Source organism: Paenibacillus sp. P3E, assembly GCF_001909045.1.
Classification (GTDB): Bacteria; Bacillota; Bacilli; order Paenibacillales; family Paenibacillaceae; genus Paenibacillus_AQ; species Paenibacillus_AQ helianthi.
In genome coordinates, this window is the sequence record NZ_LVWH01000037.1 from 1 (window position 1) to 107,968 (window position 107,968).

A 107,968-nucleotide genomic window follows, 5' to 3' on the forward strand; every position below is an offset into this window, starting at 1 on the left:
TTGCCTACGTGTTACTCACCCGTCCGCCGCTAAGCTTATCCCGAAGGATAAGCTCCGCTCGACTTGCATGTATTAGGCACGCCGCCAGCGTTCGTCCTGAGCCAGGATCAAACTCTCCAAATTGGTATTTAGAAAGAGCGATTGCTCATTTTGAAACATCTGACGAGAATAAAATATTCTCTATTTTTGGATCTCACTTGTGTGAAATCCCACTCACTCGTTGTTCAGTTTTCAAAGATCAAGCTCGTCGTCGGCGCCGATTATCTCGTCACCAGCAACTCTTATAATATATCACGTTCGACCGAGTAATGCAAGCTCTTTTTTTCAACTTCTTTTCGAGCTCGGCGTTGATGTTTCATGGCCGGAATAAGAATATACCATGTACAGAGTTTCATTGCAAGCATTATTTTTAAGATACATCTTAAAAGGCTGCCCCATACTTAACCACCGATTGTTACAGCAGCTAAAAAGGGAAGCAGCCTTAGGGACAAACAGCTTTGACAGCTTTAAGCAATAATCTCTTGGATATACAACTCCCGCTCCAGCATTAAATTAACGATTGCACTTTCCACTTGCACCATCGGGCGGGTGGGATTACTACGATCTGTAAAAATAATTTCACCGTGGCGACCATCACTAAGACGTATTCTTGTACCGTTGTATAGGTTAGTTGTTTTCTGAATGAACGTTTGGACAATGACAGGATCAAGTTTACCAAAGCTCTCTGTAAGCAGCTGCTCCAATACAAGGTAAGGTGACTGTGCCCTTCTATAGGCCTTTACAAGTGTCATGGCATGGAATATATCTGCAACCGCAACAATCTTGGCATAGAAGTGGATCTGACTGCCTTCCATATGGAGCGGATAACCTGACCCGTCAATTTTCTCATGATGCTGCAGCGCAGCCAGTCGAACACCTTCATTGATAGCCGTAACATTACGCAGCAGCTGGTATCCATAGGTTGTGTGCCTGCGGACTTCCTCTATCTCAGGAGGAGTCAACGGCGTTGGCTTTTGCAGCAGGGCAGCATCTACCTTGACATTACCTATATCATGCAGCAAACCTGCAAAAGCACACTGCATCCAATCCTTTTGTGGATATCCGCACCACTGGGCGATTTTATAGGAGGTTAAAGCAGAGAGTACTGCATTGTGATAATTATATTCCTGTTCCAGATGAACGCGTGGTGCAAATTTCAGTACATGATAGTCCTTCAAGTGGCTGATTAGAGCTTCTAACTGACTTCGTAATTCCAATATAGGGAGTGGGGCGGCGGCAGCCGACGCATAGCTTTTCTTAACAAGCGTCACCATCTTCTCATACTCATCATGAAGTGGAGAATTGCTTTTGACCAGCTGAGATTCATTAATTACAGCACCAGACTTTACCGAAGTTGTCTGCTTTGTTGCTTTGGCTGTATCAGGAGCAGTGCTCTCTCCCAGAGCACCTTCTATCTCTATTTGTTGAATCAAAAAGGCCTGCAGGATTTCAATATCCCTCGGCAATATAATTTTCCCTTTGGTGAACAGAACGCCACCCAAAGGTGTGACTACATCCTTAATAATTTTTGTACCTGGCTTAACTTCCCCTACCATTATGCTTGGCATACATTCAGCCCCTCTGTTTCAGTGACACTTATGTTCAGTAATTTTACTTCCCTAATTATAGTATGGATAACCTCAAGCGACTAGATGGAGTAAGGTGTTTCCTTAAAAATTAATTCCAGTGATATATACATTTCAACCCCATGTACGCAAAAAGAGCATGAGTCTCTGCAAACAGAAACCCATGCTCTCCATGATAAATTTATTCGAGATTATCTTCTTCATTATCGGAAACAGCTTCGGACTGACCTTCTTCAACAGTTCCTTCTGCTGATGCATCCAGAATCTCTTCTCCGTTCTCTTGTTCCGAGAACTCATCTTCTTCATTCTTATCGGCTCTGCAGAGCGTGGCCACTGCATCATCTTCACGGATATTAATCAGCTTGACCCCTTGGGCATAACGGCCCATGGTAGAAATGCCATCCATGCTGGTACGGATCAGAGTGCCACTCGTCGTGATGATCATGAGGTCCTCATCTTTTTTGACAACCTTCAGTCCGACTACCGGACCGTTTTTGTCAGTAAGATTAATGGTCTTGATCCCCTTACCGCCACGGGTTTGGGAGCGATAGTCAAGGGCAGGGGTACGTTTACCATAACCCTTGGTGGTAACAATCAGTACCTCAAGCTCCTTATCTACACAATCCATCCCAATGACCTGGTCATTCTCATCCAGTGAAATACCTTTAACACCAGTTGCGCTGCGTCCCATAGAACGAACATCGTTCTCAGAGAACGTAATCGACATCCCGCGTGCCGTACCAATAATCAGGTTCTGCTCACCGTCTGTCAGCTTCACCTCGATCAGTGAATCCTCCTCACGGAGATTGATCGCAATCAATCCGCCTTTACGGATATTGTTGTAATCCTCAAGAGGTGTCTTCTTCACGATCCCTTCACGGGTAGCAAAGAACAGATATTTGTCACTGTCGGCATCTTCTACTTGGATGACAGCGCTAATCTTCTCACCCTGCTCAATCTGAATCAGGTTAATGATTGGTGTTCCCCGGGCAGTGCGTCCCAGCTCAGGAATCTCATACGCTTTGATCCGGTAGACCTTACCTTTATCAGTAAAGAACATCAGATAATTGTGGGAATTGCTTACAAAGAGATGCTCCACAAAGTCCTGATCCTTGGTATCCATCCCTATAACACCACGGCCTCCGCGTTTCTGGCTGCGGTAGGTGCTAACAGGCAGACGCTTGATATAGCCGGTATGCGTAATGGTGATGACAACCTCTTCACGCGGGATCAGATCCTCATCGAGGATACTTTCTTCACCTACCGTGATTTCCGTACGGCGGTCATCAGAATACTTATCCCGAATCTCCTGAAGCTCGTTGCTGATAATCTCCAGTACCAAATGCTCATTAGCCAGAATTTCACGGTACTCCGCGATCTTGGCCAAAAGCTCGTTATACTCGTTCTCAATCTTTTCCCGTTCCAACCCGGTCAGACGCTGCATCCGCATATCAAGAATGGCTTGTGCCTGTTCTACGCTGAGGCTGAATGTGCTCATTAAGCCATCTCTTGCAATATCCGTCGTACGGGAGGCACGGATTAAAGCAATAACCTCATCCAGATGATCCAGCGCGATCCGAAGACCTTCCAGGATATGTGCCCGTGCTTCAGCCTTCTTAAGATCAAAAACAGTCCGCCGACGGATAACTTCTATCTGGTGCTGCAAATAGTGGTATAGCACATCACGGAGATTAAGAGTCTTTGGTTCGTTTTCAACGATAGCAAGCATGTTAATTCCAAATGTAGACTGCATCGAGGTGTGTTTGTAAAGATTGTTCAGCACAACGCTCGGGTTCACATCACGTCTCATCTCAATAACTACACGCATGCCGTTGCGGTCGGACTCATCACGCAGATCTGTAATGCCTTCAATCCGTTTTTCACGAACTAATTCAGCGATCTTCTCCACCAATCTGGCTTTGTTGACCTGGTAAGGCAGCTCACTAACAATGATTCGCGCTTTTCCGTTATTCTCTTCAATATGTGCTTTGGCTCGCATTGTAACCGATCCGCGGCCAGTCCGATAAGCTTGACGAATACCTTCACGGCCCAAAATATAACCGGCCGTTGGGAAATCCGGACCTTGAATATATTCCATGAGTTCCATGGGTGTAATATCAGGATTCTTGATCATAGCCTGTACACCATCAATAACCTCTCCCATATTATGAGGAGGAATATTGGTAGCCATACCAACAGCGATACCTGATACCCCATTTACAAGCAGGTTCGGATAACGGGCTGGTAATACTACCGGCTCATTCTCTTCACCATCATAGTTGGGCGCGAAATCAACCGTTTCTTTGTTCAGATCGCGAAGCATTTCACCGGCAATTTTGGAGAGCCGGGCTTCGGTGTACCGCATTGCAGCAGCCATGTCCCCGTCAATAGAACCAAAGTTCCCGTGACCATCCACGAGCATATACCGCATTGAGAAATCCTGCGCCATACGTACCATCGTTTCATAAACAGCAGAGTCCCCGTGAGGATGATATTTACCAATTACCTCACCGACGATTCTGGCAGATTTCTTATGAGGTTTATCGGCAAACATTCCAAGTTCCGACATTGCAAACAAAATGCGTCGGTGGACAGGCTTAAGTCCGTCCCGCACATCCGGCAAAGCCCGGCTCACAATGATGCTCATCGCATAATCCATAAAGGATTCGCGCATTTCCACACCAATGTCCCGATCTTTGACTTGCGGGTTATTTTGTTCAGCCATGAGTTGCTGGACCTCCTTCAGTTAAAAACCGCTACCCTTTATTATATTACTTTCACAAAAGTAGCACAATTAAACATGATAGCCTTTTATCTTCTATAATGATTTTCTTTTAGTGGGATACGGGTATACGCCCTCTCAGCCAATGGCCTCAGTACATAGACTGTAATGACAGGAAGAATGACCTTATAGCCCTGTTTTTGTCCTAAAAGACATAGCCCCATATCCTTATATTATAGCACTGTTTGGGTGGCTTGTCCTGACATTTCAGTATACCTAGCGCCAGACCCTATGTATATGAAATCCATTATTACGACGAGCAGATGAGTAATGGATATCCTATCTACATGAAATAAACTAGGGGATTGATTGCTCGTAATACTTTGAAGGAGGTAGATCATGAGGATTCAACGGGTATCCAGCAAATGGTCCAAGACAAAAGTCATTCTACAAAACCGTCAGCTGGCTATATTCATCCCCGAAACGCGAAAATATAGTCAAGAGGCGTTAATTGAACTGCTTGAGATCTATGGAACAGTATATATTAAGCCAGATCGGGGCACCTATGGCAGCGGCGTAATGAGGGCAGAACAGCGCACGGTTCATTTAAGCCCGAGTATCCATCAGCCCGGCAATGACTGCGCTCCAAACCATGATATGGAGAATAGCAAAATAATCGTTGAACAAAAGGTAATATATATTCTTCGTTACGCAAAAGATGTAGAAGCTTTTTCCTCACTACAAGAGCTGCATGCAGCATTATTGCTGCGGATTAAAGGTCGTATATATTTGATTCAGCAGGGCATTGATCTACTACACCATCAGGACCGGCCCTTTGATCTAAGGGTACTTACGCAAAAAAACCTGTCAGGAGCTTGGGAAACGACGGGGATGCTGGGGAGAGTAGCCGCACCGCAAAAAGTAGTCACCAATTATCATAGTGGGGGCAGTATTTTTTCCGTCCACCATCTGCTTAAAGAACATATGAGTCCACTTGAACTGAAAACAACTATTCAGCAGTTGAAATCATTGGGAGTAAAAATTGCTACGCAGCTAGAAACTGCTTATCCGGATCTTAAAGAGATTGGACTTGATGTGGCTATGGATCCGCATCATGATCTCTGGCTACTGGAGGTCAATACACTTCCATCCATTATTGTGTTCAGCCGCTTTCAGAATAAGTCAATTTACCGTAAAATCCGCCTTTATGCAGTAGCATACGGGAGATTAAAAAGAACCCGCTCCTTGATTTACCGGCGCAAATTGGAAAAAAGAAGATAAAAAATAAGAACCTCCGCATTCTCATATTTATTACAAATAGAGAAAACGGAGGTTCACTATAACAGCCTACAAATATTAGATATCCAGATTTCTTACGGATTGAGCATGCTCCTGGATAAATTCGCGACGCGGCTCAACATTATCGCCCATTAGCGTATCAAAGATTCCGTCGGCCAGAATCGCATCCTCAATGGTAACCTGCAGCATCATACGACTCTCAGGGTCCATAGTTGTATCCCAGAGCTGTGTCGCATTCATTTCCCCAAGACCTTTATAGCGTTGAACGTTAACTTTAACATTCTCGCCGAAACTGGCAATAATCTCATCCCGCTCCTTCTCAGTTTGAGCATAGCGGATGACCTTGTTACGTTCAACCTTAAACAGTGGCGGCTGAGCGATATAAATATAGCCTGCTTCGATAATTTTTCGCATGTATCGGTAGAAGAACGTTAGCAGCAAGGTTCTGATATGCGCTCCGTCAACGTCCGCATCGGTCATGATGACAACCTTGTGGTAACGGGCCTTTGACAAATCGAAGTCATCACTGATACCGGTTCCCAATGCCGTGATAATTGCCCGAATTTCAGCATTGGACAGTATACGGTCGAGGCGTGCCTTCTCAACATTCAGGATCTTCCCGCGAAGCGGTAGAATCGCCTGGAAATGCCGGTCACGTCCCTGCTTGGCGGAACCGCCGGCGGAGTCCCCTTCGACGATGTACAGCTCGCTGATAGAAGCATCCTTGGAGGAGCAGTCAGCCAGCTTGCCCGGCAGGGCACTTACTTCAAGCGCACTCTTGCGGCGGGTCAGCTCACGGGCCTTGCGGGCTGCTTCGCGGGCACGGGAAGCCTGCATGGATTTCTCCAGCACACGCCGGGAAACTGCCGGATTCTCCTCCAAAAATTCCTGCAGTTTTTCTCCGAAAAGGGACTCCACAATACCACGCACTTCACTATTGCCCAGCTTGGTCTTGGTTTGGCCTTCGAATTGAGGCTCAGGAATTTTGACGGAAATGATCGCCGTTAGACCTTCACGCACATCATCACCGGTAAGGTTGGAGCTGCTGTCCTTAATTACTCCGGTCTTGCGGGCATAGTCATTGATGATTCTGGTTAATGCACTCTTGAAGCCGGATTCATGAGTCCCGCCCTCATGCGTATTAATATTATTGGCAAAAGAGTAAATGTTCTCTGTGTAGGAATCGTTATACTGCAGAGCAACTTCCACCGCAATCATATCACGCGAGCCTTCCACGTAGATTGGGTTCTCGTGCAGCGCTTCTTTTTTCTCATTCAGATATTTCACATATTCTACGATACCGCCCTCGTATTTGAAAACATTCGATGCTCCCGTTCTTTCATCCAGCAGCGAAAGCTCAATACCTTTGTTCAGAAAAGCCAATTCGCGAACACGGGTAAGCAGGGTCGAATACTCAAACACAGTGGTTTCTGTGAAAATCTCCGGATCTGGATGGAACGTTGTAGTCGTACCCGTCTCATCGGTATCACCGATAACCCTGATATCATATTGCGGAGCACCGCGTCTATATTCCTGCTGGTAGATATGACCGTCGCGCTTAACGTTCACAACCACCTTTTCGGACAAGGCATTCACGACAGATATCCCTACACCATGCAGACCGCCTGATACTTTATATCCGCCACCGCCGAATTTCCCTCCCGCATGCAGGACAGTCATAACAACTTCGAGCGTGGACTTCTTCAGCTTTGCATTCTCTCCGACAGGGATACCCCGCCCATTATCAATTACAGTAACACTATTATCTTCATGAATCTTCACTTGAATCCGGTCGCAATAGCCTGCCAGCGCCTCATCGATACTATTATCGACAACCTCCCAGACCAAATGATGCAGACCTTTGGCGCTAGTAGAGCCGATGTACATGCCGGGACGTTTCCGAACTGCCTCCAGCCCTTCCAGTACCTGAATCTGGCTCTCATCATATGTCGGTTGATTCATTGACATGCCTTCACCTACTTCTTTCAGATTATCTCTTGTACATCATACAACGTTATATTTCCAACAAAATTTTGGCTCGTTTTTTGAGAGTGGAGGAGGAGATAGGGGAGTAATATACAGTATTTTTGGTTACGACAATGGACTTCGCTTCCTCTTCACCGATTCGTTCCAGTTTTTTGTCCTGCTCGGAATGAATAATGAACTGCTTCGATACCTTGGAAGATTTCTCAATCGAGATATCAAATATAGCAATTAACTCTGAGGATCGAATAATCTTTTCCCCGCCCAAATGAATATACATGGTATTCCTCCGCTCTTTAGATCTCCACTTTCCCGTCATGCACATGATATAGGCTTGCGCCTTTTAGTTTATCGGCACTCAGACTTTCAACCCCGGTGGCGGTGATAAAAGTCTGTACCTTGCTTTGAAAAGTTTCGATAAGCTGGGTCTGACGATAAGGATCAAGTTCGGACAAAACATCATCAAGAAGCAGCACAGGGTACTCTCCGATCTCCTCATGGATCAGCTCAATTTCCGCCAGCTTGAGCGATAAAGCTGCGGTGCGTTGCTGCCCTTGGGAACCGTAGACCTGAGCTTCTCTTCCGTTGATAAAAAAGGACAGGTCATCCCTATGGGGACCCGTCAGCGTCATGCCGCGTCTGATTTCCTGATCTCTCGTTTGTGATAACTTTAACATAAAATTGTCTAATAAGACAGCTTCATCTTCCATCTCACGCTCACCAAAAGAGGGAACATACAATAGTTTCAGCTCTTCTCCGCCGTTCGTAATGCCACGGTGAATGCTTTCTGCCCATATCTGCAGCTTCTTTATGAATTGTTTCCTTTTTTTGACGATTTTAACACCATGTTCTACAAGTTGGGCATCCCATATCTCTAAAAGCTCTTTGCCTGCAGCCTCTTTCCCCCAAAGCTGCTTCAGCAGGTTGCCTCGCTGGAGCAGTACTTTCTGGTATTGCTGCAGATGAAACAGGTAGCCTGGCTGCACTTGGCCAATTTCCATATCGAGGAACCGGCGCCGGATGCCGGGGGTTCCTTTGACAATCTCCAGATCCTCCGGAGCGAACATGACAACGTTCAAAGAACCTATGAACTCGCTCAGCTTTCGTTGCTCCAGTCCATTAATTCTGGCTTTTTTGCCTCCAGTAGTCAGGGTCAGTTCCAGCTTCAAATCCCCGTATTTACGTTCCACCTCGGCCACAATCTGCGCAGAGCCTGCTGGAGCGTCAAAGGAAATAAGCTCCTTGTCCTTGGAGGTCCGATGACTCTTAGTCATCGCCAGCACAAACAGGGCCTCCATCAGGTTCGTTTTACCCTGGGCATTCTGACCAAGTATCAGGTTTACATCGCCAAGGTTCTCCAGACGCAGCAGCCCGTAATTGCGGTAATGCTGAAGACCGATATTTTTGACAAACACGAAGCTGTGCCTCCCCGAAGTGTTACTCTTTTATTCCGCCGCCTTCGACTTCAAAAACGCCGTTATCCTGAACCTCTATTTTATCACCCGGGTACAGCTTTCTTCCACGCCGATCTTCCTTTTCTCCGTTGACCCATACGTGTCCTTCCTGAAGCAAGGCTTTGGCCATCCCGCCTGTGGATACACAATCAGAGAGTTTTAAAAACTGGTCGAGTTTAATATATCCACTGTGGATAAGTATTTTTTTCATGATTTTCGTCCTTTCAGCCACTTATCCACATGTGCATGGAGAGCGGCATTAATTCGTTGTACGATACGGGAGAATGACATACAGACTGCGGCTTTCATCCAGCGGTTTGAGGATAATCGGACTCATCATTCCGGTAAAAGCAATTACGAGCTGCTCACTCTCAACTACCTTGAGTACATCCAGCATATATTTCGAGTTGAAGGAGATCTTGAGCGGTTCGCCTTTAAAATCAATAACTTCCAGCTCTTCCCGCACTTTACCCAGCTCCGATGAGCTGGACGAAATTTCAACATCACCATTATCCAGCGTCTGCATGCGTACAATATTCGTTTTTTCCTCGCGGGACAACAAATAAGCACGGTCAATCGATTCGCTGAGTTTTTTTGTATCCAAAGTTAGTTCTGTTTTGTAGGCAGTCGGAATAATTCTAGAAGTATCCGGATAAATCCCGTCCAGGATCCTCGAATAGAACAACACCTTGTCGATCTTGAACAGCACCTGGTTGTCAGCCACTACAATGTCTACCAGCATATTCTGGTCCGGAATAATTTTGCTGAGTTCGTTCAGCGTTTTACCGGCAATGACAACATTAGCAAATTGGACACTTTCAGTACCCTCCAGATGCGCAGCTCTTGTTGCCAGACGGTGGCGGTCGGTCGCTGTGAACTTGAATTCATTATCGCTAAGATTCCACAGAATCCCTGTCAAAATGGGAGTTGTCTCCTGTGTGGAGATGGAGAAAGCAGTTTGTTTGATCATATTTTTCAGCAAATCACCAGGCAATGAGATGGTCTCGTTCTCCTCAATGCTAGGCAGCACAGGGAACTCCTCGGGATCAAGGCCTACGATTTGAATCTCGGTGGAACCGGAAGAGATGTAGGTTTGAAAACCTTCCTTGACTTCCATGTGAATTTCTTTGGAGGGAAGCTTCTTGATAATCTCAACGAAGAACTTGGCTGGAAGCACAACGCTCCCGGGCTGCTCGACTTTTACAATCGTATGGCTATCATCTTCAGCAGGAATAAAGGATTGGATCGAGATATCCGTATCGCTGGCAGTCAAGGTAACTCCCTGATGGCTAACTTCAAACTTGATACCGGTCAGAATAGGGATGGTGGTTCTGCTGGAGATTGCTTTGGATACGTGACCTATCGATTCGTTGAGTTCATTTTTAAGAATGCTTATTTTCATGATTTCACTCCTAGCTGAAAAATTGGGAAATGGGTGATGGTTCTTCCTCTACGAAACGGGGCTCTTAGAAGATGAATTATTATAGTTATTTATTAGTATTAGTAGTAGGGGCTCCGTTTATGTGGATAACCCCGAAAACAGCATAAAATTAAGCCTACCCACATGTGTATAGATTGTGTATAGGCTCTTAGTTCCTCTTATGAAGGATTTTTAATTTTCTCCGCAAGATTATTTACCACTTTGTACAACTCCTGGTCTACCTTTAATGACTGTGTAATCTTCTCATGGGCATGAATAACGGTTGTATGGTCCCGTCCTCCAAATGCCTCTCCGATCTTAGGCAGCGAATAATCCGTCAACTCCCGGGAGAGATACATGGCGATCTGCCGTGGAAAAGCTACAGCCTTGGTACGTTTACGCGCTTTGAAGTCTTCCATGCGTAAATTGTAATATTCGCCTACTTTTTGCTGAATATCATTAATTGTGATCATCTTCGGCCGGCTCGAAGGGATAATATCCTTAAGTGCTTCGGCTGCCAGATGAGTTGTTACATCCTGATTGGTCAGGGAAGAATAGGCGACTACGCGAATAAGTGCACCTTCCAGTTCCCTAATATTCGTATCGATCTGATTGGCAATGTACATCATTGCTTCATTCGGAATATCGAGGTTCTCTGCCTTGGCTTTCTTACGCAGAATGGCAATACGCGTCTCCAGATCCGGCGGCTGAATGTCGGTGATGAGTCCCCATTCAAACCGGGAGCGCAGCCGTTCTTCCAATGTGGGAATTTCCTTTGGGGGACGGTCGCTAGAGATAATAATTTGTTTGCGTTCTTCGTGCAAAGCATTGAACGTATGGAAAAATTCCTCCTGCGTTGACTCCTTGCCGGCGAGGAATTGGATGTCGTCAATGAGCAAAATGTCAACATTTCGGTACTTGTTACGGAAGCTTTCTCCTCGGTTGTCACGGATGGAATTGATGAACTCATTGGTGAATTTCTCGGACGAGATATAGATAACCTTATTGTTCGGGTTATGTTCGAGCACATAATGTCCAATTGCATGCATCAAATGAGTTTTCCCTAATCCTACGCCTCCATAAAGAAACAAGGGATTGTAAGCCTTGGCCGGTGCTTCTGCCACTGCCAGTGAGGCAGCATGTGCAAAGCGGTTGCCGGAACCGATGACGAACGTATCAAAAGTGTATTTGGGATTAAGCAAATGGGTCTGCGCTTCTTCACGCGATACCGCTGGAGAAGGAGACATTTGTTGAACTATCGGCTCGGCCGGTTTGTTCTCCTCAATGACAAATCTGACCTCAACTTGCTCTCCGGTAACTTCATAAACCGTAGCTCCTACCAATTTTGTATAACGACTTTCCAGCCATTCTACGGCAAAGGTTGTAGGCGCCGAGATGATTAGAGCCTGAGGGCCAAAAGTAAGCGCCTTCGTGGCCTTAAACCAGGTATCAAAGCTCGGCTTGCTTAGTTTGGTTTGAATAATCGATAAAATTTGCTGCCATAATTCGGAAGTATGGCTGTCCACAGACTGTCACTCCTTTAAATCTTCCAAATGTGGCATCAGCCATGAAGTGGAAATGTCGAAGAAAATGGGTTGGTGCTGAATCTTATCCCCAATAGGCAATATATAGAGACAAAAAAACATGGATAAATTTGAATTGTTCACAACTTTATCCACAGCTTGTTGATAATATAGGGAACAAACAAATCTATTCACATTCAAAAGTAATACCATCATAGCAAAACCCCCCTTGTTTTTCAATGTGCGCGGCCATTTTATCCACAAATTCAATCACTTGTGTATAATTTTTAAGAACAACACTAGATATTGTTGATAATTTGTTTACCATTCGACAGGATCTCCTATGCCGGCGAATTTTTTATACACAGGTTGTTCGAAGCTGTGAGCATTAATTTTGATTTTTTAATAACAGGTGGATAACTGTAAAACGCTGTGGATTACTTTTCAGGAAAACACATTGTGGATAAAAGTTATGAAAAAGAGGATGAATGAGGGTAAGCAGACAAGGTTGACTTTTGTACAGATTGTGTGATTTAATATATAAAGGTGTTTTCTGTGAGGATATGTCTCCAAATTAAAATGATAATACTTGTAGATACTGTCCCTACTTCAAGGACGGCCTAGTCCGTTTCTGCTTATATGACAGTAATTATGATCCTGTAAGGGAGGTGCAATACATGAGACCGACGTTCAAACCGAATGTGAGCAAACGCAAGAAGGTGCATGGTTTCCGCAAAAGAATGAGCACGAAAAACGGCCGTAAAGTGCTGGCAGCCCGCCGCCTGAAAGGCAGAAAAGTTTTGAGTGCGTAAGTTAGGCCACTTAAGGACCACTACGGTGGTCCTTTTTTAAATGTTGGGGACGTATTGTTTTATATCCTTAAATTAATTACTTCCTTATATACCGTCAGAAACGGTTCTCACACTAGAAAGGGACAAGGGCAACTGTTTCTTCTCATTGTATGGAATTATTCAGCTCTGCAGTGGAATACGCCTATGACAGCGTTGCTACACTTTGCGGGGCTTTTTAATGTACGAATATAATTGATGTGAGATGAAGCAGTGATCAGAACAAGAGCTGTTTATGCCGGCTCCCCGATGACTATACTAATTAGAAGATAAAATTCCGGAGCACTTTGAGTCCGGTCTTTGAATAGGAGATTCCCGTGCACAAAAGTCTAAGATTACGAAACCGTGCCGACTTCAGCCGCGTATACCGCCATGGGAAGTCTTTTGCCAATCATCAGTTCGTGGTGTATTGGTTCAGCAGAAGAGAGGTGGAGCGGTTCCGGCTTGGAGTATCGGTCAGCAAGAAGGTCGGAAACGCGGTTGTCCGCAATCGGATGCGACGGCTGGTCAAAGAGATTGTCAGACATCATGAACCGGAAATTTCCGGAGGTATTGATATGGTGTTTATCGTAAGAAAAGGGGCACTCTCCAAGGATTATGCGGAACTGGAGAAAAGCGTTCTTCATGTGCTTCGCAAAGCCAAGCTGCTCAAGGCTTCACGCGCGTAATAGGGGCAGAATGGGCTTGTTTATTTGTATTCATAAATATGATATGATTTACGGTGCAATGGAATGTTTAAGAGAGGGGTTTTGAAGTGTCTCTATTGAAGACTAAACGAGGAAAATGGTTTCTTCTCCTCGGTGTAATGGTATTAATGATTGCTGTTCTGTCGGGGTGCTCTCCGTCGTCAACAACTGTGACGCATACTACGGAGGATTTGAAGCACGGAAGCTTCTGGCAGAGTAATGTGGTTTATTATTTTGCCACAGCCTTGGATACCTTTGCTAAATGGTTTAATGGACAATATGGCTTAGCCGTCCTTGTAATGGTTATTATTGTCCGCACAATTATCCTGCCGCTTACGATGAAACAGGTAAAAAGCTCGCGTGCGATGCAGGCTATTCAACCGGAACTCGAGAAAATTAAGAAAAAATATAAAGATACGCCTGAAAAGGTACAACAGGAAACGATGCGCCTGTTCCAGGAGAACAAGGTTAACCCAATGGCCGGCTGTCTGCCGCTGATTGTGCAAATGCCGATCTTTATCGCGCTTTACAATTCGATCTATTATAACCCGTCTCTGCGTGAGCACTCGTTCCTGTGGCTTCAGCTCGGCAAGCCCGATCATCTGTTCATCCTTCCGCTATTGGCAGCAGCGACTACATTCCTGCAGACCCGGATGATGACCAAGATGAACCCTGTGCAACAGCAGGGCCCTATGCAGTTCATGATGATGGTATATCCAGTTCTAATTTTCATCATGTCCTACAACTTCCCGTCTGCACTTCCGCTGTATTGGTTTTACAGTAACTTGTATACCATTATTCAGAACTATTTCTTGTACCGCAACAATGACAAAGCCAAATTGGCTATAGCTACTGCTGGTGCAGGCACCGGTAGCACCAAAGAAGTCAATCTGGTGAAGAGTAAGAATAACTCCGCCCGCAAGGATGTTACTCCTGCTGCAAAAGGCAATAGCAGCAAAGGAAATAAGGAGGCCAAAAAGTCAAAATGAGCAAAGTCGTCGCGACAGGGAAAACCATTGAAGATGCTGTAGAACGAGGCCTTAACCAGCTTGGAGTTCACAAGGACCGGGTAACGGTCAACGTATTGGAACAGCCGTCAAGAGGATTCCTGGGATTGATCGGTGCGAAGGGTGCCAAGGTCGAACTGACCTTGATTGCCGAAGCCGCACCGGCATCAGCGGCGAGTGCTCCGTCACTGCCTCATCAGTCAACAAGAGAGAGCAAACCAGAGGCTGCCGGCGGTGTACCACGCCAAGATTCCGGACACCCGGTAGAGGATGCTTACCAAGAGGCCGTTCATTTCATTGTGGATGTCGCCAAGAGCATGGGGCTTGAGGTGGAAGTTGAAATCATTCATGCCAAGGAATCAACAGTTCTACAAATATCCGGTCCGGACCTGGGGCTGCTGATCGGCAGAAGAGGACAAACTCTTGATGCTCTGCAGTATCTGGCCAATATTGTTGCCAACCGTTATTCTGATAGTTTTATCCGGCTTGTGCTGGATGCAGAGAATTTCCGCGAACGCCGTAAGAAGACTCTGGAAGAGCTGGCTGACCGCTTGGCTGGACGGGTTGTTCGTACCCGCAAAGAGGTCGTTCTGGAGCCGATGTCCCCTCAAGAACGGAAAATTATTCACTCCAGATTACAGGACCACCGGCAGGTTAACACACTCAGCAAGGGTGAAGAACCGAACCGCCGCGTCGTTATCACTTTGAAGTAGAGACTATATTGCCGCAATGACTCCTTGACCAATATAAGGGGTCATTGTTTTTTTCGAATACAAGATCAAAATCATTCATTCAGCTGGAGCTGAAGTGTAGAACAAATTGAGGTGAACAGAGTATGCTTAGTGACACCATCGCTGCTGTATCTACAGCATTAGGCGAAGGAGGGATAGCGATTATCCGGGTTAGTGGCCCCCAAGCGATTTCCCAGGTGGCTCCATTGTTTCGCAGTAAAACACCTCTCACAGAGGTGGAATCGCATACTGTTCATTACGGGCATATCATCAGTCCTGATGACGGAGAGCGAATGGAAGAAGTGCTAGTCACTGTGATGAAGGGACCACGTTCATTTACTACTGAGGATGTAGTTGAAATAAGCGCCCATGGGGGTGTGATCTCGGTTCGGAGAGTCATGGATCTGCTGTTGCAGCAGGATATTAGACTTGCCGAACCTGGGGAATTCACCAAGCGCGCATTTTTGGGCGGACGTATTGATCTTTCCCAAGCAGAGGCGGTAATCGATCTGATCCGTTCGAAATCGGACCGTGCTTTTTCGGTTGCGCTGAAGCAGGTTAGCGGTTCCTTATCTAAACGTATTCACACACTCCGCCATACACTTATTGAAACATTGGCTCATATTGAAGTGAATATTGATTATCCTGAGCATGATGTGGAATCCTTGACTGCTGAATTTATTAAAAATAAAAGCACAGAAGTTATGGATGGCATCAACAGACTGCTTAAAACAGCAAATGAAGGAAAAATACTGCGCGAGGGCATTACGACTGCGATCGTCGGCCGTCCCAATGTTGGCAAGTCCTCCTTGCTTAACGCGCTTGCCCGTGACAACAAAGCGATTGTAACCGATATTCCGGGAACAACGCGTGATGTTATAGAAGAGTATGTAACGATTAACAATATCCCGCTAAAGCTGCTTGATACTGCTGGAATTCGTGAAACAATGGATATTGTAGAGAAAATAGGCGTTGAACGCTCCAAGGCGGCATTTAGTGATGCTGATCTTATCCTGCTTGTTTTGAACTCAGCGGATGAGCTTCATGAGGATGAATTGGCATTAATGGAACAAATCCAAGGTAGACAAGCACTGGTGATCATGAATAAAATGGACCTACCTTCCCGTTTGGATAAAGATAAACTGCGCTCTTATTTTAGCGAATCGAGTATTGTTCCGATGTCTGTGCTGGAGGAGGAAGGTTTAGATAAGCTGGAGGAAGCAATCTCTGAGCTCTTTTTTGAAGGTAAGCTGGAATCAGGGGATCTGACTTATGTAAGCAATGTAAGGCATATTGCTCTGCTCAAAAAGGCTTATAAATCCTTGCAGGATGCCTACGAGGCTGCTGATATGCATATTCCTATAGATATGATTCAGATTGATGTGCGCCTTGCGTGGGAGCAGCTCGGAGAGATTATTGGAGATACGGCTGCTGATTCGCTCTTGGATCAAATCTTCTCACAATTTTGTTTGGGTAAATAACTGCGCTTGATAAGCGTATCCACTATAAAAAGAAGAAACTAGGAGGTAACACCTATGAACTTTGATGGAGGCAGCTATGACGTAGTGGTCATTGGCGCAGGCCATGCCGGCTGCGAGGCTGCACTTGCCGCAGCACGAATGGGCTGCCGCACGCTGATGATTACAATCAATCTGGACATGGTAGCCTTCATGCCATGCAATCCGTCCATTGGCGGGCCCGCCAAAGGGCATGTTGTACGTGAGATCGATGCACTTGGCGGCGAAATGGGCCGGAATATTGATAAGACCTTTATTCAGCTGCGCATGCTTAACACTGGTAAGGGTCCTGCAGTACATGCGCTACGTGCACAAGCAGACAAATTTCTCTATCAGCACGCGATGAAAGAAACGATGGAGAAAACTCCAAATCTGACCCTCCGCCAGGGGATGGTGGAGGAACTGATTGTTGAAAATGGAAATGTTGCCGGTGTCATCACAAAGACAGGAACGGTATACCATAGCAAAACAGTCATTTTGACTACAGGAACTTACCTGCGTGGCAAAGTGATCATGGGTGAGTTGACTTATGAGAGCGGGCCGAACAATCAGCAGCCTTCGGTTAGACTTTCCGAGAATTTGCGCGAACTTGGATTTGAGCTTGTTCGATTTAAGACTGGCACACCACCACGGGTGCATAAGGATACGATTGATTTTTCCAAGACTGAAATTCAGCCTGGGGATGAGAAGCCGAAGTTCTTTTCCTTCGAAACCAAATCATCTGATAATGAACAGTTGCCCTGCTGGCTGACCTACACTTCCGAAGTTACCCATCAGATCATCAATGATAATCTGCACCGGGCTCCGATGTTCACGGGTATTATTGAAGGAACAGGTCCAAGATATTGTCCTTCCATTGAAGACAAGGTGGTGCGTTTCAGTGATAAATCCCAACATCAGATCTTCCTAGAGCCTGAAGGTAAGAACACAGCTGAATATTATGTTCAAGGGTTATCTACCAGTCTTCCTGAAGATGTCCAATTGGCTGTCCTGCGTTCTATTCCTGGGATGGAAAAGGTAGAAATGATGCGCAATGGTTATGCGATTGAATATGATGCAATGGTTCCAACTCAGCTTTGGCCTTCACTGGAAACCAAACGTCTGCCTGGACTATTCACAGCTGGACAGATTAACGGGACATCGGGTTATGAGGAAGCGGCAGGACAAGGGGTTATCGCTGGTATTAATGCGGCCCGCAAGGTACAAGAGAAAGATCCGGTTGTGCTGGACCGTTCACAAGGATATATTGGCGTTCTAATTGACGATTTGGTTACCAAAGGAACCAATGAGCCTTACCGGCTGCTGACATCACGTGCAGAATACCGTCTATTGCTTCGTCATGACAATGCGGATTTGCGTTTGACGCCAATTGGTTATGATATTGGTCTGATTCCTGAACCGCGTTATGAAGCTTTCCTGGAGAAAAAAGAACGGGTAGAGCGTGAAATCATTCGTCTTCGGGAAACCAAGGTGAAGCCTGTCGATGTCAACACTGCACTTTCAGAATATGAATCCGCGCCTATTGTTGATGGAAGTAACCTGTTGACACTGATGCGGCGCCCGGAGCTTACTTACAGTTTCGTGGATCAGGTGTCACCTTCTCCTGAAGGTTTGGATGAAGAAATGAAGGAGCAGGTAGAAATACAGATCAAATATGCCGGGTATATTGAAAAACAGCTTCAGCATGTAGAAAAGCTGCAAAAGATGGAGAAAAAGAGGATTCCAGACGATATCAACTATAATGAAATTCATGGTCTGGCTATGGAAGCCCGGCAAAAGCTGACTAAAATTGCCCCTATCTCTATTGGTCAGGCATCTCGAATTTCTGGTGTAACCCCGGCTGACATTTCAATACTCCTTGTACACTTGGAGCATTATAACCGTGTGACAGCAGCGAAAGGATAATCTATGGATAACACTGCAGCCCAGTTTACTGCTTTACTGCAAGATCAAGGAATCACAATAACACCAAAGCAGTTAGAGCAATTTGAACTTTATTTCAAAGAGCTTGTTTCATGGAATGAGAAAATGAACCTTACCGGCATAACTGAACGTGACCAAGTGTACATGAAGCATTTTTATGATTCACTTTCTCTTTCTTTCTACATGAATATGGAGGATGTGAATAAACTGGCGGATATCGGTTCAGGTGCTGGATTCCCTGGAATTCCCCTGAAAATTTGTTTTCCGCATTTAAAACTTACTATTGTAGATTCGCTTAGCAAACGCATTTCATTTCTCCAACACGTCTGTGATACATTGGAATTGCAAAATGTACAATTGATTCATGGAAGGGCTGAGGATATAGCACGTCAGTTTGTTCACCGTGATGCTTATGATTTGGTAACGGCACGAGCTGTTGCACGATTATCGCTGTTGAATGAATTTTGTCTCCCCTTTACCCGTAAAGATGGAGTTTTCGCGGCGATGAAGGGTAACGATCCTACCGAGGAGTTAACTGAGGCTAAGCGCAGCTTTAAGGAATTGCGTGCTGAACTGCTTAAGGTAGAATCATTTAGTCTTCCTGTTGAAGAATCGGCTCGGCATATTATTTTAATTCACAAAACTGGCGCGACACCAGCAAAATACCCGCGTAAAGCAGGAACACCTGCTAAAGCTCCATTAATTTAATTGTTTCACGTGAAACATTTCCTAAGTCGTTCAGCAAACAAAAAAACGAACCTTTTCTCTCTGGAGAGGCTCGCTTTTTTTGTTTGGGACGAGATTAGCATGAAATGCAGGAAAAATAGGTCTCTTTGGAGAATAGGATTATAGGTTGAAAAGTGATAGAATAATATAGTAAGACTTTTCATGCGTAAGCGATTCAGTCGCTGCAGAATCTCCAATATGTGAAGGATTAAGTCTGGGGTGGTTTTCAGGTTATTTCATTAAATGTATACCTGAAAGCAATGCGTAGTATTGCTGCTCCGGAAGCATACGCTTCTTTTGAGGACGGCGTAGCCGCTTCTACTTGCTGTACGATAAGCTTTTCGCTAGGCAAGGTCAAGAAGATCGTACTATAACGAAATTAGGTGGTTATGAACGGAATGAAAGAACAATTCACCAAGCTTTTTGGATTTACCGAGCGGAGCAGCGGAGAAGAGGTCAAACAGATCCCGGTTCATGAGGTCATCAGTAGTCCTTATCAGCCCCGGACGATTTTTGATGACGAAAAGATAGACGAGCTATGTCAAACTATCAAAACTCATGGGGTTATCCAGCCGATAGTCGTTCGTATACGTGATTCTCAATATGAGATCATTGCAGGAGAGCGACGCTGGCGAGCAGTTAAAAAACTGGGGATGGAAACGATCCCGGCTATTATTCGCGAGTTTAATGATTCACAGGCTGCTTCTATTGCTTTAATAGAAAATTTGCAGCGTGAGAATTTGACCTCAATTGAAGAGGCTATCGCATACCAGAAATTAATCGATCTTCACCAACTGACTCAAGAGAGCCTAGCGCAGCGGCTTGGCAAGAGTCAATCAACCATCGCCAACAAAATCCGCTTGCTAAATCTCCCTGAACAAGTGAAAACAGCATTAATGGAAAGACAAATTACAGAGCGACATGCAAGATCACTGCTATCGCTTGATACAGTTGAAATGCAGCTGAAGGTTCTGGGTGAGATCATTTCCAAAGGGTTGAATGTGAAACAAACGGAAGCGCGTATTGCCTTCTATAAAGCAGTAAATCAAACCAAAAAATCAAAACGGGTTTCCTACACTAAGGATGTTCGTCTCGCTCTTAATACAATTCGTCAATCCATAGATATGGTTTCGGGTTCAGGAATGGAGATTAAAACCTCTGAAAACGACCGCGGTGACCATTATGAGATTGTCATTCAAATTCCAAAACGATAAATGGTTTCAACAAGCTGAAGGCGGCCCTGAGGTGATTGGCCGCCTTTTCTGTGACCTGAACCGGAGTATTGTCAAATAAACAAAATGTGAGTGTTATCTGTATATTTGCTTATATTTTTCGTGAAATTGATGCCATAGCTCAGCAGGCGGTTAATGCCGTTACAACTCACGACCTACAAGATGATTCTTCCTAACAATTCGAGGTGAAATTAGTGTCCAAGATTATTGCTATAGCAAATCAAAAAGGTGGTGTTGGTAAAACAACAACCTCTGTAAACTTAGGTGCCGGAATGGCTACTTTAGGAAAAAGAGTGCTTCTTGTTGATATCGACCCACAAGGAAACACTACAAGCGGCGTTGGCATCAACAAAGCGGATGTAGCAAATTGCATTTATGATATTCTTATTAATGAAGCGAATCCCCAAGAAACGATATTAGAGACACAAATCGATGGTCTCCATATTATTCCAGCAACTATTCAATTGGCAGGTGCGGAAATTGAATTAGTGTCCACTATTTCCAGAGAGCTAAAGCTGAAGAAGGCTTTAAATGCTGTGAAATCGAATTACGACTATATTATTATCGACTGTCCTCCGTCATTGGGTATCCTTACCATAAATTCACTAACCGCAGCTGATTCTGTTATCATTCCAATTCAATGTGAATATTACGCACTGGAGGGTTTGAGCCAACTATTGAATACGGTTCGTTTGGTTCAGAAAAATCTTAATCCTCATCTCAAAATTGAGGGAGTGCTTTTGACAATGCTGGATGCCCGAACGAATCTGGGGATTCAGGTTATCGAGGAAGTAAAGAAGTATTTCCAGGAAAAGGTGTACAGAACGATTATCCCACGTAATGTGAGACTAAGTGAAGCCCCTTCACACGGGCAATCCATTATTACTTATGACAATCGCTCCAAAGGTGCAGAAGTATACCTGGAGTTGGCAAAGGAAGTGATTTCTTATGAGTAAGCGTTTAGGGAAAGGCCTTGATGCATTAATACCATCCCTATCCATCAACGAAGATGATAAGGTTGTGGAGATCCCTTTAGCGCAATTACGGGCGAACCCTTATCAACCGCGTAAGGATTTCAATGAAGAGGCCATTCAGGAATTGGCTGAATCGATAAGACAGCATGGAGTCATACAGCCGATTATCGTTCGGAGCGTTCTCAAAGGCTATGAAATCATTGCCGGCGAGCGTAGATTCAGAGCATCACAGTTTTGTGGTAAAGCAACTATTCCAGCAGTTATCCGTAGTCTAAGCGACCAACAGGTTATGGAAATTGCGCTGATTGAGAATTTGCAGCGTGAAAACTTGAATGCAATGGAGATTGCGGTTGCCTACCAAGGGCTGATGGATCAATTCGCACTTACCCAAGAAGAGCTCTCTTTAAAGGTAGGAAAGTCCAGATCGCATATCGCCAATTTCCTGCGTCTGCTTTCTTTACCGGAAGAGGTGAAGGAATATGTTTCACGTGGAACAATTTCCATGGGACATGCCAGAGCTATTGTAGCACTTAAAGACCCGGAAACTGTTAAACAACTGGCGGAACAATGTGTGGAACAGCAATGGAGTGTTAGAGAGTTGGAAGAGGTTGTTAAGAATTTGGACCGTAAACCAACTGGTGCAATTAAGGCGAAGATAGTAAAGCGCGATCCGTATATTGATAATGTTGAAGAGTTGTTGCGTGAGAGATTCAAAACAACAGTGAAGATAAAGCAGGGTAAGGAAAAAGGGAAAATTGAATTGAACTATTACAGTGCCCAAGACCTGGAAAGATTGTTGGAACTATTGGGCAACTGATATGGATATCTGTGCTGAAAACATATCCTGAGATATCCCTTAAAACGGATATGGAGGGGTATGTTTTTTGATGAAAGGGTGGAGGGTGAGGGAATGGAGGAATTGGTCTATTTGGATCATGCGGCAACCTCGTGGCCAAAACCGCTGGAGGTTGGATCGGCCATGATGGACGCACTGCAAAATTCCGGAGCGAATGCCGGGCGTGGAAATCATTCATTAGCCATAGGAGCCGGGCGTGTACTTGTGAGAGCGCGGAGTAAACTAGCTGAACTCTTTTCTGTCTCCAATGCCCAAAATATTGCCTTCACACACAATACTACAATGGGGCTAAATATGGCCATTAAGGGTACACTTCAACCAGGGGATCATGTTATTACAACAATGACGGAACATAACTCCGTGCGTAGACCTTTGGAGTTTTTGCGTCAAACCCTGGGTATCTCCATTGATTATGTGAAGGTTGATCGTGATGGACAAGTGGATTTGCTTGAATTGCAAAGGACCTTTAAGCCAAATACAAAAATGGTGATATGCAATCACAGCTCTAACCTGTTTGGAAGTATTCTGCCTATTGGTGAGATTGGAGATATTGCCAAATCCAACGGTGCAGTCTTTCTGGTGGATGCTGCTCAAAGTGCAGGTTCATTAACTATTGATGTGAGAAAAATGAATATAGATCTGCTTGCATTTCCAGGACATAAAGGGTTGCTGGGGCCACAAGGTACCGGAGGGCTGTATATAGCGCCAGAGCTGGATCTGATCCCTCTAATGCATGGAGGCACTGGGAGTCAGTCCGAAAATAGCGAACAGCCTACCGTGCGCCCGGATCGGTATGAGGCAGGGACGCAAAACGGGGTGGGGATAGCCGGACTGCTGGCAGGAGTGACGAAGGTGATGTCTCTGGGTCCGGAAAACATCCACCGTCAGGAATGGGAGCTGACTCAGAAGCTCATGGAAGGGCTGTCTGTTATTCCTGGAATGAAGCTGCTCGGGCCGGGAATAGGTTCAGAACGTAGTGGGATAGTATCCTTTGTCATTGAGGGGGAGGATTCAGCGGATATCGCTCATCGCCTCGATCGTAAACATAATATTGCTGTGCGAGCAGGAATGCATTGTACTCCGCTAGCTCATAAAGCTGCATCAACACTCAAAAGTGGGGCTGTAAGGGCAAGCGTCGGTGTCACTTCAACAGATGAGGATGTTCACAGAATGCTGATTGCAATGACAGAAATGTATGGACAGAAAAAATAGTATATCGAGCAAACATATATTGGCCCCATTGCTATACCATGGTTATGTGTGAAAAAGAGGTAGTAAAATGATTGGATACGTGAAATATATTTACACTTATATTTATACAGAAGGATGGTCTGTACATGTCGGAGTTAAATGAAGTGATTACTGAGCAATTGTCGGTATTCATCATGGGGTTTGCATTGATTATCATGGTGCTGGCAATCGTCTTGATTATTCAGGGAGCAAGGATTCGTAAAATGCGGCGGAAATATGAGGCAATGATGACCGGTAATGGTGTGGAAGATCTGGAAAGTCTACTAATCGATCTCAGAAACCAGGGGGACATGCTGGAAGAAACTCAGCGGGAGCACAAGACGATGATTGAGGCAGCACAGGTCAAACTCCGAGGCATGAAGTCAAAGGTTGCAGTGAAACGATACAATGCTTTTGGAGAGCGGGGGAATGACCTGAGCTTCTCGATGGCCATCATTGACGACAACCGGAGTGGTGTTGTCTTGACTAGTCTTCATAACCGTGAAAATTCATATATTTACTCTAAGCCTCTTGAGGGCGGAGAATCGCAATATCCGCTGTCACCCGAAGAAAAGGAAGTTATTGCTCTCGCGTCGCAGCAGATCTAGCGTGAAGGTTCCATTGTCTTAAAGCGGAATAGAGACTGGAAGCGATGATGTCTGACAACCGCATGACTAGACTTAATCTTGTGTTCTGCAGGACAAAATACTCCATAAATCCGCCAACATTCACAATTCCGGTGAGGTGGATATCTCCGACAGGAGGAAGTTGTTTGTTAACTCCCGCTCCGGGTCTTAGTGGACCTTCGACAACCTGAATACATCCGACACTGGCGGAATGGCCCAAGCAGGCATCAATGCCGATGATAAATGGATTTTTGTGTTTTTCGTGAATAAGGGTAAGGGTTTCTTCTAAATTCACTGCGTGTACAGGCTCATCTAAGGTGCCATACAGATGAAACAAGGGGCTGTGAAAGCGGGCTAATGCCGTTCCGACAAGCGGGCCGAGCGAATCGCCCGTTGAGCGGTCTGTACCCACACAGACTATTATGATTGGTGTATCTGAGCGGGTGCGGGAGAAATGAAACAACAGCCGATGTGTAATGGCAGAATAGATATTGGGATCAGCATGTGATATTTTTAAACAAGACGGTTCCGGCAATGAGACAGCTTTAGAAGAAAAATTCATAGGATCTTCCTTTCTGAGACGGAGCGTATGTGAAAATACCAGCAGATAAGCCATAGGATATTCAGGTTTGAGAGCCTGCTGATGATCCTAGTATATGGATGAAAAATGTTTTTTATACTTCACTCGATAGAGATAGGACGATAAACCCAGAAGGAGGCTTGCATATGGAAGAGGAATTGCTGATTGCTTTTGACTCTACGCAACAGGCGCTGCGTGCAGAAATGCTGCTTGAATATGCGGAAATCGATATTGATATCTTCCCCACTCCGAAGGAGATTACTGCCGGGTGTGCAATGTCGATCCAATTCTTTCGGGGAGCACTGGGAGAGGTCCGCAAGATTATAAAGGAACAGGATGTTGAGATACGCGGGATTTTTAGAGCAAATAAGAGTGATGGATATGAATTAATCGGAGAAAAGGAGGGGTTGGATGAATAGGTGGATCCTGGAGTCTATGACTGCCGCCAAGGCTGTGCAAAATGCAGTACAGTTCAAAGATAAGGTGTGGAACGTGGTAACAGATGCTGAAATGTGGGCGAATGTATTATTTGCAGGATTGCGTATTCTTTTAATCTTCATTTTGACCCGAGTTATTATTAAAGTTGTCTCTAAGGTGATTGACCGGTCGATGGAAAGGGAGACACGCGGAAAACTATTAGGGGATAGCCGCAGGTTCTCAACTGTAGGTGGATTACTGAAAAATGTGGTTACGTTCATCTGTAATTTTGTCATGATTATGCTGGTGCTTTCCGAGTTTCATTTCAATCTGGGTCCACTATTGGCAGGGGCTGGTGTAGTCGGACTTGCCATCGGGTTTGGAGCACAAAGTTTGGTCAAGGATGTAATCACAGGCTTCTTTATTATTTTTGAGGACCAGTTCGCTGTTGGTGATGTAATCCAGACAGGAACTTACAAAGGGACCGTAGAGATGATTGGTCTCAGAACGACAAGATTGCTTAGCAGTACTGGGGAAGTACACATTATCCCAAATGGCACCATTATCAACGTTACTAATTATTCACTGGCCAATGCTTTGGCGGTTGTGGATGTTCCGGTGAAGATTGAACGGGGTCTTGAGGGAACGCTGGCTTTGATCGGCGAAGCTCTGAAAGGGATAGAGGAGAGGAATCCAAATGTCGTTGCCTATCCGAAAGTTCTGGGGATTCAGTCCATGAGCACCTCCGAGTATGTGATTCGGGTGGCGGCGAATTGTCTTCCGAATGCCAGAGATGCTGCAGAGCGGCAGATCCAGAGCGATATAAAGCAGGCGCTGGAGAAGCAGAGTGCCCTGGAGACGGCTAAGGCTGAGCAGGAAGCTCGTGAGGAGGCGGCACGGGCTGCAAGGGCTGCAATGGAAGCGGAGGGCCTAGAGGCGGCACAGAGGGGGGATAACTCGGCACAAGCGAGATTGGGCAGACAGGTGGCGGCTACCCATGAAGGAGAAGAGGAGGGTCAGTAATGGAACGGAAGGTTTTTGGACTTGGTGATGTTGTTCTCATGAAAAAGCCGCATCCTTGCGGCACCAATGAAATGGAGATCATTCGTATGGGAATGGATATCCGGATCAAATGTACCGGTTGTCATCATAGTGTCCTCATTCCCCGTGCAAAGTTCGAGAAAAACATGAAAAAGGTGTTGCGTTCAGCCGCGGGAGAAACCAAAGAATAATTGGACTTGCAAAAGTAAAGTTGGCGTGCTACAATAATTCTTGCTGCGGAGAGGTACCCAAGAGGCCCAAGGGGGCTGACTCGAAATCAGTTAGGCGTGTCACAGCGTGCGTGGGTTCGAATCCCACCCTCTCCGCCACTTCAGTACTACATACATTAACTTACGAATCCTCCGTTGACATAACGGAGGATTTTTTTATTTTATGTAATGTCAATTCAACCGAAAAACAAAAGAGGGACCCTTTCAGGTCCCTCTCAAGAGGCAGTACATGGATAACGTTCGGATTTAATCTGTCTATAGCCGCTAAAGTGATGCAGGTTTTGCCAGGCTTATCCCTTTTTTAAGAGGAAGCCTTTACTCTCCCCGACTTACAATAGATGCTGATTCAGAATCCTTGTGATTGTGTTCGTCTACGACGTCCAACGGAACCACACCTCTCTTTTGTACTGCCTGAGAATAGTATGTCTCATGAGGTTTTTTTTATACATGTGATGTAAAAATTAATGAACCCGGGCTTTTTCAACCTTTTTCCACTTGCGGTCTTTATTTGAGGTTTCCGGAAAAGTGTCACCCCTCTTCATTTCAATTCGTTTTGGATTCTGAATTTGGGTATGGAAGCTTCGTGCTTCGCCAACCTCTGTGTAGATGCCCGGATTTGGAGCCTTATCGTCTTTTTCGTATTCGGTTTGCTCGCCCATTTGACCATTCCTCCTTGGATAGAGTGAGTAATTACGGTGTTATTATGCTCGGATCAATGTCTCTTCATGTAGCCTAAAAAGTACCCAATAGCCTTCTTGATAAAAATAACTTGCACTCCTTTGGGCAATTTGGTATATTAATTTGGTGCGAGTCTATGTTTGTGCTCGTTCCTTGCTCCTGACGTGATTAGGGGCCGCAGACCATAAGGAGGTGAAAATTATGCGCAAATATGAAGTCATGTACATTATTCGTCCTGACATTGAACAAGAAGCCGTTCAAGCAGCAGTCGAAAAATTCCAAGGCATCATCTCCAACGGCGGAGAAATTACAAAGCACGATGTGCAAGGTAAACGCCGTCTTGCGTATGAGATCAAGAAATTCCGTGATGGCGTTTTTGTTTTGGTTAACTTTACTGCAGAACCTGCAGTTGTTACCGAATTGGAACGTCTCATGAAGATTTCCGACGAAGTCATTCGTTATCTCATTACGAACGACGTTGCCTAAGATCTTGACAAGCTTTGTAACGAATCGCTTATAAGGAGGGGATTGAATTGTTGAACCGTATCATTCTGATCGGTCGGTTGACCCGTGACCCGGAACTTCGTTATACTCCCGCTGGTGTTGCCGTAACGCAGTTTACGCTTGCCGTAGACCGCAACTTTACGGGCCAGAACGGTGAACGCGAAGCGGACTTCATCCCGGTAGTAACCTGGAGACAGCTGGCTGAGACCTGTGCCAATTACTTGCGCAAAGGGCGTCTGGCAGCCGTGGAAGGCCGCATCCAAGTACGGAATTATGAGAATAACGAAGGAAAACGTGTATACGTTACTGAAGTTATTGCCGATAATGTCCGTTTCCTGGAATCCTCGCAGAATCGTGAAGGTGGCAATGCGCCAAGTGGCGGAAATGTACCAGAAGAACCATCCTATGGTGGCGGCGGTAACAGTGGACGCGGAAATAACAATAATTTCTCGCGTAACAACAATACTCAAGATCCTTTTTCGGGCGATGGAAAACCGATCGATATATCGGACGATGATTTGCCATTTTAATAAGGAAGGACTGAACTGACATGGCTTTCAAACAAAGAGAAGGCGGAGACAACGACAAAAGACCGGCACGTCGTGGTGGACGCAACAAGCGCAAAAAAGTGTGCTACTTCACTGTGAACAAGATTACTCACATTGACTATAAAGACACTGAGCTTCTGAAGAAGTTCATCAGCGAACGCGGAAAGATCTTGCCGCGTCGTGTAACAGGTACAAGTGCTAAATACCAACGCGCTCTGACCATTGCTGTAAAACGCTCGCGTCAAATCGCGCTGCTGCCTTACACAACGGAATAGGACGTTTCATGAAGCAGCCGGCTTAGCCGGCTGCTTTTTTATATTTCAGGGCTGCTTCTGTTTATTGTGCAGGGAATTGACGAAGGTGATGGAATGTAGTAAATTACAGGTATCCTATAACTAAAGGGGAAATTTTGATGTTGGTGAGCGTTCTTAACTAAGCAATTTCATATCATCTAACCCGTAAGCTACATAAGGCCGGCTCTCAGAGTAAAGCGGGCTATGTTTGAGTATGTCCGGAGGGATGTGCTCGTGCTTCAGGGAAGGTGAGTGAATTAGTTAAGGACACACGCGAAGCGTCATATGGCCTCTTTACGGCTAATGTTCTCTTTGTGATTTAACCGTGCTCTTGCAGCACGGTTTTTTCTGTCTTCAGGCTGAATATCCCCAAAGGGGCAAGTGGCTGAAGCACAAAGAGGATTGCAGCAGTAAATGAGGGCAAAGACAGCCGTAGTGGCAGTCTTTGCCCTTTTTTGCGTTACGGACAGATCAGCAGCCCGCCTGAGCGTTCAGGTGAGGGATAAGGGAGGAACATTGAACAATGAATACACAAAGCCAGATCACTCTGCAATATGAGGAAATGAGGGCAGAGCTTGGACGTCACACCGTATCTTATGAAGGGAAAAAGGCGGTAAGCGGCCTTGAGCCTATGACCTATCTTCCGGCCATTCACAGGGCGCTGGATGAAACTGCTGAGGCGAAGGAGCTTTTGGAAAGAGGAGCAAGCGTACCGATTCCCTCCCTTGAGGGAATGGAGAACCTAATGTCGCTGCTAGGAACAGGATATCTGTATAGTGAGAAGGATTTCATGGCAGTATCGGTGTTTCTGCAGAGCTGCAGCCAGCTGCGTAAATACATGAAGGCCAAAGAGCAAACGGCTCCACGGATTGCTTCCTATGCGGCTTCTCTAGTGGAACTGAGAGACGTGCGGGAGGAGATTGAACGCTGTATACGACTAGGGACCATTGATGACCACGCCAGCAAAGGGCTGGAACGGGTCCGGAAACGATTGGCTGTAGCCAAGGATCGCCTGCAGAGGAAGATAGAAGCTGTAATGTCGAGGCACCAGGGAATCCTGCAGGAGAACCTCGTCAGCATGCGCGGTGGGCGGTATGTAATTCCTGTAAAGCGAGAATATCACAAGCAGGTAAAAGGAGCGGTACTGGATCAGTCAACCAGCGGACAGACCGTATTTGTAGAGCCCTATGAGATCGCCTCCATGCAGGGGGAGCTCGAATTGCTGGGGGCTGAGGAGGCTAGGGAAGAGATGCAGATTCTAAGCATGCTGACAGGGCTTTTGGAGAAGGAGCAGGCGGCGCTGCGGCTGAATATTGAAATTACAGGCAACTATGATTTTATTTTCGCCAAAGCCAAATATGCGCGTACAATGGGTGCAAGAAATGTTGCCCTGAATGACCGCGGTTACTTGAGGATGAATGGGGGCCGGCACCCTAATCTGGATGGGATGATTCCAGTGAGTCTGGAATTCGGCAATGGCTACAAGTCCCTTATCATCACCGGACCAAATACGGGCGGCAAAACGGTAGTGCTCAAAACGTTGGGGCTGCTAACCCTAATGGTTCAATCAGGGCTGCTAATCCCTGTAGAGCCAGACAGCGACTTCACTGTGTTCTCGGATGTCATCAGCGTGATTGGCGACGGACAGAGTCTGACACAGTCTCTAAGCACCTTTTCAGCACAGATGAAGAGTATAGAAGGGATGCTTAGAGATGCGGGTAAGGGTGTACTGCTGCTGATTGATGAGCTGGCGGCGGGTACGGACCCTGGAGAAGGCTTCGCACTTTCGATAGCCATTCTCGAGGAACTGAACCGCAAAGGAGCTAATATAATAGTTACTACTCATTTTAATGAACTTAAGGTCTTCGCCGCATCCACCAGCGGGTTCCAAAATGCGCGGATGGAGTTTGACAAGAATACGCTGCAACCGATCTACCAGTTAACTATTGGTGAAGCGGGTGAAAGTTATGCCCTGCAAATTGCCGAAAAATTAGGCATCCCCGAGTCTGTTATCCGGCGCTCGCAGCAGCTTGTAGAAGGGCAGCATGAAGTGGACGGAGATAAAAGGTACTGGAACAACTTTAACCGTTCAGGACACGGCAAATCAGGTGAAGGGTTCAAACATGTGGAAGGGAATGATTCCCCTGAGAAAGAGCTGGCTTCAAGTGTTTCTGCAGGACTGACAGAGGATTTATCAGGAGACCTAAACTCTGCTCAAACAGGTGATGGCAAGGAACAGAAGAAGGAATATGAAGTAGGAGATGCGGTGTATGTGAAGCCACTGGGCAGGACGGGAATCGTCTATGAGGCAAGGGACGGAATGGGAATGGTTGGCGTTATGATTCAAAAGCAAAAAATGAAATTCAATCATAAACGTCTAAAACCATACCTCTCTAAAGAAGAGCTCTATCCGGAGGAATATGATTTTGATATTATTTTCGAGAGTAAGGAAACACGGAAAATGCGTAAGTTGATGCGGAAAAAGCATGTGGAAGGCCTTACTATTATTCATGAGGGGAAGGACGAGTAACCGCAGCAGAAAATGCAAAGGCCTGCCCCTTGGGCAGGCTTTTTTCAAAAAGTATGGATGTTACTACAAGGGCTAGTAGGGTGCGAAGTTGAATTAAGTGCTTCACTTTAGACTGATTATTGTATATCCTCAATATTATAGTCTATAAAGGCTGTAAAGAATGACAATAGAAATGATTAATAAAACAATCTGTGGATAGCGCTTACAATGGAAGAAGGGAAGAATGATATGATGAAGCGCAGATATGGCACACTGGTGCTGGCGATGGCTATGATGCTGTCTGCTTGCAGCGGTATTAGCTCTGAGCGGCTTTCCTATGGAATTCTTTCGAATAATACGTCAGAAGTTCCTGTAGCTGGGGGAACCATCACTTATGGCTACTCCTCTCCGTTTCAAGGGTTGTTTGATCCCGCTTTTTATGAGGGTGAGGACGATTTCCAGGTACTGGAGTTCATTACAGAATCCATGTTTAAGGTAAAAGATGACTTAACCACCGTTCCGGGCATTGCCTCCTGGCAGGAATCAGACGACCACACCGTGTTCACCTTCAAAATAAAGGCGGGTGTCCGCTGGCATAATGGCGATGAGTTAACTGTAGAAGATTGGAAGTTTGCACTGGAGACCATTGCCAGCCCGGAATATACAGGGTCACGGTACTACAGTGTGGAAATGATTAAGGGCGCAGAAGCCTATCATAAAGGGGAAGCCAAGGAGATCAGCGGGATAAAAGTGATTGACCCCTATACACTGAGAATTACGATGAACGGGGTTCGGGTAAATGCACTGGACAACCTGTGGTCCTACCCGATGAATAAAAAGGTTTTCAGCGGAATCGCGGTGAAGGATATGCCGGACAGCGATCCGGTGCGGAAGCATCCTATCGGGATTGGCCCCTTTGAGGTAACAAATATCCAGCCCGGGCAGCTTGTGGAGATGAAGCGATTTGATCATTACTATCAGGGGAAGGCTTTCTTGGACGGAGTGCAGTATAAAGTGTTTGATGATAAGGAAATCGTGAATCTTCTTGAAGAGAATCAAGTGGATATAGCTTCAGCCCCGCGTGATGCTTATGCATCGCTGAAGCAGCTGGACCAGGTGGAGGTTTTGGAATCTCCGGAGCTATCTTACGAATACATAGGATTCAAATTCGGATCTTGGGATAAGGAAACCCAGCAGATTATTATGAATAATCCCAAGTTCGCCGATAAGCGTCTACGGCAGGCCATGTATTACGCACTCGATCGGAAGGGAATTATTGACCAGTACTCCTATGGTCTTGGCAGTCTGATTGAAACTCCGGTTTCCAGCTCAAGCTGGGCTAAGATTCCCAACGCAGAAATCAATACGTATGACTACAATCCGGATACAGCAAAGACACTCCTGGACGAAGCCGGCTATGTGGACAGGGATGGCGATGGATTGCGTGAAGACCCCAAAGGACACTCATTTATAATAAACTACGATGCCATGACCGGAACGACAACCGCTGAAGCAAGAACGCAGGCAATTCTCCAGAATTGGCGCGATGTCGGACTGGATGTCCGGCTGAACGGAGGCAAGCTTAAGGAGCTTAATGACTTCTACGAAGCTGTAGAAAATGACGATCCCTCAGTTGAGCTGTTCAACGGAGTATGGGGGTTGGCCAGCGATCCGGACCCCTCCGGTCTATGGAGAGCGACTGATCTGTGGAATTATCCACGGTACAGTTCAAAGCGTAGTGAAGATTTGATCCGTGAAGGCGTAGGAATCAAATCCTATGATAAAGAGTACCGCAAGCAGGTCTACTATGAATGGCAAAAATTAATCAACGAGGAAGTGCCGATGATCTTTTTTGCCGAACGCACAAATATTACGGCCGTTAACAAACGTCTGCAGAACGTTCGGGTAAATTCCATGAGCACTATTATTGAACCACAGACTTGGTGGATTAAGGAAGAGGATTGAATTGAAGCAAAGCTGGGGAGTCGCTGCCTGTGGAAGGCGGACCTTGCAGTTTTGCTTCTTTTTTATTAATTCTGCATCAAAATGAAGTTTCATTCGTCATATCCTTTATGGATTGCAAGTAGCTCCAGCACTAAACATGTCGTTATTTGTTGTTTCTTTTTTAGCGGCAAGTGATTACAATAGAAATATTGTTTATGTGTCAAAGCCGTTTTCCATGTTTATTCTACAAATAGAATGACCCGAATTCCAGAAAGGGGGGAAACATAATAATACCGAATCGGTCAAAATCTTAACAGCTAAGAAAAGCACAACCATGACTGCTTGGTGCGCTCCAGGCAAGCATTGTAAATAGATCGCAAGCAATCATATAACCATTCCACCATAAAGAAGGAATCAAAAAATCATGAAAAAAATCAAAAAAATAAAGACAAGATACATCATCATCATTGCTGCACTTGTAGTATTAATCGGTGGAGGATTTCTATTCCAAAAACAGCTGGCGGTACTGGCCTTTGATCTATTTTTGTCGGATCGGGTCGAGAATAAGCTCTCCCAGAAATCTTACCAGCCTCTAGTGAATGATGGGAATACGACGATAAAACCCGAGCCTGTTGTGTACAAAAGCGACCCGTTTTCTCTAATGCTGCTGGGTACGGACCAGCGTAAAAATGAAACGGCCCGTTCTGATACGATGATCTACGCGGTTATCCGGCCTGAAGATTATAAAATTCTACTGATCTCTATTCCACGGGACACGTACACCGAGATCATCGGACACGATGACAACAAAAAGGATAAAATTACGCATGCCTATGCGTTCGGGGGCCAGAAGATGGCCAAGGATACGCTGGAGAACCTGCTTGGACACGACATTCAATATTATGCCACTATAAATTTCCAGGGCCTAAAGGATGCGGTTGATGCCATTGGCGGTGTACCGCTGCCGATCAAAAAAGACATTGTGAACAAGGGTAAGGATCATGAGAAATTCACTATTGAAGGCGGCAAATCCAATTATAATGGTGAAGAGGCCCTCAACTATACGCGCTACCGTGAAGACAGTGACTTTAACCGTACGAAACGGCAACAGGTATTCATTGATGTAGTTGCGAACAAGATGCTGTCCATCAGCCAAATCGGGAACATCCCCGAGCTGCTGGATATTATGGGCGACAATTTCAAGACGGATATTGCGCCGTCTACAATTATTAGTCTGGCCAGAAAATTCATGGGCGGAAAAGATATGGATATTTCCAGTTTTACCGTGATGGGTGAGGGCAAACGCATCGGCGGTGTGTATTATGATATCGTTGATGAAAAGGACCTGACTGAAGCCAAAGCGATGATCGACAACTGGATGAATGCCAGCACACCGGTGGATCAATTAATCGAACCGGGCAAAGCACAAAATGCACTGGAGCCTGCGGCTACATCCGCAGCACAGTAATTCCTTCGTAAAAGAATAAGCAATGATAGCAGCAGCCATACGCAATCTTAATGGCTGCTGCTTACTGTTCTCATGCTATAATAAAATGGAACGAATGATTGGCTAAAGACGTATAATTACGGATGGCCCTTGCTTCAAGGAAAGGGTAAGGCATAATAATTCCTTCGGAACTCTTTGAGGAGGATCAAGAGATGAATATTGCGTTTTTTTTACTTCCGAAACAGGAGGTGGCGTGCGTGACCCTCGATTCAACGCTGCGTCAGACTCTGGAACGGATGGAGTTCCACCGCTATACTGCTGTGCCGATTCTGAACCGGAACGGGGAATATGCAGGAACAGTAACGGAAGGTGATCTGCTCTGGTATATGAAGGATTCGGGTGGGGCGGTGACGTTCGAAAATGCTTCCAAATTTCTGCTGAAGGATGTGCCGCTGCGGATGAATAATCTGCCGGTATCCATTGATGCGGATATGGAGGATCTAATCAATTTAGCCAAGGTACAGAACTTTGTGCCTGTTGTCGATGACATGAACCGGTTCATTGGTATCGTACGCCGGAGTCAAATTATTGAATATTGTGAAAAGGTTGTTTCACGCCAGTCACAGGAATCGGTGTAAGCCATCTTATTTTGTTTTGCGACCTGAGGCAGTATGGATCAAGGCCTGTATTTCCGGCGAGCACGGAATGCGGGCCTTTTTTGAAAAGTACAGCGAGTACTTCCGGGACGGTGGACGTCCCGTGTAGCTGGGAATTATTTATGCTATAATGGAGAATAATGCTTTTTGCCGGAGGTAGAGAGACTGTGCCCAATGTGCCGAAGGATTTGGATGTAGCCAAACGCGCCAAGGTAATTGAATGGTTGAAGACCGAAGTTATTGATCAAGTCTCACGGTTGTTCAAAGCGCTCTGGGAAGGCAGTACCTCGCGTGTGGGAGACAGTCTGGCCAGCCTGATTATGAGTTCTTATATTTTGGGTCGCAGGCTTGGAATCCCCTATCGTGAACTCGACGATCTGCTGATTGAAAAGCTCAGAAAACACAGGCAGGAAGGGCATCAATTGGAAGAATGGTACCAGGATATATCTGCATTAGAAGAACATATGCGTAAGAGGTGAATACTGTTGAAATTTCGCTGGACATCGGTGGCATGGAGCATAGTGTATCTGCTGTTGCTGCTCTCATTATCAACCCCATTGCTCATTATCACTACATTATTTATGATTATTCCGGCAGTAGTGCTGTTCACTACTCTGAATACGAAGCAGTTTATTCTCCATATTCTGCCCGTGCTGCTGATTGTCGGTCTGATTACACCCGTCTATGTCTTGATAGCGGTCTATTTCTTGATACCCGCACTAGTGATGGGGCGCTGGTACAAGAAACGTTCATCAGCGATGTCTACACTGCTCGCCGGAATGATCACCATTCTTGGTGAATTTCTGTTGCTGCTGCTGTTAGGAACCGCATTATTCAATTTTGACCTTACCACCTATGTGAATGATGTGCTGCAGATGGTGAATTCACCGCTGTCGGAACTGGGGGCCAGCAATCCTCTGATTTCGGAATTGAAGCTCTCTTCCGAGGATGTTAATACGATTAGCCATATGACTGTGCAGATTATCCCAATGACATTGATCATCAGCTCATTCATGATAGCCGTGATCACACATTCCATTGTCCGTCCGATTCTGAATAGTATGGAATATGCAGTTCCGCGAATGAAGCCAGCCCGTGACTGGAGACTTCCAAGATCGTTCATCTGGTATTATCTGCTGGGTGTAGTGCTTAGCCTTATGTTTGGGGGATCAGACAGCGGATTCATGCCGATGATTTCCGACAATCTGCTGCCGTTATTGCGGATAGGTTTTATCATTCAGGCCATCGGCTTCCTTTTCTTCCTGGTCTACGAGCGGAAATGGAGCAAGGTTGTGGCACTCCTGCTGTCGATTCCCGTTATTTTTATGCCGGGGCTGTGGATCATCGGTATAGTTGACCTGGCGTTCCCGCTGCGCGAGCTTGTGACGAAATCGAAACGATAGGGTGAGAGCTCATGCCAAAATTTCTGCAAAGACGCTGGCACGGCTATCATACCGTATGGGCGTTTATGCTGCTGCTGCTGCTGATCATAGTAGTCAGTGTCTATAATTGGGTTATTGGTGTCGCCAGTCTGTTTCTGGCAGGGACCCTCTGCTTCTCTATGCTGCAGGCAGAACTCTCGTTCCGCCGGAATCTGGTGGAATATATCAATGGGCTATCCTTTCGCATCAAGCGCGTGGAGGGGGAAGCGGTCGGAATGCTTCCACTCGGCATTATTCTGTACAGTGAGGACCGGAAAGTAGAGTGGAACAACCGCAGTGCCGGTGATATTTTCTCACGCAAATCTTTGGTTGGGGATGAAATGGAGGAGTTGCTGCCCGATATTATGCCCTCCCTTGCCACTCATGTGCCGGTTAAGAGGGAAGTCTCCAAAGATAACAGTCTGAAGGATATCCGTCAGGAGATTGCTGTCGATGAACGTTATTATCAGGTCGTCGTAATCCCTAGTGAGCGAATGCTGTATTTGTATGATATCACTGAGCTTGTGGTGCTGCGCGAACGTTACGAAGAAGAGAAGCTCGCGATCGGCATCGTGATGATGGATAATCTGGATGAAGCGGCTCAGGGGATGGACGATCAGCAACGTACCTCGCTGATCGCCAAGGTAGCGAGTGAGATTACGGAGTGGAGCAAGCAGTTTGAAGTATACCTGCGCCGGTTGTCTTCGGAGCGGTACCTCATGTTGCTTAATCACCGTAGCCTGCAGGCGCTCGAGGAGAGCCGGTTCGTCATTCTGGACGAGGTGCGGGAGATGACCGCTGATCTCAAGGTGCCCATGACGCTTAGCATCGGACTTGCCTACGGTTCAGAATCGGCCAGCGAGCTGGGAGCACTGGCGCAGTCCAGTCTTGATATGGCACTTGGCCGGGGCGGCGATCAGGCGGCCGTGAAGGCGGGCCAGCGGCTGTCTTTCTATGGCGGTAAGAGTAATGCAGCTGAGAAGCGTACGAGAGTGCGGGCCCGTGTTATTGCCCACGCCCTGCGAGACCTGATGCAGGAAAGCGACCGGGTGCTGATCATGGGCCACCGGACGCCAGACATCGATGCTGTAGGAGCTGCGATTGGTCTGCTCAAAGCAGCGCAAATGTACAATGTAGAAGCTAACATTGTGATGGAGACGCCGAATCCTTCGATTACCCGGATGATGGAGCAAATCCGCCGGGATGAGGAATTGAACAAAGCTTTTATTTCTACAGAACAAGCGCTGCAGATCATGACGGAGCATACACTGCTGATCGTAGTGGATACCCATAAGGCCTCGATGACCATGGAACCCCGCCTGGTGCAGTATGCCAGCCGGATAGTGGTCGTTGACCATCACCGCAGAGGTGAAGAGTTCATCAACGATGCTGTGCTGGTCTATCTGGAGCCGTATGCCTCATCTACGTGCGAGCTGGTTACAGAGCTTCTGCAGTATATTCATGACAAGATCAAGCTCAGCCCGCTGGAAGCTACAATGCTCCTGGCCGGAATTACGGTGGACACCAAGCATTTTGCGCTACACACCGGCTCTCGCACCTTTGAAGCGGCAGGATTTCTGCGGCGGGTCGGTGCAGACACGATTCTGATTCAGCGTATGCTGAAGGAGGATCTGCAGGAGTATATTTCAAAAGCGGAAATTATCAAACATGCCCGGATGGTGTATGATCATATAGCACTGGTTGTCACGGCTCCGGGAATGAAGATTCCGCAGCTGCTGATTGCCCAGACGGCGGATACGCTACTGGGCATGACGAACGTGGTGGCTTCATTCGTTATCAGCGAACGGCCTGACGGCCTCATTGGCATCAGCGCGCGGTCACTCGGGCGGATGAACGTGCAGGTAGTTATGGAAAAGCTGGGAGGTGGCGGACACTTGTCCAATGCTGCCGTTCAGCTAGAAGGAACAAGCAAGGAAGCAGAAGCCAGACTGCTTGCAGTACTGGCTGAAATTGAAGCGAAAGAGGGGCTGTTCGAATGAAGGTCATTTTCATAAAAGATGTTAAGGGTCAGGGCAAGAAGGGGCAAGTTAAAGAGGTATCAGAGGGTTATGCAGCCAACTTCCTGCTGCCGCGTGGACTGGTTCGCCCGGCTACTGAAGGCAATGTGAAGACTCTGGAGAATCAGGCAGCTGCTGAGCAGCGCCGCAAGGATCAGGAGAAAGAGGAAGCCGTTCAGCTGGGCAAGAAGCTGGACGAGCTGACATTGACTCTAAAAGCCAAAGCTGGCGAAGGCGGCCGGCTGTTCGGTGCCATCACAAGCAAGCAAATTGGCGAAACCCTCGCAGCAACCCAGGGGATTTCGATAGATAAGCGTAAAATTGAACTGAATGATCCGATTCGCCATGTGGGTACATTTCAGGTGACGGTGAAGCTGCATACTGAAGTAAAGGCTAACCTCACGGTTCAGGTAACGGAGGAGTAAGATGGGTGGAGATCTCTTTTTCGATCGGATTCCCCCGCAGAACCTGGAGGCAGAGCAGGCTGTAATCGGTGCTGTGCTCCTGCAGGATGAGGCGCTGATTACCGCGATGGAGCGGGTGAATACCGAAGACTTCTACGATAAACCGCATCAGATGATATTTGAAGCGATGGTGCAGCTCGGAGAAGAGAGCCAGCCGATTGACCTGGTTACACTGACGTCCAGACTGCAGGACAAGGGACAGCTTGAGGATATCGGCGGTGTCAGCTATCTGGCGAAGCTGGCGCATGCGGTGCCGACTGCAGCCAACGTTGAATACTATGCCCAAATTATCGAAGAGAAGGCGATGCTGCGGCGCTTGATCCGTACCGCGACGCAGATTGTCAGTGAAGGTTATACCGGCGGAGAAGATGTAGGTGGTATGCTCAGCGATGCCGAGCGGCGGATTCTTGAAATCTCTAACCGGCGCAGCGGCAGCGGATTTATTGCCATCCGTGATGTGCTCATGCAGGTATTCGACCGGGTGGAGCTGCTCCATCAGAACAAGGGGGGGACCTCCGGGATTCCTACCGGATTCGTGGACCTTGACCATATGACTAACGGCTTTCAGCGGAATGACCTGATTATTGTGGCTGCCCGTCCTTCTGTAGGGAAAACAGCGTTCGCCCTGAATATTGCCCAGAATGTAGCGGTTCGGGCCAAAGAGACTGTCGCTATTTTCAGTCTGGAAATGTCGGCGCCGCAGCTGGTTCAACGTATGATTTGTGCTGAAGCGAATCTGGATGCCAATATTATGCGTACTGGTGACTTCAAAAGTGATGATGACTGGTCGAAGCTGACGATGGGAATTCAATCTTTGTCCGAAGCGGAAATCTATATTGATGATACTCCCGGTATTACGGTTACGGATATTCGTGCAAAATGCCGAAGACTGAAGAAGGAAAAAGGTCTGGGCATGATTGTCATTGACTATTTGCAGCTCATTCAGGGGCGCGGCAAGGGCGGTGAGAACCGTCAGCAGGAAGTCTCGGAGATCTCCCGTACTTTGAAGCAGATTGCCCGTGAGCTGGATGTACCGGTGATTGCTTTGTCTCAGCTCAGCCGTGGTGTGGAGCAGCGTCAGGATAAACGTCCGATGATGAGTGACCTTCGTGAATCGGGCTCGATTGAGCAGGATGCCGATATCGTGGCCTTCCTGTATCGTGATGATTACTATAATCAGGATACTGAAAAGAAGAATATCATCGAAATTATTATTGCCAAACAGCGTAATGGTCCTGTAGGCACCGTAGAGCTGGTGTTCCTGAAAAATTTCAACAAATTCGTCAACTACGAGCGTGCTCATAACGAACCGTTTGCAGGTTAGGCATTTTTTGTACAATATCCGAACGATCACACATTTCCTTGTGAGATCGTTCGTTTTTATTTGACTTTAAAAAGTACCGCTGTTACACTGGTTATTGTGCTTTAGCGGGTTAAACCGCCGGGCGTCCGGAGGGCTGCGTACATAAGAAGCGAGTACAGAGCCCATATTACAAGTGGAAACGGCTTCGCTGTCCTAAAGGGACGGCGGGTTTCAGCGGGAAATAGAAGGATAATTTATAGCTTAATCATATAGATTCTTCTATTTTGAAAAATAATGGTGCTAAGCGAGCACCTACGGAGGAATGAACATGTCAACGGTAGTCGTCGTGGGAACACAATGGGGAGACGAAGGCAAAGGCAAGATCACGGATTTTCTGGCAGAGAGCGCAGATGTGGTCGCCCGGTATCAAGGGGGTAACAATGCCGGTCACACGATTCTGATTGACGGGAAGAAGTTCAAGCTGAGCTTGATTCCATCAGGAGTATTTTATAAAGAGAAAACTTGTGTCATCGGTAACGGAATGGTTATCAACCCTGAAGCGCTGATTCAAGAAATTAATTATATTCATGAGAACGGCTTCGACACCAAGAATCTGGTGATCAGTGACCGCGCCCATGTCATCATGCCATATCATATGCTGCTGGATGCGCTGGAAGAGGACCGTAAAGGCCCGAACAAAATCGGCACTACCCGCAAAGGGATTGGCCCGGCTTACATGGATAAGGCCGCCCGTAACGGTATCCGCATTGCTGATCTGATGGATGCAGAAGAGTTCGAGCTGAGACTGCGCCACCTAATGGAAGAAAAGAACCAGGTAATTACTCAGGTCTATGGAGCGGAAGCGCTGGACGTAGAAGAAATTCTGACCCAATATCTGGAGTACGCAGAAGTGCTCCGAGGCTATGTTACGGATACCTCTGTAGTGCTGAACGAGGCCATTGATGCCGATTCCCGTGTGCTGTTCGAAGGCGCGCAGGGTGTAATGCTTGATATTGACCAAGGCACGTATCCATTTGTTACTTCTTCCAATCCATCGGCAGGCGGCGTCTGCATCGGTTCAGGTGTAGGACCGTCCAAGATTAAGCAGGTTATCGGTGTAGCCAAGTCCTATACTACCCGTGTTGGTGATGGACCGTTCCCAACCGAGTTGAACGATTCGATTGGCGACTACATCCGTGAAACTGGTCATGAGTATGGTACCGTAACGGGACGTGCACGCCGCGTAGGCTGGTTCGACAGTGTAGTGGTGCGTCATGCCCGGCGCGTCAGCGGAATTACCGGTCTGTCCTTGAACTCACTTGACGTACTTAGTGGTCTCGAAACCGTAAAGATCTGCACAGGTTATAAATACCGTGGAGAAGTGATTACCCACTATCCGGCCTCACTGAAAATGCTGGCAGAATGCGAAGCCGTCTATGAGGAGCTTCCAGGCTGGAGTGAGGATATCACTTCGGCGAAGACGCTGGAAGACCTGCCGGTGAATACACGGAAATATGTTGAACGGGTGTCGGAGCTTACAGGCATTCCGATCTCGATCTTCTCCGTAGGCCGTAACCGTGAGCAGACCAATCAAGTACTTCCAATCTATATCTAGATCGAATATAAGATTCATCCTCTGAGGGGCCTCTATTGAGGCTCCTTTTTATTTGTTACTGGCGATAATCAAAGAGTCTCTATATCGGTTCAGACGTTTCTCTTGCAGCGTTCTAGTCAATACTGAAAGGATAGAAGGACCCGAGGCCTGATATTCCTGAGATTGGCCATGAACAGAAGCAAGGGAGAGATGAAGATGAAAATGGTAAAGCGTACACTTGCTGTCTGCCTGATTGTGGTGCTGGCCAGTGCACTGTCTATTCTGACTACAGCCTATGTGGTGAATACGTATATCCGGTCGGTGCTCGCAAGCTTCGACATTAAGCTGGATGGCCCAGGGCCGGGGATCGGCGGATTTATGAAGAGTCTGACCGGTATGGACACAAAACCTCCGGCGCCAGTTACAGCTGAGGATAAAGAAACTGCAGTGCCAGACAGTAGCAAAACGGAAGAAGGTAAACCAAATACGACTGGCGGTAAAAGTGGAGAGAAAACGGTGGAGGAAGATGCCCCTAAGGATGCCCTGCCTGTGATGGGCGAAGCCGCCAGTGAACAGGAATTGGTAATGACACCGGAGGCCATGCTGAATTTGAAGGAGAATCTGCCTGCTGATGAAAAAACCAATATTTTCAATATTTTAATGGCTAAGCTGCCTCAGGAGGAAATGCAAAAGATATCCAAGGCCATGGAAGATGGGCTAACAGAGAGTGAAGTCCAGGAACTGCAGCAGGTCATAGCGAAATACGTAGATCAAAAGGAATATGAGACCTTAATGAAAATGCTTACACCAAACAGCAAGGATAGTCCACAAAATTAATAAATGTCACTTTTTGGACACTGGAAGGCTGTTTATGCGTCATATTTCTGGAATAAACCCGCGATTTTCGCGGGTTTTGTTGTGTTTGGAAAGTTGAAATTTTTCTCCTGGCTGTGGTACAGTAAAAAAGGACTATAAGGGGTTAATTTTTTGTAACCTTTTTCAGGTACCTCACAACATGATCATTCGTACTCATGCAAATAGATAAATAGATGCTGCAGCATATATAAAAGGGGACGTATAACAAAGCTTGGCCGCTCTGTGCGGTAGGAATGGGCGGACTGAAAGGGAGAGTTTCATGAAGGGATTTAAGTTCATGCGCCAGGCGGGGAAGCTGCGGAACGATGACGGGTATTCCGCAGAGCTCGGTGCAGCAAGTCAACAGGGCAGCGATGCCGATAGCGATAATGTCTTTCATCAGGAGACTAAACCCCGGAGATTACGGCGCTCCTGGATCGCGGCTTCCGCCGGTCTGGTGCTGCTTGGTGCGTTTCTGGTGGGAGCCGAGAAGAGGTATGTGACCGCTAATACGGTAACTTACTATAAGGTTCTGGTGAAGGGCGAAGAAATCGGAAAGATCAGCCAAAAGGCTGATCTGGAGCAGCTATTTGAACAGAAGAGTCAGGAGTATCAGGTGAAGTATCCTGAGTCCGTGATGGTTCTGCAGACAGACGGGATTTCGACCGAGGCCGAAAAAGCCTTTAAGCCTGAGGTTGACAGCCGTGCCACATTGGACAAATTGGATGGCATGCTGAAGGCCTATGCGGTAGGTGTGCAATTAACGGTAGACGGCGAGGTTCTTGGCATCGTCAAGGATCAGGCGACGGCAGCAGCCGTGCTGAAAGGTGTCAAGGAGCATTACATGCCGCAGACCGAAGCTTCTACAGGAGCGCAGCTCAAGAAGACGGCTGCTTCAAGTTCAGCCAAGGGCGCAACCAGTGCCAAGGATACCGTAGAGTCGGCTGATATCCGCGAGCAGGTGTCTATTGTACCGGTCAAAGCCGATCCGAACAAAGTCTTAAGTGTGGATGAAGCCGTAAGTGCACTTACCGAAGGCAAAGAGGAGCCGCTGACGTATACGGTGCAGGAAGGCGACACGATTTCTGGTATCGCCAAGCTGTATGATACTACACAGGCTGAGATCTTCAAGAACAATCCTACGGTCAAAGAATTGACGCTGCAAATTGGCGACACTCTGCAATTGACGGTTCCCCAGCCCGCACTTACGGTGGTTACCGTAGAACAGGTGGGCGAACAGGTCGTTACCGAGCCGGATGTGGTTGTGCGTAAGAGCGATCTGCTCCCAGCAGGCAAGAGCAAAGTGGTACGTCCGGGACAGACTGGCCTCAAAACGATGCAGTACCGCCTAACCAAAGAAAACGGTCTGGTCGTCAAGGAAGAATGGCTGGGACAGACGGTGGTGCATGCTTCGCTGCCGGAAGTGGTGTACCGGGGAACCAAGGTTGTCGGAGAAGGAACGTACAAGGAAACCAAGTCTGCCGGAGAAGGAACAGGGATGTTTGCCTGGCCGGTGATGGGTGCATCGATTTCCAGCAGCTACGGCGAGCGTTGGGGCCGCGTACATAAAGGTGTTGACCTGGTGTCCGGTAACCGTACGATCAAAGCCGCCGATGCCGGAACAGTCAGCTTTGCAGGTGTACAGAACGGATATGGCAACGTAGTGATTGTAGATCATCATAACGGGTATATTACGTACTACGGTCATTTGAGCAGAATTTCAGTCTCTCTTGGACAAAGACTTGAACAAGGTACGCAAATCGGAGTCATGGGCAGCACTGGACGTTCAACCGGCACACATCTGCATTTTGAAATCCGCAAAAACGGGATCGCGATCAATCCAATGAAGTATCTGCAATAATTCATATCTTAAGCCAGCCGTCCGAGTGATTCCGGGCGGCTTTTAAATTACAAGAATGCGCATCGTAGGATGTGACGCCAGGACAGGTATGCTAAAATAAGAGAATCAATGATAAGTATGGTTAGAAAGGTGAAGCGGAGCATATGCAGATGGGGACGATTCTGGTAGTAGACGATGAACAGCCTATTGCTGATATATTGAAATTCAATTTGGAAAAAGAGGGCTATGAAGTAATCTGCGCCTTTGACGGAAACAGTGCAGTAGAGCTTGCCTTGTCCAAACGGCCCGACCTGATGCTGCTCGACCTTATGCTTCCCGGCAAAGATGGCATGGATGTCTGCCGTGAGGTGCGTTCAGCTCATCTGGATATCCCGATTATTATGCTTACCGCCAAAGATGGGGAGATCGACAAGGTGCTGGGCCTGGAGCTTGGAGCAGATGATTATGTAACCAAGCCTTTCAGTACGCGGGAACTGCTGGCGAGAGTCAAGGCGCAAATGCGGCGCCAGCATAAGCCGGTACCGTCGGAAGCACAGAGTGAACAACTGGAAAGCAAGCAGGGGGTACAGCATTTTGGCCTGTTTGTGGATACGGACATGTACATGGTCTATAAGGAAGGCGAGCCGCTTGATCTGACGCACCGTGAGTATGAACTGCTCTATTATATGATTCGCCACGCCGGCAAGGTAATGACCCGGGAGCATTTGCTGCAGGCCGTATGGGGCTTCGAGTATTTCGGGGATGTGCGGACCGTTGATGTAACGATCCGCCGTCTGAGAGAGAAAATTGAGGAGAATCCCAGCAAACCGGAATATATTTTTACCCGGCGCGGACTTGGTTATTTGATGCATAGCCCCAAAAGCGGAGGGTTGTGATGAAGGGACTGTCCTTTTTCCGGACGATACAGGCCAGGCTTATAATCATTTATGTACTGCTGATTCTGATCGCGATGCAACTGATTGGCGTATATTTTGTCAGCTCGATGAAGAATTCACTCACTGATAATTTCACCAAGGACCTCAAGGCGCGCGCGGAGATGCTCTCGATTCTGACCGCCGATAAATTCGGCAGTGAGGCCGGAACCGCAGATGAAGAGACTGCAGTAGAAAGTCTGCGCGGTATGGTCAACAATTTGTATATCAATGGTGCCGAGATTCAGGTGCTGGATGCAAGCGGTAAGATCATCACCACTTCGGTTCCTTCGCAGAATGACTATGTCGGCCAGCGCAACACCCAGACAGTGGTCAGCCGCGCTCTTCAGGGAATCAGCGACAATGAGGAGTATATTATAGCGGATGATAATGTGCGCAAGAAGGTAGTCGCCAAGCCCGTGCTTTCCGGGGACAAAGTGGTAGGAGCGATCTATATTGCTGCTGACATGAAAGATCTGTATGCCACCATGAGCCGGATCAACAGCGTATTCCTCTCCGGACTGCTGCTGGCACTGGCGCTGACGGCCGTTCTGGGCGTTATTCTGGCGCATACGATCACACATCCGATTAAGGAAATGACCCGGCACGCCACGGCGGTAGCCGAAGGACGCTTCAACCGCAAAATGCCGGTTTTCGGCAACGATGAGATAGGCCAGCTAAGTCAGGCTTTTAATTATATGACTGGAAGATTGCGGGAAGCTCTCTCTCAGAATGAAGAGGAGAAAGAGAAGCTGGCTTCCATTCTGGCGAATATGAGTGACGGTGTTGTCGCTACCGATGAGAGTGGCGGGGTTATTCTGATGAATACCCGGGCAGCAGATATGCTGGGTTCAGAAGGTCCGCTCCCGGAGGGTGCTCCCTTGGACGAGCTGCTCGGCTTGGATCATGAGCAGTCAGGCTCCCTTGCTCAGGGTAATGCCCAGTCTGCAATGCTCCATCTGTCGCCAATGGGCGGAGGAGATCCCAACATTGTGCGTGTTACCTTCACGCCTATACACCGGCGGGAGGGCAGAGGGATCGCGGGTACGATAGCGGTCCTGCAGGATGTGACCGAGCAGGAGAATCTGGAAGAGTCGCGCCGTGAGTTTGTAGCGAATGTGTCGCATGAGCTGCGGACACCGCTAACGACCATCAAGAGCTATGTTGAGGCACTGGATGACGGCGCACTTGAAGATCCGCAGCTTGCCGTGCGGTTCGTTGGGGTCATCCGCAATGAGACGGAGCGGATGATCCGCCTGGTTACGGATCTTCTGCATCTCTCACGTCTGGATTCGAAGGAATCCAGCCTGCGTATTCAGCAGACCGATATTTCCGAGATGCTGGAGGATGTGGCGGACCGCTTCTCTTTTCAAATCCGCCAGAAACGGATTCATATCAGCACCAGAGTCCGCAAAGAGGTCGAGAGCGCTTGGCTCGACCGTGATCAAATCGATCAGGTGCTGGGCAATCTGGTCTCCAATGCGCTGAAATATACACCGGAGGGCGGGACGATTCAGCTCGAAGCCCTGAAGAATGAAGAGGGGATGCTGGCTGTTTCTGTCCGGGATTCTGGAATCGGCATCCCGAAGAAGGATATTGAGCGCATCTTTGAGCGTTTCTATAGAGTGGACAAGGCCCGTTCCCGTAACATGGGAGGCACAGGCCTGGGACTGTCCATTGCCCGGGAAATTGTCAAAGCACATGGCGGCTCAATTTCCCTTCAATCGGAGCTGAATGAGGGCTCACTGGTCACCTTTACACTGCCATTGAAGCAGGAGAGGGGGAGTGAGTCATGAAGGAAAAGGTGAAATCCTGGGTTCTTGCGCTGCTTGTATTTGGGAGTCTTGTAGAGAGCTATTATCTGATCTACCGGTTGCCGGGCAGCGATTCAGCGGTCATGTCGGAGAATTTATATGTGAAGACAGACAATATGGGGCCGGAGGAGAAGGTGGAGAACCTGCTCTATCCCGATAAAATGATTATTCATATGGGGGAGAGCAAGCATACGCTTTTTTATCCCAATACGACATTTTATAATCTCATCCTTAACCGCCTGAAGGGCCGGAGCTTTGAGAGCTTTCAGCGGCGGTCCGTGCAAGACTTCGACTGGGATAAGATCCGGAATGAAAATCCGGGGATTGAGCTGTCCTTTGGTGCAGGAATTCCCGTAACCCTGCTGCAGCGGGTCATGCAGTTGTCACCCGATTCCCTGTTTGAAGGGGAAAGCATCGACAGGATTTGGATTTATAATATGAAAAATGATTCCAAAGCACACGCGGTCTTCTTCAGTACCCGGGGCGACATTGTCTATGAAGCGGCCAAGGCCGACCTCACCGTGCAGGATGTGCAGCAGCATGTCGATTTCGGCAATAACCTGACCAATTACAAAGCAGTGAACGGCGATTATTATGTGCCGGATGCCAAAGTATCGATGGTTGAAGTCGAAATGCCCTCCGGCATGTATACGATTCAGCAGATGCAGAGCAATCTCTTTTTTGATGCAGGCAGTACCCGATATATTCCGGAAAAAGACGGCTCCGAAATTTATACAGACAGCAAACGCAGTCTTCAGGTCGATCAAGAACAGAACTGGATGAGCTATAGTGATCCGGCTGCCCTTCCCGCTGGGGACAGCACTCCGGCTAAGGATGCCCTGGAGGCCGTTGATTTTGTGAATGAGCACGGGGGCTGGAATGGAACTTACCGGCTGGCTGCAACAGAAGAGGGCAGGCAGGAACGCAAGGTATCTTTTCAACAGTTCTATGGTTCTTCTCCCTATGGCTCCTATCCGATTATCAGCCAGCCGAAGCTGCAATACGGAGTGATTAATCTGGAGCTTCAGCAAGGAACCGTATCATCCTATGAACGTTCCCTGATGTTTGTGGAAGAGGACAAGGCGGTCAAGCGGATCGTAGATTTATCATTCGGGGAAAGGCTGGAGGGCCAATTGGCACAAATTAGCCAGGCTTCTGCGGTGAAGGATTTGACTCCGGTGTATGTGCCTGCTGTCAAAGGGGAGAAGCTTCAGCTGATTCCGGTATGGCGGGTTACGCTTAAGGACGGCACCGTGCTTACGCTGAATTAGGGTTCCGAAGCTATATACATTATTAAACGGTAGAAGTGCAGACGACAGCGGCGGAAGTCCAAACATTCCCTGTATGACGATCAGAATTAATATGAGAATCTTAAAGTTCAACCAATATAGTTACAAAACGTTTAGGAGGGAAGGTATGGACTGGGGAAGAGCAAAAAATGTGCTGATATACGCCTTTCTGGTATTGAATCTGTTGCTGTGCTATCAGCTTTGGATGGATCTGCGTGATCAGGCCAGCGCCAACCTTGATTTCACCTCCTTGTCGAAGGCAACGCAGGCTGTCATGGAAGAGAAGAACATTCGTATTCTATGTCCAATTCCGGCTGCAACCCCCCAGTTGCCGGATCTTACGTATCACTATTCCGGTGAGGAGCAGAACGAACCTCCTGTAGAGCTTAAAGAGCCGATAGACAGCAAGCTGATCTATTCCTCGTTTACCGAGCTTAGTACGGCGCTGGAGGGGCAGATCCCCGATATATCCAATTATCGTTTTGATGCCCAGGAAAGTGAGGTAGGCAAGTTCGTGCTGCACCCGCTGGTAGATAAGAAATGGTCACTGTTCAGGGTTAGACTGGAGCTGATTAACAGTGATCAGAAGATCGTGGCTTTCCGGTGGCCGAAGATTGAGATGGTAACTACAATGAGTGATACTGATCAGAAGGTGCTTCCGGCATCGCAGGCGCTCAGCAGCCTAATTGAGAAGTATTTTCCGGCGAATTCGGTGGTTAAGGAGATTGAGCTGGGATATTACGGCGAGCTATTCAACTCCGAGAGCCAGGTGGCTTCGCCAATGTGGCGGTTCATGCTGGAGAATGGCAATGCCTATTATGTAGATGCCATTAGCGCGGACATAATCAGTCCTAAGACAACAGAGTAGAAGGAGCAGGAGAGAGAATGGGAATATCATTTACAGTGCTGTCCAGCGGTTCTACCGGTAATGTGACGGTGGTGCGCAACGGGGAAACGACACTGATGATTGACGCCGGGCTTAGCGCGAAGCGGATTGATGAGCTGCTGGCTATGCGCGAGCTGACCGGACAGGATATCGATGGAATTCTAGTTACGCATGAGCATTCCGATCACATTAAGGGACTCGGGGCAATGGCGCGCAAATATGATCTTCCGATCTATGCCAACATGAGTACCTGGGGAGCGATTGAGAAGGGCATCGGCACGATTGCCGAGCAGAACCGGGTCATTCTGGAGACGGGGCAGAATAGGGATTTTGGCAGTATGCGGGTAGAGTCATTTGCGATCTCGCATGACGCGGCTGAGCCAGTGGGGTATAACTTTTACGATGGCAAAGAGAAGCTGTGTGTGGCGACAGATCTGGGTTATGTGAGCGATAAAGTGCGTACGGCGATCTCAGATGCCGATGTGCTTGTACTGGAAGCCAATCATGATATTGAAATGCTGAGAATGGGACGGTACCCCTGGAACACGAAGCGGCGGATTTTAGGTGACCTGGGCCATTTGTCTAATGAGGCGGCAGGTGCGGCGCTGAGTGAAATTCTTACCGGGCGGACCAAACGCACGTATCTGGCACATTTGAGCCGGGATCACAATATGATGGACTTGGCCAAAATGTCTGTTCGCGTTGCGATGGAGGACCGGGGCTGTTTTTTCAAAGACAGTGAATTCAGGCTCTGTGACACCTACTATGACCGGCCTACGCCATGGGATAAGGTGAGCCAGTCATAAGCTGGTCCATTTCCGTAATCTTGCGTTCCAGCTCTTGGCGGGAGAAGAAGCCCTTATCAATCAGAAGTTCGATCAAGGCGCTCTGAACCAGAACCAAATGATAGTGCTCATCCTTAAGATCACCCAATTTACCGATAAACTGCACAAGATCCATACTGGCTGAAAAAGATTCCAAGCTATACCCCTCCTTGCATGTAATAATTTACATGGTTTTTACGGCAGAAAAAACACGGTGTAACATCTGCGTGTGATACAATTAAATAGTAAGCGTAAGACGGACTTTGGCAACATGGTTTCTATTATTGTAGGCATTTATGCTGCGAAATATTCCTGAAAAATGACAGATAACGCTAGCTTGCAAGAATTCTAGACGTCCTATGTGCTTTGCCCCCGTACTTTTAGGGTGAAATAATAAAATGAAACCTTTTAGTTCTTCCTGGAGTCTAAGAGAAGATGAGGTAAACTCGGGCGTGGTTGCTTGGCGTTCAGGTATTGAATGCAGTAGCAATAGAGGGGAGAGGATGTAACGGTGGGACTGTTTGACGATGATTTCTATTCAACGAAAGTGTCACGGCGCAGAAGCAGAAAGATTGATGCCTCAAGCGAACGAGGCGGGCACAAATGGCCCCGCAGATCGCGGAGGAACCTGGCTACATGGCAGGTAGCTATGATCTGCTCTATAGTCAGTGCTGTGACAGCGGTGCTTCTGTTCAGTCTGGTGACCGGACAGCTGACCCATGAGAAAGCCGAATCAACGGTGGTAATCGGTAAGGTTGCTGCAAGCAGTGGTGATCCCTATGAACGGATTATTCAGGCCGCCGCCCTTGTACGCCCGGCGGTTGTGAGCATTATTAATCATAAGAAAGATAACAAGGAACTTAATATTCTCGATGAGTCCGCACTGGGTTCGGGAGTTATTTATAAGAAAGAAGACGGCAAGGCATTTATTATTACGAACAACCATGTGATCGAAGGTGCGGCCAAACTGGAAGTTGTTACGGTTAACGGGGAGACCCGCAAAGCAGCACTTGTTGGCGCGGATAAAGTAAGCGATATAGCAGTGCTCTCCATTGATGGAGGGGGGATTAACACCATCGCCCAGATCGGCGATTCCTCCAAGCTCCGGCTGGGAGAGACCGTCATTGCTATCGGCAATCCCCTGGGGCTTGGAGATACACTAACCTCTGGGATCGTCAGCTATACGGAGCGGACCATTCCTGTATCGCTAAATCAGGATGGTGTGTATGACTGGGAGCAGGAAGTCATTCAGACGGATGCTGCCATCAACGAGGGCAACAGCGGCGGGGCTCTGGTGGATTTGGATGGAAAGGTGATCGGCATTAATACGATGAAGATCTCCGACACAGGCGTGGAAGGGCTCGGTTTTGCGATTCCGGCCAATCATGTAATGGAAACGGCGGATGAACTTGCAGCTAAAGGTAAAATCTCCCGCTCCTACTTAGGTGTATATTCAGTGGATCTTAATAATCCTTATGTGCCATTGGCGGAGGACCAGCGTAAGGAGCTGAATCTGCCCACCAGCGTGAAGGACGGGGTTGTCGTTCTGGATGCAGTTGGACCTGCTAAGGATGCGGGCCTGCAGTTCAATGATGTGATTACGAAGTTTGATGATCAATCCATTACATCTACACTGGCACTGCGCAAATATCTGTACGATCATACCAAGATCGGTGATGATCTTAAAATCACCTTTTACCGCAATGGGGCCCTGAAGCAGGTTACAGTAAAACTTCTGGAGAAGCCAGAGGAATAAAAGTCTTTTGGGCAGTATATAATATAGAGGCAGTCACATGAGGGAGCGGCGCCGCCCTATAAATGATTTATAATTTATGAGCGGCAGCCGTTTCTAAGTTGTGAAAATGGGGTAAAAGATAGTACTGGAATCAAGATTGTACAATTTCGGCCGACTGGCAGCCCTTACATTGGAAGGTTAACCTAAATAGTGAAAAAACGGAGAAATTCGGATGGGACAGCTTGCCTTTGTTATTGAGGTGTGGTAACATGAAATTAATCATACAATTGATACCTAATTCTCGTATTGAAAAGGGCTGTCAAATGGATTACAACCTTTCTCAATGTGTGAATTTTTTCTTTGTTTGAAGATAAAAAGAACATATTAATTTAAATTTGTGGAGGTAACACACATGCAAACAGGTACAGTTAAATGGTTCAACGCAGAAAAAGGATTCGGTTTCATCGAAGTTGAAGGCGGAAGCGACGTATTCGTTCACTTCAGCGCAATCACTGGCGACGGCTTCAAAACTTTGGACGAAGGCCAACGCGTTGAATTCAACGTTGTTCAAGGCAACCGCGGACCACAAGCCGAAAACGTTGTAAAACTGTAATAATAGAAGGTACCGTCCCCGCTTGTGAAAGTTGGGACGGTCTTTTTTTCAAATATAAGGAATTATATGCTTCATGCAATATCGGTCCCTTATATTTCTCGTGAAACGGTTGCCGTCCTTAACATCAAGGGCGGCAATGTCGTTTCTACTTGTCTGGATTCTCAACTTGTGACATAAAGGAAGGGAGGAACGGCAATGAACTACCGGAAGAAGCCTTTGGAGGAAGTACCGGAAGAAAATACCGCAATTTGGGCCTGTACCAACGATGGATGTAATGGATGGATGAGGGATAATTTCGCATTTGAACATGCGCCTTCTTGCCGTCTCTGTCACTCCCCGATGGAGCGCAGTATGAAGATGCTGCCACTGCTGCTCAATTCCAATGGCGATTTGAAATCGCTGAAGAAGGGTATTTCCATTACCTAACCAATGCCTTTATGAGTCAAGCTTCTATAGAATAATAAACACATTCAAGACGGTGAAACCGTCTTATTTTTTTTGCTTTCAGGACGCAATATTGTGATATTTGTCACAAATTTATTGAATTTTAAGCCTGAATAGGGTGTATAATGTGATAAATATCACACTTAACCCTTTGAATTTTTGACAAAATAGACATATCGAATGGGAGAAGGAAGGGGAGAAATATGGATACAGTGATGCTGTCGCGATTACAATTTGCGTCGACGACAATTTTTCATTATTTCTTTGTACCAGTATCAATTGGACTCGCGCTCTTGATTGCAATCATGGAGACGATGTATGTCAGAAAAGGCAATGATGAGTACAAAAGAATGGCGCAGTTCTGGGGAAAGCTTTTCCTGATTAACTTCGCTGTGGGCGTTGTAACAGGGATTCTGCAGGAATTTCAGTTCGGTATGAACTGGTCTGACTACTCGCGTTTTGTCGGGGATGTATTTGGAGCTCCACTAGCGATTGAAGCGCTGCTTGCTTTCTTTCTGGAATCTACGTTTATTGGAATTTGGATTTTCGGCTGGGATAAGGTATCCAAACGTGTCCACCTGGTCTCGATCTGGCTGGTAGCGCTCGGCACCATGCTGTCGGCTTTCTGGATTCTACTGGCCAACTCGTTCATGCAGCATCCGGTAGGTTTTGCTATCAATAATGGACGGGCTGAAATGAATGATATATGGGCATTGATTACCAATGGACAATTACTGGTCGAGTTCCCGCATACAGTTCTCGCCGCATACGCTACAGGCGCCTTCCTGGTCACGGGAATTAGCGCATATAAATTGCTGAAGAAGCAGGATGTTTCCTTCTTCCGCAAATCATTTGAGATTGCTGCGATTGTCGGTATCATTTCATCGTTCGGTGTAGCCATTGCGGGTCATGCCCAGGCGCAATATCTGGTTGGGACTCAACCGATGAAGATGGCTGCTTCCGAAGGACTGTGGGATGACAGTGGAGACCCTGCTGCATGGACAGTTTTTGCGACGATTGATCCAGAGAATAAAATAAGCTCTCATGAAGTGAAAATTCCATATATGCTGAGCTTTCTCTCTTACAGTAAGTTTTCGGGATCTGTTAAAGGGATGAATACGCTGCAGGCTGAATATGAAAAAGCATATGGTCCTGGGGATTATATTCCACCGGTGCGCACGACCTTCTGGAGCTTCCGGATCATGGTTGCTGCAGGCTCGCTTATGATTCTGCTGGGAGTGTACGCCATCTACCTGATGTGGCGCAAGAAGATGGAACGCCCGAACACCTGGTTCATGCGCTTTATGTTCTGGGGGCTGCTGCTTCCGCCGATTGCTAATACATCGGGCTGGATTATGACCGAGATGGGAAGACAGCCGTGGACGGTATTTGGGTTAATGACTACAAAGGATAGTGTATCGCCTAATATTACGAGCGGACAGGTGTTATTCTCGGTCATTTCTTTTACAGCAATCTACGCCATTCTTGGTTTGGTACTGGTTGGCTTGTTCATCAAGGTGATCAAAAAAGGTCCTTACGCCATGGATAACGATCACGGCGAATCCCATGATCCGTATAACAAGGAGGGATCCCATGCTTTCTCTTAATGAATTGTGGTTTGTGCTGATTGCTGTGCTGTTTGTCGGCTTCTTTTTCCTGGAAGGCTTTGACTTCGGCGTAGGGATGGAAACTCAGATTCTGGCGAAGAATGATACGGAGCGCCGGGTGCTGATCAACTCGATCGGGCCATTCTGGGATGCGAATGAAGTATGGCTGATTACAGGTGCAGGTGCAATGTTCGCCGCTTTCCCGCACTGGTATGCAACGCTTTTCAGTGGATTCTACATTCCTTTCGTGTTTGCGCTGCTGGCGCTGATTGCCCGCGGTGTCGCCTTTGAATTCAGAGGCAAACGGGACTCGCTGGCTTGGAAAAGAACCTGGGATGTCTGCATCTTTTTCGGAAGCTTCCTGCCGCCGTTCCTGCTTGCCGTAGTGTTCGCCAGCTTCATCAAGGGGCTGCCGATCGACGGGGATATGCAGATGTATGCCGGATTCTTCGATATTGTAAATGGTTATACTGTAGTGGCTGGTATTACTGTAGTGATGCTCTGCCTGGTGCACGGATTGATGTTCACTACGCTTCGAACGGTAGGGGATCTGCAGGAACGTGCCCGCAAGCTGGCACAGAAGCTGCTGTTCCCGCTGGCTGCGCTGCTGCTCGCTTTTGTGGTAATGACTTATTACATGACAGATGTATTTGAGAAACGGGGAGCACTGCTGTTCGTAATTGTAATTCTGGGAATTGCTGCTTATGTGCTGTCCGGCTATTTCATGAGTAAGAAGAAAGACGGGCTCGCCTTCGGGATGACGGGTGCGGTGATGGCCTTGTCGGTAATCTCTATCTTTGTCGGACTCTTCCCGCGGGTGATGATCAGTTCGCTGGATCAAGCCTTTAATCTGACGATTACGAATGCAGCTTCCGGCCATTATTCCTTGAAGGTGATGACGATTGTGGCGCTGTCGCTGCTGCCGTTCGTGCTGGGCTATCAGATCTGGAGCTACTTCGTCTTCCATAAACGGGTTCACGAGAAGGAGCATCTTGAATACTAATGGATAAAAATTTGCTTGGGTATAAAGGAGTTAAGCCGGTCTTTCTGATCGTGGGCTTCCTTACCCTGGTGCAAAGCCTGTCCATTCTTCTGCTGGCGAAGTCGCTGGCAGAAGTTGTCTCTTCGCTATTTGCGGGGGAACCGCTGAAGGAACAAGGGGCGAAATCGCTCTTGTTCCTTCTTGCGTTTCTGGTGCGCCATGCCAGTGCCCTGCTGATGAGCCGTGTGTCTTACCGCTTCGCGGAAGCTACTGGCAGCAGCATGCGGAGACAGATGATGGACAAGCTGTTCCAGCTGGGACCAAGGCTGGCAGGCGACCGGGGGACCGGAGATCTGGTTACGCTTGTGCTTGAAGGAGTCACGAAGTTCCGGACGTACCTGGAACTGATTATTCCGCGGATGGTGGGGATGGCGGTCACACCGGCCCTGCTGCTGGTGTACGTCTACACTCAGGACACCTCAAGCGGTGTTATTCTTACGTTGACGATGCCGATCATTATTGTCTTTATGATTCTGATCGGGATGACGGCCCGCAAGCAGATGGACCGTCAATTGAAATCGTACCGCACGCTGTCCAATCACTTCGTGGATTCGCTGCGTGGTCTGGAAACGCTGAAGTTTCTCGGGCGCAGCCGCAGTCATAGCGAGAGTATAGCGGCAGTTAGTGACCGCTACCGTTCCGCGACCATGCGTACGCTTCGCGTAGCTTTTCTGTCCTCGTTCGCCATGGACTTCTTCACGATGCTGTCTGTGGCTTCAGTAGCGGTAAGCCTCGGCCTCCGTCTGGTGAATGAACAGATGACATTGGTCACTGGACTAACCATTCTGATCCTGGCACCGGAATATTTCCTGCCGGTCCGCCTGGTCGGAGCGGACTTCCATGCTACTCTTGATGGCAAGGAAGCGGGAGAAGCGATGAAGAGTATTATTGACCGGGAGGCAGTGGAAGCCAAACTGCTGAATTCGGCTGGTGTCATAGCTGAAGCTGGAACTGGAGACAAAGCTGGAACGGTAACAAGTGACGTTGCAGGTACTTCGGCTTCCGGAGCTGTTCCATTCAGGGATGTATTCACTTGGCAGAAGGACAGTGTCCTTGCACTACATCAGGTGGGCGTGAAATATGAAGCCGATGGTATTGCTTCGCTCTCCGGTGTGGATCTGGCGTTCAGAGGGAATGCCAAGATCGGCATTATTGGCGAAAGTGGTGCAGGTAAGTCCACCCTGGTGGATATCCTGGGTGGCTTCCTGCATCCTACGTCCGGTACGATTGAAGTGAACGGTAACCAGGTGAGTGCGTTAACCGATGAGGGATGGCGCAAGCAGACCGCCTATATTCCGCAGCGGCCGTATATTTTCAGCGGAACACTCGCAGATAATGTACGGTTCTATTACCCTGATGCTACGAATGAAGCGGTGGGTGAAGTGATTGCCGCTGCTGGATTATCGAAGCTGGCTGCGTCACTCCCGAATGGACTGGATGAAATGATTGGCGGTGGAGGGCGTTCACTAAGCGGCGGCCAGGAGCAGCGTGTAGCATTGGCCCGCGCACTGCTAAGCAGCCGGCCGGTCATGCTGCTGGATGAGCCGACCGCTCATCTGGATATTGAGACGGAGTATGAGCTGAAGGAAACCATGCTCCCGCTTTTTGAAGGGAAGCTGGTGTTCTTGGCTACCCACCGGCTGCACTGGATGATTGATATGGATCTCATTGTCGTTATGCAGCAGGGACAAGTGGCCGAGGTTGGCACACACCAAGAGCTGGTAGCCCGCAGGGGTGCCTATTATGAGCTTATTCAAAGTCAATTGGAGGGAATCCATTGAAACGTGAAGGATGGTTTGCTCCCTATTTCAATTCCTATTTCTGGCGGTTTCTGCTGATTATCATCCTGGGTGCGCTGACTATTTTCTCAGCCTCCTCCCTGATGTATACCTCCGGGTTCCTGATCTCCAAGGCATCCATCCCGCCGGAAAATATTCTGATGATCTACGTGCCGATTGTCGGCGTGCGTACCTTCGGGACAAGCCGGGCGGTAATTCACTATGTGGAGCGCCTGGTCTCGCATGATACGATATTGCGGATTCTCTCTAAGATGCGTATCCGGCTATACAACATTCTGGAGCCGCAGGCACTGTTCCTGTCTTCGCGCTTCCGTACCGGGGATATTCTGGGTATGCTCGCTGATGATATTGAATATTTGCAGAATGTGTACTTACGTACCGTATTTCCAAGTATTATCGCTCTCTTGATCTATGCGGCTGCGATTAGCTCACTGGGTACATTTGATGTAGCCTTTGCACTGTTGATGGGGCTCTACATGCTGGTCATTGTCATTGTCCTCCCGCTGATCTCGCTGCTGCTCACGCAGTCGCGGCAACGGATGGTGAAGCAGGAACGCAACCGGCTCTATCAGAAGCTGACCGATGCTGTCCTCGGGATGGGGGATTGGGTGATCAGCGGACGGCAGAGCCAGTTCGTTGCCACTTACGAGGCAGACGAGAAACGGGTTGCCCATACCGACGGAGCACTCCGCAGATGGGCGCGTATCCGGATGTTCCTCGGACAGGCCGTTGTCGGGATCGCTGTCGTATCTGTAATCTACTGGGCTGCCGGAGAGTATCAGAGCGGCGCCATCGCCGGAACACTGATTGCGGCGTTCGTACTGGTAGTGTTCCCGGTGGCAGATGCTTTCCTGCCGGTCTCTGATGCGGTAGAGAAGATTCCGCAGTACCGTAATTCTCTGGAGCGTCTGAATCAAGTAGAGTCAGCCGGGGGAGATCCCTCCGAGGCTGATGAAGCAAGCAGCGCGGAGGAAAGAGCACTTGCAGAAGCTGCCACTAAGGCGATCAGGGAGACCCGGCAGGCACATATTCAGTTGAAGAATGCAGGATACCGTTATGCTTCCGGAGACGACTGGTCGATTCAGGATCTGACTCTCGCCATTCCGCAGGGACGAAAGGTTGCTATTATCGGCCGCAGCGGAGCGGGCAAGTCGACGCTGCTGAAAGTGATTCAAGGTGTGATCAGACCTTCTATCGGGTCTGCCGTAATCAATGGCATCGACGCTTCCGCCTACGGGGAGAACATTCCGAAGCTGATTGCTGTCCTTAACCAGAGCCCGCATTTGTTCGACACAACGGTGGCGAACAATATCCGGCTGGGCAACCCTGAGGCTTCGGACGCAGAGGTCAAACGGGCCGGAGAACTGGCCCAATTGGACAATCTGATCTCTTCACTGCCAGAGGGTTATGATACTCCGGTGCGTGAAGCCGGCCAGCGTTTCTCCGGCGGGGAACGCCAGCGGATTGCCCTCGCCCGTATTCTGTTGCAGAATACTCCGGTTGTCGTGCTTGATGAGCCGACGGTCGGACTTGATCCGCGTACGGAGCGTGAACTGCTGGCAACGATGTTTGGTGCGATGGCAGATAAGACGCTGATCTGGGTAACCCACCATCTGGTGGGCGCAGAGCAGATGGATGAAGTGATTTTCATGGAGAATGGGGTTGTGGAGATGCGCGGCACCCATGCAGAGCTGATGGCCCGTGAAGCCCGTTACCGCAGACTATATGAGCTGGACCGTCCGGCTGAGTTCCTTACGAAGCGGGCAGGGGATTAAGTCATATTGATCTTACAAGGCTTCTTTCGCCCGGTTTTGGGCGGAGGGAGCTTTTTTTTGAAAATATATGGTAGCATGATACTATTGGATGGATTACCCATATTACCGAATGAGGTGGAAGCATGTGAGTTCTGCTGCTCTATAAGATAAGATATCATAATATATTTCCGCGCTTCTCAAATAAGGAGAGATTAAATAATGGATTTATCGTGGGAGCTGGAAAGCCTATACCCTTCTTTTGAGTCGGAGAAGTTCAATCAGGACCGTGAGCTTCTGGCAGAGTCTGCTGAGAGATTGAAGAGATGGTCTGCTGAACATCTGCATAACCGTACACATAACGATAGAGAAACAGCGCAAGCCATCGAGCAATTTCTGAAGGAATATAATGCTTACAAAAGTGTCTACCTCTGTCTATTTAGCTATGCGGAGCTTAGGTTCAGCGTAGACAGCAGCAATATGGATGCAGTGAACCGAATGGATGAGCTTGAGGACACGGCACTGGCTGCGGGGGAGGTTCATGCGGACTTCAGCAAGTGGCTGGCAAAAATCACAGATCTGAATACCATCCTAGCTTCGTCCGCTTACCTTGCCGAGCATGAGTTCTATCTGTACGGGTTGCAGCGGCAATCTGCTCATTGGCTCGGGGAAGAGGCGGAAGCGGTCATTGCGAGGATGCAACGTACCGGTTCCAAAGCCTGGGAGCGGCTGTATATGCAGACATTATCCAGACTGCGGGTGGATATCAGGATCGGTGGAGAAGCTCAGAACATGTCCCTTGCAGAATTGCGGAATCTCGTCTATGACGGGGACGTATTAGTTAGACAAGCAGCTTATGAAGCTGAGCACGAAGCGTGCCGGAGTGTAGCGGAACAGAGTGCGGCCTGCCTAAATTCGGTTAGCGGAGAAGCGGCTGCAGTCTATGAGCTGAGAGGGTATGATTCACCACTGCATAAAGTACTGACCGCATCGAGAATGGACCAGAAGACACTGACCGTAATGCTGAATGCCATTAAGGAGAGTCTTCCAGTCTTCCATAAGTACTATTTGAAAAAAGCAGAGATGCTCGGCCATTCCGGCCAGCTTCCGTTTTATGATGTTTTTGCTCCGGTAGCCGGGGAGAGTTCAGCCAAAGTAACCTACCGGGAAGCGAGAGATGTGATCGTCTCCGGCTTCAGTGCATTCAGCGCAGAACTGGGCGAATTCGCCGGCAAGGTGTTCCGGCAGCGCTGGATCGATGCTGAGCCGAGAACGGGCAAGGGCAACTTCGGCTTGTGCGTCGATATTTTTCCGATCGGAGAGAGCCGGATCATCACCAGCATTACGGGGAATTATATCGATATCAGTATACTGGCGCACGAAATCGGGCATGCCTACCATAGCAGCTGTCTTACCGGTGAAACTATGGTGAATACAGACTATCCGGTGCCGATTGCCGAGACAGCGTCGATTTTTTGCGAAAGTCTCATTCACCAGGAGCTGCGGAAGGTGGCACCTGAAAGCGAGACCCTCTCCATTCTGGAACGGAGCCTGTCCGATGCCGGATATTACATTGTCGATTTCTATGCCCGTTACTTGTTCGAGAGCAGGCTGTATGAACGAAGACTCTCGGGTGTTCTCTCCGTCCAAGAACTGAATGACCTGATGCATGAATCGATGGTAGCTGCATATGGGGATAGCATTAACCCTGACACGATTCATCCTTACCAATGGATCAGCAAAGCCGGATATTATATGGCAGGCAATGAATTTCTGAATTTCCCTTATTCCTTCGGACTGCTGTTCTCCAAGGGACTGTACGCGCAGTATAAGAAGCAGGGCGAAGCATTCGTAGACCGGTACCGCTCTTTCCTGGCAGCAACGGGTAAAAGCACCATCACAGATGCCGCGAGACTGATGGATATTGATGTGAATTCACCAGAGTTCTGGCGGGATGCATTGACACTGATCGCGGATGATATTCAGAAGTTTGTGGAGAGTGTATAAACTCTGCGGAGGGAGTTCCTTTTTGCGGGGAAGTGTGGTAGAACAGTAGAAGGAGTATATGCCGCAGCGGCACAGAAAGGGATGCTTGATCGAATGTATGTAGTGTGTAAGGAACATGTAGAGCTGGCTATCGACAAATTTGTGGACGAGTTCGAGGATGCACCGGATATTGTGGATCTGAAGGAAACCGAGTTCTCTGACTGGGATCCCCCGGCGAAATGTGCGGAGTGCGATAAGAATGCAGAGGTTCTGGTAGTTTAGAGCCGGAGTGCTTCATGACAATTCAATCAACTATTCAAAAGAGGGCCATGAGCCGGATGTTCACTCATCCGGGGTATCCGGTCACTCTTAATCAGGCTTGCCCTGCAGCTGTTGGAGCTGCAGGGTATTTTTGTATATATATTGCCTGATGATCCGCTCATGCCTCAACCATATCCTCCATCCCATTCCCGTTGCTCCGGCGGTACGCAAAAGCAGAGGCAATGGCGATGAGTGCGGCAATGGAAAGTCCCCAGTAAATATTGGAGTAAGCCGCAGACAGGGAGAGTCCACGCTGCCATTCCAGCGCACTGGCAGCCATGGCGACACCGAAGGCGCCACTGAAGAACTGCAGTAGCTGGAACAGTCCCATCCCGGAACCAATCTGGGAGGAAGGCAAGATACGGGAGATTTCATTGGATACACTGCTGGACAGCGTTGTGAAGGCTAGACTCATAATCATGTATACGAACATCACTGCCACCCATGAATGTCCGGCGAACAGGGCAAATAGAATGGTAGCCGTCAGCACAAGCAGCGGCACAAAACGCAGAATACCCCCGTTGCCGAAACGGTCAATGATCCGGCCTACCGCTCGGGATACAACAATGGCCAGCAGGGAGCCGGGGAAAATCACAAATCCGGCATGGCTTGCGCTGAAGCCAAATCGGTGAACCAGAATCTGTGGAAGCAGGAACAGTGTTGCAAAGCTGCACAGGTATGAGGCAATCCCGACCAGAGAGAGCACCAGGTAGGATCGGTTCTTGAAAAGAGCAGGCATGACAAACGGATCAGGGGTGGTGCGGATCCGGCTGATGAACAAGAAAATGGCGGCAATGCCGGCAACCAGAGCCATCCACAGCCCACTGGTCAGGAACAGCAGAAGCCCGGTGGTGCCGATTCCGAGGAAGATCCCTCCGACGGCGTCAAAAGAGCCCCGGGTCGGCAGTTCCTTTGGCAGCAGAACCAGAAACAGCGGTACAAGCAGCAGAATAAACGCAGTAATGGCAAACAGCCAGTTCCAGCCGAAGTACTGGGTAATGGCTCCGCCCGCAACGGGACCGAGCCCCAGACCAAGCGAAACTGCAGACATTATGGTAGCCATCGCCTTACCGCGGCGGTCCAGCGGAACATACCGGGTGAACAGCACCAGAGACAATGACATCACGGCCCCGGCCCCGGAAGCCTGCACGATACGGACAATCAAGAGGAAGATGAAGTTCGTGCTGAGGAATCCGGCAACCGCCGCGAAACCGAGTGTCAGCAGGCCAATCGTCAGCAGCCTGCGGATCGGCAGGAAGTCAGAGAGTCTGCTGTAAGTAATTGAAGCAATGGAGAACATAATGGAATATCCGGTCACGATCCAGGAAGCGGCGGAGGCAGAGATGCCAAACGACTCCGTCACATCAGGCAGTGCCAGATTGAACATCGCCGTATTCATAATGACGAGAACAACCGCAACACTGAACAGAAGCGTCAGCAGCCCTTCTCTGGGAAGAGTGGCTTCCACTGATGAATCCTTCTCTTCCGCTGTAGCGGAGGTATTCGTTAATGAGTCCATGTGATGGCCACTCCTTTTTTATGTTTTATATTTCGATTATCATCGAACATTTGAAATATAGCATGGGTTGATATAAAATGCAATTAGGAGCACTATTATTTGTGGCATCTATCTGTACTCTAAAGGGGATATTGATCCATGAAGATACTATTTCATCCGGACCGTAAGGACATTCAGCTAGCCTCCGTACTGTATGCGCTCAGTGACCCCATTCGCTTATCTATCATTTCAGATATCCAACACAATGGCGAACAGGCCTGCAACGGCTTCAACGTGCCGGTCGCCAAATCCACGCTGTCCCACCATGCCCGGACGCTGCGCGAGGCAGGGGTTATCCATACCCGTGTTCAAGGTACCCAGCGTATGTTGTCCCTGCGCACCGAGGACTTGAATGCACGTTTTCCGGGACTACTAGATTCTGTGCTCCGTGCCTACGAGGCTGCAGAACAACCTGTGCCGGTCATGAAGGCAGAGGAGAGTAGTAACTGAGGTGTCTGTTGAGTAACTGAGCTCGAAAGTGGCAAAAACCAGAAGGCTAATGGGTCAGCGGCGCATATATATTTTTATCAAAAAAGACAAAGCCACTGGCGGCTTTGTCTTTAGCTGTTTCTATGACTATCTGTGTTGCCTCAGCGCGGATTCACCTTCACCTGAGAGCCTTTGCCGCCATACTGGATGCCGGTGTCTTTCATAAAGCTGATGAGAAAAGCTTATGTCATGAGCAGGGGTGGTGTAATGTATATGGCACAAAAGTTGAAAAAGAAAAGCGCACCTGGTGAATAATTCATTTGTAAAGCAGAAAGACCACCCGTTTTATACGCATGGATGTAGCCTTTCACGGTTTTGACCCTTCGGTTAGCCCCCTTCGCTTATCTGCGGAAGGAGCTTCAGGTGCTTCGAGGACTATCTTCGAAAGAACGCTCTTGGGGAGTGCTGCTGCTGCGGGTGAAGAAGTGCTCCACCAGCAGAACGGCAGCCAATACAATTTCAACTAGCATAATGCCGGCAAGGCCGTCGAGAATCGCATGCTGCTTGATGAACAGCGTGGATAATATAATCATCCCGGACATCCCCCCGATCAGGAGCATGTTCCATTTGTTCCGGAAGCCGCTGCTGGCGGTTAGGCGAAACACCATGTAGCTGGAGAACACATGGATACTGGGGAAACAATTGAACGGCTGGTCCCGGTGGTACACAAAACGCACGATCAAGGTAAAGACGTCATGGCCCACCAACTCGGGGCGTGGCACCGTTGTTTGAACTACAGAGTAAATCCCGTAACAAATGCATGCGCATACGGTATAAATCAACAAAGCACGGTAATACACACGCAAATCGTTCTTGAAGAAATAGTAAAGACATAGATAAATATAAAAGATCCAAACGGAATAAGGTAGTGCAAAATATTTGACGAAAGGGATGGCGTTATCCCATGAGGTCATCAAATGATAGACTTTGCCTCTCGGCTTGTTGACCCATGCATACATCTTGCCGAGCACCGGGAAAATCAGCATCAACAGCAGCGGTGTATATTTCCAATTGCGTAGCGACACTTCTCAACCTTCTCCCTACGAATGATAAAGCTATCCCCCATTATAGTTGATTTAAGCAGGAATAAAAATAACCATCTCGTCTCCGCACTCTCGCCTTCTATCTAATGGGTTGGATCGGCTATTTCCGTCTAGCTCGGCAAAGACGCACCTCCATAAACTGGACCAGTGGATTCGGAGAAGACTTCGAATGTGTCAGTGGAAGCAATGGAAACGAGTACGTACACGAATCCGTGAACTACGGGCACTTGGGGTGCTGGAGTGGGCATGTTTTACAATGGCCAACTCACGGAGAAGCGCATGGGAAATGTCCCGGAACACGAACAATGCCCTTCCGAATTCCTATTGGGAAGCGAAAGGGCTGAAAAGTTTGCTTTCACGTTACCTGGAACTTTGTTAACCTTTTGGAACCGCCGTATGCGGACCCGCATGTACGGTGGTGTGTTGGTATGATAAACGTACCGGCCCGTTCTTGTTACAATGGAGACAGGGTTTCGGAGAAGGCTGCAGGCGGGGCGGTTGCCCTCTCGCTGGGATGAAATAAGCCCGTTGGTGTGTTTAACCGCCTCCTCGCCTCACCCAGTTGTGGCATAGCCCACGGATAGGTGAATGTACAAGCAACTCCGCCTGTAATTGTATTAAGGGGAGGGAAGGGAAATGCGGTTTATTGGTTTGGATGTACATCAAAAATATGCGGAAGGATGTGAAATCGGCACCGATAAGAAAAAAAGACGATTCCGGATCGCTAACACACGCGAAGCTTGGGAGGAGTTCGGCCAAACCCTAGATCCCAATACTCGCATCGTTCTCGAAGCGACCAGCAACGCCTTTTGGATTCATGATATCTTATCCGAATATCCCGGGCAAGTCGTTGTCGCGAATCCTCTTAAGACGCGAGCAATCGCAGAAGCTCGTGTAAAAACAGTCGCATTGGATGCCCAGATTCTAGCGCAGTTGCTCGCAGCTGATTTTATCCCAGAAAGTTGGGTTCCATCGAAGGACGAGTACCAGTTAAGAGTCTTACTTCATCACCGGATAAGGCTCGCGAAAATTCGGACAATGCTTAAAAATAAAATACATGCTGCATTGATTCGGAGCGGAATTCAATCGCCATGGAGCGATTTATTTGGGAAGGGTGGAAGGAAATTTCTAGAGAAAGTCATGCTGCCGACGACTGAGCAAATTATTGTCTGTTCGTCGCTACGTATGCTGGATTCGGTCCAGAAAGAAATGGCGGCTCTGGAAGCAGATTTGCATGCAAGGGCGAAAGAGAACCCAAGCGTACACTTGCTTATGGGTATACCTGGGATATCTGTACTAAGCGCCTTGACCATCCTTGCTGAGGTCGGAGATATTTCACGTTTCTCCTCTCCCAAAAAATTGGCTTCATACAGTGGGTTGGTCCCTTCGGTCCATCAATCGGGGAAAACGTACTATACCGGTAACATTACCAAGGAAGGCCGGAGTACACTGCGTTGGATTCTGGTCCAGTGTGCCCAACGAGCGGTACAAAGCCCTGGAAAATTGCGTTTGTTTTATCTAGCGCTGAAGGAAAAAAAGGGGCATAAGGTTGCGATTGTTGCAACTGCTCGTAAACTTCTCCACGTCATTTGGGCGGTGTTAAGTCGTAAAGAAGAATACAGGGATCTGCGGCGAGACCTGCTTGAACGCAAGCTCAAGCGTATGGAAAAAAACGCGAATGAATACGCTATGCCCGAGCTGAGCGAAGTTGTTGAAGCGCTTGAAATGATGTCAGAAGAACCGATAGTAACGAGTGAGGAATGGCTTGGAGGAGTCGGATAGAAGATGAACCCAAAGCTATAAGCTAAACCAGGCTAAAAAAACAAAGTAGCCTGGTTTAGCTTAGTGTTGGCATTTTTAGGTTTAGTTGGACTTCGTTCATTTATTCGCAAATTGGGACTTGCAGTTTTTCATAGGTGAGAGGTCGGCTACTCACAAATGAGTAGCCTCCTACTCGATTTTCCCTAATTAGCTTTGTTATTGACGCCTATACTCGGATTGCACAGCCTTCTGCGGAACGTCGGGGCCGCGTTTCCATATTAGTAATGGAAGTAAAATTACCTTTAAAGAGGAAAATAAATCAGGAAGGGCATAATCGTCTGTTTTAAAGTAACGTAATATGGGCATGACAATAACGGCTTCACCATGAGTTTATTATCTGTCGTGAAGAACAAAAGGAACGTCACACGGAGATGTGACTAGGAATGGAAATTAGTTTTTTCCATTATTATCGCTCAAACTATTTTCTATTTCTGTATTAATAATCGCCATAATATCCTCGGAGTTGTAGATATCATTATTCACTTTCCAGGTATCCCCTTTTTTTAGTAGTGTTACAATCCCATCAAGGCTTATCATATCTTCTCCGAAAACGAGCTCACCAGTATATGAGAGATCGATACTTTGTCCTGTATCAACTTTCTCAGTAAAAGATAAATTCTCGAGTTTTAATGCGGTTTTTTTTATCAAGGCAATTCTTGAACCGCGTACAAAGCCACGGCTAGCTGATTGTTTATTAAAATAGGATTCTGTAGTCAAAGGTTTGATGGCCTCTTCTTTTTCCGCTATTTGCTGAGGAGTTACCTCTCTGGTGTTATCCGGTTTATTTGCTTCAAGCTCATTCATTTTGTAAGAACGAGCTACCTCAATAGCTATAGAAACATCATCTTTTTTAGAAGAACAGGCAGTAAAGATAGAGGAAGACAAAACAATAATTCCAATTAAAGCAAGTGATTTTTTTTTCAATTATTCCCCTCCCGTTAGCTGTTTATGATTACCAAAGAGTAATTATTAATATTCAATAGATACCATCATTATACATGTAATGTAATATATTTACTATTTTTTAATGATTAACTGTTACTGCTAACCCATAGTGACCACAGGTTCACGGTGTGAAGTGTCCTGCTATTGACGGCCATGCTGTCCGCAGCAGGATAGAAAAGCAGGGAGAATCATGACAATTCTCCATGGATCACGTGTTTTATTTTTACCATATGGTCATCTATAATCCGATGCTTGTTCTGTGCGCCGTAGATCAAGGCGTGGGTACACAGCTTGTTCACCAGCCAGGCAGTTCCGCTGGAAAAACGGTAATTTCGTCTGTCACCGCCTCCGTAAACAGCTCATGCCCAGCACCCGCCCATCGTGAGTATGCCTGCTGCTACAGGCCGCCCCTGAAATATCCCCACATCTTAGACTTGGTCATTGTAACAAAGCCTTTTATGCGTTGCACCGCTCCCTCATTTCCCGAGATCTGGAAGTCACTGAACTGTATGCAGTAGGATCGGTTCTTGAAAAGAGCAGGCATGACAAACGGATCAGGTGTGGTGCGGATCCGGCTGACGAACAAGAAAATGGCGGCAATGCCGGCAACCAGAGCAATCCACAGCCCACTGGTCAGGAATAGCAGAAGCCCGGTGGTTCCGATTCCGAGGAAGATCCCTCCGACGGCGTCAAAAGAGCCGCGGCTCGGCAGTTCCTTCGGCAGCAGTACCAGAAACAGCGGTACAAGCAGCAGAATAAACGCGGTAACGGCAAACAGCCAGTTCCAGCCGAAGTATTGGGTAATGGCTCCGCCCGCAACGGGACCGAGTCCCAGGCCAAGCGAAACTGCTGACATTATGGTAGCCATCGCCTTGCCGCGGCGGTCCAGGGGAACATACCGGGTGAACAGCACCAGAGACAACGACATGACGGCCCCGGCCCCAGAAGCCTGCACGATCCGGACAATCAAGAGGAAGATGAAGTTCGTGCTGAGGAATCCGACAACCGCCGCCAAACCGAGTGTCAGCAGGCCAATCGTCAGCAGCCTGCGGATCGGCAGGAAGTCGGAGAGTCTGCTGTAGGTAATTGAAGCAATGGAGAACATAATATCTGTACTCTAAAGGGGATATTGATCCATGAAGATACTATTTCATCCGGACCGCAAAGACATTCAGCTTGCCTCCGTACTGTATGCGCTCAGTGACCCCATTCGCTTATCCATCATTTCAGATATCCATCACCATGGAGAACAAGCCTGCAACTGCTTCAATGTACCTGTCGCCAAGTCGACGCTGTCCCATCATGCCCGGACGCTGCGCGAGGCAGGGGTTGTCCATACCCGTGTTCAAGGTACCCAGCGTATGCTGTCCCTGCGCACCGAGGACTTGAATGCACGTTTTCCGGGACTATTAGATTCTGTGCTCCGTGCCTACGAGGCTGCAGAACAGCCTGTGCCGGTGACTGAGGTAGAGGCAGAGGGAGAGTAGCAACTGAGGCGGGTTATTTAGTAACAGAGATAGATAATAGAGAACGTATAAATCCTTATATATATATAAAAGACAAAGCCCCGGCGGCTTTGTCTTTGTCTGTTTCTATGACCATCTCCGTTGCCTCAGCGCGGATTCACCTTCACCTGCGAGCCTTTGCCGCCATACTGGATGCCGGTATCTTTCATCCCAACCTCTTTAAGATCAGCGAGCAGCCGTTCAATGACGGCCTTGGATGCAGCGGCCTCCTTCGCGCCTGAGGCCTTGACTACCAGCTGCACCGGCTTCCCGGCACGCAGATGCTTGTCCGCCTGACGCAGCTTCGTGTCGTAGTCATGCTCCTCAATATGTGCGGTGAAGCGCAATTCCTTCACCTTCTCCTTGCTGTCCGCGCCTGCCGGAGTGCGGCCTGAAGCTGCCTTGCGGGCGGTGTTATCCTTCTGCGCTGCCGCTTTGGCTTTGCCCTTGGCCATGAGGCTGCAGGGCGGCGGGCTGCTCATCAGCGAGGTACAGACCAGGTCTGCTCCTGCGGACCGGGCCCTAGCCAGCGCTTCCTCTCTGGAAACCACGCCCAGCTTCTCACCCTTCAGTCCGGTAAGGACGACCTCGGATGCTCTAATTTGTTCATTGATTAAGACTGCCATTGTAAGCAAACCCCCTGGGTACAATAATCTATAGCTATCATATACGGAACTTGCCGGAGGTTCAATTTCGGTGGTTAAATTTTGAAATATTTTCATGAATGCCTGAGGGTAAAGCATCTTTGGTATCGTCAAACCAATAGATGCAGGTTATCAGATAAATCGGGAGGGCATTATGAAATTAACAATTGACAACGTAAGCAAGAAATACAAGGGCGATTCTTACGGGCTCCGTGACTTATCTCTGCAGATCAATACAGGGGTTTTGGGATTATTAGGTCCGAATGGTGCTGGGAAATCAACCTTGATGCGAATTCTATCAACCATTACTCAACCCACAGCAGGTAAGGTGAGCTGGAATGGCATCGATATCACTAAGGACCCTAATGCGGTTCGGGGCATACTCGGTTATTTACCACAGGATTTTGGCGTATATCCTCATTTAAATGCGGTTGAGTTTCTAGAATATTTAGCAGCAATTCGAGGATTGGATCATACAATCGCTAAAAAAAGAATTGATGAATTGCTTTTTTTGCTCAATCTTCATGAGGTCCGCAAAAAACCGTTGAACAGCTTTTCAGGCGGGATGAAACAACGTGTAGGCATAGCACAAGCTTTATTGAATGACCCTAAGCTATTAATCGTTGACGAGCCAACGGTGGGACTGGATCCTGAAGAACGTATTCGTTTTCGTAATCTTTTAGCGGAATTGTCAGGGGATCGGATTGTAATATTATCAACGCATGTTGTATCTGACGTCGAAGCGACTGCAACAGATATCGCTATTGTCCATCAAGGCCGGCTCGTGATACAGGCAGCTCCAAGCAAGCTGTTGGAAGCGGCGGTGGGGAAAGTGTGGGAGTGGCTGATACCGAATGATACATGGATGGAAGCGCGTAAGCAATTGTTAATCAGCAGCACCATTCAGACCAGCGAAGGGGTACGTATGAAAGTTATTGCCGATAGTCCGCCTTCAGCCGACAGCCGCTTAGTAACACCCACTTTGGAAGACGCCTATTTATATTACATTTCGGCCAATAAGCAGAAGGTAACCGTATGACGCCGCTTCGCATTCAATTTCAGATGATAAAAGCTGATTATTTAGAAAGGGTCCGAAGGTACAGCTTTTTGATTACAGTACTTGTATCCATTTTTATCGTATATAAATTTATTCCCTCCAGTCATGAGAGCTATATAACCTTATCGTTCCACAATATACGCGGCATATATAACTCCGATTGGGTCGGGAGTGCAACAGCTATATTAGCCTCCATGATATTAAGTCTTCCAGCGTTCTTTCTGGTGAAAAATGCGATTGAACGAGATGTGCAGACGGGAGTAGGGCAAATTATAGCAACGACTCCGATTACAAAGTGGATGTACACCATGGGTAAAATGTGGAGTAACTTCGTTTTCTTGATGTCTATTGTGGCTGTTTTAATGGTAACCGCCCTTGCCATGCAACTGATTAGAGGGGAAAGTTATACGGTTGAACTGCTGAAACTATTGCTTCCATTTTTGTATTCTACATTGCCAACTATAGCTTTGGTTGCATCCATAGCCATCTTCTTTGAATCGGTACCTTTGTTTCGCAAGGGATTGGGCAATTTAATATACTTTGTGTTATGGATTCTCTCGCTTAGATTGTCTACTACAGCAACTCATTCCAGCCAGGATATACTCGGGATTTCTCCGATCCTTACCAGACTATCAAACGGGGTTAATGCGAGGCTTCCTCATAGCAATGGGGGTCATATCTCTGGGATGAGTCCGTTGCGGGGGGACTTAGTAACCTACGACTGGACAGGTGTACCTTGGACGATGCAGATGTTTTTGGAACGTTATATTTGGTTAGCTGTGGCAGTAGGGATTGCAGTAGTGGCTTCCATCTTCTTTCATCGCTTCGATCTTACGCGTTCATCCAACATTAGTACAAATGGTAAACCCCGCGAATTTAGAAATGTAGAGCCGCAAATGAAGCCTGTGCCTATAAATGACAGTGGAATAAAGTTAACTCCCTACACTAATGTAGTACATGGGCAGTCCCACTACATCAGGATATTAGGTATGGAGTTGCGGCTTATGCTCAAAGGGTTGCGTATTTGGTGGTACTTGATCGCACTGGTCATGATTGTACTGGGATTACTGTTGCCCATGGAGTCTGTAACAAGATTTGTTGCACCCTTTACTTGGGTTTGGCCTATTCTGATTTGGTCGGCAATGGGCACGAATGAAACTTATCACCGGACTCATCAATTCGTGTTTACGGCTATGCATCCGGTTCGGAATCAATTTATTGTATTGTGGCTAGCCGGAATCATCGTTGCTTATCTGGCAGGCAGTGGGGCTATGATTCATTGTCTGGTTGCAGGGGAATGGGAAACTCTGATGGCGATGGCGGTCGGCGGATTATTTATTCCCACGTTGGCACTAGCCTTAGGTGTATGGTCGAGAAATAGCAAGCTTTTTCAGGTGATATTTATGTTAATGTGGTATTTGGGTCCTTTAAATAAATTAACGGTTATGGATTTTATGGGAGCCTCACAGCAATCTCTTGATCAAGGGATATATCTGTATTACCTGCTGGCTACGGCTGTTTTGCTAATGCTGGCTGTTGTGGGAAGATTGCGGCAAGTGAGAATCACAACCTACTAATTCGACCTGTTTGCCCATTATGGTACACTAAAGATAACACTCAGAGTAGGGTGTTAATTAACTACAAATAAGGATTGTCCACTATAACAGCTATGGAGTATAGATTAGGATGAGAACGCTATATCCGAAGCGGAGATTTCTGGTGCGATTGGCGCAGATCGAGGACAAACGGAGTAAATTGTAGCTACAGAAGTTATCAGATGGAGGCATATATGTTGATTCAAATTATTGGCGTAGGCAAATTGAAGGAAAAGTATTTGACCCTTGGCATCGCGGAGTATGCCAAGCGGCTGACGCCATACCTCAAGTTCCAGATCATTGAGGTGGCGGATGAGAAGGCACCTGACAACCTCAGCACTGCTGAGGTTGTTCAGGTGAAGGAACGCGAGGGCGAGCGTATCCTCGCGCACATTAAGAGCGAGGCGCATGTCATTGCGCTCGCGATCGACGGCAAGCTCTGGAGCTCGGAAGAGCTTGCCGCCGAAATCGACCGGCTCGGCACCTACGGGACGAGCCATGTCGTCTTCGTCATCGGAGGGAGCCACGGGCTCTCCGATGACGTCATGCGCCGCGCCCAGCACCGCATGAGCTTCGGCCGCATGACGCTGCCCCATCAGCTCATGCGGCTGGTGCTGGTGGAACAGATTTACCGCGCGGTGAAGATAAATCGCGGTGAACCGTATCATAAGTAGGGGCAAGTTGCTAATTCCGTGGAACAATTGAAAGAAAACGGCCCCTGTTCGCATCGTTTGCGACAGGGCCGTTTTTCGTACGCTAGCTTCAAATTGCTATTCTTGCCAAACATTCATAGGGTCCCATGGCTTGATCTGATTGCCATATTTTCCGGCCAAAAAAGCTTTCATGTCTTCCAGCTTAGCAGGCACCTCGTTCCAAGCTGGAAGGGGTGATAACCCTCGTTTGCTTTTCAATAGGATATCCACTGTAACATATAAGCGTTCTGGCTGAATCCAATGAAGGAAGCGGGAAATATCAATTTGCTTGGTCAGGGACAAGGAATCAATTTCGTCATTGTAATGCTTGTTGAACTCGCTGATCAGGTTCAGGAGGTAGTCCCTCTGCTCCTTCACGAAGTCCAGGCCGCAGATAGCGCCATGTCCTGGAACAACAATTTCGGGTTTAATTTCATCAATAATGCGATCAAGCACTTTAACCCAATTGAGGGTTCCCTCTTCGCTGTATGCCGTACAACCGTTAAACACGACATCGCCGGCGAACAGCACTTTTTCTTTTGGCATCCACAGCAGCAAGTCACTGTCGGAATGGGCCGGAGCTACGTTGTAAATCATGACTTCCGTATCGTCAAGACGGATGCTGATATCGTCCTTTATCTGAATATTCGGGTATACCCATTCTACGCCCTCCAGGTCGAATCCTTCAAATTCCGCTGCAAAAAACCGCTCGCCCGAAGTCGATTCCAGAGAATCCTTTCCTCTTCTGATGACGTTGTCCATCCAGGTGATATTTTCGGTGAGACGCTCTCTGGAGGCTTCCTTATGCATAATAATGCAAGCATCTTCAAACACTTTGTTTCCCCAGGCATGGTCGCTGTTATAGTGCGAGTTCACCACATATGCGGGAGAGCCGCCGTTGCTTACTTCCTTGTAAGCCTCCCGCATTTCCCGTGCATGGAACAAATCGAAAAACGTGTCATACACCAGCCCTTCACCCTTGTTGATAAACCCGGCATTGGCCCAACTGATGCCGCGGTACGGCGAAATACCAGCAAAGACGCCAGCTGCGACTTCAAAAAATTTAACGCGGGGTTTTTGGATAATACGACCATACTTCATGAAAATTCTCCTTTGCGTATGTGTTTTTGGGATAAGGCATACTGATTATGCCTTTATTATAGAGAATGGAAAACATAAATGCAAGCAAGTGCTTGCATGCATTTACTCTATGCTTTATGATTGTAACAGAACAACATCACACTATATGGATGGAGGCGCTGCAACATGAAGCTAGTAACCTTTCAAACCAAGACATCCCTGGCACCTTTGTTTGGGCTTGTTATTAACGAGAACTTTGTCGTTTCATTTGCTGTAATCATGAAAAAGCAGGGAACATTCTCTGACAGTCTTGAAAGTATGGACAGCTATCTCCATTATTTGCCGGAAAGTTATGATGCCGCTAAGGAATTGATGCAATATGCTGTCGAACAGCCGCATCAATTCAATGAAAATGAAATCTTCCCGATTGCAGCAGTAAAACTGCTTCCGCCGGTTCCGAATCCAGCTGCGCTTATCGATTTCGGGCTGACGCCAAGACATCTAAGAAATGCTGGCGTAAATCTGCTGCAGAGAGAATATACAGGGCCGGAAAGAGAAGAGCTTAAACAAAAAATCGCCGAAAAATTCCAGCAGGATCCGAATAAAGTGAATTTCAGTTATTACAAGTGTAACCATAATGCTGTAATTGGCGATGGGGATACGATTTATTGGCCATCATATTCTTCATACCTGGATATCGAGCCGGAGCTGGCCTTTGTTACAGGGAAGGGGAATTGCATCGCAGGTTATGTTATTTTTAACGACAGTACTGTCCGCGATGTGCAGTGGCCGGATTTCCAGGCACTGACCGGACCGACGCGCTGCAAAGATTTTGATCGCAGCAAAGGTATAGGGCCATTTCTGGTTACGCCGGATGAAATTGACAACCCGCTGGCACTAGATGTGGATATACACATCGGGGAGAGACTGCACTGGAAGGGAAGTACTTCCGAGTATTCTGCACACCCTGGGAAAGTGATGGAGGAGGTTCTGAAAGTTTTCACGCCGCTCCCAGGCACGATTATAGGAATGGGGACGATACCAGATTGCTGTGCAATCGAGAACGAACAATGGTTGTTGCCCTCTGACCGAATCCAGATTACATTCGATAAATTAGGCACGCTCACTCAATTTGTGCCTGAACTTGTCAAGATTACGGAACCAAGCCGTTGGGAGAAAAGAAGCGATTTTCCTTAAATAAACGTTGATGAAAGATGAACCCCGACCCTGCTGCATATGCAAAACTTGTAGTAGAATAGGCTTAACATATGCAAAAGGAGAAATACAATGAATACTTCGGACAGAATCATTGAAGCCGCGACACGGCTCATCAGAAAGAAGGGCTATCAGGGAGTCAGCACCAAAGCCATTGCAACGGAAGCTAAAGTCAATGAATCTACGGTTTTTCGGCAATTTGGAAGCAAGCAAGGCATATTGGAAGCCATCGTTGAAAGACATGCAGATATCCCGCAATTTGAGAAGCTGTTAAAAGAGGACGCAACCGATAATCCGGAAGTCGATCTGCTGAATGTAAGCCAGCAGTACCGTTTGTTCTTCCATAAAAATGCGGACATCATTATGATTGGCATCCGTGACACAGGAATGCTTCCTGAATTGGACAGAGTGCTGGCTGATCCGCCAGTGAAGCTGCACTCCTTGCTGGTTGAATATTTTGAACGCCTGCAGAAGAAAAAAGTGATAGCTAGACAGGATGAGCGTCTTACCGCTATGTCTTTTCTCTCGATGTGTTACGGATTTCAGATGAGCGAGCTGATTCACCGGCAATATCAGTCCCAACTCATCACTGAGGAAGAGTTCTACAAGCACAGTGTCTCATTGTTTGTTAAAGGAATGTTGTCTCAGGCATAAGCTTTGTTGATTTATTTAAATATGCCGAAGACTGCTTGCGCGGCTCTGCTCGCTCCTCATCCGAAAGCGGACTGCTTATGCTCACCATTCGTTTCACTTGACTTACTAGGAGGCTGCCTGTTGACGATTGCCTCCCTGACAACCCAAGGTCGAGTCGAGTCAGAACTTCATACCCATATTCGAGGGGCTTCTAATGTTGGTCTCTCTACGAATGAAGTCGTTGAAGCATTACCCCTTGCATATCCTATACAGGTTTCCCACGCGTACTCAACGCTATTTCTGTAGCAACGCTTGGTTTATATTGAAATGCTGTATTAGTTATTGCTGAGCATAACGTAGTAGCCGCAGAGAGTGATATTCAGGAGATCGTCAGTATGCAATAGGGACGAGTCAATGGCAGTTCTCCATGATCCATCCAAATATGCTAACGAAGTGCGTTCAGATGAAGTCACAGCCAAACAATTGGGAATAACAGGAGCCCCTTTCTTTGTCATAGATAGAAAATATGCAATTTCCGGCGCACAACCCATTGAGATATATCCAGGATTTAGAAGAAATCGATTCTTTAAAAATAGAAGGTCGAATGAAAGTGCCTACGTATGTGGCTAATGTGGTATCCAAATATCGCATGGCCTTAGATCATAAAATCACCGAAGCAGATAAAGAAAATCTGAAGAAGACATTCAATCGGACCTTTACCAAAGGATATTTGTTCCACAAGGACCGGAGGAATATTACAAACATCTCAAGACCTAATCACTTTGGTTATGAGATTGGAACCATTAGCAGGATTGAGAAGGACAGGTATGAAATCACACTTACACGTACTTTAAATCAAAACGATACCATCCGGATAAATCATGACAATGAAGATGTTAATTTGACGGTTGCCAAGCTATACAACAAAGACGGCGACTTAATCAACACAGCAGATGATGTCTGCTATATCAAAGTCAAAGAAAAGATGTCTGCGGGAGATGTAGTCTATAAAACGAAGGATTATTTCTACCACAAGGAATTAGAAGCATCGCTGGAAAAAGAATTTAAGCGGTTTGACCTAGATATTAGCGAGCGTATATGCATATCCAGATTCAAAGCTTGTCATAGAGGCGGAGGGCTTAGGCTTTAATTATTCCTATGAAAGTGAGGAAATATTAGGCGAAGCCATTAATAATCCAACCACCAAAGACCAGGTCATCAAGCAATTCTCCAGATTAAACGATACGATATTCGAACTCAATCAGGTCGATTATGAGGAAGGCAATGCGTTTATTCCAGCCAAACTGTTAAATGCAGCAAGAAGAGAAATTGTACTGGGCTTATATGATTTAAAGCTTAACAGCCAGAAGAAAAGAACCAAGGCTGTGGAAGCCAAAGAAAAAATAAGCTTTGCCCCTGTACAACCATACCTCACGGCTTCTGTAACGACTAAGGAACAGTATGATGCTTGCGTGAGCTGTGGAATTAAGGAAATCTATTTTGACAATGTGGTTAGAAGAAACCAGAATGATTATCAGGAAAAAGAAGGGCACTGCTGATCGGAGGATATGGCGAATTCATCACTACCGAGGAACCAATCCGTTAGTTACGGACTATTCTCTAAATGTGATTAATGCTACTAGCTGCTATGAACTATATAAATTAGGTGCCAAGCGAGTCACTTTATCTTATGAAATGAATAAGAGCCAAATTGAAGATGTATTGATTGCCTATGTTGAAGCAAATGACGGCTATCCTGCACTGGAAATGATTGTGTATGGCAAGGCTCCTTTGATGTTCACCAAATATTGTCCGATGAGAAAAATGAATCAATGCAGAATTTGCAGAACGAAGAGCTATTAGTTAAAAGATGAGCAAGGAACGTTCCCTATCCTTTCCCATGAGGATTGTACAGCGACTATTCTTAATGGGAAGACGCTTAATCTGCTAGATGAGCTGCCAAACATCAAAGGAATCGAGGCGCTCAGATTAAACTTCACAGTTGAATCTAAAGAGCAGGTTGTGAAAGTCATTCATATGGCGTCAGGTAAATTAAATGGCTCAATGAATAATGCTGTCTTTAACCAGGAAACAGACACAAGAGGACATTTTAATAAAGAGATTGTGTAGGTAGCCAAAGGAGGCGCCAAGCGACGAATCCAATTGGATAACCGCCGAATCAAGGTTTATAGTAACAATAGATGTACTAAAGAAGACCAGTAGGAGGGAAGTCATGCTAGATCGAAAAGAAATGCTTGAGATCAACAAAGCAGGATGGGATGAAGTAGCTGATCAATATTTCGGAATACATGCTTTGCCGGAATATGGGCCATATGCACCTACAGAGGATGAAATAAATCTTCTAGGTGATGTTGCTGGCAAGACAGTACTTGAGATTGGTTGTGGCAGTGGACACTCGCTCTTATACATGGCAAGCAGAGGTGCAGGGGATGTCTGGGGAATAGATTTATCGACTACTCAGGTTAATTATGCTAAGGAGCTGCTCCAGGAAAATAGAATGACCGGGAATATAAAACAAATGTCTATGGAAAACATAGATGACTTGCCCAGTGAATATTTTGATATCGTATTCTCGGTTTATGCGTTAGGCTGGACAGTCGATATAGCACGGACACTATCTAACATCTACAAAAAATTAAAAAACGGCGGGGTATTTGTATTTAGTTGGGAACATCCAATGCAAAGCAGGCTGATATATGATGATGGAAAAATAACCTATGCTCAATCCTATCATTCCGAAGGACCTTATGAGGTAACTTGGCGGAGAGTACCTGTGATTATGCACCATCGAAAAGTCAGCACAATATTAAATGAACTTGCAAATGCCGGCTTTTTTATAGAACGGGTGATTGAAGAATCACGGGTTCCTGAGACAGATGATAGTTCACCGGCTCAATGGTATTCGGGGATGAAGGCACGTTTAAGTCCTCCAACAATTATCATCAAATGTATAAAGAAATAAGCTAACGTCAAGGGCCATCCTCCGAGGGATGGCCCTTAAACTTGCCGTTACAGACAGCGCGGTGAACCGTATCACAAGTAAAGCACATTGGGAAGCGATAGCGAGAAATGCTATCCGCTTCGTGCTAGCAGGGAGTCCCCTCGGACTTGCAGAAGGGTAGACTTGAGATATCCATGCTAATTTAACTTTAATGCTTAAGCTTTTTGGATGCGCCTGTGGTATCATGAACATGCCTATCATCCCGTTACATCTGAGGGGGAAAAAGTTGCTCGTGAACATGGCCAATTACCATAAGTATGAGGATGTATCTGTATCAGATGAGGCCAAGTCAGCGCTAGATGGTGAAGCAGCCCGGTTGGCAAGTTTGATTTACACGCATACTTCGCAGGATGGGACCTATGCTTCACCGATCCAAGGCCTGTATGTCAACCGATATTCGCAAGTGGAAGCGGCGGATGATGTTCACACCATGTTCTCGCCGGTAATCTGCATTGCAGCGCAAGGGAAAAAGCGAATTACCGTAGGCAAAGATGCTTATGAGTATAGTGCTTCGCGAATGTATATTGCTCCCGTTGCCTTGCCTGTTGCGATGAAAATCATGCAGGCCAGCCCCCAAGTACCGTTCTTGGGCATAGGTTTATACCTCGATCCGCAAAGGATTGCTTCGTTGCTGCCGATGGTATTTCCTAATGGTTTGCCGGAGGTTCGCAATCGCAGTGCGTGCTACGTCATCGAAGCTGATTTGGCCATGATGAACGCCGCTGCAAGATTGATGGATTGTCTATCCTCTCCCGATGATGCTCAAATGCTGGCTCCGTTGGTAAAAGACGAGATTTATATCCGCCTCCTTCGCAGCCCAATCGGTGTTTATGTTGCCGAGACCGTTCTGGCGGAATCGGGCATGCAGCAGGTTGCAAAAGCGATTGATTGGCTCCAAAATAACTTTTCCCAGCCGTGGAAAGTAGCGGATTTGGCGGAGTTGGTCCATATGAGCGAATCGTCGTTTCGCGAGTATTTCAGATCGGCTACTGCGATGAGCCCTTTGCAATATCAAAAGGTGCTGCGCCTGCAAGAGGCGAGGCGTCTAATGTTATCCAGATCCATTGACGCAACTACGGCGAGCCGGCTTGTAGGCTATTTAAGCGATTCCCAATTTAGCCGCGATTACAGCCGACTTTTTGGGTACCCTCCAACTAGAGATATCACAAGGTGGCGTCAGGACCAGCAACAGTTGAAGTGAAACGCACACGTAAACGGCTTTTCAAATTTCCGCGGGCATAGAGCCTAGCGGATTTTTCCTTTTTAAGCAGCGGAATCTGTTGAATCAGGCAAAAACTCCGACGGAAAAGGCAAAGACCGCAGTGGCCGATCCCCTATACTAAGAGTAGACATACTACCGATAGGAAAGGGGCTTTCTGAAAATGCGTGTATTGGTTACAGGGGCGACAGGCTTCATCGGAGGGGCGGTCGTTCGCGAACTGCTGGATGCCGGTCACCAAGTGGTTGGTCTTGCCCGTTCTGAAAAAGCCGGCAAACGGCTTACGGCATTGGGTGCCCAGGTTCAAATCGGTTCGATTGAGGATTTAGCAGGCTTGCGCAAAGCGGCTGCTGCAGTAGAGGGGGTCATTCATTTGGCATTCTTCCACAAGTTCTCGCATGCGGGCCCTCCAACTCGGCTTAGGGTTTTATTCGGCGGGAATCCTCGTCATGTGGCGATGCGATTTATGAAGGCTGCAATTGAGACCGACAGGCGAGCCATCGAGACACTTGGCACCGCTTTACCCACCGGTGACCGGGCGCTTGTCGTCGCGATGCCTACGATGACGCTTACTCCCGGCCGTCTCGGAACGGAGGATAGCGCTGGGGCTCCTCAATCCCCAGGTGGATTACGCATCATTTCTGAACATACCACCCTAGACTTGGCGAATCGGGGGGTACGTTCCTCGATTGTACGCCTCCCACCGATCGTACACGGTGAAGGCGATAAGACGGGCTTGTTCCCGAATCTGGTGAACATCGCTCGCAAGAAGGGTTTTTCCGCCTACACAGGCTCCGGAACCAACCGCTGGCCATCCGTGCATCTACTGGATGCGGCGCACCTTTTTAGACTCGCCTTAGAACAGGCTCCGGCAGGGTCCCGGTTTCATGCGGTGAGCGAAGAGGGCATTTCGTTTCAAGAGATCGCCACGGCTTTGGGCTGCCATCTGAACTTGCCGGTCCAAGGCATTGGTGTTGAAGAAGCAGGTAAACATTTCGGATGGCTTGCACCCTTCACGAAAACAGATAATCCGGCATCCAGTGCGTTGACTCAGGAGCGTTTGGGATGGGATCCAGTACATCCTACCCTTTTAGATGATATTCGGAAGGGGTATTATTTCTAATACTAACTATAAACCGAAAATGGGTGTTTCGTGGAAGGGGCGATTTCGTTGTTGATTTCAGTGACACGGGTGCGAGTAAAGGGCATGTGGGTCCTTCCGTTTTTTATTTACCACATCGTCCGGTCAACGAAGCAACTGAATAGGGCTGCCGGATTGCTGCATTCCGACCTTACACGCGACAGTTGGAGAGTAGGCTGGACGATGTCGGTATGGGAGAACAAGGATCGCATGCTGGAATACCGCAATCACGGCAATCACGCCAAGGCCATGCGGATCGCACGCCGAATTGGCGATGAAGTGGAGGCCGTCCACTGGGATGCCGATACTATTCCGAGCTGGGAGGAAGCGAAGACCCGTTTGCATCAAAAGTATGGCAGAAAACTTGACCAGAACAAGTGGTGAATTTTGCGTCCCTTTCGACCCTAGCTGGTGCCTCAATCGAGAAGATCGGTATTAACCCTTTAGCCATAGGGTTTAAAGGGGCAATAGCTTCACGGTGCACCAACGGAGGAGGACATTCATATGAGAAATAAGATGATTCGGGCTCTCGTTCTCATTCTCGCATTTTCGATTGCCGGATACGCAATTGTTCAGTATGGCGTGCTTAAAGCTAGTGATGCAGGACTTGTCTCTTTCAAATTGCAAAAGCCGAATTTTGAACTCAAACCATGGATATATGTACTATACATCCATATTTTTACCGCGATATTTGCCTTGATCATAGGACCCTTTCAACTATATATGAAGCCAACGAATGCTAGGAAACGTTGGCATCGCCTATTGGGGTATGGATATGTTCTTTCAATTACAGTTAGTGGGATCGTGAGTGTATATTTATCCCTTTTTGCCACAGGAGGTTGGATTGCCGGGCTTGGGTTCATGTCGCTCGATGTATTGTGGGTTGCGACGACGCTTACTGCAACGAGAAAAATTATGGCCAAAGACATCCAAGCTCATAAAGCATGGATGCTTCGCAGTTATGCGCTTACTTTTGCAGCTGTCACGCTTCGTATCTGGTTAGCTCCGCTGGCTCTTCTGTTTGGCGATTTCGAGGTGGCCTTTCGGGTTGTCGCTTGGGTCTGTTGGATTCCTAATCTGCTCGTCATAGAAGCTGTGATTTCCAGAATGAGGTTGCGGCAGCGACAATGATTCACAACTGCCATGCCAAAATAATCCGTAAAACCGCGCATCCATGGCGCGGTTTTATTTTGCGTACGGTGGAATGTGTTCGTGCCGCGCCCCAATGACGCAGGTTCCACGATGAAAAGCGAGTATGGGAGGAAAAGCGTCTCGACTGGACGAAAGAAAAGGGAGAGGAGCGCTCAAACGGAGGATACGGAAGTGGACTTTGAAGGAAGTATGGCTAGCGGCAAACCTATGCGATTGGGGACGTCTAGCGATGGGGCTGGACCGGATCGGACTCGTTTCCGTCAGGTTCCAGCACGGCTGAGATTCAATTACGAGAGCAGAGCAACGGAACTCAACTGATCTTAACGCACGACGGTTTGCCGGTTACGCGCAGACGTATGCATCGGGCCGGATGGAATTACTACCTAGGTCGATTAGAGCTATTCCTGCTCGGGTTGGAGCCCGGCCCTGATACGTTCGTCATATCACCCCCCCTTTCTTAACGATAAAGAGGATATTCGCTTATCGTACTGCCTTGAAGATGTTGCAACTGAATTTGATGTCCAGGGTTTAGAATTAGATTGGACATGCCTTGCATGGGATGCTGATCTAAGATTAACTGAGGGTAGCTGGTCTTTTAAGAATTTCTCCGAAACTAACTGGAATAATGTATCCAAAACTGATGCACAGATATATCTAATTAATGCTTCGAGTTCTAATGACAAGAGCACGTCAAGGAATGGTTATTTATATTCCAAACGGAGATGAGGACGATCAAACTGCACAAGCTGCAGAAGGCAACCTATTTAATTTTTGCGGGGCTGGAACGAAAATGATACCTATGTGCAAAAAGAAGGAATCGTTCAGGATTTCGGAATATACGACAGCCCCGATGCATTTTTCTCCGCTCATCCGCAAGGGCTCAGCCCGTTCAAGAAAATAATCTATAGCAGGGTTGTACGGCATCTGATGAACCGGAATGTTGGTCGTATAAGGCAGGGATAAACTAACTGATTCTAAATGTGAAAATCTGCCTACGATTTACCCCAGGACGAAGAGTTCACGGTTACCGCAGCAGAGAGTTTGCGAACGAAATTCTGTCCGTTGTGAACCTGGGAGTCGAGGTATCATTAGTTATAGGTGGCGGGGGAATATGGCGGAGAGCTGGGGCATAGAAAGAGCAGAGGCTGACAATATCGGGATACTCGCGACGGTTGTTAACAGCTTAATGCTTCGTGGTCGCTGAACCATACATCAGGCTAAGGGCAGTTCACCATCTGGAAAAGGGCTACATTGTCATCTACAGGTATTAAATGATTGGGGAATTTCTCATATTAAACATATGAATAGGCTGTACGGGGTTGATTGAACCGTTAGCCTCAGCGACTGTACGTAAGATTTTATCACTTTAATCATTGATTGAAATACCTGCGGCTTTTAAATGTCCGTGAGTTAGAATTTTACCAAATTGAGATGCAAGTTCCTTTGGAGTATAGGAAAAATCATTTTTAACCCACCACACTACAATGCCCATAAAAGTAGATGCAATATATTGGAGTAATAATTCCTTTGAAATCTTCAATGGAGTATTATCCAAGCCAACCTCCACTGTGTTTTTTATAATTTCCTCCATTTTTGCTTGAAAACCATGAATTCTATTCTCATCCAGTAACAATGCTTTGTAAAAAGGGATATTGTCCTGAATTTTCTCCAGGATGGTTTGCATTAGTTGTTCAAGCATAGAACCGCTTACAGGAGTTTTGCTGCTTGAGCATTGCTTGAGTGTACTCTTTAGTTCTTCTATTAATTCGTCCATAGATGCATTTAATAAATCGGGTTTGTTCTGATAATGAAGGTAAAATGTATTCCGGTTAATCATCGCTTTATCGGCAATATCTTGAATCGTAATTCCTTCGTATCCCTTTTCCGTAAGAAGCTCTATAAACGCCTTTTTGATCGAATGTTTGGAGCGAATGATACGCAAATCGGTTTTTTTGTTCATTATGGCTCATTCCCTTAATTTTTTTGTTAGATATACGACATTTGAGCTGAAATTGCATTTTATCTCTCAAAATCAGAAATATTAAATATTGAATGCTGACCTTTTATTAATCATAATAAACACAAGATAAATATACAACACACTGACCATTATTTATTTTATTGACCATTAATTCTAATTAAAAGGGAGATATCAAATGAAAACTATAGCCATTGTTGGAGCAGGAGCAGGTTTAGGAATGTCCATTGCGAAGAAATTCGGACAAAACGGCTTTCGCGTAGCTCTTATTGCCCGAAATGAAGATAAGTTGAACCAGCTGGTTAGTGAATTAGAACAATTGGGAATTGAAGCTGCTCCATTTCAAGCGGACATATTAAATAAAGAAGAAATCGAGAGGGCCTTCGCCGCTATTAAAGAGAAATACGGATTTATTGATGTTCTTGAATACAGTCCAACGCCGAGCATCCACACCGTAGCGCCATCATTAGAAGTAACAGAAGAAAATGCGTTATACCAATTTCAATTTAATGTTTTAGGTGCGTTATCCAGTATTCGGCAAGTGCTGCCGGAAATGCTGGATAAGCAAAGCGGGGCCTTATTATTTACTACTGGAGGCGCTGCAATCCACCCGGTACCGATGATGGGGAATGTCGGAATTGCAATTTCAGGACTTCGTAATTATATCTTTAATTTGAACAGCGAATTAGCGGACAAAGGCGTGTACGCGGGTCACCTTTCGATCGGAATCTGGATGCAGCCGAATTCAGGAGTTCAAGACAAAATCGCTGATATTTGGTACGACATGTACACCAAAAGAGACAGAGTAGAAGAATTTATAACTGAAGATCGAGTGTGATTTTGAATAATTTATGATGAAGGAGGGTTCAATTCAAGAATATGAATATCACCATTTTTGGTGCAAGTGGTGCAATCGGACAGCTGCTAACACGATTAGCTCTAGATCACGGAGATTTCGTTACGGCATATGTTAGAAACGCCCACAAAATCAGCCTCAAACATCCCAATTTGAGCCTTGTACAAGGGGAACTTTCGAATGCTTCTACCATCGAGAAGGCAGTTGCTAAATCAGATGTTGTAATCAGCACACTAGGACCAGCATCCGATATGTCACGAAAGCTTAAAGGCACGCCGATTGCGGACGGACACGAACTGATGATTAGGGCTATGAAGAAACTTAACAAAACAAGGTTAATTACACTTGCAACGCCGGCTTTGCAATCAGATGACGATAAGAAAAATATTTCGACGATACTTCCAGGTGTGATGGCCAAAGTGTTCCTTCCAAACGGGTATGCAGAGATGAAGAAAATGGAAGGAATTATTAAACAATCGAACCTTGATTGGACAGTTGTCCGAATTATTAACCCCAATGTTAAACACAAAGGGCAATCTTATGACTATTCATTCGGAGATAAATCGGCTAAATTATCGGTTTCCAGGGAAAATGTTGCCGAAATCATGTACGCTGCCACCCGTGACAACCAATTGATTAGAAAAATGCCTATCGTCTATAACAAATAAGCTCAAAAAAATGCAGTATTCACCGGTTAGTGGTTAGTGAAGGAGGCTTCGAAATGAAAATCGAGATATGGTCAGATTATGTTTGTCCATTTTGTTATATTGGTAAACGGCGGTTAGAATCTGCACTGGAGCAATTCGCTCATCAGAATGAAGTGGTGATTGAATATAGAAGCTTTGAACTTAATCCGCAAGCATCATTGTACTCAGGCAAAAATATGCATCAAATGGCCTCTGAGAAACATGGTGTGAGTATCGAGCAAGCGAAAGAGGCAAATGCTAAGCTTGGACAACAAGCGGCGATGATGGGTCTGGTGTATAATTTCGACGGAATGAAGCCCACCAATACGTTTGATGCTCATCGTCTAACCCAATATGCCAAATCGGTTGGTAAAGATAAGGAATTATCCGAGAAGCTGTTCTATTCGTATTACACGGAAGCCAAGCTGATTAGCGATCATGATACATTAGCAGATATTGCAGAATCCGTTGGAATGAATAGGGACGAGACAATGGCAGTTCTCCAGGATCCATCCAAATATGCTAACGAAGTACGTTCAGATGAAGCCACAGCAAAACAGTTGGGAATAACAGGAGCCCCTTTCTTTGTCATTGATAGAAAATATGCAATTTCCGGCGCACAACCCATTGAGATATTCTTAAGCGCCCTTAACCAAGCAGCTCAATAAATAAGCCTCGCACGAATCATCAAGAGGAGTGCCGAGTGACAAAGAAAGAATGCAAAAGCACAAACCATTGGTTTGTGCTTTTTGCCGTAGCTTAAGTGTAGTTCTTATTTTATGATCAATGGTGCTGAGTTTGACTGGCGTGTAACTTATGAGTCACAAGGAGGAAAAAATGACTGAATTATTAGCTCCAGCAGGAAATATGGAGGCTTTAAAAGCTGCAATTTCTAATGGTTGTGATGCAATATACTTAGGAATGCAAAAATTTGGTGCACGTGCATACTCATCTAATTTTGATTTTGAATCGTTAAAAGAGGCTGTTACGTATGCGCACCTGAGGGATGTTAAACTCTATGTTACAATGAATACCATCGTTTTTGAAAACGAAGTTGAAGAGATGAAAGAGCAGATACACGAATTAAATAAAATCGGTGTGGATGGTATTATCGTCCAGGACCTGACTGCTTTCGATTATATCGTTAAAAACTTTCTTGATATGGAAGCACATTGTTCAACTCAAATGGGAATCGACGATGTAGACGGAACTTTATTATTTAAAGAACTTGGTGCTAAACGAGTGGTTCTGTCCCGTGAGGTTGAGATTGAAAAAGTAAAAGAGATCAAAAGAATAGCTGAGATCCCTTTAGAAATTTTCGTTCACGGTGCTTTATGTGTATCCTACTCGGGAAACTGTCTAATGTCAGGATTAATGGGCAATCGAAGCGCAAATCGCGGAAGATGTGTGGGTTCATGCCGTAAGGAGTATGAACTCATGGATAAGACAACAGGTACATCTTTAGGGAAAAACCATATTCTATCTACCAAGGACTTAAACACAATCGACTATATCGAGGATTTAAAAGAAATCGATTCTTTAAAAATCGAAGGCCGAATGAAAGTGCCTACGTATGTTGCTAATGTGGTATCCAAATATCGCATGGCCTTAGATCATAAAATAACCGACGAAGATAAAGAAAATCTGAAAAAAACATTCAATAGAACATTTACTAAAGGATATTTGTTTCACGAAGATAGGAGAAATATTACAAACATTTTAAGACCTAATCACTTTGGTTATGAAATTGGAACCATCAGCAAGATTGTTAAAGACATGTATGAAATAACACTTACACGTACTTTAAATCAAAACGATACCATCAGAATAAGTCACAACAATGAAGATGTTAATCTGGCTGTTGCCAAACTGTACGATCAAGAGGGTGAATTAATCAACAAAGCAGATGATGTCTGCTATATCAAAATCAAAGAAAAGGTGTCTAAGGGAGATTTAGTATATAAAACGAAGGATTATTTCTATAACAAAGAATTAGAATCATCACTGGAAAAAGAATTTAAGCGGTTTAACCTCGATATTAGAGTATATGCATCTCCAGATTCAAAGCTTTTCATAGATGCGGAGGGCTTAGGCTTTAATTATTCATATGAAAGCGAGGAAATACTAGGCGAAGCCATTAATAATCCAACAACAAAAGACCAGGTAATCAAGCAATTTTCAAGATTAAATGATACGATATTCGAACTTAATCATGTGGAATATGAAGAATGCAATGCGTTTATTCCAGCTAAACTGTTAAATGCTGCAAGAAGGGATATTGTACTGGGCTTATATGACTTGAAGCTTAACAGCCAAAAGAAACGAACCAAGGCTTTGGAAGCAAAAGAAAAAATAAGCTTTGCCCCTGAAGAACCATACCTTACCGCCTCTGTAACGACTAAAGAGCAGTACGAGGCTTGTGTAAGCTGTGGAATTAAGGAAATCTATTTTAAAAATGTGGTTAGAAGAAATCAGATTGATTATAAGGAAAAAGAAGGGCAGCTGCTCATCGGAGGATATGGCGGAATTTATCACTACAGAGACACGAATCCGTTTGTTACGGACTATTCTCTAAATGTTGTTAATGCTACTAGTTGCTATGAATTATATAAATTAGGTGCAAAACGAGTCACTTTATCTTATGAATTGAATAAGAGCCAAATTGAAGATTTAAGGAATGCCTATGTTGAAGAAAATGACGGCTATCCTGCACTGGAAATGATTGTATATGGCAGGGCTCCTTTGATGTTTACAAAATATTGTCCGATGAAAAAAATGAATCAATGCAGAATTTGCAAAACGAAGAGCTATGGGTTAAAAGATGAGCAAGGAACGTTCCCTATCATTTCCCATAATGATTGTACAACTACTCTCCTTAATGCGAGGACGCTTAATCTTCTGGATGAGCTACCAAACATCAAAGGAATCGAGGCGCTCAGATTAAACTTCACAGTAGAATCCAAAGAGCAGGTTGTGGAAGTCATTCATATGGCGTCAGGTAAATTAAATGGCTCAATGAATACTGCTGTCTTTAATCAGGAAACAGACACAAGAGGACATTTTAATAAAGAGATCGTGTAGGTAGCCGGGAGCGAAACCAGCAGCTGCAGAAGTCAGAGTATGGTGTATATAAATGCCCGGACGGCAGACTCTGCAATTGGGGTATTCCGGGTACAGGGTATTATGGTGAAGAGTATTTCTTTGATAATGCCCCGGTTAACTTTGGTTAAAGAACAAGAAAGAGCCGACCAGTACTGGGCGGCTCTAAACTTGCCGCTTCAACCATCGCAGTGAACGTGTCAGAAGTAAGGAAAGGTCTTTTTGAGTGGCCGACTGCTTTTCAACAGAAATCTCATGATCACCCTGGCACACGAAAAATGATCTCAAATGTTGTCTCTTTTGGGTTGGATGCAAATGTGATATCGCCTAAATTTCTAGTCATGATCTGTTTGCAAATGGATAGCCCAAGCCCTGTACCATGCTTTTTACTTGTAACAAAGGGCTCAAACAATTTATTTTGAATGGCCTCTGGAATTTGGGGACCATTATTCGCGATCGATACGACATATATGTCTCTTAATCTTTGGCCCATAAGGATTAACGTTCTATTTTCTTCGATTTCTGAAAGAGCATCAATGCTATTGTTAATAATGTTGGAGACGACTTGTTGAATGGAAGTTTTTTGTAAATTGAGTTGAATGTCTTCTCCGATATTTAATTGTAAGATAATGTTGTGATCAATTAGCCTTGATGTAACCATGTCGATGACGGAATGAACTAAGGAATTTATTGAAATGATTTCATAAGATTCTTCAAAGGCACCCCTTTTAGAAAAACTTAGAAATCCTGTGATTTGCATTTGTATGTTCTGAAATTCTTTTTCTATTATATCTAGATAGGAAATCGTGGTGCTTTTCAAATTATCTCGTCTTATTAACCTTAAGAAACCAAGAATCGTGGTCAAAGGATTTCTAATTTCGTGGGCCATGCTAGCAGCCATTTACCCGACAACCGTTAATCTTGCCTCGTGAAGTTCAGCCAGTGCTTTTTCTTGCTTTTCCAACAGTTCATTCGTAAATTTAGAGTAATGGATTACAAAACATCTTTCGAATTCAAAGACTCTCTGGAGTATTGTTCGAATCAACTTGATTGGGATGATTTTGCCGTGCTCATGCTGTTCAACGAAAAATAAGAGAGTGTCTGTCCATAACTGATTGAATAAGATGATGTGGTCAACGGGGATTTTTTGTTGAAAGCATTGTTCACTGAGCGTAGGAATATTGGCGAAATGCGTATGACTCTCCACAGGGATTTCAATATCAAGCATGAACTGAAACAAGTTATAGGTTTCTTTCATAATAAATTCATGATCATAAAAACCAGGATAATGTTGGGATAAACGATCAAACCATCTATGGATTATCATTTCTTTATGGTTTTGCAAGATCTCAAGAAATTGAATTTCGGTCATATAAATTCTCCCCGGCAGCCGACGAAGTTTTTTTATAAGAGTAAGTCTTAATTACTGCTGGATGAATATATCGTAAAATATGCCATGTGTAAATGATAGTGTATATTTATTCATTTTATTTGGAAAATAAAGATAGGTATTTTATCTCTAGTATAATCGGTATAGGAGCTGTTGCGAACAGCTCCTATCTCATTTTCGCCGATATGACCGTTACGTTGAACCGTATCATAAGTAGGGGGCAAGTGTTATAAATCCGTCAGAATGTATAGATCATTGTATGTAAAGGTGAAGCACCAAGGAATTTCCCGCCAAATGGCACGCAAAAGCTGATCGGCTCTCGCCTTTTCCAACACCGCCGTTAGCCGCTTCTTTTGTTCGATGACCCCAAGTTCTTGCTCGAAAAAGGATTAAAAAGTACAAAAAGGGAAATTAGCAGCTATGAACAACTGTTAATCTCCCTTCTGCAGCCCTGCTATTCGCTTGCTTCTTTTGCCGACATGTCGTCCCAGATGTTCTGGAATTCCTGAAGCATTTTTTCTTTCCCGATCTTCTTGCCGATATAAGACTGGATTTGCGTGGCCATTAGCGAGGTGGTCGCTTCGTAGCCGGGGTACAGCTGCCATAACCAGGGGAGTATCTTGCCTTCCTTGATATAGGACAGAATCTCCCCAGATAAGGGACCAAGCTGAGCTTCGGTTGCCGGAATGCTTCGGAACGCCGGAATGAGCTTGGCATCATCCACGATGAACGCCTGGCCGGTGCGGGAAGAAACGAGCCACCGTAGAAAGGCTTTGGCTTCTTCCTCTGTTCTTGAGTTCTTCAGCACCACCCAATAATTCGCAACGCCAACAGGAAGCTTGTTCATAGCCTTGGCATCATCGTTGATAGGCATCGGCAGGAATCCGATATTGAGGTTCGGGTGGAGCTTGTCGATCTGCAGCTGCGTCCAGGTTCCCTGCTGCATCATGGCGGCACGTCCGTTCGCAAAGTTGGCAACCTGTGTGTAATAATCCGTCTGCAGCGGATTGGGCTGGCCGTACTCGACGGTCAAATCTATCAGGCTCGTCCATTCCTTAAATATCGTATTGTCCGTCAGAGCGGCGCGGCCATTCTTCAACCGTTCAATAAATGCGACCGGATCTGGCTGCTGGGCGAATGCGGTGTTGAGCAGATGATTCCCCAGAATCCACCACTCCGCATAGCCATTCTCAAAAGGACGGATGCCGGCCGCCCTAAGCTTGTCGGCCGCTTCCCGCAACTGCGTCAGCGTGGCTGGTGTGAAATTGATGCCCGCTTGGCGGAACAGGTCCTTGTTATAAATGAAGCCCCAGCCCTCCAGGGCGAGCGGCATCCCGTAAATCTTTCCGTCCTTTGTAATAGCCGGCTTGGCCAAATCAAGCATATCGCCCACCCATGGCTGGTCGGACAGGTCTTCCAGATACTCCTGCCACAACTCGAGATCGGTATAACCTGCCACAAAAAAAATGTCGGGCTTGTCATTGGAGTTGAACTTTGTCTTGAGTCCCGCACTATAATCACAGCCGCCGCCGCATGTATCAACTTCAATGTTCACGCCGGTCTCCTCCTGATACCGTTTGACCAGGGTGTCCAGCTGTTCGGCCATTTCGACCTTGAAATTGTAGATCTTTAGTGTAGTGGCCGGCTCTGCGGTGGCACTTGCCGGGCCGGAGCCATTCACAATTTGGTTATTGCTCCCCCGGCACGCCGTGCCAATTACGGCCAGGACCAGCAAAAGGGCAGTCAAGGTCATGTATTTAAGCTTCATGGCATATCCCTTCGTCAATTAAGATGGCTGCACATCCAGTATAAACGCCATCCTCCAAAGAGGAAATAAGCCGTTGCTCCTGCCATCACGCTTATTAGCGCGGCCAGCGTTCCTCCTTGCCCATCAGCGGTGTGAAAGGCTGATGCGGCTCGGTTTGATACCAATAGGCGACCGATGCTACGTCATCCTGGCGTTCGAAAAGCCCTTTCTTGTACACGCCGATCTGCTGAATTGTAACTTTCAAATCCTCCTGGAAACGGATAGGATCCAGAATATGCCAGCGGTAAAATCCCCGCATGGGTGGCGCATCGTCATTGTGGTACAGATTATGGACGGCCTCGTCATGGCTAGAATAGTAGGGATAGCCCATGTATGGCGTGCAGTACGTGTTCTCGATCGTCTTGCCGTCCTTTTGAGTCGCGAAGCTCCAGGCACCGCCGAAATAATCTTCAGTGCCGGTGCCGCAGATGGTCGGATACTCCCGGTCGCCGTCGATATACATCTTGATCTCGCCCTCTCCCCACCAGTAGCGTTCCAGTGTGGTAAGTGCCATGTAGGTTCCGACGTATTGGCCGCGGCCTTTGACGTTGTCGAGAAGGATATAATCCTCCGCTTTATCCGTGATCCGCTGCCGCTTCCATTGCGCGTGAAAGTAAGCCGTATCTTCAGGCAGCTCGTCATGCAGGCAATAATCAATCTGATAGAAGAAGGCGGGAATTGGCGCTTCATGCTGGTTCTCGATTTCAATTCTTGCTGTGCTCCGGAACGGCATCGGAAAATAACAGTTGAATGCTCTTGTCGGATTTACAACTATCGGCTGGGAATTGACGGTGCAGCCTCTCCCGAAGCCATTGCAGAAGAAATCGCCCAGGGGGCTCTCAACGGAAGGCTCCGTTTCATCGTCCCAATACATGCGCAGCACCAGATCGCGCAGAACAAAAGAATCTGCTTCGGTATGATCAGTCACCGTAATCCAGATGTGTTCGATAATGCCAGGGCCGCTGATCTCGGCCAGCGTTACTGTCGCCCCGGGCGCCACGTCCCGGATACAGGGCGAGCCTTTGCGGGAGGGGCCGAGAGGGCCGGAGGCCATCCCTCCTTTTCCTTTTTCACCGTGCGGATTCTCTGCGTTGATGGCCCGGCTTCTGCCGGTCTTGATCAGAGGGAGTGACGACAGTCCTCCCTGAAACGGGTTCATATTCATTTGTTCTTCTCCTCTCGGGTAATCAGCCTTTGACGCCGCCGGCCATAATACCTTCCATGATCTGTCTCTGGAAGATGGCGACGAATATAATGATGGGCAAGATGATAATCCAGCCCATAGCACTAACCAGATCCCAGGGCACCGCGTACATATTATCTCTAAGAGGCAGCTGTGTAATTGCTGTTGAGAGCACAGAGATGCCATTGGAATAGAACAGCGGTGTAAAAAAGTTGTTCAGGCAGGTAATAAAGTTGACGATGCATACTGTTGCCAGCGCCGGTCTCAGGAGCGGAATCGTGACATAGAACATCGACTGAAAAAAGCCGCAGCCGTCAATGGAGGCGGATTCCTCTATGGAGACCGGAATATCATTCAGATAGTTTTGCAGAATCAGGACGGTGAATGGAAGAATACCGCTGATATACAGGATAATCAGGCCAGTATACGTATCGTATAAATGGACGCTGCGCAGAAAGTCATACAGCGGCCGCGCGGTCACCACATCGGGAATAAGCATGGAGGCCAGCAGGAAGCCGACGGCAATGGATAATCCTCTGGTGCGGAAACGGGCAAAACTGAAGGCTGCCATGACGGAGATGATCATACCAATCAGGATGGAGAGCCCCACAATAATTGCGGTATTTCCTATTTTGGGTAACAGGCCCACATTCTTGATCAGATAACGGTAGCTGTCCAAGGTCGGATGGGCCGGCCAGTACTTGACCGGTTTGGAGAATAGCTCTCCGGCCGGTGTTATGGATGAAATAAAGATCCACCACAGCGGAAAAAGAATAAGAAATGCGACAATGGCAGCCAATCCCCATATGGTCAGGGTCAGCGGCACAGATCTGGAGTTTTTGGGGATCATAGGATATCGCTCCTTAATAGTCTACGCGTTTGGCTGCCGACATACTGAGCCCGCTGAGTACAGCCATCACCAGGAACAGCACGACGGCAATCGAAGCGGCGTAGCCGGTATTCAGATTCGTAAACGCTTCGGTGGTTACCCGGTAGGCAATAAGTGCGGTGCTCTCACCCGGCCCGCCGCTTGTCATCGCGTATACAACATCAAAGGAAGTAATGCGCCACATGGTGAAGAATATGCTGAGCATCAGAATGTTCCTGGAAATAAGCGGAAGCGTAATGCTGAAAAAGGAGTGGATGCTTCCGGCCCCGTCAATTTTGGCGGCCTCATACATGTCCGAGGAGATGAATTGCAGACCGGCCAGCACCAGAATGGCGAAGAAGGGCAGGTCCTTCCATAGGTCCACGGCGATTACGGCGCTGCGGGCTGTATTGGTGTAGATCAACCAGTCCAGATTGAAGGAAGGAGCGAACCGGCGGATAAAGTCATTGATCAGGCCATATTCGTTGTTGAATGCCCATTTGGACGCCATGGCGATCACGACCATCGGCATGGCCCAGGGAAGCAGTACGATGGTTCGGAGTACCTTTTGTCCTCTGAATTTCATATTGAGAATTAGCGCCAGGATGATTCCGAGCACAATATGGCCAATCATGGATCCTACGACGAAAATGGCCGTAAACCGGATAGAGGTAATCATTTTTGAATCGTGGAAAAGCTGAATATAGTTATCCAAGCCGATAAACTTGCGGATGCCCTGCAGCAGTTTGACCTCAAACAAGCTGATATGGAAGGTTTCTATAATGGGATATATGGTCGTGAAGATCCGGATCAGCAGCGCTGGCAGTACAAGAATCCAGGCAATCATCCAATATTTTTTGCTGGCATACATAAAACGCACCTTCCTCGCAGGATAGCCATATCCGTAGAATACGGGCAGCATAAGCAGGCATCTACAGATCCGCCTGCTTATGCTGCCGGGAAATGGCCCTGATTATTTGTAACGTTCAACGGCTTCCTGTGCTTTTTTACAGAAATCATCCAGTGTAATTTTGTCTTGGATGTAGTTCTGAAACAGCGTTCCCATCTCGGAGATGAACTCCATCGTCTGCGGCAGCATCGGACGCCCATGCACTTCGTTGGTCGATTGGATCTCGTTGTAAATAGTCTTGATGTCTCCGGTAACCTCTTCTTTGGCCGCGACATCCGCTCTGGCCGGATAGCGGTCAAAGTTCTTCCAGCCGTTCAATTCACCGTCTTCGCTGGCGGCATACTTCAGGAATTTGATGGCAGCGTCCTTGTTCTTGGAAGCCGAGTTCAGGACATAGCTCCAGGAATCCGTGAAGATGCTTCGTTTCGCAAATTCCGGCATATTGATCATATGGATCTGATCTTCACCGTAGCGGTTCGCCTGCTTGTAATCTGTACCGGTCCCCCACATGAAGACGGAAGCATATTTCCCGTCGATGAACTTCTGGTTCATCTGTTCATATTTGTCCGCAATTTGATCGACCGGTGTGACCTTCCAGGTATTGGCCATGTCGTACATGAATTTGACCGCCTTGCGGCTGCCTTCATTGCTCCAGTCAAAGTAATCGCCGCCGAACAGATTGACGAAGGTCGCGATTTCGTTGAAGACATACGTCTTTTCCCAGGAGCCGCCGTATCCGTACTGACCGTCTTTGGTCGTCGCTTTCAGAAATTTCACAAAGTCTTCTTCGTTGTTAATGGAAGTCATGCCTGCGGCATCGAGCTTCTTCTGATCGACCCATAGGCCAAGATAACCGGTATAGCTGGGGACGCCGATCAGATCACCTTTGCTTGAGGTCAGCATATCCTTCATATAGCCCTGCGGCAGCTGTTTCCGCACATCATCGGTCAGGACCGTATCCTGCAGCGGCTCCAGCCAACCGGCATTTTTAAAAGAGGTTGCCATTTCATCATTGATCTCAAGAATGTCAACGGTATTGTCGCCTGAGGAAAGGATCGTCGATACCTTCTGCTGGCGGGTGTCCGAATCGGTCGGCGCGGCGACCCAGTTGATCTTCACGCCACTCTTTTCCTCGGCTTCTTTGAGCCAATCCTGAAATTTAGGATTCGTGGATTGAATGGTGTAGAGGGTAATCTCATCCTTTCCTGCGTTGCCGGCATCCTTTGTTCCGGACGTCGTCTCGTTTGCCTTGGAGTTATTACCGGAGCAACCGGACAGTGCAACTGCGATGGTTAAGGAGCCGGTCAAGAATAGGGACCAAAATCGTTTCATACCATAACCTCCCTGTTTTGTTTTTCTTGAAAGCGCTTTACAATCTCAGTATAGCTGCTGCCACACAAGCGAAAAACAGCCGTAGTTGATCAAAAATGTGTAAAATCGTGATATGGGTCATATATCCATTTCAGCACCGGGGCTTTCTATTGACCTTACTGCAAGGCGGTGCTAGACTGTTAACCAATTCGTAGAGCGAGGGGGACCGCCATGAAATTCCGCCGCAGCATCCGCTATAAGTTGAGCATGTTTCTGATGGTCGCCATCCTCCTGCCGATCACCGCATCTATCCTGATTTCCTACTTCTATACCAAGCACTCGTTAAAAGAAGACGCTATCCGGGAAAATTCAAGCACGGTCCGGCAAGGGACTACTAGCTTGAGCAATCTGCTCAGCGGGATGAACAGCATTTCCCTCTACGTATATAACAATATTCAAATGCCAAATAGCCTCTATAACATCCTGATTCGGGGCTACAGCGATTTTTTGGTCGAGATTAATATTTACTCCGGTCTTCATGCCATTGAACAGTCGGCCAAGGATATTCAGCAGGTCTATCTCTACTCCGACCTGACCCATCAATCCTGGCTGCTGATCAACGGCTATCTGAAGCGGACGGCGGGCAACGCCGGTCTTGACGGCCACTTCCTTCAACCGGTGGACAAAAATGATCCCTATCTGGAGCCGCCCCATAAGTCGCATAATTACGGCATGGAGGAATTCCCCTACAGCCCGTCAAACACGGTTTTTACCATTCATCGCCCGATCTACCGGGCGCCGCTTAAAGAGAGGGTCGGCATAGTATCCATCGACTTCAAGCTTGACGGCTTTCGTAATATCATGAACATGCTCTATGACAAGGGAGAAGAAAATATCTATCTTCTGGATGATACCGGTACCGTCATTTATGCCTCCGAGGAAAGCCAGATTGGGCAAAAGCCGTCTTATGCCTGGCTGGAGCATGCCCGCTACAGCTATGGCTCCGGCCATTTTTACTGGCATGAGAACGGCGGCTTCCAAGGGATTGTCGTCTTCGAGAGATTTGAGCTGTTCGGGCGGACCTGGATTGTAGCCAAGCAGATTCCGGACAGCTATCTATACAACAACGCGTCACGCGTGCTTCGTATGAATGTGCTTGTCCTGATAAGCTTTCTGGTCATTTCAATTGCGGCGACGCTGTACGTGTCGCTTAAGCTAACCACCCCGATCAAGAAATTGACCGAGTCGATCCGGCGGATCAAATTGGGGAAGCTGCAGTTTGATGTGGATTCGGAACGCAGCGATGAGGTCGGTGTTCTTGGCAGCGCGATCAAGAATATGGTCGATACGATCGACAATCTGATCATGCGGGAGCTCCGGCTGGAGCTTGTCAGCAAGGATAACCAGCTGAAGGCGCTTCAGGCTCAGATCAATCCGCATTTTATCTTTAATACCTTGCAGTCCATCGGATCTGTGGCCTTGCACAACAAGGTGCCCAAGATTTACGAGCTGACCTCTTCGCTCGGGCTAATGATGCACTACACTATGAACACCGAGGAGTCCATTGTCCCTCTCGCCAAAGAGATTGCTCATGTGGAGGCCTATCTGGAACTGCAGAAGCAGCGGTTCAAGGAACATCTGCATTGCACCATTGACATTGCCGAACCTTCCGCTCTGGAACTGTTTGTACCCAAAATGATCCTGCAGCCTCTTGTAGAAAACTGCTTCAAGCATGGATTTGAATCGATGCAAAATGCAGAAATAGACATTAAGCTGGAAAGCGGCGAAGATGGGCTGACTCTTTCAATCCGGGATAACGGGCTTGGCATTACGCCGGAGAACCTGGAGCGGTTGAAGCAGCGCATGAAGCAAGAAGCCTCCGGAGGAACGGTAGGGGGCAGTATCGGTCTGATCAATGTGATCTCCAGACTCTCTTTGTTCTTTAACGACGAGGCCGGGGTATCGATAGGACAGGTCCAGCCCTCGGGCTTTTATGTAGTTATCAGAATCCCGCAACGAAAGGACGGCAGGCTCTATGAAAGTACTGATCGTGGATGATGAGACCGATGTAAGAGATTCAATCCGGCTTCTGGTCCAGTGGGAAGATTTTCAGATCACCGATGTGATGGAAGCTTGCGACGGGGCAGCGGCTATGGAGCTGATTCGAAGTGAGCAGCCGGAGATTATTTTTACGGATATGAAAATGCCCAATGTGGACGGCCTCACGCTTCTGCAATGGATCGGGGAGCATGCGCCTGAATCGAAGAGGATTGTGATCAGCGGCTATGCCGACTACACCTATATCCGCAAGACGATGAGGCACGGCGGCCTCGACTACTTGCTTAAGCCGATTAACCGCAATGAACTGCTCGAAGCACTCCGCAATGCGGTGGATACGTGGCTGAAAGATGCTGAAGCGCGGCTTCTGAATATCCGCAGGGATGTCGAGATCAACAAAACCCTGCCTATGTATTGGGACAAAATGCTGTCAGGCGTTGTTTCACAGCCGGATGGCTACTCTATCGTCGCTGATGAGCTTCAGGAATCCTTCGAGTGGTCCGCCGTCCGGGAATGCCAGCTCGTGATGCTGATCTCTGATCCGCTGCCGCGCATTGTACTGGAGAAATTCGGAAGGAATATCGACCTGCTGTATTTTTTAATGCTTAACATCTGCAATGAGGTTATCGGTCCTTCCAGGAATGGATATGCCTTTAAGCATGCCGATCCCAATAATGGTATCCTTCTGCTGCTGACTGGTGATTTTGGGGGCAACAGCAGGAAGCTGACAGCCATCAACGAGGCGCTGTACCGTGTGCTTGGAGCACGCTTTCATTTTGCCTGCAGCGGCAGGGTCTCCTTCCCGCAGGATATTCACACCGGATTTCAGCAGATGCTGCAGACAGCCCTTTCCGTTTCCTTTCTGGGACCGAACACCTGGATTCACAGTTATGACGACATTCCTGCCGCCACCTCTGACAAAAGAATCGTCTTGGCCGATTACAGCAGCTCGATTTCGGCCGCTATTCACAAAGGGGAGCAACGCCAGATCAAGGGCGCGGTCACCAATTGGGTACAGGCGATTGAACAACTGCATGCCGTGACCTGGGAACAGTTGAAGTACTGGCGGTATGAATTTGAACTGCTCCGCAGCCATTTGCTGCAGGACACGGACCGGGCCGCAGGCGAATCCGCCCGGAACTCCTCCCAGTGGCTGTTTCCGATCGGCCCGGACGGCCGGCTATCGCTGGAGGAATGGCAGAGGGAATGGACGAACGCTTTTCTGGAAATCGCCGAGGTTCTGAAAGATTCCCGAATCCGGGAATACAACGTCATCCATTCGATCAAGCAGTACATTGACCTTAACTATATGCACGATCTGTCGCTCCAGGAAATCGCAGGCCAGTTCTTCCTGAGCCGTGAATATGTCTCCCGCCGCTTCAAACAGGTGTTTCACGAGAATCAGTCCGAATATCTGGAACGGGTCCGCATTGAGAACGCCAAAATCCTGCTTATGAACAAACAGTACAAGATCGCTTCCATCGCTGAGAGGGTTGGGTACCCGGACGGTCGTTATTTCAGCAAAATCTTCAACAAGCTAACGGGCATGACCCCGCGGGAGTGGCGGAAGGAGGCAGGGGGAGAAGGTGGCGGTGAGTAGTGCGTAAATCAAACAAGACTACTTAAAGCCCGGAATTTTTGTGCTTTCAGAGAACCATCCCCCTCGCACAAAACGAGTCACATCTAGGGTGTTCAGGAGAGTATACATTAGTTCGATCAGAATTAATAACTTGCCCCTTCAGCTAGCACGGTGAACCGTATCATAAGTAGGGGCAAGTTTTTTTAAAAAAAGCTCGCACGAGCCTGTATTTACATCATGCCAACCATTGACTGAGATTGGATCACGTTCAATGTAAAAGGTTGCGTAAACAGGCACTTGCGAGTTTGTTTGTTGTACGAAACAATAAGATACGAACTTCTGTATACTTACCGTAAGAAACTGCTCTGCTGCTGTATTTGCCGGAACAAAAAATCATATTGACATTTTGCTGAAACGATAATAACGTACGTTATATAACATTCGTTATTTTATATACTTATTGTATGGGGAGTTGGAAAAAATGCCTCCAAAAGCAGAGGTCACTAAAGAACAGGTTTCCAATGCAGCGTTTGAGTTGACCAGACAAGAGGGATTCGGGATACTGACAGCCAGAAATATCGCTCTAAAACTGAAATGCTCTACTCAACCGGTATACCGATTGTACAGGAGCATGGAAGAGGTCAAAGAGAATGTTTTCAGACGTGCTGTTGATTACGCTTTAGTAGAGATCAAAAGCTACAACAATGAAAAAAATGAGCCTGCTATGAACTTGGCGGTTGGTTGTTTGCTTTTTGCTCAATCCGAGAAGCAGCTTTTTCGTTTATTGTTTTTGTCCGATTACAGCAGTGACTACACCAGGAACAATAATGACATCATTGCGGAGGAGATCTATAATGCGTTCTTACAGCTCGACCCACAGCTATGTACCATGAACACAACCAAGGCTCGGGAACTGTTTAAGAAGCTTTCGGCGTATTGGCTAGGAATTGGGGTCATGATCCATATGAATTCGCACGAACTGACCATTGACGAGGCGATAGTCATGCTGGAGGAAATGTATCATGTACTGAAGCGTAGTGCAATGCTGGGAGTAGTCATTAAGGAGGAACAATCATGATTACATATCTGACGCATTATTACAGACAAGGTGACCCGCCGTTCCGCAGCTTATCCGCATTATGCGATGCAGAAGCGATTGCCGTTATGGAGTCTCTGTATGAGGATAACCCATTAGCTGATAGATTCAAGGAGCCGGCTCAATATATGAATAACAGAAGACAGGTTGAACAATGGGTGAAGAATGAATTTATAGCAAAGGGAGGAGAACCCAAGGAAAACTATCCACTCTATGCAGTACTCGGCTACTCTCATTGGATGGAAGAAAACTTGTCCTTCCTTGAATTAAGCAGCCTGCGTGTTCCGCTTACAATTTTTTCGCACGGAGATATTAGCTTCACGTATCCGGATAGTATGGTTACCTACTGGCTTGGAATGGACAAGGAATCTGCTCATTATCAATCCCAGTATCACGGTAAAATCTTTACCCTCTCTGACTTGGATAGGCTGAGGCATATTTACGGTGCGCCGGAAGATAAGGGGAGAACTGCGCTTTGGGAAGGCATGGGCCCCTATATCGAATATATTGAAGCTCAAATCTGGAACCAACAGCCACTGTCTGATTACTTGAAGACAATCTAACCTGAGTTGGGGAACTACGCCGCAAGCTGCAGCCCATCAGTCCGAAAGCTTTGACAAACCGCTTGCGTTTATTTGAGGAGAAGGGAATCGTCACTCGTACTCTTTATCAGGATGGCCTTAAAACTTGCCGTTACAGACAGCGCGGTGAACCGTATCATAAGGGAACGGGCGAGGCTGCTTTGGGGTGCATCGAATTCTAACCCGGTCTAGAGTACAGTATACTTAAGCGTATGCTTCCGAAGCTAGTTGTGCACGAAGTAAATCGAAGAAGTATATGCTAACAAAACTCTGAGGAGTGGTGTATATGGCGCGTGTTTTATTTATTAATGGCGGATCAGAGGGGCACATCAATCCAACGATCGGAATTGTGCAAGAGCTTATTCTGCGTGGGGAAGAGGTGGTGTACTTTTGTGTAGAAGCTTTCCGGGAGCGTATGGAGAAGACGGGGGCTTCGGTACGGACATTTGACGATCAAAAGTTTATAAAAGCCTTTATCTCAGGCGGGAGAGACTATGTACTCGAGAGAATTAACGGTCTTTTACTTACGGCAGATATCGTCATACCAAGCGTTCTTGAACAGATCGAAGGAGAGCATTTCGATTACATCATCCATGATTCCATGTTTGGTTGCGGACATTTACTTGCTCAAATTCTTAAGCTTCCTGCAGTCAACTCTTGTACTTCTTTTGCACAGACAAAAGATTCATTCGATAATATGCTGGAACCGTTTTTCACGAATGTCTCAACAGAAATAGCTAAACCTATATACAATAAATTTCAAAGCCTGACGGCAATGATAAGGGAAAAATACGAGGTGGAGATCCATTCTCCTTACGAAGTGTTTTGTAATCCTGCGCCGCTTACAATTGTTTATACAACCAGAGAGTTTCAACCGGGTGAAGAAGCATTCGACCAAACTTATAAATTTGTGGGTCCATCCATCTCTTCGAGATTCACGCAAGAAAACCTCGACTTACCGGCAATCAAGGGGAAGAACCTCATTTACATTTCACTGGGTACGGTATTTAACCAAGCCATCGATTTTTATAAGCTTTGTTTTGAGGCATTTAAGAACACAGATCATTCTATTGTTATGGCCATTGGAAATAAGGTTCAAATTTCAGATTTAGGAGAAGTTCCTAGAAACTTCATTGTAAAAAATTACGTTCCACAAACGGATGTCTTACAATACGCGAAATTATTCATTACTCATGGCGGAATGAACAGTACTGTTGAAAGTCTCCACTATGGGGTTCCTCTGGTTGTAATTCCACAAAGCGCGGATCAGCCGGTCATTGCCAGGCAAGTCGCCAACATCGGAGCAGGCATTCAATTACAAATGCAAAATTTGACCGTAAATCAACTGCGTGAAGCTGTAGACCATGTGATGGGCCACTCATCTTTCAAGAAAGTTGCCGCAAGACTTAGGGAGTCCTTTGGAAAGGCAGGCGGGTATTATCAAGCCGTTGACGAGATATTAGACTTTAAAAGTCAATATCACCTCTAAAGGCCAGGATTCGGTAAAAAGGGCTGACCCAAGCAGCCATCTCATGGCTTTTGGGTCAGCTCCTCTGTGCTTGGGAGTTATTCATGCGAATTAAACTTTGGCTTCTCTAATCTGCTATTTTCACGCATGGCTCTCATCTGCCTTGCATGTCTTACATCACGGCGGCGTTCTCTCACTTTGAGTTGGCTAAGCATAATGATCAGCCCCAAAGTTCCGAGCACATAAGAAACCATATGATTCACTTCATTCCACATGTTTGTAGCAGTCAGAAGGGATACCGCTCCAATGATGGTTGCAATAATTCGCCCTGTATTCCTATTTTGCGTATCTATCAATTTGTTCTCAAAGGAACTTGATAGCTTTACCCGTAAATTTCCGCTATCCATTTTATCTACTGCCGAAATGAACTTCTTGGTTGTAGGAAGGATTCCCTTGAGAAGATTCTTGCCTTCATCTACAACGTTGGAGAAGACACTTCCCCGCAGATCGCTGCGCACAACCTCTTCAACATAAGGCTTAACGGTTCCAATCAAATCAAGCTCAGGGTCCAGTCCCGTACAAAGCCCATACACCGTGCCTATCGCTTTCCCCAAAAATGTTGTATTTGCAGGTAATTGAAAGGGCTGAGAGTAGAGGAAATCCCTTAATTCTTCAGCATTGTCACCTGACGTCACAAAACTGAGGTCAAACGTATCCCCGTTGATTTGTTCAAATAATGACGTAAGATTCCTTGAAAATACCTCTAAATCTCCATTTCGTCTTAAAAATCTCAAACGGGTAAGGGCGTCGATGGCGCCGTGAGCATCTTTTAAATACACGGCCATTAGAAGGGCTACCATCTGCGCCTTCATATCATCGGCAATTCGTCCAACCATTCCAAAATCGATTAATGCAATGGTGCCGTCAGGCTGTACGAGAACATTGCCCGGGTGCGGATCTGCGTGAAAGAACCCTTCTAATAGAATCTGTTCTACGAAGATTTCGATCAGTGACTTCGCTAATTTTGTCCGGTCCACACCCCAGGCATCAAGCTGGGCAAAATTGTTGATTTTTACACCTTCCAAAAACTCCATGGTTAAAACCTTAGAAGTGGTATAGGACCAATGAATGGCTGGAACGACGACATCATCCCGATGGATAAGCTGCAGCTGAAATTCCTCTGCATTTTGTCCCTCTTTTTGATAATCGAGCTCTTCCATCACGGTGTCGTGGAACTCATCATACACCGCATCAGGGTCCATGAAGTCTGCCATCTTTGTCCAGCGTTTTAATAATCGAATAGCAACTTGTATGGATTTCCAATCAATGGCGATAATGTCCTCGACCCCGGGACGCATAACTTTTACTGCAACGTCTTCACCTGTCCGTAATGTCGCCCGATGTACCTGTCCTAAGGAAGCCGCTGCGATAGGAGTTGGACTAAACTCAGCAAAAATCTCGCTAATGGATGCTCCGAGTTCACGCTCTACCTTCTGCTGTATCTCGGAAAAATCTACGGAATCTACGGAATCCTGCAGCTTTGACAACTCATCAATCATTTCCTTCGGCAAAATATCCACTTGCGCACTCACATGCTGCCCAAGCTTGATAATTAAACCACCCATATCCATGGCGGTCTTCGTAAAATACGTTGCCTGTTTTCGATATAAGGCTTTTGTTTTCGCTTCAAAGCGCCGTCCCGAAATAAAATGCTTTTGCCTGCCCAGCCACCAGAAATCCCAAGCGAACTTAAAAATCATCCGCATGGTTCTTCTGAACCGGAGATCCTTCATCAATTTAAAGAATTCGCTCATCCTTTTTCGTCGGCCTCAGGTCCTTTTTCATCGACCTCAGGTTCATGATCCTCATCTTCAGGAATAGTAGTGTTTTTATCGAAGATCGCTTGGGCCATACTTTCAAACTTTTTCGAAGCGCTCATGAAGAAATCCGCAAATTTGTTGAACATTTCTGCTTTGACCAGAATGACGGCTCCCTTGCGCTTATTCCCGAAAACGATGAATTTCTCTCCTGGCTTGAGTTCAAGTTCTTCCCTTGCTTCTCTAGGAATAACAATTTGTCCTCTCTCACCCATTGATGTGGTTCCCAGCACTTTGCCATGCCCGAATCCATGACTATTCTCTTTTTTCTGATGCATCATCAATCTCTCCTTTGATAGACAATCTACATAATAGTATGATATTTCATACTAATCATATTTTCAATGACTGTGTTGAGTTTTGAACTGGGAAAATACAATAAGCGTAATTTTTTGTTACAATGAGACTACTGAACAGTTAGGGCGGTGATCAACATGGGAAGAAAGCAGGCTTTTACCAAATCGGAGTTGCTGGACCAGACCAAGCAGTTGCTCCTGCAACACGGATATGAGGGGTTTCAGCTTAAGTTGTTATCGCAGAACCTGGTTGGGGCAAGAAGTTATATTAAATGGGCAGGATATATCGAAGCTGTCAGGCAACCAACTATCGGACATCCGGTTGCGTGAGATTGGCTTCATCATGCAGGCCTCAAATTTGGTTCCATACCTGAATGTTCTTGATCAGTTGCTTGTGGTGAAGCGGATGGCGGGAAAAGTTGCCGCAGCTGATAAAGCTTTTGCCGTAAAATTGCTTGAAGAACTAGGGCTAGGCGCCAAGCTGAAGAGCTACCCGGAGGAGCTGTCTGGGGGCGAGAAACAGCGTACCGCCATTGCCCGGGGGTTAATTAACGATCCCCATGTCATATTGGCCGACGAGCCTACAGCAAGCCTGGATACCAAACGCGCCCATGAGGTTGTCTCCTTGATTGCCCATGAGGTAAGAACACGCCATAAAGCGGCGATTATGGTGACTCATGATGACCGGATGCTCACCTACTGCGATAAGGTATACCGGATGGAAGACGGTAAATTATCGTTAGTGCCAGCAGGAAGGCTTGTATAGGGACGCAGGGTAAAACAAAAAGGGTATAACAAAACAATCCGTAGCAGGTGCGATAGGCTCCTGCTACGGATTGTTTTACTTTTTAGAGCGCATCGCCTACTTGGTGAACCCGCAGCAGGTTGGTAGTTCCGGTGCGGCCTGCAGGGACGCCTGCGGTGATGACCACCAGGTCGCCATCTTGCACGTAGCCGGCCGACTTGGCCAGTTCAACGGCGGCTGCTACCGCTGCATCAGTGCTGGAAGCGGACTCGCTGCGGAGCAGCGGGGTTACCCCCCAAGTCAAGGACAGGGCATACAGTACGCTCTCCTTGGTGGATACAGCGATGACCGGTGCAGCCGGCTTGTGCTTGGCGATGGTGCGGGCGGTAAAGCCGCTTTCGGTCAAGGCGAGAATAGCCTTGGCGGAGAGCACGAGGGCCGTATGGGCAACGGCTTCGCCGATGGCGCCGGTTACGTCGGTGGAAGCCCCTTCGCCCTCACAGCTGCAGCGGCCGTAGCGTCCCATTGCGGACTCGGCGCGGGCGGCGATGCGGGCCATGGTCTCGACAGACTCCAGCGGGTACTTGCCTGCAGCGGATTCGCCGGACAGCATAACGGAATCAGTGCCGTCGAAGATGGCGTTGGCGACGTCGCCCGCTTCCGCACGGGTCGGACGCGGGTTCATCTGCATGGACTCCAGCATGTGGGTGGCGGTGATGACGGGTTTACCGGCCAGGTTGCACTTCTTGATCATCTCTTTCTGAACCAGCGGCACGTCCTCCACCGGTAGATCTACGCCCAGGTCGCCGCGAGCTACCATCAGGCCGTCGGCTACGCTCAGGATGGCGTCCAGGTTCTCCACGCCCTCGTCATTCTCGATCTTGGCGATGACTTGGATATGGCCGGCGTTGTGCTCGCTGAGGATACGTTTGATTTCGAGAATGTCTTCGGCTTTGCGGACGAAGGATTGGGCGATGATGTCGATGTTCTGCTCAATGCCGAACTTGATGTGCCGGACGTCCTTCTCGGTGACCCCGGGAAGGCTGGTTTGGACGCCGGGAACATTGACGCCCTTGCGCTGCTTCAGCTTGCCGCCGTTCTTGATGAGGCAGGTGATCTCGGTGCCTTCCGCATGTACGACCTCCAGACGGATGAGACCGTCATCGATCAGGATGATGCTGCCGGGCTTCACATCTTGGGGCAGCTGCTTGTAGGTGACTTGAATGCGGTCCTTGGTGCCAAGCACTTCCTCGGTGGTCAGAACCACGGCTTCACCCGGTACCAGCTCCGCGTAGTCCGAGGCCATTTTGCCGATGCGGATTTCCGGACCTTTGATGTCGAGCAGGACGGCAACGTATTGGTTCAGCTCTTTGGCTGCTTCCCGGATGCGGCGGATACGCTCCGCGTGCTCGTCCAGCTCTCCGTGGGCGAAGTTCAGGCGGGCAACGTTCATACCGGCTTGGATCAGCTTCCGTAGCATTTCAGGGCTTTCGCTGGAGGGACCGATGGTGCAGACGATTTTAGTTTTGCGCATGACTTTTCTCTCCTTTATATTTAACGTTGAACTCTTGTGAAAACTTTCTCTAACTCATACAATAAAGC

At 47.2% G+C, this 107,968-nt stretch carries 103 protein-coding genes, 1 tRNA gene, 1 rRNA gene and 5 pseudogenes; 80 read left to right on the forward strand and 30 right to left on the reverse strand.

Going from position 1 to position 107,968, the window contains the following annotated elements:
* The 3 genes from A3842_RS05390 to gyrA form a co-directional block, all read right to left on the reverse strand.
* Positions 1–123: ribosomal RNA gene (locus A3842_RS05390) — 16S ribosomal RNA — on the reverse strand; the annotation flags it as partial.
* 383 nt (positions 124–506) lie between these two features.
* Positions 507–1,607 carry an HD-GYP domain-containing protein gene (locus A3842_RS05395; protein WP_074100710.1) on the reverse strand — a complete coding sequence of 367 codons (1,101 nt, stop codon included), beginning with the start codon at positions 1,605–1,607 and terminating at the stop codon, positions 507–509.
* A 199-nt stretch (positions 1,608–1,806) separates the two neighbouring features.
* On the reverse strand, positions 1,807–4,350 hold the full coding sequence (gene gyrA / locus A3842_RS05400; RefSeq protein WP_074100711.1) for a DNA gyrase subunit A: 2,544 nt from the start codon (positions 4,348–4,350) through the stop codon (positions 1,807–1,809).
* A gap of 396 nt (positions 4,351–4,746) precedes the next feature.
* Here gyrA and A3842_RS05405 point away from each other — a divergent pair, with 396 nt between their 5' ends.
* Positions 4,747–5,628 (forward strand): YheC/YheD family protein, encoded by an 882-nt coding sequence (locus A3842_RS05405; RefSeq protein ID WP_074100712.1) that lies wholly within the window; start codon positions 4,747–4,749, stop codon positions 5,626–5,628.
* A gap of 75 nt (positions 5,629–5,703) precedes the next feature.
* Here the strand turns inward: A3842_RS05405 and gyrB are convergent, their stop codons facing one another.
* From gyrB to A3842_RS32395, 7 genes are all read right to left on the reverse strand, one after another.
* Positions 5,704–7,614, reverse strand: coding sequence for a DNA topoisomerase (ATP-hydrolyzing) subunit B (gene gyrB, locus A3842_RS05410; protein WP_074086491.1), 1,911 nt, complete (start codon positions 7,612–7,614; stop codon positions 5,704–5,706).
* A 46-nt stretch (positions 7,615–7,660) separates the two neighbouring features.
* Positions 7,661–7,909 carry an extracellular matrix regulator RemB gene (gene remB / locus A3842_RS05415; protein WP_019914525.1) on the reverse strand — a complete coding sequence of 83 codons (249 nt, stop codon included), beginning with the start codon at positions 7,907–7,909 and terminating at the stop codon, positions 7,661–7,663.
* Between the two features lie 16 nt (positions 7,910–7,925).
* Positions 7,926–9,044: a DNA replication/repair protein RecF gene (gene recF / locus A3842_RS05420; RefSeq protein ID WP_074086490.1), complete on the reverse strand. Its 1,119-nt coding sequence runs from the start codon at positions 9,042–9,044 to the stop codon at positions 7,926–7,928.
* 22 nt (positions 9,045–9,066) lie between these two features.
* Positions 9,067–9,294 (reverse strand): S4 domain-containing protein YaaA, encoded by a 228-nt coding sequence (gene yaaA / locus A3842_RS05425; protein WP_074086489.1) that lies wholly within the window; start codon positions 9,292–9,294, stop codon positions 9,067–9,069.
* A gap of 48 nt (positions 9,295–9,342) precedes the next feature.
* Positions 9,343–10,485, reverse strand: coding sequence for a DNA polymerase III subunit beta (gene dnaN / locus A3842_RS05430; RefSeq protein WP_074100713.1), 1,143 nt, complete (start codon positions 10,483–10,485; stop codon positions 9,343–9,345).
* Between the two features lie 197 nt (positions 10,486–10,682).
* A complete protein-coding gene (gene dnaA, locus A3842_RS05435; protein ID WP_074100714.1) occupies positions 10,683–12,029 on the reverse strand; it encodes a chromosomal replication initiator protein DnaA in 1,347 nt (448 codons plus the stop codon).
* A 184-nt stretch (positions 12,030–12,213) separates the two neighbouring features.
* On the reverse strand, positions 12,214–12,354 hold the full coding sequence (locus A3842_RS32395; RefSeq protein ID WP_167374746.1) for a hypothetical protein: 141 nt from the start codon (positions 12,352–12,354) through the stop codon (positions 12,214–12,216).
* A gap of 349 nt (positions 12,355–12,703) precedes the next feature.
* On the opposite strand from A3842_RS32395, the gene rpmH reads away from it, so the two are divergent.
* The 12 genes from rpmH to A3842_RS05500 all read left to right on the forward strand — a co-directional run bounded on the left by rpmH (position 12,704) and on the right by A3842_RS05500 (position 24,364).
* A complete protein-coding gene (gene rpmH / locus A3842_RS05445) occupies positions 12,704–12,838 on the forward strand; it encodes a 50S ribosomal protein L34 (protein ID WP_019914530.1) in 135 nt (44 codons plus the stop codon).
* A gap of 353 nt (positions 12,839–13,191) precedes the next feature.
* A complete protein-coding gene (gene rnpA / locus A3842_RS05450) occupies positions 13,192–13,542 on the forward strand; it encodes a ribonuclease P protein component (protein ID WP_074086485.1) in 351 nt (116 codons plus the stop codon).
* Between the two features lie 86 nt (positions 13,543–13,628).
* Entirely contained in the window at positions 13,629–14,549 is a 921-nt protein-coding gene (locus tag A3842_RS05455) for a YidC/Oxa1 family membrane protein insertase (RefSeq protein WP_074086484.1), read from the forward strand.
* Positions 14,546–15,280, forward strand: a complete 735-nt coding sequence (gene jag, locus A3842_RS05460; protein WP_074086483.1) for an RNA-binding cell elongation regulator Jag/EloR — start codon at positions 14,546–14,548, stop codon at positions 15,278–15,280. Before A3842_RS05455 ends, jag begins: the two co-directional genes overlap by 4 nt.
* Before the next feature lie 122 nt (positions 15,281–15,402).
* Entirely contained in the window at positions 15,403–16,779 is a 1,377-nt protein-coding gene (gene mnmE, locus A3842_RS05465; RefSeq protein WP_074100715.1) for a tRNA uridine-5-carboxymethylaminomethyl(34) synthesis GTPase MnmE, read from the forward strand.
* A gap of 54 nt (positions 16,780–16,833) precedes the next feature.
* Positions 16,834–18,720 carry a tRNA uridine-5-carboxymethylaminomethyl(34) synthesis enzyme MnmG gene (mnmG, locus tag A3842_RS05470; RefSeq protein ID WP_074086481.1) on the forward strand — a complete coding sequence of 629 codons (1,887 nt, stop codon included), beginning with the start codon at positions 16,834–16,836 and terminating at the stop codon, positions 18,718–18,720.
* Positions 18,721–18,723: 3 nt separating this feature from the next.
* Positions 18,724–19,446 carry a 16S rRNA (guanine(527)-N(7))-methyltransferase RsmG gene (rsmG, locus tag A3842_RS05475; RefSeq protein ID WP_074086480.1) on the forward strand — a complete coding sequence of 241 codons (723 nt, stop codon included), beginning with the start codon at positions 18,724–18,726 and terminating at the stop codon, positions 19,444–19,446.
* A gap of 416 nt (positions 19,447–19,862) precedes the next feature.
* The gene (gene noc, locus A3842_RS05480) at positions 19,863–20,678 is read left to right on the forward strand and encodes a nucleoid occlusion protein (protein ID WP_074086479.1); all 816 of its coding nucleotides are present in this window, start codon (positions 19,863–19,865) and stop codon (positions 20,676–20,678) included.
* A gap of 212 nt (positions 20,679–20,890) precedes the next feature.
* Complete coding sequence (locus tag A3842_RS05485) at positions 20,891–21,652, forward strand: ParA family protein (protein ID WP_074086478.1); 762 nt, start codon at positions 20,891–20,893, stop codon at positions 21,650–21,652.
* Positions 21,645–22,487 (forward strand): ParB/RepB/Spo0J family partition protein, encoded by an 843-nt coding sequence (locus A3842_RS05490; RefSeq protein WP_074086477.1) that lies wholly within the window; start codon positions 21,645–21,647, stop codon positions 22,485–22,487. Before A3842_RS05485 ends, A3842_RS05490 begins: the two co-directional genes overlap by 8 nt.
* 93 nt (positions 22,488–22,580) lie before the next feature.
* Positions 22,581–23,738 carry an aminotransferase class V-fold PLP-dependent enzyme gene (locus tag A3842_RS05495; protein WP_074100754.1) on the forward strand — a complete coding sequence of 386 codons (1,158 nt, stop codon included), beginning with the start codon at positions 22,581–22,583 and terminating at the stop codon, positions 23,736–23,738.
* 125 nt (positions 23,739–23,863) lie between these two features.
* Positions 23,864–24,364, forward strand: coding sequence for a DUF4446 family protein (locus A3842_RS05500; RefSeq protein WP_074086476.1), 501 nt, complete (start codon positions 23,864–23,866; stop codon positions 24,362–24,364).
* Here the strand turns inward: A3842_RS05500 and yyaC are convergent.
* The gene (yyaC, locus tag A3842_RS05505; RefSeq protein ID WP_074086497.1) at positions 24,336–24,944 is read right to left on the reverse strand and encodes a spore protease YyaC; all 609 of its coding nucleotides are present in this window, start codon (positions 24,942–24,944) and stop codon (positions 24,336–24,338) included. The two genes, A3842_RS05500 and yyaC, sit on opposite strands and share 29 nt — an antisense overlap.
* A 164-nt stretch (positions 24,945–25,108) precedes the next feature.
* On the opposite strand from yyaC, the gene A3842_RS05510 reads away from it, so the two are divergent.
* The 4 genes from A3842_RS05510 to A3842_RS05525 all read left to right on the forward strand — a co-directional run bounded on the left by A3842_RS05510 (position 25,109) and on the right by A3842_RS05525 (position 26,749).
* Positions 25,109–25,381 carry a putative Se/S carrier protein gene (locus tag A3842_RS05510; RefSeq protein ID WP_074100716.1) on the forward strand — a complete coding sequence of 91 codons (273 nt, stop codon included), beginning with the start codon at positions 25,109–25,111 and terminating at the stop codon, positions 25,379–25,381.
* A complete protein-coding gene (locus tag A3842_RS05515; RefSeq protein WP_074100717.1) occupies positions 25,374–26,402 on the forward strand; it encodes a mechanosensitive ion channel family protein in 1,029 nt (342 codons plus the stop codon). Before A3842_RS05510 ends, A3842_RS05515 begins: the two co-directional genes overlap by 8 nt.
* On the forward strand, positions 26,402–26,611 hold the full coding sequence (locus A3842_RS05520) for a DUF951 domain-containing protein (RefSeq protein ID WP_074100718.1): 210 nt from the start codon (positions 26,402–26,404) through the stop codon (positions 26,609–26,611). The genes A3842_RS05515 and A3842_RS05520 overlap by 1 nt, the downstream gene beginning before the upstream one ends.
* A 47-nt stretch (positions 26,612–26,658) precedes the next feature.
* Positions 26,659–26,749, forward strand: a tRNA-Ser gene (locus A3842_RS05525).
* Between the two features lie 362 nt (positions 26,750–27,111).
* On the opposite strand, the gene A3842_RS05530 is transcribed toward A3842_RS05525, so the two are convergent.
* Positions 27,112–27,309, reverse strand: a complete 198-nt coding sequence (locus tag A3842_RS05530) for a YjzC family protein (protein WP_074100719.1) — start codon at positions 27,307–27,309, stop codon at positions 27,112–27,114.
* A 220-nt stretch (positions 27,310–27,529) separates the two neighbouring features.
* Between A3842_RS05530 and rpsF the strand changes: the two genes are divergently transcribed.
* The 20 genes from rpsF to A3842_RS05630 all read left to right on the forward strand — a co-directional run bounded on the left by rpsF (position 27,530) and on the right by A3842_RS05630 (position 50,451).
* Entirely contained in the window at positions 27,530–27,814 is a 285-nt protein-coding gene (gene rpsF / locus A3842_RS05535; protein WP_074100720.1) for a 30S ribosomal protein S6, read from the forward strand.
* Positions 27,815–27,861: 47 nt separating this feature from the next.
* Positions 27,862–28,362, forward strand: coding sequence for a single-stranded DNA-binding protein (gene ssb, locus A3842_RS05540; protein WP_074086470.1), 501 nt, complete (start codon positions 27,862–27,864; stop codon positions 28,360–28,362).
* 20 nt (positions 28,363–28,382) lie between these two features.
* Positions 28,383–28,655, forward strand: coding sequence for a 30S ribosomal protein S18 (gene rpsR, locus A3842_RS05545; RefSeq protein WP_019914552.1), 273 nt, complete (start codon positions 28,383–28,385; stop codon positions 28,653–28,655).
* A 541-nt stretch (positions 28,656–29,196) separates the two neighbouring features.
* On the forward strand, positions 29,197–31,203 hold the full coding sequence (locus tag A3842_RS05550; RefSeq protein WP_074100721.1) for an endonuclease MutS2: 2,007 nt from the start codon (positions 29,197–29,199) through the stop codon (positions 31,201–31,203).
* Positions 31,204–31,434: 231 nt separating this feature from the next.
* Complete coding sequence (gene opp4A / locus A3842_RS05555; RefSeq protein WP_083609493.1) at positions 31,435–33,147, forward strand: oligopeptide ABC transporter substrate-binding protein; 1,713 nt, start codon at positions 31,435–31,437, stop codon at positions 33,145–33,147.
* A gap of 403 nt (positions 33,148–33,550) precedes the next feature.
* Complete coding sequence (locus A3842_RS05560; RefSeq protein WP_244169802.1) at positions 33,551–34,594, forward strand: LCP family protein; 1,044 nt, start codon at positions 33,551–33,553, stop codon at positions 34,592–34,594.
* A gap of 191 nt (positions 34,595–34,785) precedes the next feature.
* Entirely contained in the window at positions 34,786–35,211 is a 426-nt protein-coding gene (locus A3842_RS05565) for a CBS domain-containing protein (RefSeq protein ID WP_074086468.1), read from the forward strand.
* Between the two features lie 194 nt (positions 35,212–35,405).
* Complete coding sequence (locus A3842_RS05570; RefSeq protein WP_178382299.1) at positions 35,406–35,708, forward strand: MazG-like family protein; 303 nt, start codon at positions 35,406–35,408, stop codon at positions 35,706–35,708.
* Positions 35,709–35,714: 6 nt separating this feature from the next.
* Complete coding sequence (locus tag A3842_RS05575) at positions 35,715–36,632, forward strand: DUF2232 domain-containing protein (protein ID WP_074100723.1); 918 nt, start codon at positions 35,715–35,717, stop codon at positions 36,630–36,632.
* Positions 36,633–36,643: 11 nt separating this feature from the next.
* Positions 36,644–38,650, forward strand: a complete 2,007-nt coding sequence (locus tag A3842_RS05580; protein ID WP_074086466.1) for a DHH family phosphoesterase — start codon at positions 36,644–36,646, stop codon at positions 38,648–38,650.
* Positions 38,647–39,093, forward strand: coding sequence for a 50S ribosomal protein L9 (gene rplI, locus A3842_RS05585; RefSeq protein ID WP_074086465.1), 447 nt, complete (start codon positions 38,647–38,649; stop codon positions 39,091–39,093). The genes A3842_RS05580 and rplI overlap by 4 nt, the downstream gene beginning before the upstream one ends.
* Position 39,094: 1 nt before the next feature.
* Positions 39,095–40,456 (forward strand): replicative DNA helicase, encoded by a 1,362-nt coding sequence (dnaB, locus tag A3842_RS05590; RefSeq protein WP_074086464.1) that lies wholly within the window; start codon positions 39,095–39,097, stop codon positions 40,454–40,456.
* A 307-nt stretch (positions 40,457–40,763) separates the two neighbouring features.
* A complete protein-coding gene (locus A3842_RS05595; protein WP_074100724.1) occupies positions 40,764–42,050 on the forward strand; it encodes an adenylosuccinate synthase in 1,287 nt (428 codons plus the stop codon).
* A 195-nt stretch (positions 42,051–42,245) separates the two neighbouring features.
* Positions 42,246–42,866, forward strand: a complete 621-nt coding sequence (locus tag A3842_RS05600; protein ID WP_074100756.1) for a hypothetical protein — start codon at positions 42,246–42,248, stop codon at positions 42,864–42,866.
* A 298-nt stretch (positions 42,867–43,164) separates the two neighbouring features.
* Entirely contained in the window at positions 43,165–44,745 is a 1,581-nt protein-coding gene (locus A3842_RS05605) for a peptidoglycan DD-metalloendopeptidase family protein (RefSeq protein WP_083606924.1), read from the forward strand.
* A 143-nt stretch (positions 44,746–44,888) separates the two neighbouring features.
* Positions 44,889–45,620: a response regulator YycF gene (gene yycF, locus A3842_RS05610; protein ID WP_074086460.1), complete on the forward strand. Its 732-nt coding sequence runs from the start codon at positions 44,889–44,891 to the stop codon at positions 45,618–45,620.
* Positions 45,620–47,452, forward strand: coding sequence for a cell wall metabolism sensor histidine kinase WalK (walK, locus tag A3842_RS05615; RefSeq protein WP_074086459.1), 1,833 nt, complete (start codon positions 45,620–45,622; stop codon positions 47,450–47,452). Before yycF ends, walK begins: the two co-directional genes overlap by 1 nt.
* Positions 47,449–48,741, forward strand: coding sequence for a YycH family regulatory protein (locus tag A3842_RS05620; protein WP_074086458.1), 1,293 nt, complete (start codon positions 47,449–47,451; stop codon positions 48,739–48,741). The genes walK and A3842_RS05620 overlap by 4 nt, the downstream gene beginning before the upstream one ends.
* Positions 48,742–48,886: 145 nt before the next feature.
* Positions 48,887–49,627 (forward strand): two-component system regulatory protein YycI, encoded by a 741-nt coding sequence (gene yycI, locus A3842_RS05625; RefSeq protein ID WP_074086457.1) that lies wholly within the window; start codon positions 48,887–48,889, stop codon positions 49,625–49,627.
* Positions 49,628–49,644: 17 nt separating this feature from the next.
* Positions 49,645–50,451, forward strand: a complete 807-nt coding sequence (locus A3842_RS05630) for an MBL fold metallo-hydrolase (protein WP_074100725.1) — start codon at positions 49,645–49,647, stop codon at positions 50,449–50,451.
* Here the strand turns inward: A3842_RS05630 and A3842_RS05635 are convergent.
* Positions 50,420–50,626, reverse strand: a complete 207-nt coding sequence (locus A3842_RS05635) for a hypothetical protein (RefSeq protein WP_074086455.1) — start codon at positions 50,624–50,626, stop codon at positions 50,420–50,422. The genes A3842_RS05630 and A3842_RS05635 overlap by 32 nt on opposite strands.
* A gap of 354 nt (positions 50,627–50,980) precedes the next feature.
* Between A3842_RS05635 and A3842_RS05640 the strand changes: the two genes are divergently transcribed.
* From A3842_RS05640 to A3842_RS05680, 9 genes are all read left to right on the forward strand, one after another.
* A complete protein-coding gene (locus tag A3842_RS05640; RefSeq protein WP_074086454.1) occupies positions 50,981–52,225 on the forward strand; it encodes a S1C family serine protease in 1,245 nt (414 codons plus the stop codon).
* A gap of 391 nt (positions 52,226–52,616) precedes the next feature.
* A complete protein-coding gene (locus A3842_RS05645) occupies positions 52,617–52,817 on the forward strand; it encodes a cold-shock protein (protein WP_019914582.1) in 201 nt (66 codons plus the stop codon).
* 195 nt (positions 52,818–53,012) lie between these two features.
* On the forward strand, positions 53,013–53,243 hold the full coding sequence (locus A3842_RS05650; RefSeq protein ID WP_074086453.1) for a cold-shock protein: 231 nt from the start codon (positions 53,013–53,015) through the stop codon (positions 53,241–53,243).
* Positions 53,244–53,464: 221 nt separating this feature from the next.
* Positions 53,465–54,868: a cytochrome ubiquinol oxidase subunit I gene (locus tag A3842_RS05655; RefSeq protein WP_074086452.1), complete on the forward strand. Its 1,404-nt coding sequence runs from the start codon at positions 53,465–53,467 to the stop codon at positions 54,866–54,868.
* The gene (gene cydB, locus A3842_RS05660; protein WP_074086451.1) at positions 54,855–55,871 is read left to right on the forward strand and encodes a cytochrome d ubiquinol oxidase subunit II; all 1,017 of its coding nucleotides are present in this window, start codon (positions 54,855–54,857) and stop codon (positions 55,869–55,871) included. The genes A3842_RS05655 and cydB overlap by 14 nt, the downstream gene beginning before the upstream one ends.
* A complete protein-coding gene (gene cydD, locus A3842_RS05665; protein WP_074100726.1) occupies positions 55,871–57,691 on the forward strand; it encodes a thiol reductant ABC exporter subunit CydD in 1,821 nt (606 codons plus the stop codon). Before cydB ends, cydD begins: the two co-directional genes overlap by 1 nt.
* Positions 57,688–59,484, forward strand: a complete 1,797-nt coding sequence (gene cydC / locus A3842_RS05670; protein ID WP_074100727.1) for a thiol reductant ABC exporter subunit CydC — start codon at positions 57,688–57,690, stop codon at positions 59,482–59,484. The genes cydD and cydC overlap by 4 nt, the downstream gene beginning before the upstream one ends.
* A gap of 198 nt (positions 59,485–59,682) precedes the next feature.
* Positions 59,683–61,467: a M3 family oligoendopeptidase gene (locus A3842_RS05675; protein WP_074100728.1), complete on the forward strand. Its 1,785-nt coding sequence runs from the start codon at positions 59,683–59,685 to the stop codon at positions 61,465–61,467.
* 93 nt (positions 61,468–61,560) lie between these two features.
* Entirely contained in the window at positions 61,561–61,728 is a 168-nt protein-coding gene (locus A3842_RS05680; protein ID WP_074086447.1) for a CxxH/CxxC protein, read from the forward strand.
* A 157-nt stretch (positions 61,729–61,885) separates the two neighbouring features.
* On the opposite strand, the gene A3842_RS05685 is transcribed toward A3842_RS05680, so the two are convergent.
* Entirely contained in the window at positions 61,886–63,286 is a 1,401-nt protein-coding gene (locus A3842_RS05685; protein ID WP_074100729.1) for an MFS transporter, read from the reverse strand.
* A gap of 138 nt (positions 63,287–63,424) precedes the next feature.
* Between A3842_RS05685 and A3842_RS05690 the strand changes: the two genes are divergently transcribed.
* On the forward strand, positions 63,425–63,775 hold the full coding sequence (locus A3842_RS05690; RefSeq protein ID WP_074086445.1) for an ArsR/SmtB family transcription factor: 351 nt from the start codon (positions 63,425–63,427) through the stop codon (positions 63,773–63,775).
* 398 nt (positions 63,776–64,173) lie between these two features.
* On the opposite strand, the gene A3842_RS05695 is transcribed toward A3842_RS05690, so the two are convergent.
* Positions 64,174–64,839 (reverse strand): phosphatase PAP2 family protein, encoded by a 666-nt coding sequence (locus A3842_RS05695; protein WP_074086444.1) that lies wholly within the window; start codon positions 64,837–64,839, stop codon positions 64,174–64,176.
* Between the two features lie 98 nt (positions 64,840–64,937).
* Here A3842_RS05695 and A3842_RS05700 point away from each other — a divergent pair.
* Positions 64,938–65,236: pseudogene (locus A3842_RS05700) on the forward strand (group II intron maturase-specific domain-containing protein); the annotation flags it as partial.
* 257 nt (positions 65,237–65,493) lie between these two features.
* A complete protein-coding gene (locus A3842_RS05705; protein ID WP_074100730.1) occupies positions 65,494–66,639 on the forward strand; it encodes an IS110 family RNA-guided transposase in 1,146 nt (381 codons plus the stop codon).
* A gap of 429 nt (positions 66,640–67,068) precedes the next feature.
* Here the strand turns inward: A3842_RS05705 and A3842_RS05710 are convergent, their stop codons facing one another.
* Both A3842_RS05710 and A3842_RS05715 read right to left on the reverse strand, forming a co-directional pair.
* Positions 67,069–67,602: a hypothetical protein gene (locus A3842_RS05710; RefSeq protein ID WP_074087026.1), complete on the reverse strand. Its 534-nt coding sequence runs from the start codon at positions 67,600–67,602 to the stop codon at positions 67,069–67,071.
* Between the two features lie 418 nt (positions 67,603–68,020).
* Positions 68,021–68,728, reverse strand: coding sequence for an MFS transporter (locus tag A3842_RS05715; protein ID WP_074087027.1), 708 nt, complete (start codon positions 68,726–68,728; stop codon positions 68,021–68,023).
* Between the two features lie 31 nt (positions 68,729–68,759).
* Between A3842_RS05715 and A3842_RS05720 the strand changes: the two genes are divergently transcribed.
* Positions 68,760–69,110, forward strand: coding sequence for an ArsR/SmtB family transcription factor (locus tag A3842_RS05720; protein ID WP_074087028.1), 351 nt, complete (start codon positions 68,760–68,762; stop codon positions 69,108–69,110).
* 125 nt (positions 69,111–69,235) lie between these two features.
* Here A3842_RS05720 and infC read toward each other — a convergent pair whose 3' ends face one another.
* The gene (gene infC, locus A3842_RS05725; RefSeq protein WP_074100731.1) at positions 69,236–69,754 is read right to left on the reverse strand and encodes a translation initiation factor IF-3; all 519 of its coding nucleotides are present in this window, start codon (positions 69,752–69,754) and stop codon (positions 69,236–69,238) included.
* 172 nt (positions 69,755–69,926) lie between these two features.
* Here infC and A3842_RS05730 point away from each other — a divergent pair, with 172 nt between their 5' ends.
* From A3842_RS05730 to rlmH, 3 genes are all read left to right on the forward strand, one after another.
* Positions 69,927–70,811, forward strand: a complete 885-nt coding sequence (locus tag A3842_RS05730; protein WP_074100732.1) for an ABC transporter ATP-binding protein — start codon at positions 69,927–69,929, stop codon at positions 70,809–70,811.
* A complete protein-coding gene (locus A3842_RS05735) occupies positions 70,808–72,406 on the forward strand; it encodes a hypothetical protein (protein WP_074100733.1) in 1,599 nt (532 codons plus the stop codon). Before A3842_RS05730 ends, A3842_RS05735 begins: the two co-directional genes overlap by 4 nt.
* A gap of 212 nt (positions 72,407–72,618) precedes the next feature.
* Positions 72,619–73,098: a 23S rRNA (pseudouridine(1915)-N(3))-methyltransferase RlmH gene (rlmH, locus tag A3842_RS05740; protein WP_074100734.1), complete on the forward strand. Its 480-nt coding sequence runs from the start codon at positions 72,619–72,621 to the stop codon at positions 73,096–73,098.
* 96 nt (positions 73,099–73,194) lie between these two features.
* Here rlmH and A3842_RS05745 read toward each other — a convergent pair whose 3' ends face one another.
* A complete protein-coding gene (locus A3842_RS05745) occupies positions 73,195–74,217 on the reverse strand; it encodes an MBL fold metallo-hydrolase (protein ID WP_074100735.1) in 1,023 nt (340 codons plus the stop codon).
* Between the two features lie 165 nt (positions 74,218–74,382).
* On the opposite strand from A3842_RS05745, the gene A3842_RS05750 reads away from it, so the two are divergent.
* The 15 genes and pseudogenes from A3842_RS05750 to A3842_RS31455 form a co-directional block, all read left to right on the forward strand.
* On the forward strand, positions 74,383–75,393 hold the full coding sequence (locus A3842_RS05750; RefSeq protein ID WP_074087034.1) for a fumarylacetoacetate hydrolase family protein: 1,011 nt from the start codon (positions 74,383–74,385) through the stop codon (positions 75,391–75,393).
* 90 nt (positions 75,394–75,483) lie between these two features.
* Positions 75,484–76,065, forward strand: a complete 582-nt coding sequence (locus tag A3842_RS05755) for a TetR/AcrR family transcriptional regulator (RefSeq protein WP_074100736.1) — start codon at positions 75,484–75,486, stop codon at positions 76,063–76,065.
* Between the two features lie 393 nt (positions 76,066–76,458).
* Complete coding sequence (locus tag A3842_RS33715) at positions 76,459–76,674, forward strand: DsbA family oxidoreductase (RefSeq protein WP_074100737.1); 216 nt, start codon at positions 76,459–76,461, stop codon at positions 76,672–76,674.
* On the forward strand, positions 76,571–77,194 hold the full coding sequence (locus A3842_RS32860; RefSeq protein ID WP_305953372.1) for a U32 family peptidase: 624 nt from the start codon (positions 76,571–76,573) through the stop codon (positions 77,192–77,194). The genes A3842_RS33715 and A3842_RS32860 overlap by 104 nt, the downstream gene beginning before the upstream one ends.
* A gap of 37 nt (positions 77,195–77,231) precedes the next feature.
* A pseudogene (locus tag A3842_RS33215) lies at positions 77,232–77,327 on the forward strand (U32 family peptidase); the annotation flags it as partial.
* Between the two features lie 102 nt (positions 77,328–77,429).
* Complete coding sequence (locus A3842_RS33220; RefSeq protein ID WP_256701534.1) at positions 77,430–77,603, forward strand: hypothetical protein; 174 nt, start codon at positions 77,430–77,432, stop codon at positions 77,601–77,603.
* A gap of 136 nt (positions 77,604–77,739) precedes the next feature.
* Positions 77,740–77,907 carry a hypothetical protein gene (locus tag A3842_RS33225; RefSeq protein WP_256701535.1) on the forward strand — a complete coding sequence of 56 codons (168 nt, stop codon included), beginning with the start codon at positions 77,740–77,742 and terminating at the stop codon, positions 77,905–77,907.
* Positions 77,908–78,277: 370 nt separating this feature from the next.
* Positions 78,278–79,027, forward strand: a complete 750-nt coding sequence (locus A3842_RS05770; RefSeq protein WP_074087037.1) for a class I SAM-dependent methyltransferase — start codon at positions 78,278–78,280, stop codon at positions 79,025–79,027.
* A 277-nt stretch (positions 79,028–79,304) separates the two neighbouring features.
* On the forward strand, positions 79,305–80,267 hold the full coding sequence (locus tag A3842_RS05775; RefSeq protein WP_074087070.1) for an AraC family transcriptional regulator: 963 nt from the start codon (positions 79,305–79,307) through the stop codon (positions 80,265–80,267).
* 181 nt (positions 80,268–80,448) lie between these two features.
* Positions 80,449–81,408: an SDR family oxidoreductase gene (locus A3842_RS05780; RefSeq protein WP_074087038.1), complete on the forward strand. Its 960-nt coding sequence runs from the start codon at positions 80,449–80,451 to the stop codon at positions 81,406–81,408.
* Between the two features lie 60 nt (positions 81,409–81,468).
* Entirely contained in the window at positions 81,469–81,810 is a 342-nt protein-coding gene (locus A3842_RS05785) for a DUF3291 domain-containing protein (protein ID WP_256701537.1), read from the forward strand.
* A 120-nt stretch (positions 81,811–81,930) separates the two neighbouring features.
* Entirely contained in the window at positions 81,931–82,557 is a 627-nt protein-coding gene (locus tag A3842_RS05790) for a DUF2306 domain-containing protein (RefSeq protein ID WP_074100739.1), read from the forward strand.
* A gap of 302 nt (positions 82,558–82,859) precedes the next feature.
* Entirely contained in the window at positions 82,860–83,039 is a 180-nt protein-coding gene (locus A3842_RS33720) for an SRPBCC domain-containing protein (protein WP_083609491.1), read from the forward strand.
* 13 nt (positions 83,040–83,052) lie between these two features.
* Entirely contained in the window at positions 83,053–83,304 is a 252-nt protein-coding gene (locus tag A3842_RS33725) for a DNA/RNA helicase domain-containing protein (protein ID WP_371915984.1), read from the forward strand.
* Positions 83,305–83,546: 242 nt separating this feature from the next.
* Positions 83,547–83,840: pseudogene (locus tag A3842_RS31455) on the forward strand (hypothetical protein); the annotation flags it as partial.
* Positions 83,841–83,944: 104 nt separating this feature from the next.
* On the opposite strand, the gene A3842_RS05810 reads toward A3842_RS31455, so the two are convergent.
* Complete coding sequence (locus A3842_RS05810) at positions 83,945–84,538, reverse strand: TetR/AcrR family transcriptional regulator (RefSeq protein ID WP_074087041.1); 594 nt, start codon at positions 84,536–84,538, stop codon at positions 83,945–83,947.
* Between the two features lie 196 nt (positions 84,539–84,734).
* Between A3842_RS05810 and A3842_RS05815 the strand changes: the two genes are divergently transcribed.
* The 4 genes from A3842_RS05815 to A3842_RS05830 all read left to right on the forward strand — a co-directional run bounded on the left by A3842_RS05815 (position 84,735) and on the right by A3842_RS05830 (position 89,179).
* Positions 84,735–85,394 carry an SDR family NAD(P)-dependent oxidoreductase gene (locus tag A3842_RS05815; protein WP_074087043.1) on the forward strand — a complete coding sequence of 220 codons (660 nt, stop codon included), beginning with the start codon at positions 84,735–84,737 and terminating at the stop codon, positions 85,392–85,394.
* Positions 85,395–85,435: 41 nt separating this feature from the next.
* Positions 85,436–86,080 (forward strand): NAD(P)-dependent oxidoreductase, encoded by a 645-nt coding sequence (locus A3842_RS05820; RefSeq protein ID WP_074100740.1) that lies wholly within the window; start codon positions 85,436–85,438, stop codon positions 86,078–86,080.
* A 53-nt stretch (positions 86,081–86,133) separates the two neighbouring features.
* Positions 86,134–86,766 carry a DsbA family oxidoreductase gene (locus tag A3842_RS05825; RefSeq protein WP_074100741.1) on the forward strand — a complete coding sequence of 211 codons (633 nt, stop codon included), beginning with the start codon at positions 86,134–86,136 and terminating at the stop codon, positions 86,764–86,766.
* A 169-nt stretch (positions 86,767–86,935) separates the two neighbouring features.
* Entirely contained in the window at positions 86,936–89,179 is a 2,244-nt protein-coding gene (locus A3842_RS05830) for a U32 family peptidase (RefSeq protein ID WP_074100742.1), read from the forward strand.
* 277 nt (positions 89,180–89,456) lie between these two features.
* Here A3842_RS05830 and A3842_RS05835 read toward each other — a convergent pair whose 3' ends face one another.
* From A3842_RS05835 to A3842_RS05865, 7 genes are all read right to left on the reverse strand, one after another.
* Positions 89,457–90,086, reverse strand: coding sequence for an ATP-binding protein (locus tag A3842_RS05835; protein ID WP_218618653.1), 630 nt, complete (start codon positions 90,084–90,086; stop codon positions 89,457–89,459).
* Between the two features lie 12 nt (positions 90,087–90,098).
* Positions 90,099–90,569 (reverse strand): hypothetical protein, encoded by a 471-nt coding sequence (locus A3842_RS05840; protein ID WP_074100744.1) that lies wholly within the window; start codon positions 90,567–90,569, stop codon positions 90,099–90,101.
* A gap of 472 nt (positions 90,570–91,041) precedes the next feature.
* A complete protein-coding gene (locus tag A3842_RS05845) occupies positions 91,042–92,355 on the reverse strand; it encodes an ABC transporter substrate-binding protein (RefSeq protein ID WP_143186169.1) in 1,314 nt (437 codons plus the stop codon).
* A 94-nt stretch (positions 92,356–92,449) separates the two neighbouring features.
* A complete protein-coding gene (locus tag A3842_RS05850; RefSeq protein WP_305953373.1) occupies positions 92,450–93,559 on the reverse strand; it encodes a glycoside hydrolase family 172 protein in 1,110 nt (369 codons plus the stop codon).
* Between the two features lie 22 nt (positions 93,560–93,581).
* Complete coding sequence (locus A3842_RS05855; RefSeq protein ID WP_074100745.1) at positions 93,582–94,427, reverse strand: carbohydrate ABC transporter permease; 846 nt, start codon at positions 94,425–94,427, stop codon at positions 93,582–93,584.
* 13 nt (positions 94,428–94,440) lie between these two features.
* Positions 94,441–95,316, reverse strand: coding sequence for a carbohydrate ABC transporter permease (locus tag A3842_RS05860; protein ID WP_074100746.1), 876 nt, complete (start codon positions 95,314–95,316; stop codon positions 94,441–94,443).
* 102 nt (positions 95,317–95,418) lie between these two features.
* Positions 95,419–96,687 carry a sugar ABC transporter substrate-binding protein gene (locus tag A3842_RS05865; RefSeq protein ID WP_074100747.1) on the reverse strand — a complete coding sequence of 423 codons (1,269 nt, stop codon included), beginning with the start codon at positions 96,685–96,687 and terminating at the stop codon, positions 95,419–95,421.
* Between the two features lie 210 nt (positions 96,688–96,897).
* Here A3842_RS05865 and A3842_RS05870 point away from each other — a divergent pair, with 210 nt between their 5' ends.
* The 6 genes and pseudogenes from A3842_RS05870 to A3842_RS05895 all read left to right on the forward strand — a co-directional run bounded on the left by A3842_RS05870 (position 96,898) and on the right by A3842_RS05895 (position 103,469).
* Positions 96,898–98,724 (forward strand): cache domain-containing sensor histidine kinase, encoded by a 1,827-nt coding sequence (locus A3842_RS05870; RefSeq protein WP_074100748.1) that lies wholly within the window; start codon positions 96,898–96,900, stop codon positions 98,722–98,724.
* A complete protein-coding gene (locus A3842_RS05875; protein ID WP_074100749.1) occupies positions 98,702–100,324 on the forward strand; it encodes a response regulator transcription factor in 1,623 nt (540 codons plus the stop codon). The genes A3842_RS05870 and A3842_RS05875 overlap by 23 nt, the downstream gene beginning before the upstream one ends.
* A 460-nt stretch (positions 100,325–100,784) precedes the next feature.
* Entirely contained in the window at positions 100,785–101,381 is a 597-nt protein-coding gene (locus A3842_RS05880) for a TetR/AcrR family transcriptional regulator (protein ID WP_074086007.1), read from the forward strand.
* Entirely contained in the window at positions 101,378–101,962 is a 585-nt protein-coding gene (locus tag A3842_RS05885; RefSeq protein WP_074086006.1) for a hypothetical protein, read from the forward strand. The genes A3842_RS05880 and A3842_RS05885 overlap by 4 nt, the downstream gene beginning before the upstream one ends.
* A 20-nt stretch (positions 101,963–101,982) precedes the next feature.
* A pseudogene (locus A3842_RS31885) lies at positions 101,983–102,162 on the forward strand (hypothetical protein); the annotation flags it as partial.
* A 104-nt stretch (positions 102,163–102,266) separates the two neighbouring features.
* A complete protein-coding gene (locus A3842_RS05895; protein WP_074100750.1) occupies positions 102,267–103,469 on the forward strand; it encodes a macrolide family glycosyltransferase in 1,203 nt (400 codons plus the stop codon).
* Between the two features lie 77 nt (positions 103,470–103,546).
* Here A3842_RS05895 and A3842_RS05900 read toward each other — a convergent pair whose 3' ends face one another.
* Entirely contained in the window at positions 103,547–105,214 is a 1,668-nt protein-coding gene (locus A3842_RS05900; protein WP_178382298.1) for an ABC1 kinase family protein, read from the reverse strand.
* A 44-nt stretch (positions 105,215–105,258) separates the two neighbouring features.
* Positions 105,259–105,603: an AbrB/MazE/SpoVT family DNA-binding domain-containing protein gene (locus tag A3842_RS05905; protein WP_074100752.1), complete on the reverse strand. Its 345-nt coding sequence runs from the start codon at positions 105,601–105,603 to the stop codon at positions 105,259–105,261.
* Between the two features lie 156 nt (positions 105,604–105,759).
* Here A3842_RS05905 and A3842_RS05910 point away from each other — a divergent pair, with 156 nt between their 5' ends.
* Positions 105,760–105,951: a hypothetical protein gene (locus A3842_RS05910; protein ID WP_256701538.1), complete on the forward strand. Its 192-nt coding sequence runs from the start codon at positions 105,760–105,762 to the stop codon at positions 105,949–105,951.
* A pseudogene (locus A3842_RS05915) lies at positions 105,881–106,387 on the forward strand (ABC transporter ATP-binding protein); the annotation flags it as partial. The gene A3842_RS05910 and the pseudogene A3842_RS05915, both read left to right, overlap by 71 nt.
* A gap of 82 nt (positions 106,388–106,469) precedes the next feature.
* Here the strand turns inward: A3842_RS05915 and pyk are convergent.
* Positions 106,470–107,900, reverse strand: a complete 1,431-nt coding sequence (pyk, locus tag A3842_RS05920; RefSeq protein WP_074100753.1) for a pyruvate kinase — start codon at positions 107,898–107,900, stop codon at positions 106,470–106,472.
* Positions 107,901–107,968 lie beyond the last annotated feature (68 nt).

What these genes read in the sequence shown, in the direction of transcription:
- A3842_RS05395 (WP_074100710.1), bottom strand. Translation starts at nt 1,607, where the DNA reads ATGCCAAGCATAATGGTAGGGGAAGTTAAGCCAGGTACAAAAATTATT.
- gyrA (WP_074100711.1), bottom strand. Translation starts at nt 4,350, where the DNA reads ATGGCTGAACAAAATAACCCGCAAGTCAAAGATCGGGACATTGGTGTG.
- A3842_RS05405 (WP_074100712.1), top strand. Translation starts at nt 4,747, where the DNA reads ATGAGGATTCAACGGGTATCCAGCAAATGGTCCAAGACAAAAGTCATT.
- gyrB (WP_074086491.1), bottom strand. Translation starts at nt 7,614, where the DNA reads ATGTCAATGAATCAACCGACATATGATGAGAGCCAGATTCAGGTACTG.
- remB (WP_019914525.1), bottom strand. Translation starts at nt 7,909, where the DNA reads ATGTATATTCATTTGGGCGGGGAAAAGATTATTCGATCCTCAGAGTTA.
- yaaA (WP_074086489.1), bottom strand. Translation starts at nt 9,294, where the DNA reads ATGAAAAAAATACTTATCCACAGTGGATATATTAAACTCGACCAGTTT.
- dnaN (WP_074100713.1), bottom strand. Translation starts at nt 10,485, where the DNA reads ATGAAAATAAGCATTCTTAAAAATGAACTCAACGAATCGATAGGTCAC.
- A3842_RS32395 (WP_167374746.1), bottom strand. Translation starts at nt 12,354, where the DNA reads ATGGTAAACAAATTATCAACAATATCTAGTGTTGTTCTTAAAAATTAT.
- rpmH (WP_019914530.1), top strand. Translation starts at nt 12,704, where the DNA reads ATGAGACCGACGTTCAAACCGAATGTGAGCAAACGCAAGAAGGTGCAT.
- jag (WP_074086483.1), top strand. Translation starts at nt 14,546, where the DNA reads ATGAGCAAAGTCGTCGCGACAGGGAAAACCATTGAAGATGCTGTAGAA.
- mnmE (WP_074100715.1), top strand. Translation starts at nt 15,403, where the DNA reads ATGCTTAGTGACACCATCGCTGCTGTATCTACAGCATTAGGCGAAGGA.
- mnmG (WP_074086481.1), top strand. Translation starts at nt 16,834, where the DNA reads ATGAACTTTGATGGAGGCAGCTATGACGTAGTGGTCATTGGCGCAGGC.
- rsmG (WP_074086480.1), top strand. Translation starts at nt 18,724, where the DNA reads ATGGATAACACTGCAGCCCAGTTTACTGCTTTACTGCAAGATCAAGGA.
- noc (WP_074086479.1), top strand. Translation starts at nt 19,863, where the DNA reads ATGAAAGAACAATTCACCAAGCTTTTTGGATTTACCGAGCGGAGCAGC.
- A3842_RS05490 (WP_074086477.1), top strand. Translation starts at nt 21,645, where the DNA reads ATGAGTAAGCGTTTAGGGAAAGGCCTTGATGCATTAATACCATCCCTA.
- A3842_RS05495 (WP_074100754.1), top strand. Translation starts at nt 22,581, where the DNA reads ATGGAGGAATTGGTCTATTTGGATCATGCGGCAACCTCGTGGCCAAAA.
- A3842_RS05500 (WP_074086476.1), top strand. Translation starts at nt 23,864, where the DNA reads ATGTCGGAGTTAAATGAAGTGATTACTGAGCAATTGTCGGTATTCATC.
- yyaC (WP_074086497.1), bottom strand. Translation starts at nt 24,944, where the DNA reads ATGAATTTTTCTTCTAAAGCTGTCTCATTGCCGGAACCGTCTTGTTTA.
- A3842_RS05510 (WP_074100716.1), top strand. Translation starts at nt 25,109, where the DNA reads ATGGAAGAGGAATTGCTGATTGCTTTTGACTCTACGCAACAGGCGCTG.
- A3842_RS05515 (WP_074100717.1), top strand. Translation starts at nt 25,374, where the DNA reads ATGAATAGGTGGATCCTGGAGTCTATGACTGCCGCCAAGGCTGTGCAA.
- A3842_RS05520 (WP_074100718.1), top strand. Translation starts at nt 26,402, where the DNA reads ATGGAACGGAAGGTTTTTGGACTTGGTGATGTTGTTCTCATGAAAAAG.
- A3842_RS05530 (WP_074100719.1), bottom strand. Translation starts at nt 27,309, where the DNA reads ATGGGCGAGCAAACCGAATACGAAAAAGACGATAAGGCTCCAAATCCG.
- rpsF (WP_074100720.1), top strand. Translation starts at nt 27,530, where the DNA reads ATGCGCAAATATGAAGTCATGTACATTATTCGTCCTGACATTGAACAA.
- rpsR (WP_019914552.1), top strand. Translation starts at nt 28,383, where the DNA reads ATGGCTTTCAAACAAAGAGAAGGCGGAGACAACGACAAAAGACCGGCA.
- A3842_RS05550 (WP_074100721.1), top strand. Translation starts at nt 29,197, where the DNA reads ATGAATACACAAAGCCAGATCACTCTGCAATATGAGGAAATGAGGGCA.
- opp4A (WP_083609493.1), top strand. Translation starts at nt 31,435, where the DNA reads ATGAAGCGCAGATATGGCACACTGGTGCTGGCGATGGCTATGATGCTG.
- A3842_RS05560 (WP_244169802.1), top strand. Translation starts at nt 33,551, where the DNA reads ATGAAAAAAATCAAAAAAATAAAGACAAGATACATCATCATCATTGCT.
- A3842_RS05565 (WP_074086468.1), top strand. Translation starts at nt 34,786, where the DNA reads ATGAATATTGCGTTTTTTTTACTTCCGAAACAGGAGGTGGCGTGCGTG.
- A3842_RS05580 (WP_074086466.1), top strand. Translation starts at nt 36,644, where the DNA reads ATGCCAAAATTTCTGCAAAGACGCTGGCACGGCTATCATACCGTATGG.
- rplI (WP_074086465.1), top strand. Translation starts at nt 38,647, where the DNA reads ATGAAGGTCATTTTCATAAAAGATGTTAAGGGTCAGGGCAAGAAGGGG.
- dnaB (WP_074086464.1), top strand. Translation starts at nt 39,095, where the DNA reads ATGGGTGGAGATCTCTTTTTCGATCGGATTCCCCCGCAGAACCTGGAG.
- A3842_RS05595 (WP_074100724.1), top strand. Translation starts at nt 40,764, where the DNA reads ATGTCAACGGTAGTCGTCGTGGGAACACAATGGGGAGACGAAGGCAAA.
- A3842_RS05600 (WP_074100756.1), top strand. Translation starts at nt 42,246, where the DNA reads ATGAAAATGGTAAAGCGTACACTTGCTGTCTGCCTGATTGTGGTGCTG.
- A3842_RS05605 (WP_083606924.1), top strand. Translation starts at nt 43,165, where the DNA reads ATGAAGGGATTTAAGTTCATGCGCCAGGCGGGGAAGCTGCGGAACGAT.
- yycF (WP_074086460.1), top strand. Translation starts at nt 44,889, where the DNA reads ATGCAGATGGGGACGATTCTGGTAGTAGACGATGAACAGCCTATTGCT.
- walK (WP_074086459.1), top strand. Translation starts at nt 45,620, where the DNA reads ATGAAGGGACTGTCCTTTTTCCGGACGATACAGGCCAGGCTTATAATC.
- A3842_RS05620 (WP_074086458.1), top strand. Translation starts at nt 47,449, where the DNA reads ATGAAGGAAAAGGTGAAATCCTGGGTTCTTGCGCTGCTTGTATTTGGG.
- yycI (WP_074086457.1), top strand. Translation starts at nt 48,887, where the DNA reads ATGGACTGGGGAAGAGCAAAAAATGTGCTGATATACGCCTTTCTGGTA.
- A3842_RS05630 (WP_074100725.1), top strand. Translation starts at nt 49,645, where the DNA reads ATGGGAATATCATTTACAGTGCTGTCCAGCGGTTCTACCGGTAATGTG.
- A3842_RS05645 (WP_019914582.1), top strand. Translation starts at nt 52,617, where the DNA reads ATGCAAACAGGTACAGTTAAATGGTTCAACGCAGAAAAAGGATTCGGT.
- A3842_RS05650 (WP_074086453.1), top strand. Translation starts at nt 53,013, where the DNA reads ATGAACTACCGGAAGAAGCCTTTGGAGGAAGTACCGGAAGAAAATACC.
- A3842_RS05655 (WP_074086452.1), top strand. Translation starts at nt 53,465, where the DNA reads ATGGATACAGTGATGCTGTCGCGATTACAATTTGCGTCGACGACAATT.
- cydB (WP_074086451.1), top strand. Translation starts at nt 54,855, where the DNA reads ATGCTTTCTCTTAATGAATTGTGGTTTGTGCTGATTGCTGTGCTGTTT.
- cydD (WP_074100726.1), top strand. Translation starts at nt 55,871, where the DNA reads ATGGATAAAAATTTGCTTGGGTATAAAGGAGTTAAGCCGGTCTTTCTG.
- A3842_RS05675 (WP_074100728.1), top strand. Translation starts at nt 59,683, where the DNA reads ATGGATTTATCGTGGGAGCTGGAAAGCCTATACCCTTCTTTTGAGTCG.
- A3842_RS05680 (WP_074086447.1), top strand. Translation starts at nt 61,561, where the DNA reads ATGTATGTAGTGTGTAAGGAACATGTAGAGCTGGCTATCGACAAATTT.
- A3842_RS05685 (WP_074100729.1), bottom strand. Translation starts at nt 63,286, where the DNA reads ATGGACTCATTAACGAATACCTCCGCTACAGCGGAAGAGAAGGATTCA.
- A3842_RS05690 (WP_074086445.1), top strand. Translation starts at nt 63,425, where the DNA reads ATGAAGATACTATTTCATCCGGACCGTAAGGACATTCAGCTAGCCTCC.
- A3842_RS05705 (WP_074100730.1), top strand. Translation starts at nt 65,494, where the DNA reads ATGCGGTTTATTGGTTTGGATGTACATCAAAAATATGCGGAAGGATGT.
- A3842_RS05715 (WP_074087027.1), bottom strand. Translation starts at nt 68,728, where the DNA reads ATGTTCTCCATTGCTTCAATTACCTACAGCAGACTCTCCGACTTCCTG.
- A3842_RS05720 (WP_074087028.1), top strand. Translation starts at nt 68,760, where the DNA reads ATGAAGATACTATTTCATCCGGACCGCAAAGACATTCAGCTTGCCTCC.
- infC (WP_074100731.1), bottom strand. Translation starts at nt 69,754, where the DNA reads ATGGCAGTCTTAATCAATGAACAAATTAGAGCATCCGAGGTCGTCCTT.
- A3842_RS05730 (WP_074100732.1), top strand. Translation starts at nt 69,927, where the DNA reads ATGAAATTAACAATTGACAACGTAAGCAAGAAATACAAGGGCGATTCT.
- A3842_RS05735 (WP_074100733.1), top strand. Translation starts at nt 70,808, where the DNA reads ATGACGCCGCTTCGCATTCAATTTCAGATGATAAAAGCTGATTATTTA.
- rlmH (WP_074100734.1), top strand. Translation starts at nt 72,619, where the DNA reads ATGTTGATTCAAATTATTGGCGTAGGCAAATTGAAGGAAAAGTATTTG.
- A3842_RS05745 (WP_074100735.1), bottom strand. Translation starts at nt 74,217, where the DNA reads ATGAAGTATGGTCGTATTATCCAAAAACCCCGCGTTAAATTTTTTGAA.
- A3842_RS05750 (WP_074087034.1), top strand. Translation starts at nt 74,383, where the DNA reads ATGAAGCTAGTAACCTTTCAAACCAAGACATCCCTGGCACCTTTGTTT.
- A3842_RS05755 (WP_074100736.1), top strand. Translation starts at nt 75,484, where the DNA reads ATGAATACTTCGGACAGAATCATTGAAGCCGCGACACGGCTCATCAGA.
- A3842_RS33715 (WP_074100737.1), top strand. Translation starts at nt 76,459, where the DNA reads ATGGCAGTTCTCCATGATCCATCCAAATATGCTAACGAAGTGCGTTCA.
- A3842_RS32860 (WP_305953372.1), top strand. Translation starts at nt 76,571, where the DNA reads ATGCAATTTCCGGCGCACAACCCATTGAGATATATCCAGGATTTAGAA.
- A3842_RS33225 (WP_256701535.1), top strand. Translation starts at nt 77,740, where the DNA reads ATGAATAAGAGCCAAATTGAAGATGTATTGATTGCCTATGTTGAAGCA.
- A3842_RS05770 (WP_074087037.1), top strand. Translation starts at nt 78,278, where the DNA reads ATGCTAGATCGAAAAGAAATGCTTGAGATCAACAAAGCAGGATGGGAT.
- A3842_RS05775 (WP_074087070.1), top strand. Translation starts at nt 79,305, where the DNA reads ATGGCCAATTACCATAAGTATGAGGATGTATCTGTATCAGATGAGGCC.
- A3842_RS05780 (WP_074087038.1), top strand. Translation starts at nt 80,449, where the DNA reads ATGCGTGTATTGGTTACAGGGGCGACAGGCTTCATCGGAGGGGCGGTC.
- A3842_RS05790 (WP_074100739.1), top strand. Translation starts at nt 81,931, where the DNA reads ATGAGAAATAAGATGATTCGGGCTCTCGTTCTCATTCTCGCATTTTCG.
- A3842_RS05810 (WP_074087041.1), bottom strand. Translation starts at nt 84,538, where the DNA reads ATGAACAAAAAAACCGATTTGCGTATCATTCGCTCCAAACATTCGATC.
- A3842_RS05815 (WP_074087043.1), top strand. Translation starts at nt 84,735, where the DNA reads ATGAAAACTATAGCCATTGTTGGAGCAGGAGCAGGTTTAGGAATGTCC.
- A3842_RS05820 (WP_074100740.1), top strand. Translation starts at nt 85,436, where the DNA reads ATGAATATCACCATTTTTGGTGCAAGTGGTGCAATCGGACAGCTGCTA.
- A3842_RS05825 (WP_074100741.1), top strand. Translation starts at nt 86,134, where the DNA reads ATGAAAATCGAGATATGGTCAGATTATGTTTGTCCATTTTGTTATATT.
- A3842_RS05830 (WP_074100742.1), top strand. Translation starts at nt 86,936, where the DNA reads ATGACTGAATTATTAGCTCCAGCAGGAAATATGGAGGCTTTAAAAGCT.
- A3842_RS05835 (WP_218618653.1), bottom strand. Translation starts at nt 90,086, where the DNA reads ATGGCCCACGAAATTAGAAATCCTTTGACCACGATTCTTGGTTTCTTA.
- A3842_RS05840 (WP_074100744.1), bottom strand. Translation starts at nt 90,569, where the DNA reads ATGACCGAAATTCAATTTCTTGAGATCTTGCAAAACCATAAAGAAATG.
- A3842_RS05845 (WP_143186169.1), bottom strand. Translation starts at nt 92,355, where the DNA reads ATGAAGCTTAAATACATGACCTTGACTGCCCTTTTGCTGGTCCTGGCC.
- A3842_RS05850 (WP_305953373.1), bottom strand. Translation starts at nt 93,559, where the DNA reads ATGAATATGAACCCGTTTCAGGGAGGACTGTCGTCACTCCCTCTGATC.
- A3842_RS05855 (WP_074100745.1), bottom strand. Translation starts at nt 94,427, where the DNA reads ATGATCCCCAAAAACTCCAGATCTGTGCCGCTGACCCTGACCATATGG.
- A3842_RS05860 (WP_074100746.1), bottom strand. Translation starts at nt 95,316, where the DNA reads ATGTATGCCAGCAAAAAATATTGGATGATTGCCTGGATTCTTGTACTG.
- A3842_RS05865 (WP_074100747.1), bottom strand. Translation starts at nt 96,687, where the DNA reads ATGAAACGATTTTGGTCCCTATTCTTGACCGGCTCCTTAACCATCGCA.
- A3842_RS05870 (WP_074100748.1), top strand. Translation starts at nt 96,898, where the DNA reads ATGAAATTCCGCCGCAGCATCCGCTATAAGTTGAGCATGTTTCTGATG.
- A3842_RS05875 (WP_074100749.1), top strand. Translation starts at nt 98,702, where the DNA reads ATGAAAGTACTGATCGTGGATGATGAGACCGATGTAAGAGATTCAATC.
- A3842_RS05880 (WP_074086007.1), top strand. Translation starts at nt 100,785, where the DNA reads ATGCCTCCAAAAGCAGAGGTCACTAAAGAACAGGTTTCCAATGCAGCG.
- A3842_RS05885 (WP_074086006.1), top strand. Translation starts at nt 101,378, where the DNA reads ATGATTACATATCTGACGCATTATTACAGACAAGGTGACCCGCCGTTC.
- A3842_RS05895 (WP_074100750.1), top strand. Translation starts at nt 102,267, where the DNA reads ATGGCGCGTGTTTTATTTATTAATGGCGGATCAGAGGGGCACATCAAT.
- A3842_RS05900 (WP_178382298.1), bottom strand. Translation starts at nt 105,214, where the DNA reads ATGCGGATGATTTTTAAGTTCGCTTGGGATTTCTGGTGGCTGGGCAGG.
- A3842_RS05905 (WP_074100752.1), bottom strand. Translation starts at nt 105,603, where the DNA reads ATGCATCAGAAAAAAGAGAATAGTCATGGATTCGGGCATGGCAAAGTG.
- A3842_RS05910 (WP_256701538.1), top strand. Translation starts at nt 105,760, where the DNA reads ATGGGAAGAAAGCAGGCTTTTACCAAATCGGAGTTGCTGGACCAGACC.
- pyk (WP_074100753.1), bottom strand. Translation starts at nt 107,900, where the DNA reads ATGCGCAAAACTAAAATCGTCTGCACCATCGGTCCCTCCAGCGAAAGC.